The 111166-nt window shown below is 34.6% G+C and carries 117 protein-coding genes, 1 tRNA gene and 1 pseudogene; 91 read left to right on the forward strand and 28 right to left on the reverse strand.

The features are described from left to right. Positions 1-66: 66 nt before the first annotated feature. A tRNA-Val gene (locus BLS90_RS10500) sits at positions 67-141 on the reverse strand. 85 nt (positions 142-226) lie between these two features. Then, on the reverse strand, positions 227-1447 hold the full coding sequence (locus tag BLS90_RS10505; protein ID WP_091257600.1) for a bifunctional folylpolyglutamate synthase/dihydrofolate synthase: 1221 nt from the start codon (positions 1445-1447) through the stop codon (positions 227-229). Positions 1448-1576: 129 nt separating this feature from the next. On the opposite strand from BLS90_RS10505, the gene BLS90_RS10510 reads away from it, so the two are divergent. Both BLS90_RS10510 and BLS90_RS10515 read left to right on the forward strand, forming a co-directional pair. Then, positions 1577-2272, forward strand: coding sequence for a MotA/TolQ/ExbB proton channel family protein (locus tag BLS90_RS10510; protein WP_091257601.1), 696 nt, complete (start codon positions 1577-1579; stop codon positions 2270-2272). Position 2273: 1 nt separating this feature from the next. After that, the gene (locus tag BLS90_RS10515) at positions 2274-2669 is read left to right on the forward strand and encodes an ExbD/TolR family protein (RefSeq protein WP_091257602.1); all 396 of its coding nucleotides are present in this window, start codon (positions 2274-2276) and stop codon (positions 2667-2669) included. Between the two features lie 236 nt (positions 2670-2905). Here BLS90_RS10515 and BLS90_RS10520 read toward each other — a convergent pair whose 3' ends face one another. The 4 genes from BLS90_RS10520 to BLS90_RS10535 all read right to left on the reverse strand — a co-directional run bounded on the left by BLS90_RS10520 (position 2906) and on the right by BLS90_RS10535 (position 6919). Continuing rightward, positions 2906-3799, reverse strand: coding sequence for a hypothetical protein (locus BLS90_RS10520; protein WP_091257603.1), 894 nt, complete (start codon positions 3797-3799; stop codon positions 2906-2908). A gap of 366 nt (positions 3800-4165) precedes the next feature. Next, on the reverse strand, positions 4166-5392 hold the full coding sequence (locus BLS90_RS10525; RefSeq protein WP_091257604.1) for a Glu/Leu/Phe/Val dehydrogenase dimerization domain-containing protein: 1227 nt from the start codon (positions 5390-5392) through the stop codon (positions 4166-4168). A gap of 106 nt (positions 5393-5498) precedes the next feature. Next, entirely contained in the window at positions 5499-5855 is a 357-nt protein-coding gene (locus tag BLS90_RS10530) for a ribosomal maturation YjgA family protein (RefSeq protein WP_091257605.1), read from the reverse strand. Beyond that, positions 5852-6919 carry an anhydro-N-acetylmuramic acid kinase gene (locus BLS90_RS10535; RefSeq protein WP_091257606.1) on the reverse strand — a complete coding sequence of 356 codons (1068 nt, stop codon included), beginning with the start codon at positions 6917-6919 and terminating at the stop codon, positions 5852-5854. Before BLS90_RS10535 ends, BLS90_RS10530 begins: the two co-directional genes overlap by 4 nt. An 88-nt stretch (positions 6920-7007) precedes the next feature. On the opposite strand from BLS90_RS10535, the gene BLS90_RS10540 reads away from it, so the two are divergent. The 6 genes from BLS90_RS10540 to BLS90_RS10565 all read left to right on the forward strand — a co-directional run bounded on the left by BLS90_RS10540 (position 7008) and on the right by BLS90_RS10565 (position 12534). Next, positions 7008-8144, forward strand: a complete 1137-nt coding sequence (locus tag BLS90_RS10540) for an acyl-CoA dehydrogenase family protein (protein WP_091257607.1) — start codon at positions 7008-7010, stop codon at positions 8142-8144. Between the two features lie 479 nt (positions 8145-8623). Then, positions 8624-9112 (forward strand): hypothetical protein, encoded by a 489-nt coding sequence (locus BLS90_RS10545; RefSeq protein WP_091257608.1) that lies wholly within the window; start codon positions 8624-8626, stop codon positions 9110-9112. Then, positions 9100-9810, forward strand: coding sequence for an NRDE family protein (locus BLS90_RS10550; RefSeq protein ID WP_091257609.1), 711 nt, complete (start codon positions 9100-9102; stop codon positions 9808-9810). Before BLS90_RS10545 ends, BLS90_RS10550 begins: the two co-directional genes overlap by 13 nt. Positions 9811-9820: 10 nt before the next feature. Beyond that, positions 9821-10855, forward strand: a complete 1035-nt coding sequence (locus tag BLS90_RS10555; RefSeq protein WP_091257610.1) for an ATP-grasp domain-containing protein — start codon at positions 9821-9823, stop codon at positions 10853-10855. 4 nt (positions 10856-10859) lie between these two features. Continuing rightward, complete coding sequence (locus BLS90_RS10560; RefSeq protein ID WP_091257611.1) at positions 10860-11507, forward strand: hypothetical protein; 648 nt, start codon at positions 10860-10862, stop codon at positions 11505-11507. Positions 11508-11562: 55 nt separating this feature from the next. Then, entirely contained in the window at positions 11563-12534 is a 972-nt protein-coding gene (locus BLS90_RS10565; protein WP_091257682.1) for a M20/M25/M40 family metallo-hydrolase, read from the forward strand. 1 nt (position 12535) lies between these two features. On the opposite strand, the gene BLS90_RS10570 is transcribed toward BLS90_RS10565, so the two are convergent. Then, complete coding sequence (locus tag BLS90_RS10570; RefSeq protein WP_091257612.1) at positions 12536-13105, reverse strand: GNAT family acetyltransferase; 570 nt, start codon at positions 13103-13105, stop codon at positions 12536-12538. 130 nt (positions 13106-13235) lie between these two features. Between BLS90_RS10570 and BLS90_RS10575 the strand changes: the two genes are divergently transcribed. Then, the gene (locus tag BLS90_RS10575; protein WP_091257613.1) at positions 13236-13913 is read left to right on the forward strand and encodes an SDR family NAD(P)-dependent oxidoreductase; all 678 of its coding nucleotides are present in this window, start codon (positions 13236-13238) and stop codon (positions 13911-13913) included. A gap of 18 nt (positions 13914-13931) precedes the next feature. Continuing rightward, entirely contained in the window at positions 13932-14534 is a 603-nt protein-coding gene (locus BLS90_RS10580) for a SprT-like domain-containing protein (protein ID WP_091257614.1), read from the forward strand. 2 nt (positions 14535-14536) lie between these two features. Here the strand turns inward: BLS90_RS10580 and BLS90_RS10585 are convergent, their stop codons facing one another. The 6 genes from BLS90_RS10585 to gcvP all read right to left on the reverse strand — a co-directional run bounded on the left by BLS90_RS10585 (position 14537) and on the right by gcvP (position 22100). After that, entirely contained in the window at positions 14537-15298 is a 762-nt protein-coding gene (locus BLS90_RS10585; RefSeq protein ID WP_091257615.1) for an ABC transporter ATP-binding protein, read from the reverse strand. Further along, positions 15295-16044 carry an MlaE family ABC transporter permease gene (locus tag BLS90_RS10590; protein WP_091257616.1) on the reverse strand — a complete coding sequence of 250 codons (750 nt, stop codon included), beginning with the start codon at positions 16042-16044 and terminating at the stop codon, positions 15295-15297. The genes BLS90_RS10585 and BLS90_RS10590 overlap by 4 nt, the downstream gene beginning before the upstream one ends. An 80-nt stretch (positions 16045-16124) precedes the next feature. Then, on the reverse strand, positions 16125-16973 hold the full coding sequence (locus BLS90_RS10595) for a glycosyltransferase (protein WP_091257617.1): 849 nt from the start codon (positions 16971-16973) through the stop codon (positions 16125-16127). Next, positions 16973-17497 (reverse strand): class I SAM-dependent methyltransferase, encoded by a 525-nt coding sequence (locus BLS90_RS10600; RefSeq protein ID WP_091257618.1) that lies wholly within the window; start codon positions 17495-17497, stop codon positions 16973-16975. The genes BLS90_RS10595 and BLS90_RS10600 overlap by 1 nt, the downstream gene beginning before the upstream one ends. Positions 17498-17728: 231 nt before the next feature. Continuing rightward, positions 17729-18787, reverse strand: a complete 1059-nt coding sequence (locus BLS90_RS10605) for a 3-oxoacyl-ACP synthase III family protein (RefSeq protein WP_091257619.1) — start codon at positions 18785-18787, stop codon at positions 17729-17731. 463 nt (positions 18788-19250) lie between these two features. After that, positions 19251-22100 (reverse strand): aminomethyl-transferring glycine dehydrogenase, encoded by a 2850-nt coding sequence (gene gcvP / locus BLS90_RS10610; protein WP_091257620.1) that lies wholly within the window; start codon positions 22098-22100, stop codon positions 19251-19253. Positions 22101-22247: 147 nt separating this feature from the next. On the opposite strand from gcvP, the gene BLS90_RS10615 reads away from it, so the two are divergent. Further along, entirely contained in the window at positions 22248-23060 is an 813-nt protein-coding gene (locus BLS90_RS10615; protein ID WP_091257621.1) for a UbiA prenyltransferase family protein, read from the forward strand. Positions 23061-23164: 104 nt separating this feature from the next. On the opposite strand, the gene BLS90_RS10620 is transcribed toward BLS90_RS10615, so the two are convergent. From BLS90_RS10620 to BLS90_RS10630, 3 genes are all read right to left on the reverse strand, one after another. Then, positions 23165-23617: an SRPBCC family protein gene (locus BLS90_RS10620; RefSeq protein WP_073351503.1), complete on the reverse strand. Its 453-nt coding sequence runs from the start codon at positions 23615-23617 to the stop codon at positions 23165-23167. Between the two features lie 5 nt (positions 23618-23622). After that, positions 23623-24330, reverse strand: coding sequence for a YqjF family protein (locus tag BLS90_RS10625; protein WP_091257684.1), 708 nt, complete (start codon positions 24328-24330; stop codon positions 23623-23625). A 90-nt stretch (positions 24331-24420) separates the two neighbouring features. Then, positions 24421-26448, reverse strand: coding sequence for a M3 family metallopeptidase (locus tag BLS90_RS10630; protein ID WP_091257622.1), 2028 nt, complete (start codon positions 26446-26448; stop codon positions 24421-24423). 224 nt (positions 26449-26672) lie between these two features. Here BLS90_RS10630 and BLS90_RS10635 point away from each other — a divergent pair, with 224 nt between their 5' ends. Next, positions 26673-27344, forward strand: a complete 672-nt coding sequence (locus BLS90_RS10635; protein ID WP_091257623.1) for a hypothetical protein — start codon at positions 26673-26675, stop codon at positions 27342-27344. Between the two features lie 50 nt (positions 27345-27394). On the opposite strand, the gene purE is transcribed toward BLS90_RS10635, so the two are convergent. After that, positions 27395-27880, reverse strand: a complete 486-nt coding sequence (gene purE / locus BLS90_RS10640) for a 5-(carboxyamino)imidazole ribonucleotide mutase (protein ID WP_175455471.1) — start codon at positions 27878-27880, stop codon at positions 27395-27397. Between the two features lie 72 nt (positions 27881-27952). Continuing rightward, complete coding sequence (locus BLS90_RS10645) at positions 27953-29119, reverse strand: 5-(carboxyamino)imidazole ribonucleotide synthase (RefSeq protein ID WP_091257625.1); 1167 nt, start codon at positions 29117-29119, stop codon at positions 27953-27955. 215 nt (positions 29120-29334) lie between these two features. On the opposite strand from BLS90_RS10645, the gene hpt reads away from it, so the two are divergent. Both hpt and BLS90_RS10655 read left to right on the forward strand, forming a co-directional pair. Further along, positions 29335-29865: a hypoxanthine phosphoribosyltransferase gene (hpt, locus tag BLS90_RS10650; protein WP_084129483.1), complete on the forward strand. Its 531-nt coding sequence runs from the start codon at positions 29335-29337 to the stop codon at positions 29863-29865. 15 nt (positions 29866-29880) lie between these two features. Next, on the forward strand, positions 29881-30453 hold the full coding sequence (locus tag BLS90_RS10655; RefSeq protein ID WP_091257626.1) for an adenylate kinase: 573 nt from the start codon (positions 29881-29883) through the stop codon (positions 30451-30453). Positions 30454-30508: 55 nt separating this feature from the next. Here BLS90_RS10655 and BLS90_RS16895 read toward each other — a convergent pair whose 3' ends face one another. Further along, entirely contained in the window at positions 30509-30721 is a 213-nt protein-coding gene (locus BLS90_RS16895) for a hypothetical protein (RefSeq protein ID WP_091257627.1), read from the reverse strand. On the opposite strand from BLS90_RS16895, the gene BLS90_RS10665 reads away from it, so the two are divergent. Together BLS90_RS10665 and obgE are read left to right on the forward strand one after the other, a co-directional pair. Beyond that, positions 30720-31943, forward strand: a complete 1224-nt coding sequence (locus tag BLS90_RS10665; RefSeq protein ID WP_245705092.1) for a hemolysin family protein — start codon at positions 30720-30722, stop codon at positions 31941-31943. The genes BLS90_RS16895 and BLS90_RS10665 overlap by 2 nt on opposite strands. Before the next feature lie 72 nt (positions 31944-32015). After that, on the forward strand, positions 32016-33017 hold the full coding sequence (obgE, locus tag BLS90_RS10670) for a GTPase ObgE (RefSeq protein ID WP_091257629.1): 1002 nt from the start codon (positions 32016-32018) through the stop codon (positions 33015-33017). Between the two features lie 61 nt (positions 33018-33078). On the opposite strand, the gene BLS90_RS10675 is transcribed toward obgE, so the two are convergent. Beyond that, a complete protein-coding gene (locus BLS90_RS10675; protein ID WP_091257685.1) occupies positions 33079-34071 on the reverse strand; it encodes a glycosyltransferase family protein in 993 nt (330 codons plus the stop codon). A gap of 52 nt (positions 34072-34123) precedes the next feature. Then, complete coding sequence (locus BLS90_RS10680) at positions 34124-34939, reverse strand: UDP-2,3-diacylglucosamine diphosphatase (protein WP_091257630.1); 816 nt, start codon at positions 34937-34939, stop codon at positions 34124-34126. A 133-nt stretch (positions 34940-35072) separates the two neighbouring features. Between BLS90_RS10680 and BLS90_RS10685 the strand changes: the two genes are divergently transcribed. Genes BLS90_RS10685 through BLS90_RS10710 form a run of 6 tightly spaced genes read left to right on the forward strand, consistent with a single transcriptional unit; the run spans position 35073 to position 39793 of the window. Continuing rightward, on the forward strand, positions 35073-35771 hold the full coding sequence (locus tag BLS90_RS10685) for a tetratricopeptide repeat protein (protein WP_091257631.1): 699 nt from the start codon (positions 35073-35075) through the stop codon (positions 35769-35771). 43 nt (positions 35772-35814) lie between these two features. Continuing rightward, the gene (locus BLS90_RS10690) at positions 35815-37170 is read left to right on the forward strand and encodes a UDP-N-acetylmuramate--L-alanine ligase (RefSeq protein ID WP_091257632.1); all 1356 of its coding nucleotides are present in this window, start codon (positions 35815-35817) and stop codon (positions 37168-37170) included. Between the two features lie 7 nt (positions 37171-37177). Further along, positions 37178-37636 carry a GNAT family N-acetyltransferase gene (locus tag BLS90_RS10695; protein ID WP_091257633.1) on the forward strand — a complete coding sequence of 153 codons (459 nt, stop codon included), beginning with the start codon at positions 37178-37180 and terminating at the stop codon, positions 37634-37636. A gap of 12 nt (positions 37637-37648) precedes the next feature. Further along, positions 37649-38344, forward strand: coding sequence for a RadC family protein (gene radC / locus BLS90_RS10700; RefSeq protein WP_091257634.1), 696 nt, complete (start codon positions 37649-37651; stop codon positions 38342-38344). Between the two features lie 9 nt (positions 38345-38353). Next, a complete protein-coding gene (locus tag BLS90_RS10705) occupies positions 38354-39043 on the forward strand; it encodes a YjjG family noncanonical pyrimidine nucleotidase (RefSeq protein ID WP_091257635.1) in 690 nt (229 codons plus the stop codon). A 3-nt stretch (positions 39044-39046) separates the two neighbouring features. Beyond that, positions 39047-39793, forward strand: a complete 747-nt coding sequence (locus BLS90_RS10710; protein WP_091257636.1) for a hypothetical protein — start codon at positions 39047-39049, stop codon at positions 39791-39793. 69 nt (positions 39794-39862) lie between these two features. On the opposite strand, the gene BLS90_RS10715 is transcribed toward BLS90_RS10710, so the two are convergent. Beyond that, on the reverse strand, positions 39863-41140 hold the full coding sequence (locus BLS90_RS10715) for a replication-associated recombination protein A (protein ID WP_091257637.1): 1278 nt from the start codon (positions 41138-41140) through the stop codon (positions 39863-39865). Positions 41141-41411: 271 nt separating this feature from the next. Here BLS90_RS10715 and BLS90_RS10720 point away from each other — a divergent pair, with 271 nt between their 5' ends. Further along, positions 41412-42200, forward strand: coding sequence for a rhomboid family intramembrane serine protease (locus BLS90_RS10720; RefSeq protein WP_091257638.1), 789 nt, complete (start codon positions 41412-41414; stop codon positions 42198-42200). 63 nt (positions 42201-42263) lie between these two features. Here BLS90_RS10720 and rlmB read toward each other — a convergent pair whose 3' ends face one another. The 4 genes from rlmB to BLS90_RS10740 form a co-directional block, all read right to left on the reverse strand. Beyond that, positions 42264-42998, reverse strand: a complete 735-nt coding sequence (gene rlmB / locus BLS90_RS10725; RefSeq protein ID WP_091257639.1) for a 23S rRNA (guanosine(2251)-2'-O)-methyltransferase RlmB — start codon at positions 42996-42998, stop codon at positions 42264-42266. A 65-nt stretch (positions 42999-43063) separates the two neighbouring features. Next, positions 43064-44509 carry a SusD/RagB family nutrient-binding outer membrane lipoprotein gene (locus BLS90_RS10730; protein ID WP_091257640.1) on the reverse strand — a complete coding sequence of 482 codons (1446 nt, stop codon included), beginning with the start codon at positions 44507-44509 and terminating at the stop codon, positions 43064-43066. An 11-nt stretch (positions 44510-44520) separates the two neighbouring features. Next, a complete protein-coding gene (locus BLS90_RS10735; protein WP_091257641.1) occupies positions 44521-47781 on the reverse strand; it encodes a SusC/RagA family TonB-linked outer membrane protein in 3261 nt (1086 codons plus the stop codon). 84 nt (positions 47782-47865) lie between these two features. Next, a complete protein-coding gene (locus BLS90_RS10740) occupies positions 47866-49572 on the reverse strand; it encodes a BamA/TamA family outer membrane protein (protein ID WP_091257642.1) in 1707 nt (568 codons plus the stop codon). 269 nt (positions 49573-49841) lie between these two features. Between BLS90_RS10740 and rpsL the strand changes: the two genes are divergently transcribed. The 37 genes from rpsL to ctlX all read left to right on the forward strand — a co-directional run bounded on the left by rpsL (position 49842) and on the right by ctlX (position 73994). After that, positions 49842-50225: a 30S ribosomal protein S12 gene (rpsL, locus tag BLS90_RS10745; protein WP_007136570.1), complete on the forward strand. Its 384-nt coding sequence runs from the start codon at positions 49842-49844 to the stop codon at positions 50223-50225. Between the two features lie 74 nt (positions 50226-50299). Beyond that, complete coding sequence (gene rpsG / locus BLS90_RS10750; protein WP_035668130.1) at positions 50300-50776, forward strand: 30S ribosomal protein S7; 477 nt, start codon at positions 50300-50302, stop codon at positions 50774-50776. Positions 50777-50786: 10 nt separating this feature from the next. Continuing rightward, positions 50787-52943, forward strand: a complete 2157-nt coding sequence (gene fusA / locus BLS90_RS10755; protein ID WP_091257643.1) for an elongation factor G — start codon at positions 50787-50789, stop codon at positions 52941-52943. Between the two features lie 11 nt (positions 52944-52954). Further along, positions 52955-53260: a 30S ribosomal protein S10 gene (rpsJ, locus tag BLS90_RS10760; RefSeq protein WP_011963470.1), complete on the forward strand. Its 306-nt coding sequence runs from the start codon at positions 52955-52957 to the stop codon at positions 53258-53260. A gap of 154 nt (positions 53261-53414) precedes the next feature. Further along, the gene (gene rplC, locus BLS90_RS10765; RefSeq protein WP_073351440.1) at positions 53415-54032 is read left to right on the forward strand and encodes a 50S ribosomal protein L3; all 618 of its coding nucleotides are present in this window, start codon (positions 53415-53417) and stop codon (positions 54030-54032) included. Further along, complete coding sequence (gene rplD, locus BLS90_RS10770) at positions 54032-54661, forward strand: 50S ribosomal protein L4 (RefSeq protein ID WP_035668126.1); 630 nt, start codon at positions 54032-54034, stop codon at positions 54659-54661. Before rplC ends, rplD begins: the two co-directional genes overlap by 1 nt. Positions 54662-54667: 6 nt before the next feature. Next, on the forward strand, positions 54668-54958 hold the full coding sequence (gene rplW, locus BLS90_RS10775; protein ID WP_091257644.1) for a 50S ribosomal protein L23: 291 nt from the start codon (positions 54668-54670) through the stop codon (positions 54956-54958). A 9-nt stretch (positions 54959-54967) separates the two neighbouring features. Then, on the forward strand, positions 54968-55792 hold the full coding sequence (gene rplB / locus BLS90_RS10780) for a 50S ribosomal protein L2 (protein ID WP_035668122.1): 825 nt from the start codon (positions 54968-54970) through the stop codon (positions 55790-55792). Positions 55793-55798: 6 nt separating this feature from the next. Beyond that, on the forward strand, positions 55799-56077 hold the full coding sequence (gene rpsS / locus BLS90_RS10785) for a 30S ribosomal protein S19 (protein ID WP_007136562.1): 279 nt from the start codon (positions 55799-55801) through the stop codon (positions 56075-56077). A 6-nt stretch (positions 56078-56083) separates the two neighbouring features. Beyond that, positions 56084-56494, forward strand: a complete 411-nt coding sequence (gene rplV, locus BLS90_RS10790; protein ID WP_007136561.1) for a 50S ribosomal protein L22 — start codon at positions 56084-56086, stop codon at positions 56492-56494. A 6-nt stretch (positions 56495-56500) separates the two neighbouring features. Next, entirely contained in the window at positions 56501-57259 is a 759-nt protein-coding gene (gene rpsC / locus BLS90_RS10795) for a 30S ribosomal protein S3 (RefSeq protein ID WP_066081035.1), read from the forward strand. A 19-nt stretch (positions 57260-57278) separates the two neighbouring features. Then, on the forward strand, positions 57279-57704 hold the full coding sequence (gene rplP / locus BLS90_RS10800; RefSeq protein WP_007803637.1) for a 50S ribosomal protein L16: 426 nt from the start codon (positions 57279-57281) through the stop codon (positions 57702-57704). A gap of 13 nt (positions 57705-57717) precedes the next feature. Continuing rightward, the gene (gene rpmC / locus BLS90_RS10805; RefSeq protein WP_091257645.1) at positions 57718-57903 is read left to right on the forward strand and encodes a 50S ribosomal protein L29; all 186 of its coding nucleotides are present in this window, start codon (positions 57718-57720) and stop codon (positions 57901-57903) included. 17 nt (positions 57904-57920) lie between these two features. After that, entirely contained in the window at positions 57921-58181 is a 261-nt protein-coding gene (rpsQ, locus tag BLS90_RS10810; protein WP_066081027.1) for a 30S ribosomal protein S17, read from the forward strand. A 2-nt stretch (positions 58182-58183) separates the two neighbouring features. Further along, positions 58184-58552, forward strand: coding sequence for a 50S ribosomal protein L14 (gene rplN / locus BLS90_RS10815; RefSeq protein ID WP_026717863.1), 369 nt, complete (start codon positions 58184-58186; stop codon positions 58550-58552). 11 nt (positions 58553-58563) lie between these two features. Next, the gene (rplX, locus tag BLS90_RS10820; protein WP_066081024.1) at positions 58564-58878 is read left to right on the forward strand and encodes a 50S ribosomal protein L24; all 315 of its coding nucleotides are present in this window, start codon (positions 58564-58566) and stop codon (positions 58876-58878) included. Positions 58879-58880: 2 nt separating this feature from the next. After that, entirely contained in the window at positions 58881-59432 is a 552-nt protein-coding gene (rplE, locus tag BLS90_RS10825) for a 50S ribosomal protein L5 (protein WP_073351438.1), read from the forward strand. Positions 59433-59435: 3 nt separating this feature from the next. Continuing rightward, entirely contained in the window at positions 59436-59705 is a 270-nt protein-coding gene (rpsN, locus tag BLS90_RS10830; protein ID WP_007136553.1) for a 30S ribosomal protein S14, read from the forward strand. A gap of 123 nt (positions 59706-59828) precedes the next feature. Continuing rightward, positions 59829-60227: a 30S ribosomal protein S8 gene (gene rpsH / locus BLS90_RS10835; protein ID WP_026707006.1), complete on the forward strand. Its 399-nt coding sequence runs from the start codon at positions 59829-59831 to the stop codon at positions 60225-60227. Positions 60228-60245: 18 nt separating this feature from the next. Further along, positions 60246-60788, forward strand: a complete 543-nt coding sequence (rplF, locus tag BLS90_RS10840) for a 50S ribosomal protein L6 (protein ID WP_091173708.1) — start codon at positions 60246-60248, stop codon at positions 60786-60788. A gap of 11 nt (positions 60789-60799) precedes the next feature. Then, positions 60800-61150 (forward strand): 50S ribosomal protein L18, encoded by a 351-nt coding sequence (gene rplR / locus BLS90_RS10845; protein ID WP_066081012.1) that lies wholly within the window; start codon positions 60800-60802, stop codon positions 61148-61150. A gap of 6 nt (positions 61151-61156) precedes the next feature. Further along, on the forward strand, positions 61157-61684 hold the full coding sequence (rpsE, locus tag BLS90_RS10850) for a 30S ribosomal protein S5 (RefSeq protein WP_035668102.1): 528 nt from the start codon (positions 61157-61159) through the stop codon (positions 61682-61684). A 12-nt stretch (positions 61685-61696) separates the two neighbouring features. Beyond that, a complete protein-coding gene (gene rpmD / locus BLS90_RS10855; protein ID WP_027310825.1) occupies positions 61697-61879 on the forward strand; it encodes a 50S ribosomal protein L30 in 183 nt (60 codons plus the stop codon). A gap of 11 nt (positions 61880-61890) precedes the next feature. Continuing rightward, positions 61891-62343: a 50S ribosomal protein L15 gene (gene rplO / locus BLS90_RS10860; protein WP_066081007.1), complete on the forward strand. Its 453-nt coding sequence runs from the start codon at positions 61891-61893 to the stop codon at positions 62341-62343. 13 nt (positions 62344-62356) lie between these two features. After that, positions 62357-63703 (forward strand): preprotein translocase subunit SecY, encoded by a 1347-nt coding sequence (gene secY, locus BLS90_RS10865; protein WP_091257646.1) that lies wholly within the window; start codon positions 62357-62359, stop codon positions 63701-63703. Between the two features lie 4 nt (positions 63704-63707). After that, on the forward strand, positions 63708-63923 hold the full coding sequence (infA, locus tag BLS90_RS10870) for a translation initiation factor IF-1 (protein ID WP_007136545.1): 216 nt from the start codon (positions 63708-63710) through the stop codon (positions 63921-63923). Positions 63924-63935: 12 nt separating this feature from the next. Then, the gene (gene ykgO / locus BLS90_RS10875; protein ID WP_007094966.1) at positions 63936-64052 is read left to right on the forward strand and encodes a type B 50S ribosomal protein L36; all 117 of its coding nucleotides are present in this window, start codon (positions 63936-63938) and stop codon (positions 64050-64052) included. 2 nt (positions 64053-64054) lie between these two features. After that, positions 64055-64429: a 30S ribosomal protein S13 gene (rpsM, locus tag BLS90_RS10880; protein WP_066081001.1), complete on the forward strand. Its 375-nt coding sequence runs from the start codon at positions 64055-64057 to the stop codon at positions 64427-64429. Positions 64430-64437: 8 nt separating this feature from the next. Further along, positions 64438-64821, forward strand: a complete 384-nt coding sequence (rpsK, locus tag BLS90_RS10885) for a 30S ribosomal protein S11 (protein ID WP_024981527.1) — start codon at positions 64438-64440, stop codon at positions 64819-64821. 90 nt (positions 64822-64911) lie between these two features. Next, positions 64912-65517, forward strand: a complete 606-nt coding sequence (gene rpsD, locus BLS90_RS10890; protein ID WP_073351434.1) for a 30S ribosomal protein S4 — start codon at positions 64912-64914, stop codon at positions 65515-65517. 21 nt (positions 65518-65538) lie between these two features. Beyond that, complete coding sequence (locus tag BLS90_RS10895; RefSeq protein ID WP_066080995.1) at positions 65539-66531, forward strand: DNA-directed RNA polymerase subunit alpha; 993 nt, start codon at positions 65539-65541, stop codon at positions 66529-66531. Between the two features lie 63 nt (positions 66532-66594). After that, positions 66595-67080: a 50S ribosomal protein L17 gene (gene rplQ, locus BLS90_RS10900; RefSeq protein WP_073210393.1), complete on the forward strand. Its 486-nt coding sequence runs from the start codon at positions 66595-66597 to the stop codon at positions 67078-67080. Between the two features lie 432 nt (positions 67081-67512). Beyond that, complete coding sequence (gene carA / locus BLS90_RS10905; RefSeq protein WP_091257647.1) at positions 67513-68613, forward strand: glutamine-hydrolyzing carbamoyl-phosphate synthase small subunit; 1101 nt, start codon at positions 67513-67515, stop codon at positions 68611-68613. Between the two features lie 678 nt (positions 68614-69291). Continuing rightward, on the forward strand, positions 69292-70584 hold the full coding sequence (eno, locus tag BLS90_RS10910; RefSeq protein ID WP_091257648.1) for a phosphopyruvate hydratase: 1293 nt from the start codon (positions 69292-69294) through the stop codon (positions 70582-70584). Positions 70585-70739: 155 nt separating this feature from the next. Beyond that, complete coding sequence (locus tag BLS90_RS10915) at positions 70740-72023, forward strand: citrate synthase (RefSeq protein WP_091257649.1); 1284 nt, start codon at positions 70740-70742, stop codon at positions 72021-72023. Between the two features lie 65 nt (positions 72024-72088). Then, complete coding sequence (locus tag BLS90_RS10920) at positions 72089-73003, forward strand: dimethylarginine dimethylaminohydrolase family protein (RefSeq protein ID WP_091257650.1); 915 nt, start codon at positions 72089-72091, stop codon at positions 73001-73003. Positions 73004-73058: 55 nt separating this feature from the next. Further along, a complete protein-coding gene (gene ctlX / locus BLS90_RS10925) occupies positions 73059-73994 on the forward strand; it encodes a citrulline utilization hydrolase CtlX (RefSeq protein ID WP_091257651.1) in 936 nt (311 codons plus the stop codon). Positions 73995-74038: 44 nt separating this feature from the next. On the opposite strand, the gene BLS90_RS10930 is transcribed toward ctlX, so the two are convergent. Beyond that, positions 74039-74668 (reverse strand): MarC family NAAT transporter, encoded by a 630-nt coding sequence (locus BLS90_RS10930; RefSeq protein WP_091257652.1) that lies wholly within the window; start codon positions 74666-74668, stop codon positions 74039-74041. 146 nt (positions 74669-74814) lie between these two features. Here BLS90_RS10930 and BLS90_RS10935 point away from each other — a divergent pair, with 146 nt between their 5' ends. Then, positions 74815-75180 carry a CoA-binding protein gene (locus tag BLS90_RS10935; RefSeq protein WP_091257687.1) on the forward strand — a complete coding sequence of 122 codons (366 nt, stop codon included), beginning with the start codon at positions 74815-74817 and terminating at the stop codon, positions 75178-75180. A 369-nt stretch (positions 75181-75549) separates the two neighbouring features. On the opposite strand, the gene BLS90_RS10940 is transcribed toward BLS90_RS10935, so the two are convergent. Continuing rightward, a complete protein-coding gene (locus BLS90_RS10940) occupies positions 75550-77058 on the reverse strand; it encodes a sodium:solute symporter (RefSeq protein ID WP_091257653.1) in 1509 nt (502 codons plus the stop codon). 282 nt (positions 77059-77340) lie between these two features. Between BLS90_RS10940 and recR the strand changes: the two genes are divergently transcribed. From recR to BLS90_RS11090, 30 genes and pseudogenes are all read left to right on the forward strand, one after another. Then, positions 77341-77961, forward strand: a complete 621-nt coding sequence (recR, locus tag BLS90_RS10945; RefSeq protein WP_091257654.1) for a recombination mediator RecR — start codon at positions 77341-77343, stop codon at positions 77959-77961. Positions 77962-78034: 73 nt separating this feature from the next. Continuing rightward, positions 78035-78826, forward strand: coding sequence for a polysaccharide biosynthesis/export family protein (locus BLS90_RS10950; RefSeq protein ID WP_091257655.1), 792 nt, complete (start codon positions 78035-78037; stop codon positions 78824-78826). A 16-nt stretch (positions 78827-78842) separates the two neighbouring features. Further along, the gene (locus BLS90_RS10955; RefSeq protein ID WP_091257656.1) at positions 78843-81311 is read left to right on the forward strand and encodes a polysaccharide biosynthesis tyrosine autokinase; all 2469 of its coding nucleotides are present in this window, start codon (positions 78843-78845) and stop codon (positions 81309-81311) included. Between the two features lie 24 nt (positions 81312-81335). Next, the gene (locus tag BLS90_RS10960; RefSeq protein WP_175455470.1) at positions 81336-82319 is read left to right on the forward strand and encodes an SDR family oxidoreductase; all 984 of its coding nucleotides are present in this window, start codon (positions 81336-81338) and stop codon (positions 82317-82319) included. A 181-nt stretch (positions 82320-82500) separates the two neighbouring features. Further along, the gene (locus BLS90_RS10965; protein WP_091257657.1) at positions 82501-83892 is read left to right on the forward strand and encodes a UDP-glucose 6-dehydrogenase; all 1392 of its coding nucleotides are present in this window, start codon (positions 82501-82503) and stop codon (positions 83890-83892) included. A gap of 122 nt (positions 83893-84014) precedes the next feature. Continuing rightward, positions 84015-84479: a UpxY family transcription antiterminator gene (locus tag BLS90_RS10970; protein WP_091257658.1), complete on the forward strand. Its 465-nt coding sequence runs from the start codon at positions 84015-84017 to the stop codon at positions 84477-84479. Between the two features lie 292 nt (positions 84480-84771). Next, entirely contained in the window at positions 84772-85818 is a 1047-nt protein-coding gene (gene rfbB / locus BLS90_RS10975; RefSeq protein WP_091257659.1) for a dTDP-glucose 4,6-dehydratase, read from the forward strand. A gap of 281 nt (positions 85819-86099) precedes the next feature. Beyond that, on the forward strand, positions 86100-87383 hold the full coding sequence (locus BLS90_RS10980) for a nucleotide sugar dehydrogenase (protein WP_091257660.1): 1284 nt from the start codon (positions 86100-86102) through the stop codon (positions 87381-87383). 335 nt (positions 87384-87718) lie between these two features. Continuing rightward, complete coding sequence (locus tag BLS90_RS10985) at positions 87719-88726, forward strand: mannose-1-phosphate guanylyltransferase (protein ID WP_091257661.1); 1008 nt, start codon at positions 87719-87721, stop codon at positions 88724-88726. 254 nt (positions 88727-88980) lie between these two features. Continuing rightward, the gene (locus BLS90_RS10990) at positions 88981-89928 is read left to right on the forward strand and encodes a GDP-L-fucose synthase family protein (protein ID WP_091257662.1); all 948 of its coding nucleotides are present in this window, start codon (positions 88981-88983) and stop codon (positions 89926-89928) included. An 88-nt stretch (positions 89929-90016) separates the two neighbouring features. Next, a complete protein-coding gene (gmd, locus tag BLS90_RS10995; protein WP_091257663.1) occupies positions 90017-91144 on the forward strand; it encodes a GDP-mannose 4,6-dehydratase in 1128 nt (375 codons plus the stop codon). 496 nt (positions 91145-91640) lie between these two features. Further along, positions 91641-92672 carry a polysaccharide biosynthesis protein gene (locus BLS90_RS11000; RefSeq protein WP_091257664.1) on the forward strand — a complete coding sequence of 344 codons (1032 nt, stop codon included), beginning with the start codon at positions 91641-91643 and terminating at the stop codon, positions 92670-92672. A gap of 13 nt (positions 92673-92685) precedes the next feature. Next, positions 92686-93108 carry a WxcM-like domain-containing protein gene (locus BLS90_RS11005; protein ID WP_091257691.1) on the forward strand — a complete coding sequence of 141 codons (423 nt, stop codon included), beginning with the start codon at positions 92686-92688 and terminating at the stop codon, positions 93106-93108. Positions 93109-93111: 3 nt separating this feature from the next. Further along, complete coding sequence (locus BLS90_RS11010; protein ID WP_091257665.1) at positions 93112-94230, forward strand: polysaccharide biosynthesis C-terminal domain-containing protein; 1119 nt, start codon at positions 93112-93114, stop codon at positions 94228-94230. Positions 94231-94330: 100 nt separating this feature from the next. Next, positions 94331-95209: a sugar nucleotide-binding protein gene (locus tag BLS90_RS11015; RefSeq protein ID WP_220083879.1), complete on the forward strand. Its 879-nt coding sequence runs from the start codon at positions 94331-94333 to the stop codon at positions 95207-95209. A 6-nt stretch (positions 95210-95215) separates the two neighbouring features. Next, entirely contained in the window at positions 95216-96358 is a 1143-nt protein-coding gene (gene wecB, locus BLS90_RS11020) for a non-hydrolyzing UDP-N-acetylglucosamine 2-epimerase (protein ID WP_091257666.1), read from the forward strand. Between the two features lie 15 nt (positions 96359-96373). Continuing rightward, on the forward strand, positions 96374-97585 hold the full coding sequence (locus tag BLS90_RS11025) for a glycosyltransferase (protein ID WP_091257667.1): 1212 nt from the start codon (positions 96374-96376) through the stop codon (positions 97583-97585). Next, entirely contained in the window at positions 97582-98697 is a 1116-nt protein-coding gene (locus BLS90_RS11030; protein ID WP_091257668.1) for an EpsG family protein, read from the forward strand. Before BLS90_RS11025 ends, BLS90_RS11030 begins: the two co-directional genes overlap by 4 nt. Positions 98698-98715: 18 nt before the next feature. Then, positions 98716-99945, forward strand: coding sequence for a glycosyltransferase family 2 protein (locus BLS90_RS11035; protein WP_091257669.1), 1230 nt, complete (start codon positions 98716-98718; stop codon positions 99943-99945). A 70-nt stretch (positions 99946-100015) separates the two neighbouring features. Beyond that, on the forward strand, positions 100016-101017 hold the full coding sequence (locus BLS90_RS11040) for a hypothetical protein (RefSeq protein WP_091257670.1): 1002 nt from the start codon (positions 100016-100018) through the stop codon (positions 101015-101017). Between the two features lie 47 nt (positions 101018-101064). Continuing rightward, on the forward strand, positions 101065-102045 hold the full coding sequence (locus tag BLS90_RS11045) for a glycosyltransferase family 2 protein (protein WP_091257671.1): 981 nt from the start codon (positions 101065-101067) through the stop codon (positions 102043-102045). Positions 102046-102120: 75 nt separating this feature from the next. Continuing rightward, positions 102121-103650: an oligosaccharide flippase family protein gene (locus BLS90_RS11050; RefSeq protein ID WP_091257672.1), complete on the forward strand. Its 1530-nt coding sequence runs from the start codon at positions 102121-102123 to the stop codon at positions 103648-103650. Then, positions 103651-104655 (forward strand): glycosyltransferase family 2 protein, encoded by a 1005-nt coding sequence (locus tag BLS90_RS11055; protein WP_091257673.1) that lies wholly within the window; start codon positions 103651-103653, stop codon positions 104653-104655. A gap of 4 nt (positions 104656-104659) precedes the next feature. Further along, positions 104660-105964 carry a glycosyltransferase family protein gene (locus tag BLS90_RS11060; RefSeq protein ID WP_139171414.1) on the forward strand — a complete coding sequence of 435 codons (1305 nt, stop codon included), beginning with the start codon at positions 104660-104662 and terminating at the stop codon, positions 105962-105964. A gap of 7 nt (positions 105965-105971) precedes the next feature. Further along, on the forward strand, positions 105972-107006 hold the full coding sequence (locus BLS90_RS11065; RefSeq protein WP_091257675.1) for a glycosyltransferase family 2 protein: 1035 nt from the start codon (positions 105972-105974) through the stop codon (positions 107004-107006). 8 nt (positions 107007-107014) lie between these two features. Then, entirely contained in the window at positions 107015-108250 is a 1236-nt protein-coding gene (locus BLS90_RS11070; protein ID WP_317039410.1) for a glycosyltransferase family 4 protein, read from the forward strand. Next, complete coding sequence (locus BLS90_RS11075) at positions 108243-108842, forward strand: sugar transferase (protein WP_091257677.1); 600 nt, start codon at positions 108243-108245, stop codon at positions 108840-108842. Before BLS90_RS11070 ends, BLS90_RS11075 begins: the two co-directional genes overlap by 8 nt. Beyond that, positions 108835-109449 (forward strand): acetyltransferase, encoded by a 615-nt coding sequence (locus BLS90_RS11080; protein WP_091257679.1) that lies wholly within the window; start codon positions 108835-108837, stop codon positions 109447-109449. Before BLS90_RS11075 ends, BLS90_RS11080 begins: the two co-directional genes overlap by 8 nt. Next, complete coding sequence (locus BLS90_RS11085) at positions 109446-110591, forward strand: DegT/DnrJ/EryC1/StrS family aminotransferase (RefSeq protein ID WP_091257681.1); 1146 nt, start codon at positions 109446-109448, stop codon at positions 110589-110591. The genes BLS90_RS11080 and BLS90_RS11085 overlap by 4 nt, the downstream gene beginning before the upstream one ends. Positions 110592-110905: 314 nt before the next feature. Continuing rightward, positions 110906-111166, forward strand: a pseudogene (locus BLS90_RS11090) (helix-turn-helix domain-containing protein); the annotation flags it as partial.

Here is a 111166-nt window from a genome sequence, read left to right on the forward strand (position 1 = left end):
GTAAGTAATGTGTTCCATAAACTATTAGACATAAAAAAACTCCATTATTTCTAATGAAGTTTTTTGTGGGCGATGAGGGGTTCGAACCCCCGACCCCCTCGGTGTAAACGAGGTGCTCTGAACCAGCTGAGCTAATCGCCCTAAACAATTTGGTTTCTTTCGTTACCGTTCTTGCGTGTGCAAATATACGCCACTTTTCTAGATGTGCAAGTAAAAAATAAAAAAATTATAAAATTTCTGCTACCACAAATGTGCTTCCACCAATATATATAAAATCAGATTTTGTTGCGTTTTCAATTGCTTTTTGATAAGCTTCTGAAACAGAAATGTATACTTCGCCTTTTAGGTCAAAGCTAGCCGCTTTTTGTTTAAGAATTAGAACATCCAGCCCACGGGGAATATTAGGTTTGCAGAAATAATAAATTGCTTTTTTAGGGAATAAAGGCAGGATTTCATCTAAATCTTTGTCATTTACAACTCCTAAAACGATGTGTAAAGTATCAAAATCTTGTTTTTGGATTTGTTTCAACACAATTTCTAGTCCATTCCTGTTATGTGCTGTGTCACAAAAGACCTTGGGAAATTCACTTAGTTGTTGCCATCTTCCTTGAAGACCTGTATTTTTTACCACATTCAATAATCCAGATTTTAAATTCTCTGGAGTGATTTTAAATTCGTTCTGACTATTTAAAACGTTGATGGTTTGTAAAACTGTCTTTTTATTATGAACTTGATAATCTCCAATTAAATCAGAAGGATGAGTTTCTGAAATTAGATCAGCAGCAAAATAGATTTCCGAATTGCATTCTTTGGCTTTGGCTAAAAAAACAGGCTTGGTTTCTGGGGTATATTCTCCAATGATTACGGGAATATTTGATTTTATGATCCCTGCTTTTTCAAATGCAATAGCATCAATTGTATTGCCTAAAAATTGCGTGTGATCTAATCCTATATTGGTAATCACCGAAACTAATGGAGTGATAGTATTGGTAGCGTCTAATCGTCCTCCCATTCCCACTTCAATAACGGCGATGTCTACTTTTTCTTTGGCAAAATAATCGAAGGCTAAGCCAACGGTCATTTCAAAAAAACTCATGTCATTGGATTCAAAAAAATGTTTGTGTTCATTGATGAAATCAGTAACAAATTCCTCGGGAATATCCTTTCCAGTAATTTTTATACGTTCCCTAAAATTGTTTAAATGGGGCGAAGTGTACAATCCAACTTTATAACCCGCTTCCTGAAGTATGGATGCCAACATGTGCGAAGTGGAGCCTTTTCCGTTGGTTCCTGCAACATGAATGCATTTTATTTTTTCCTGAGGATTGTCAAGATGTGCTGTGAGTAAATGCGCGTTCGTTAAATCTTTCTTGTAGGCCGAAGCCCCCTGTAGTTGGTACATAGGGAGCTGATTAAACATCCAATTGGTGGTTTCCTGGTAGTTCATTTTTGTAATATAATAGTAGTTGTTTGAAATATTTTTCGTTTTTTTTAGTTTAATACTACATCGAAAAGTATCTTTATTGCAAAATTGAAATAATTTTTAGAATTAATGATTAAAATACAATAATATTATATGTTTAGTTTTATACAATTACAGGCCGACACCATTACCAACGCTGCTTCAAACGTAGTTATCGAAAAAATTGCTCCAAATGCCGAAATATCCACTTTAGGATTCCTTTTAAAAGGGGGTGTGTGGCTTATCCCAATCGGGATTCTATTATTTTATACTTTTTATCTGATTATAGAACGCTATTTGTATATCAATAAAGCATCAAAAATTGATACTCTTTTGATGCGTGATGTACGTGATAATCTTAATTCAGGAAATCTTGATTTAGCTCGATCTATTGCTGAGCGAAACAATACGGCTTCAGGAAATATCATAAAAGAAGGAATTCTAGTTATCGGGCGACCAATTATTGAAATTGAATCTAATATGGATCGTGCTGCAGATATCGAAATAGGAGAAATGGAAAAGCAATTAGGTCACTTAGGTCTTATTGCCGGAATCGCACCTACTTTAGGGTTTGTTGGAACTATTTCTGGAGTTATTAAAATATTTTATAGTATATCAGTTACTGAAAATATTAGTATAGGTAATATATCCGGAGGATTGTACGAGAAAATGATCAGTAGTGGTTCTGGATTAATCGTGGGTATTATTGCCTACAGCGGATATCACATACTAAATGGCAAGATAGATAATTTTGCTTTAAAAATTCAAAAACAAATCCTAGAGTTTGTAAATATTATCCAAAGATCGTAACATGTCTATAAAACGAAAAAGAAGATTTCATGCTGAGGTAGCTACTTCGTCATTAAGTGATATTATGTTTTTCTTGTTGTTGTTTTTCTTGATTATATCAACGTTAGCAAATCCTAATGTGATCAAAATGACGTTGCCAAAAGCACAATCAAACGAGAAAACAAACAAGCAGTACATTAGTTTATCTGTCACAGAAGATAAAAAATTCTACATCGACAAGCAGCCTGTTTCATTTGAAGAACTCGAAACAACTTTGATGTCTAAGATGGATTTATCCAAAGATCAAACGGTTATTGTTCGCATTCCGTTCAATTTACAAGTGCAGGATTTAGTTGACGTACTGCAAATAGGAGTGAAGAACAACCTGAAGTTTGTGATTGCTACAAGTCCTAAGTAAAAGTTATTTGCAGTTTTTGCGAAGCATCTGCATTATTTGGGCGTGACCAGAATAAAAAAAGGAGCTAATCAGCATAAAGTTGATTAGCTCCTTTTCCTATTCTGGTCGGGCTATCCGCAGTATTTTGGTACTTGCTCCTATCCCTCACGCAAATTAGTAAAATACTTGGACTTGTCGTTCCTCACAATGACTAGATAAGGTTTGTTTAAACCAAAAAGGAGCCATTTCTGCTTGTTCTAATTCAAATTGAAATTGTAAACAATCTTACCGACCTGTTTTTCTGGTGCATCCCTGCTGGCATCCCATTTTGTATTCATCGCAGCAATTCGGGCCTGGTCTAACAAACATTTTGCGGTATTTGTTGTTCCTTTTACACCGGCAACTGCATTTACAGTCCTTCCGGTTCTATCTACAGAAACTTCTACAACAACTTTTCCTTGTTCATTACACGTGTATTTTGGTGCAGGTTTAGATAATGCTTTTCGGTTTCCTAAAGAATAACCAACGCCTCCGCCAGAACCACTTCCACTTCCGCCACCGCTTCCGGAGCCATAACCACTACCAGTTCCTATTCCAGTTCCGTTTCCGCCGCCTGTTCCTCCACCGGAACCACCTGTTCCATAATAGCCATTAGAACTCAAGCTTCCGTTAGATTTTCCTTTGTTTCCGGCAGCTTTGTCATCGCCATCTCCACCTTTATTGGAACCTTTTAGAATACTGGATAAAGCATCATTGGTATTGTTAGAAACTTTAGGTTTTACAACCACAGGTTTTGTTTCTTCTTTTACAACTACTGTTGGTTTTTTAGTTTTTTCTTTCGTCGGAATCACAACACTTTCTTCAGTGCTGTTTTCTTGAGATAAAATAGCTTCCTCGGGAGTTGATTTCGCAGGCGTTTGTCTGGTTTGGTTTTTTACTTCCAAAACTTCGCTTTTATAATTCGCACCTGAACCAAAATCGCTGTCTCCAAAATTTACCGTAACGCCACCGCCACCTCCACCACCGGCAAGTTCATCCATGTTTGCAGGAGGCCAAAATCGGATGAAAAATAAAATTAACAACATTGTCGCATACAAAAGAATGGATAGTGCTAACGATTTCTTTTGATCTGATAAAATGGTGAAACTCATTTGTATTTTAAATTTAAAAAAGTGTATTACTAAAAAACGTTGAAAAGTACTAAAAATTGTCAAGAGTAAAAAGCGACTACCGGAATATAACACTGCTATGGCATGAGTTTTTAAAATAACCGCAGATTCGCAAATTTATTTCTTTAAAATTTGAATTTTGTAATTTGAGAGAGCTAAATTTACTTCGTAAGTTTGTTTCACCCGTGTGTGGTAATTCCGCTTAAAGCGGTTAATTTTAGATAGAAGTTTTTATTAAAATTAGCGGTAAAAACGACCTTTTTGCTTAAAACTAGAAATGAGAAAAGGGATTAAATAGATTTTAAAATCTATTTAATCCCTTTTCCGATACATATAAAGAATGTTGTTTTACGTTAACTGCTTCAAAGCGATTTCAAAAGCGGTAGCACTAATATTTGTTTTACTTGGATTTAAAGCATGCGCTTTTTCGATGGCTTTTTTGATGATTTCTGAAGTGTCTTGAAAGATAGCTTCATCCGTCATTTGTACTTTCTTTTCCATGAAATAAGCAAAAACACGAGCCATACCACAGTTGGAAATAAAGTCTGGAATTAAACTCACTTTATGATCTACATCTTCCATAATTGGACCGAAAAAGATTGCTGTGTCAGCAAAAGGAACATTCGCACCACATGAAATTACTTGAAGACCATTAGTAATTAAACTATCAATTTGAGATTGTGTTACCAATCGTGAAGCGGCACATGGAGTGAATATTTCAGCACCTATGGTCCATATTTTTTGATTGATTTCTTCAAACGGAATCATATTTTCAGCAACCAGTTTATTTCCATCTTTGGCCAAAAATAAAGCTCTAATTTCTTCGAAAGAAAACCCTTCTTCGTTGATTAGTCCACCATCTCTATCTATAATACCAATTACTTTAGCGCCCATTTCCGCTAAGTAAAATGCTGCCGCAGAACCTACATTTCCAAAACCTTGTACAATTGCTTTCTTTCCTTTTACATCTCCGCCATAAATAGTATAATAATTACGAACAGCTTCGGCAACGCCATAACCGGTAATCATATCGGCAACCGTATATTTTCTGGAAACATCAGGTGAGAATTTTGGATTTTCAATCACTTTTACCACACCTTGACGCAATTGTCCAATTCTGTTGATTTTATCAGCTTCGGTCGGTTTGAAGTGACCGTTAAAAACGCCTTCTTGTGGATGCCAAACGCCACATTCTTCCGTCATTGGAATTACTTCGTGAATTTCATCAACATTTAAATCGCCACCTGTTCCATAATAACTTTTTAATAATGGGGATACGGCTTTATACCAGCGTTGCAAAACGCCTTTTTTTCTTGGATCGTTTGGGTCAAAATTAATTCCAGATTTTGCTCCGCCAATAGCAGGTCCTGAAACTGAAAATTTCACTTCCATGGTTTTTGCCAAAGACAAAACTTCATTCATATCTAATCCTTTTCTCATGCGAGTTCCGCCACCGGCAGCACCACCTCGTAGAGAATTGATAACTGTCCATCCTTCAGCTTCTGTTTCCGCATCTTTCCAATGGAAAACTATCTCAGGTTCTTTATTTTCGAATTTCTTTAATAAATCTTTCATTTTTTGCGATATGTTTAATTTTGGCAAATATAAAAAATTGAATAATGTGAATTATGTATTTTTAATTTTATTTTGAAGTGTTTAAAATTTAAATAAATGGGAATTATCATCTGGTTCGGTCTAAAATAAAAGCGGTTAAAACGCCAAAAGTATAGGCAATCAAATCACTAAATAGAAAGCCTTGTCCTAAAATAAAATGTCCTGGGACTGTTTTACGAACCCCAATAATCCAATCTGATTGATACAGCTGTGAAAATTCAATTGCAAAACAAATAGTAATGGTAATCCACGCAATTTTTAGTTTGGAAGTTTTTAAAAGTAGGAATCTGACCACGAAGTAAATCGTCGCGGCATATAAAAAGTCTCCAATACACAATGGGATAAAAGTAACTGTTCTAGAAAATAGCCCTAGCAAAATAATTGTTGAAATTATTATCAGGTAATTGACTCGTTGGTTTTTCATGCTTTAAAAATGACACCGGAACTATGGTCTTTTTTTGCTCCTGTTACGCTACTTAGGACATTGATTTCTCCTCGTAATTTTAAAACCCCGAGCAATGCAAAAATCAACGCCTCTTTAAATTCTAAAATTTTAGCTGTTGGAATTATTAGTTTCATTTGTGGTAAATGGAATTGAATTCTCTCAAGAAGAAAATCATTGTATGCACCGCCACCAGTTATAAAAATACTGCCGTTTTTATTTGGCAAAGCCAAAGCAATTTGCAAGGCCGCATGCTCCGTGAAAGTGCGTAATTTGTCCTCAACAGCAATGGAATAACTGTTGATAATAGGTAAAATAGTTTCTTTTACAAATTCGAAACCCAACGATTTAGGAGGTGTTTTTTGATAAAAATTCAAAACATTTAATTCATTCAATAGATTTTGGTTGCAAATTCCAGTTCTGGAAATACTGCCTTTGTCATCATAATCCAGCCCTAATTGATTGGCATAAAAATTCAAAACGGTATTTACAGGCGAAATATCAAATGCGATTCTTTGTTTATTTTGTTCAAAGGAAATATTCGAAAAACCACCTAAATTCATGCAATAATCATATTTAGGAAATAGTATTTGATCGCCAATAGGAACCAGAGGGGCGCCTTGGCCTCCAAGTTGCACATCTTGAACTCTAAAATCACAAACTACAGTTTGGTGGATCAAAGATGCAATTTGGGGTAAATTGCCTATTTGAAGTGTAATTCCGTTTTGCGGTTGATGCACTATTGTATGGCCATGGGAACAAACAGCATCAAGATTCGTGAGATGCTTCCTTTTGACGAAATCATTAATAATAGTAGCAAGTAGCGAGGTGTAATCTTGATTAAGTGTTTCTAGCGCTGAGGCAGAGAAGGCTACGGCAATTTTTAATTTGTTTAACCAATCGCTTGTATAAGAAACAGTTTCAGAATCTACTATTTCAAATTTCCAATTATTATTTTTCACAGTAAAGACAATGTGTGCCAAATCTACTCCGTCCAGCGAAGTTCCGGACATGACTCCTACTACAGTATATTTTTCTTTAAACATTGGCTAAATTTACGAAAACGTTTGAAATCTGATATTTAATAATTACTTTTGTCCACAAATTTAAGAACATTTAATTTATAATAAAAATATGGATTTTAATCTAACCGAAGAGCATTTAATGATTCAACAGGCTGCTAAAGATTTTGCTATTGCAGAATTATTACCGGGCGTTATTGAACGTGATGAACATTCAAAATTTCCAACAGAGCAGGTGAAGATGATGGCTGATTTAGGTTTTATGGGAATGATGGTTGATCCTAAATACGGAGGGTCGGGTTTAGATAGTATTTCTTATGTTTTGGCAATGACAGAAATTGCGAAAGTTGATGCATCCGCTGCTGTAATTATGTCCGTAAATAATTCACTAGTTTGTGCGGGTATAGAGAAATATTGCAATGAAGAACAAAAAATAAAATATTTAGTTCCTTTGGCAAAAGGAGAGGTTATCGGTGCTTTCTGTTTATCAGAGCCTGAGGCAGGAAGTGATGCGACTTCACAAAAAACAACAGCAATTGATAAAGGAGACCATTATTTGTTAAATGGAACAAAAAACTGGATCACAAATGGTTCATCTGCTTCTACATATATCGTTATTGCTCAAACAGATATCGAAAAGGGACACAAAGGAATTAATGCTTTTATTGTCGAGAAAGGTTGGGCTGGATTTGATATTGGACCAAAGGAAAGAAAAATGGGAATTCGTGGAAGTGATACGCATTCGTTACTTTTTTCTGACGTAAAGGTTCCTAAAGAAAATAGAATTGGTGATGATGGATTTGGATTTGCCTTTGCAATGAATGTTTTAAATGGTGGAAGAATAGGTATTGCATCTCAAGCTTTGGGAATTGCAACTGGAGCTTATGAAATTGCTTTAAAATATTCGCATGAAAGAAAAGCTTTTGGTAAAGAAATTTTCAATCATCAAGCGATTGCTTTTAAACTTGCTGATATGTATGTGAAAGTAACTGCTGCAAGATTATTAGTGATGAAAGCAGCTTGTGAAAAAGATGAAGGGAAAGATATTGCACATTCTGGTGCTATGGCAAAATTATATGCGTCAGAAATAGCTTTAGAAGTGGCGAACGAAGCGGTTCAAATTCATGGTGGGAATGGTTATGTTGCTGAATATCACGTAGAACGTATGATGAGGGATTCTAAAATTACACAAATTTACGAAGGAACTTCTGAAATACAGCGAATCGTAATCTCAAGAGGATTGGTATAGTAAGAAACAAATTATAATTATTAAAAACCCTTTTCAATTTCGGTTGGGAAGGGTTTTGTTCATTAAATCGAGTTTTAAATATTGGGATTAGTCTTAAACTGGAAAATAGCTTTACATTAAGTAATGGTACGATTGTCTAAGAAAAGCGGTTTTGATCAACTTTAAACTTTTAAACTCAATCATGTGATGAGCCTTTTGGTATTCGTCGCAAGGTTAACAATTGAAATTTATAGGAGTACTAATGTTGCTTTTTAGATTTTTAGGATTTGGCTTTTAGTACTTAAAGTAGCAGGGTGAGAACCTAAAATGACTACGGATTTAGTATTGGTGTGATTTTTGTTCCGCTGCACATGCTTAAAATGAAGTTAAAATGAGAATAGTGTACTTTTTATTTTGGTACTAATTCCCTTTCTTTGTCTTAATACCGTGGTTTATAAGATAAAATAATTGGCTCAAATTTGTTGATTTAAAATATAAATATGCTAATACCCTCTATTAAAAACAGCTTAAATGAACTAATTGATTTGCTGAATCAATTGTCCCAAAAAGAATATTCAAATTCTTGTGCGGAATTAAGTAATGCATCTATTGGAGAACACACCAGACATATTATTGAGATGTTTCAGTGCTTAGAAAATCGATATGATTGTGGTGTTGTTAATTATGATACTAGAGAACGAAATAGTCGTATTCAAACGGATACTGCTTTTGCCATCGAAAATATTGTAATGATTCAACAAAATGTGGATAAACAAAATAAGAAAATTGAGCTATTACAAGTTATTGATGGCGAAGAAATTTGGATTGAAAGTAATTATTTTAGAGAGTTGCTTTATAATTTGGAACATTGTATTCATCATCAAGCATTGATAAAAGTAGCTATTTTACAATGTGAAACGGTGACTGTTAATCCTGATTTTGGTGTTGCTCGCTCTACAATAGAATATAGGAAGCAATGTGCACAGTAAGTTTTGTAACCACAAGGGATAAAATTATCATTACCTCAAATCGAGATGAAAAAATAGTGCGACCTAGCGCTATTCCACCTAGACTCTATACACTAAATGGGAACGATCTTATTTTCCCAAAGGATCCGTTAGCAGGTGGAACTTGGTTTGTTACTAGAGCAGATGGAACTATTCTAGTGCTGTTAAATGGCGCTGATGAAAAGCATAAAGTACAACTTCCGTATCGAAAAAGTAGAGGTTTGGTTGTTTTAGATGTGATCAGCAGCTTTTCGCCAAAGGATTTCTGGAACGACATTGATTTAGAAAATATAGAACCGTTTACTTTAGTTTTATTTCAAAATAAGATGCTTTTTCAATTGCGATGGAACGGAAAGGAGAAAGAAACCATGCCTTTGGATATTAAAAAAAATCACATTTGGTCATCATCTACTTTATATCCGTCGGCCATTCGAGAAAAACGCTCAAATTGGTTTCATACTTTTGTGGATCAGAATTCTGATCTTTCAGTCTCAAAAATGTATGGTTTTCATCGCCATACGGAGTCCGGAAATAATGAAAATGGCCTTGTGATTAATAGGAATGATGAGTTGAAAACGTTAAGCATCACGCAATCCGTGCTGGAAAATAACAAAGTCAGTATCTTTCACTATGATTTGATTGCCCAACAGGAGTTTTCTTCGTCATTTATCACTGTTTAATAACTATAGTATGAAACTATTTTTTCATAAAATTACGCATTGGGAATACTGGCCTTTCCAGATTGTATATATTCCCATTTATTTTTTATGGTCCTATTATTCCATCAAGGCAAAGTCAATTTTTTTCTTCAATGCCTGTAATCCAACCATAAAAAATGGAGGTTTTATGATGGAGTCCAAAAAAGAAATTTACGATTTGATTCCACAACAGTATTTCCCGAAAACGGAATTAATAAAAGAGGGAACTGATCTTCAAAACGTTTTAAATGCTATTATAAAAGCAAAAATAAAATACCCTTTGATTGCAAAACCCGATACAGGTCTGCGCGGCTCTGCAGTAAAAAAAATCAATTCTATAACTGATTTAGAAGAATATACGCAAAAAGCAAATTTCGATTATGTGGTTCAGGATTTAATTCCATTTGATAATGAAGTTGGAATTTTCTATGTTCGTTATCCTCATGAAAAAGCGGGTAGAATTACAGGAATCGTATCAAAGGAATTTTTAATTGTCACTGGTAATGGCTTTTCAACTATAGATGAATTGATTAAAGAAAACCCGCGATATGAATTACAATTGCCCGTTTTAAAGCAGGAATACGGTCGAAGATTGCTCGATATTTTACCTAAAGGGGAGAAATTGAATTTGGTGCCTTATGGGAATCATGCTCGAGGCGCAAAATTCATTGATGGAAGTCATTGGATAACTCCAAAATTAACACAGACTATAAACGAAATGTGTTTGCAAATTCCAGGTTTCTATTTTGGTAGATTGGATGTAATGTATCATACTATGGAAGAATTGGAGCAAGGCCTTAATTTTTTAGTTGTAGAACTAAATGGCGCTGGGAGTGAACCCACTCACATATACGACCCAAAGCATTCTTTATTTTTTGCTTGGAAAGAACTCGCACGGCATATTACGTATATGTATGAAATAAGCGTAGCGAACCATAAAAAGGGTGCTGCCTATTTACTGCATAAGGACGGCATGAAAGAATATAAAATGCACTTGGAACAAAGCAATAAAATTATAAATTTTTAAAGTAATGATGGCATTAAAGAATATTTTTATTGGTTTTTTAGTGAGCTTTATTGGTTCCATACCATTAGGATATTTGAATGTTATCGGTTTTGAAATTTATTCAAAGTTAGGAATGAACAGCTTGGTGTTCTTTTTATTAGGAGTAATTTTCGTGGAGATGTTTGTGATTTATTTCACTTTAATTTTTGCAAAGCAACTGGTCAATAATAAAAAACTTATGAAAATTATTGATTTTTTTGCCGTTTTTTTTCTGTTGATAATAGGCTATTCTTTCTATGCAAGTGCTAATCAAACGATAGATCAGCAAGGTGTTTTAGAAAAATATGCGATGTATTCGCCCTTGTTAATAGGTGTTTTTTTGAGTGCTATTAATTTTCTTCAAGTACCATTTTGGACCGGTTGGAATCTGTATCTGATCAATGGTAATTATATTTCAATTGTAAATAAACTCAAACTGTTTTATATTGCAGGGACTTTAATAGGTACATTTGTCGGAATGTTGAGTTTGGTTCTGATATTGAATATTTTAGCTCAAAATACAGCAAGCTTTTCTAAATATATAATTCCAATTGTAATTCCATCATTTTTTGTGGTTTTAGCTTTTGCTCAAATGGTTAAAGTTTACAAAAAATATTATCGAGAAAGAGTCTGAATATAAAAATAAGGATAAATTATATCATTTTACTAACCAAAAATCCGCTTTAATTATGAAAAAAGTTTTTCTGTTACTTCCATTTCTTTTCTTGTGCTGCAAACCAATTTCTTCGGTTGTGACTGAGACCACAACAAGTGAACCGCTATCAATCGAGTATAAAGTAAAAGAAAATGATGTCGCTAAAACATTAAAATATTTAGCTTCAGATGAATTAGAAGGAAGGGAAACTGGACAAGCAGGGATGGTAAAAGCTGCGGATTATTTAGAGCAATTTTTTATAGATAGTAAGGTAAAGCCCTATTTCAAATCGTATCGGGATACACTTTCCACTTTCAAGGGTACTGCGTTTAATATAGTTGGTTATATTGAAGGTACTGATGCTGTTCTAAAAAATGAATTTATAATTCTAAGTGCGCATTATGATCATATTGGAATAGATAAAAAAGGGGTGAATGGGGATTTTATTAATAATGGTGCCAATGATGATGCCTCAGGAACAACCGCAGTTGCTGAAATGGCAAAGTATTTCAGTAGTGCCAAAAATAACAAACGAAGCATTCTTTTTGTGTTTTTTACAGGAGAAGAAAAAGGATTGTTGGGTTCTAAACATTTAGCCAAAAAATTGAAAGCGCAAGATTTTAAATTGTATGCCCAGTTTAATATTGAAATGATTGGTGTACCAATGAAAAGAGATTATCTAGCTTATATTACCGGTTTTGATAAGTCGAATATGGCTGGAAAAATAAATGAATATACTGGAAAAAGCACGATTGGTTTTCTTCCAAAGGAAGCCGAATTTCAACTCTTTTACAGATCCGATAACTTCTCTTTTTATGATGTTTTCAAAGTTCCTTGCCAATCGGTTAGTACTTTCGATTTTGAGAATTTTGAATTCTATCACCATGTTTCAGATGATTTTAAAGCAATGGATATTCCCCACATGACATCCTTTATACAAGAATTATTGCCTGCTGTAGCACAAATGGCAATTACACCTACTCAAGAAATAATAATGCTTAAATAACTTAAGTAAAGGATTGCTTCATATCATAAGCCAAAATATAATAGTCATTTGTGTTGAATTGAAAATCGCCTATAATAGTCCATTTTAGCTTTTCGGTATGCGCTTTGGTGGAGGGGATATTAATTTTGTTAATGAAGGTCAAACTCAAAGGATATTTTTGCGACAGGTTTATTCTCATTAACTCAAAAAGGGATGTTATTAATCCCTTTCCACGGTAGTCCTTATGAATGCAAATGGGACCATATTGGAAACTATTGGTGGTAGTGATTTTAAAATCTAAAAAAGTAAGTTTGGGAAAAAGGGAATTCATATAGTTAAAAATGGGCCATTGATTGAAGAATTCCCAACTACCAGCAAAAATATACCCAATGATTTTGTAGTTGTCTTTTGCTAAGAACAATTCTTCTTTTTGGATAACTTCGGTAAGTTGTTGTACCGTAAATGGCGTGGTAACAAATCCAAAAGCTTTTTCTTCTTCGGATAAATTAGTAACAAGGTATAAATCTTGTAGTGCCAAAACGCCTTGGATGTCACTTATTTTTGCGATTTCGAATGTGATAATTTCTCTCATTTTCTGATAATTCGATGGTTAGGATTCTGAATCAAAAATAAGGAATTTTATAATAAAATTTTAATTTCATTTCAAGAACAATCTTGGTGTAAAGCATCACTTTTTTGTTGTTTTTGTTTATTTTTGTTTCATGAAAAATATTATTATAACAGGAACAAGCAGGGGAATAGGATTTGAACTAGCCTTGCAATTTGCAGCTGCTGGACATCAAGTGTTAGCTGTTTCTAGACACATTCCGCAAGCCTTGTTAGGTAACGAGAACATTACTTGTTTGTCGGTAGATTTATCAAATGAATCGGAATTGAATAAAGTAAATGAGTTTCTTTCCAAGTCTTGGAAACAAGTCGATGCTGTCATTCATAACGCAGGAAGTTTATTGTTGAAACCTTTTTCAGAAACGACTCAGGAAGATTTTGAAAATATCTATAAAGTCAATGTTTTTGGAGTTGCTAATTTGACTCGTGTTTGTTTGTCGTACCTGCAAAAAGGTAGCCATGTGGTAACGATTAGTTCTATGGGCGGAATTCAGGGAAGTTTGAAGTTTGCTGGATTGGCAGCTTATAGTTCGAGTAAAGGAGCCGTGATTACATTATCAGAATTACTGGCAGAAGAATACAAAGATCGTGGAATTTCATTTAACGTTTTAGCTTTAGGATCAGTGCAAACAGAAATGCTGGCTGAAGCTTTTCCAGGCTATCAAGCACCAATAACAGCGGGCGAAATGGCAAATTATATTTTTGATTTTACTTTGACCGGAAACAAATATTTCAATGGTAAAGTGTTGCAAGTTTCTTCTACGAATCCTTAATTATAACTCATAATTGTTTTGAGCGAAACCTTATCTAGATATATTCCCGAGCATGCGGTAAAACCCGTTTTCGAACTTATTGTTGCCAATCAAGTGCATCTTAAGATTGTAAACGAGAGACAAACGCGTCATGGAGATTATCGAAAAGGTGTGAATGGAAAGCATGAAATTACGGTAAACTCAAATTTGAATAAATACAAGTTCTTGATTACATTGATTCATGAAATTTCTCATTTGGTTGCCTTTGAAAAGTTCGGTAGAAACATTAAGCCGCATGGAAACGAATGGAAATATTCTTTTCAGCGGTTGATGATTCCTTATATTCGACCTGAAATTTTTCCGAATCACTTGTTGCCTTTATTGGCTCGACATTTCAAAAATCCAACGGCCAGCAGTGATACTGATGCTACTTTGGCATTGGCATTGAAGCAATTTGATCTGCAAAATGATAAAAATTATGTTTTTGAAATTCCTTACGGTAGTGTTTTCCGAATCCAAAATGGAAAGATTTTCAAGAAAATAGCCGTTAGAACCAAGCGTTTTGAATGCCTCGAAATGAGTACTGGAAAAACGTATTTATTCAATCCTAATGCTGAGGTAGAACTGTTGAAATCCAGTTAGCATTACTCCTTCAAATACGCTTCACGTACTTTTTTGAATAAATTAGAAGAATAAACAAAGGCGACAACATCCTCATTATCAGTTCTGAAAATTTCTTCTTTGTTTCCTTCCCAGGCCTTTAAACCATCTTTCAGGAATAGAATTTTCTCTCCAATTTCCATCACGGAGTTCATGTCGTGAGTATTTATAACTGTTGTGATGTTATACTCTTCGGTAATTTCTTTGATCAAATTATCAATCAAAATTGCTGTATTGGGATCTAAACCAGAGTTAGGTTCATCACAAAATAAGTATTTAGGTTTGTTTACGATTGCACGAGCAATAGCAACACGTTTTTGCATCCCTCCAGAAATTTGAGAAGGTAATTTTCCATGTGCGTCTGTTAATGCTACTCTTTCTAGCACAAAATCAACACGTTCTTTTATTTTAGCTTTATTATCTTTGGTAAACATTCGTAATGGGAATCCAACATTTTCAGCTACAGTCATGGAGTCAAACAGAGCACTTCCTTGAAATACCATTCCAATTTCCGTTCTAAGTTCTCTCTTTTCATTTGGATCTAATTCGGAGTAAATTCGTCCATCAAAACATATTTGACCAGATTCAGGCGTGTGAATGCCCAAAAGACTTTTTAATAAAACTGTTTTTCCGGATCCGCTTTGCCCAATTATTAAATTGGTTTTTCCAGTTTCAAAAACGGTCGAAATGCCTTTAAGAATTTTGTTTCCGTTAAATGATTTTTCTATATTTTTAATTTCTATCATGAGCCTAGTAACAGTTGTGTTAATATATAATTAAAAAGTATAATGGAAACGGATGTCCAAACAAAGGAAACGGTGCTGGCTTTCCCTACTTCAAGTGCGCCACCTTTCATGTAATAGCCGTGAAATGAAGGTATGGTTGCTAATAACATGGCAAAAATTAATGTTTTTATGAAGGCATAAACAATATGAAACGGAATAAAGTCCATTTGGGTACCATTTATAAATTCAGCGCTTGAGATAAAGCCGCCATAAACACCCGCCATCCATCCACCGAGAACGCCTAGAAACATTGCAATTCCAATAAGAAATGGATATAATAATAAGGCAATTATTTTTGGGAATACAAGGTAATTTAAGGAATTTACCCCCATTACTTCTAAGGCATCAATTTGTTCCGTAACCCTCATCGTTCCTATGCTTGAAGTGATAAAGGAACCCATTTTCCCAGCCATGATAACGGAAATAAAAGTAGGAGCAAATTCTAACACAACGGATTGTCGTGTTGCAAAGCCAATAAGGTATTTTGGAATCAAAGGATTCGTCAAATTTAATGCGGTTTGGATAGCAACTACACCTCCTACGAAGAAAGAAATGAACGCTACAATACCAAGAGAATCGATAATTAAGTCATCAATTTCCTTGAAAATTAAATTTCTCATTACAGACCATTTGGTTTGTTTATTGAAAATTTCTTTCAGCATTAAGAAGTATCTTCCTATTTGCGTTATATAGCGAATGAGCATCATAAGTTTTACGAATATGGGCTAAATTACAAAAAATGTCAGGAGTTATCTCTTTTGGTTCAGCAGTTTTTTGATTTTGTTGGCTAAAAAAGCTTTTGTTTCATTTTCTTCAAACGGTATTTCCGAATGAATTTTGCTTGCTCTATTGTTACTAATAAAGGAGTTTGGGCCGCTTTAGCTTTGCAGAAACCTTTAATGTAATCTATAAAAAGTAGCGGTTTTTTCTTCATTAGCGCCAGTTTTGTCGAAGCTATGGAAGTGATTAAAAAACCGTAGCCTAAAGTGTAAAATGCTTCTCCTTGTTTGTATCGGGCTGTTTTGTTGTAGTTTGCTCCGGTTGGTTTCAGATGTTTTACAATTAATGAAGAATCCGTAACGACTTTCCATCCGTAGAATTTCGAGAGTAATTCATCGACGGTATCCCAACCCATTGCTGGCTTTAAATTGCCTATTTGTAAAAAACATTCTTTTCTGTAGGCTTTGAAGGCACCCCGAATGTGGTCTTTATCAGTTAGATTTTCTAGAATCCAAGAGCCATTTTTCTCGATATACGCAAATCCACCAACCATTCCTATGGTGGCATCTTTTTCGAAAGTATTTAAAACAGTTTCAAAATAATTGTGTGGTAGAATCAAATCGGCATCTAGCTTTACAATGACATCGTAATTTTCGTCCAATGTTTCAAAACCCTTGTGAAAAGCTTGAATGACTTTGCTTCCCGGCAAATGTATTGCTTCAGAGGTTTTATTGACCAATGTGATAAAAGGATTTTCTTTGGCGAAGTCCATCACGATTTCGGCAGTTTTATCCGTAGAATTGTCATTGACAACGACAACTTTTTTGGGTAAAACGGTTTGTGAAATCAATGAATCTAATGTCAAAGCAATAAATGCTTCCTCGTTATGCGCCGGAATGACGATATAATAATTCATTATTTTATTTTTTCGGCGTAAACGATGTAATATCTAGGCGTGAATTTTCGCAGTAATGGGCGAATGCCAAATTTCTTAACAGGATTGGTCCATTTTTCTCGATCTATTATTTTCCATCCAGTTTTTTCCAAAAGCCAATCGAGTTGCCAATCTTCAAATTCATGGTAATGTCTGTCCCATAAATCTGTTTTGCTTCTATAGGCTGGGGAAAACCAAAGACGCATTGGAATGGATATAAGTAGTTTGTCGGATTTTATTTCTTTTAAAATAGTGAAAGGATTTAAAAGGTGTTCAAAGATCTCGAAAGCCGTTACAACAGCTGTTTTTTCAGATTGAAATACCGATTGATCTAGGTCTAAGTCTTCACCAGTTGTGTTTTTAACATTGAAACCTTCTTCCTTCATGATTCTAGAAAAAGGGTTTTCAACACCTAAATCTAATATGGTCTCTGAATTTGACACGTGTTTTTTTAGAAATTCTAAAGTATGTTTGAATCTTTTATTAGGAAATGTTTTCTCGTACATATTTATTTATTTTGCGCAATCCTCAAGGCTCGGGAATGAAGCCACAAATATAGTAATAAAAGTGTTTTTTGGTATTGTTTTTTAGCCGTGATGGAAATGAAAATCCCGGAGCGGCAAAAGGTAGTTTTTCAGGGTGCAAAAAGCGACTAAAAGAAGCTTTCTTGCACCCTAGAAAAACAAGTTTTGTAGTGAGGAATTGTAATGTACAGCAGGAATAGCTCCTGATGCAAATTAATATCTATAAATAAATGCGTTGATGTTCATTCCTGCTCCAACAGAGGCAAAAATCATAACATCCCCTTTGTGTATTTCTTGATTCTGGATTTCGCCTCGAATTAGTAAATCAAAAAGAGTGGGAACGGTAGCCACACTGCTATTTCCTAGTTCATGAATGCTCATAGGCATAATGTCTTTAGGAACTGACTTGTTGTAAAGTTTGTAAAAACGGTGGATTATGGCTTCGTCCATTTTTTCATTGGCTTGGTGAATGAGTATTTTTTTCACATCGTCAATACCTAATCCGCTTTTGTCTAAACAACTTTTCATGGCTGCTGGAACATGATTAAGAGCGAATTCATATATTTTGCGCCCGTACATTTTTATATAGCGGGTGTCTGGGTCTAAATCAGGATTGTATGACTTGCCAAAAAACAAATAGCCAGCTTCATCATTTGCATAGGTAGCACTTTCATACGCGAGTAATCCAGTTTCATCATCTGAAGCTTCTATTATAGATGCTCCTGCACCATCAGAATAGATCATGGAGTCTCTGTCGTGGGCATCAACTACTCTGGATAACGTTTCTGAACCTATAACCAAACAACGCTTTGCCATTCCAGATTTGATGAATGCATTGGCTTGAAGTACGCCTTCAATCCATCCTGGGCATCCAAAAAGAATGTCATACGCGACGCATTTTGGATTTTTTATTTGTAATTTATGTTTAACACGGGTAGCCAAACTTGGAAGCATATCGGATTGGGTTGTGCCATATTTTACATCGCCAAAGTTATGAGCGAAGATGATGTAATCGATTGTTTCGGGATCAATTCCAGCATTTTCAATGGCTTTTTGAGAAGCTAAAAAAGCTAGATCGGAGGAGTTTAAATGATCTTCAGCATAGCGCCTATGCTCAATTCCAGTTATGCCTTTAAATTTATTGATGACTATTTCATTTGGATAGCCAAAAGCTGTTCCATCCTCGTTTAAAAAAACATGTTCGCTAAAATCTGTATTGCTTACTTTTTTCTCAGGAATATAGCTTCCTATTCCAGCTATTTTTATTTTCATTGCGTTAATTTTCCAAATTTTAGGCTAATTTAATCATTAAAAAATAATTACAGCTACAAAATTTACTATGCATGCATATAATTACGAAATAACAACTTATTGGCAAAAATTTTGATTATTTTGTTACGAAATTGAAGTTTTTGTGTGATATTTATTTCTTAAATCTTTTAAGCGAAAAAAAGTGATTTTTATAATTTGTGAATTAAAAGTATTTTAAATCACTTCTAAGCATTAAGAATAAAACAATGGTGCATTTTTTTTACAATATAAGTCATTTAAGTTTCATTTGTTAGGCTTTTATACCTTAAACAAAAATAAGGTCATTTAAGGTTTAATGCTTATGTGACTCCTCTGTTAAATATTATTTCACTCATTTTATAGTACGACATTAAATAGATTCAACTGCTTATATTTGAAGTCAAAAAAAAATGTCCCGATTTCTCGAGACATTTAAAGTTGCAATTTAACTTTCTATATACGCTTCAATTGGCGCACAGGAACAATTTAAATTTCTATCTCCATACGCTTCGTCGACTCTACGTACGGTAGGCCAGAATTTATTTTCGGCAATGTATTCTAATGGGAAGGCTGCGGCTTCACGACTGTAAGGAAAATTCCAGCTGTCTGTGGTGGCCATCATTAAAGTGTGCGGTGCGTTTTTTAAGATATTGTTTGGATTGTCTAAAGTTGCGGCTTCAATTTCTTTTCTTATAGCAATCATCGCGTCACAAAAACGATCTAATTCTTCTAAGTTTTCACTCTCTGTTGGCTCGATCATCATTGTTCCAGCAACGGGGAACGAAACTGTGGGTGCATGAAAACCATAATCCATCAAGCGTTTAGCAATATCAGTTACTTCAATTCCTTTTTCTTTAAATGGACGGCATTCAATAATCATTTCATGTGCTGCACGACCATTTTCTCCTGAATATAACGTATCATAATGACCGTTTAATTTTTCCTTAATATAGTTTGCATTTAAAATCGCATATTCTGTAGATTGTCTCAAACCTTCGGCACCTAACATGCAGATGTAACCATAAGATATCAGACAAACTAAGGCAGAACCCCAAGGAGCAGCAGATATTGCAGTAATTGCATTTTCTCCGCCTGTTGGTATCACTGGATTTGTAGGTAAGAAGGGAACTAATTGCGGTGCCACACATATAGGTCCTACACCTGGTCCGCCACCTCCATGAGGAATAGCAAATGTTTTATGTAAATTCAAGTGACATACGTCAGCGCCAATAGTTGCGGGATTTGTCAATCCAACTTGAGCGTTCATATTAGCACCATCCATGTAAACTTGTCCACCATTGTCGTGAATCAATTGTGTGATTTCTATGATTGCACTTTCAAATACACCGTGAGTGGAAGGGTAGGTTACCATCAAACAAGCGAGGTTGTCCTTGTGTAAAATAGCTTTCTCCCGTAAATCGTCTACATCGATGTTTCCGTTTTCTAATGTTTTAGTAACAACAACTTTCATTCCTGCCATAGCTGCTGATGCTGGATTTGTTCCGTGCGCCGATGATGGGATTAAAGCAATGTTTCTATGATGGTCTCCTCTTGATTGGTGGTAAGCACGAATCACCATTAATCCGGCATACTCTCCTTGTGCACCTGAGTTAGGTTGTAATGTTGTTCCAGCAAAACCAGTAATGACATTTAACTGTTGTTCTAGTTTAGCTAACATTTCTTGGTATCCTTGTGCTTGATCCAATGGTGCAAATGGATGAATGTTATTCCATTGCGGCATACTTAAAGGTAACATTTCTGAAGCGGCATTCAGTTTCATGGTGCATGAACCTAAAGAAATCATGGAATGATTCAAGGCTAAATCTTTTCTTTCTAGCATTTTGATGTAGCGCATCAAAGCTGTCTCAGAGTGGTATTTATTGAAAACATCGTGCGTTAAAAAAGGAGATGTTCTGTTTACATTTTCTGGAAAATGATTGGTTTCAGATAGTGTTTCAATCAGAGTCAGTGCAGTTCCATTTGCAGAAGCGAATACAGCAACAATTTTATTTAGATCAGTGATGCTTGTCGTTTCATTTAAAGAAATTGAAATCGTATTGTCATCTATGTAATAGAAATTAATTTCGTTTTCTTTGGCAATCGTTTTTACTTTTTTGGCATCAGCCTTAACAACAATGGTGTCAAAGAAAGCGGTATTCGTTTGTAGATACCCTGATTGCTCTAATGCATTTGCTAAAGTTGCTGCAGAGGCATGTACTTTATCAGCAATATACTGTAAGCCTTTTGGTCCGTGATACACGGAATACATTCCAGCCATAACGGATAATAAGACTTGAGCAGTACAAATATTTGAGGTGGCTTTGTCACGTTTAATGTGTTGCTCGCGGGTTTGCAGTGCCATACGTAGTGCCCGATTTCCATCTGTATCTACCGTTACACCGATGATTCTGCCTGGCATGCTTCTTTTGTATTCGTCTTTTGTAGCAAAATAAGCTGCGTGTGGTCCACCATAACCTAACGGAATTCCGAAACGTTGTGTAGTTCCAAGTACAACTGCAGCACCCATTTCTCCTGGAGGAGTTAATTTTACTAAACTCAAAATATCAGCAGCAACGGCTACTTTAATTTCGTTTTCAGCAGCTTTTGATATAAAAGCAGTGTAGTCGTTAACTTGTCCAAATTTGCCTGGATATTGAAGGATTGCTCCAAAGTATTCCGATGAAAAATCAAATTCTTCATGATTTCCAATTACTAATTCAACTCCAATTGGAGAGGAACGCGTTTGTAAAACCGATAAAGTTTGAGGCAATATTTCTTCGGAAACGAAGAATTTATTTGTTTTATTTTTCTTTTGATCACGCGAACGAACATCAAAAAGGAGCGCCATAGCTTCAGCAGCAGCAGTTCCTTCGTCCAATAAAGAAGCGTTAGCAATTTCCATCCCTGTTAATTCGATAACCATGGTTTGAAAATTCAAAATCGCTTCGAGACGACCTTGTGCTATTTCCGCTTGATACGGCGTGTAAGCAGTGTACCAACCTGGGTTTTCAAAAACATTTCTTTGGATTACTGCAGGAATAATTGCTGCGTTGTATCCTAAGCCAATGTAAGATTGAAAAACTTTATTTTTATTTCCTAATTTTTGAATGTGATTTGCAAACTCATATTCGGTCATTGCCGGTTCTAAATCTAAATCCGATTTTAAACGAATGTCACTTGGAATAGTTTCATCAATCAATTGATTCAGAGTTGCTGCGCCAATTGTCTTCAACATGTGTTCTAAATCATTTTCTCTTGGGCCAATGTGTCTTAATGCAAAAGCGTCTGTTTTCATTGTATATAAAATGTGTTGTGTGTTTCTTGTTTTAAAAGGCTGTAAAATTAAATATTAATATGCTATTAATAGCCTTTTTTAACGTGATTTTCTGTGAATTTTTCAACTAAAAGCCGTTCTTATTAACACTTTGATTAATTTTGTCTAATGAGGGTTTTTAAACTAATAGTCGATTTTTATATTAAAGGCAGTATTCACGTGGGTTTATCGTGCTATGCCTTAGTTAGAATGACCCAACACATGTTCCACATTTCGTATGAGGACTCCATTGCACACTTTGCTTTTTTTGGAACTATCGTTGGATATAATTTTGTTAAATACGATGCATTAGCCCGAGCAAAAAAAATTCAAATGCGGAACGAACTTAAAGCAATTGCGCTTTTTAGTTTTTGTTGTTTTATTTTAGTAGGCTATTATTTTTTTCAATTGCAACGAGTTACTCAAATTGTAGCTGTTGTTTTTTTTAGTATCACATTATTGTATACACTTCCTTTTTTTCCTACTAAAAGGAATGCTAGAAATTGGGCTGGGGTAAAAATTTATATTGTGGCTCTGTGTTGGGTAGGAGTGACTTTGGGTTTGCCCATAATAAATGCGGAGATACCTATAACAGCAGATTTTTATCTAAAATGTTTGCAACGGTTCATTCTTATTTTTGTTTTGGTGCTTGTTTTTGAAATCATTGATTTGGCAAACGATGATCCGCATTTAAAAACCGTTCCGCAACAAATAGGTGTGAGGCGAACCAAATTATTGGGATTGTTGCTTTTGCTTCCTTTTTATTTTTTGGAATTTTTAAAAAGTAATTTTGATAAAAACCAATTAGTAGTCAACTTGCTGCTAGTGATTATGATTTCATTATTTCTAATTTTTGCCAATGATAAACGATCGAAATATTACACCTCTTTTTGGGTAGAAAGTATTCCAATCGTCTGGTGGATATTGCTGATTTTAGGGTAAAAAGGTACTTTTGGTGCGTGCGTTCGTCAATAGCACTAAAAGAGTGGTAAAGAGGATCTTTTCTCTGGTGTGTTAATTTACCTATACGGTCTTTTTTTTGTAACTTACTTGCTCTCCGCTAATTCCTTTAACACCTTGTTCCTTGCTAAAACGAAATTTATCATGTGATTTTTTAGAAACAAAAAATCGAATAATTCACCAAAAACGCCGTAAGGGACTTCATAATGTATTTTGTCTTTCATTACTGTTAGGCCATTCTTTTCTATGAAAAGATGTTCATGTCGAAATGACTTGAATTTCCCGTCCTCCATCTCATCTACAAAATAATCATATAAGTTCATGGCGGTTATTCGGCTTTTGTGAGTCAGGTAAAAACCAAAATGTTTTCCGCGCCAAGTCACCGTTTCATTATAGTTGATCAAGCCGGAAGTGATGCCGTCGATAGCAGTTTCCTTTGTAGGACTAGCCGATTTTTGATGCACGTCGATGTCTCTGGAAATATCAAAAACAGTTTGTATTGGGGCATTTATTTTAGTCCTAATTTTTATTCGGGTCATTAAAATTATAATTTTCGTTTGTCTTCGATAGTGATTTTGGAGCCAATAGCTAGAAATACGGAAGTTGGTTCTAAATCAGCAATAAATGCGAATTCTTTTCCGTACACACCTTCAAAATCTATTTTAGAGTTGTTCTTCGTTACTTCAAATTGTTGCCATCTAGGATGTGTGACTTGGTACTCAAAAGTTTCATTTTCATTGATTTTGGTATAACCAAAATAGTGTTCCGTAATAAATTCAGCTTCTGAATCCGTTTCAATTGCAATGGGAGTTTTGTCCGTTGTTACATGAATGGTATTCCAATTGTTACGGACTTTCCATTGGTAAATGAATTCTCTTGAATTCTCGTTTACATTCAACGTATGTTTCATTGGCAACGTCTGGTATTGCTCGTTGTAAAAGGTATTAGCAACGAACGAAATGGCATATTTTGGTACAATTTCACTAATGAAAACAGCACCTCTTTTCCAAACTCCGTTGTCCAAATGCCTCACATAAAACCGAAGATTGACTTCTTCAAAATCAGAGTGGAAAGGGATTTTTATTCCTAGAACACGTACCTTTTCAAAAAGAAATCCAATAAAACTTACGTAGCATTTGCCATTCCAGAAATCGAGTTCAGTTCCTTTTGGGACATATTTTTGCAGAATTTCAGGATCAACTTCATAATTAATCATGGCTAGGTTATTCCATTCGGCTTTTAAAAAACTCATCTTTTGTTTGATTTTAATTTTTTTGTAGTTGGTTCGACAGTCCATTAAAAACCTGACCCACATTACTTAGGGTTTTCATTATGCTACTATTTATACTAATCCGGCTCTTTTTAATAAAGCTTCTGGTCGTGGTTCCTGACCTCTAAAGCGTTTGTACAAGACCATAGGATGTTCTGTTCCGCCCTTAGATAGTACGTTCTCCTTAAATTTAGTAGCGACGTCTTTATCGAAAATACCTTTTTCCTGAAAATATTCAAAAGCGTCAGCGTCTAGCACTTCAGCCCATTTATAGCTGTAATAGCCAGAGGAATATCCGCCTTGAAAAATATGCGAAAACGAAGTACTCATTGCGTTTTCCTTAACATCAGGATACAATTGTGTGGCTGCAAATTGTTCATTTTCAAAAGCTTTAATGTCTTTGATGTTCGAAGGGTCTTGAGCGTGCCAGCCCATGTCGAGTAATCCAAAACTCAATTGACGCATTGTTGCTATTCCTTCTTGAAAACTTGCGCTTTCTTTGATTTTATGTACTAATTCCATAGGAATCATTTCTCCTGTTTCATAATGATAGGCGAATAAAGCCAATGCTTCCGGCTCGTAGCACCAGTTTTCTAAAATTTGACTTGGTAATTCCACAAAATCCCAATAGACACTTGTTCCAGATAAACTAGGATACGTAGTGTTAGCCAGCATACCGTGTAACGCGTGGCCAAATTCATGAAACAAAGTGGTTACTTCGTTAAAAGTTAATAAAGATGGTTTTGTTTCGGTAGGTTTTGTGAAATTACATACAATCGAAATGTGCGGTCTTTCATTAATATCATTTTTGATGTATTGGGATTTAAAAGAAGTCATCCAAGCTCCGTTGCGTTTCCCTTTCCTTGGAAAGAAATCAGCGTAAAAAATGGCAACAAGTTGATCTTCTTCGTCTTTTACAACGTATGTTTTTACCTCTTCATGGTATTTGTCCACTTCAAAAGTTTCTTCGAATGTGATCCCGTATAATTTTTGCGCTACTGCAAAAGCACCTTCCAAAACTTTTTCTAATTGAAAATAGGGTTTTAATATTTCATCGTCTAAATGGAATAATTGCTGTTTTAATTTCTCTGAGTAATAAGCGCCATCCCACTTTTCTAGCAGTGTAACACCGTCTAATTCTTTGGCGAAAGCAGATAATTGTGCAAATTCTTTTAAAGCAGCCGGTTTGGCTTTTTCTAATAAGTCATTTGAGAATTTTTTTACTTTTTCAGGACTTTCGGACATTCGTTCTTCAAGAACAAAATGGGCGTGACTTGCATATCCTAAAACTTGTGCTCTTTCAAAACGTAATTTGGCAATTTTAAGGACAATTTCTTGGTTGTCAAATTCGTTATTTTGAAAACCTTTGGCACCAAAAGCAATTGCCATTTTCTTACGTAATTCACGATTATCAGCATAGGTCACAAATGGAACATAGCTTGGGTAATCCAAAGTAAAAATCCAACCTTCTTTTTCTTGGCTTTTGGCCAATGATTGAGCGGCTTCGATAGTTCCTTCTGGTAAACCAGCTAGGTCAGATGCGTCTGTAATATGCAATTGATAGGCTTGGGTTTCGGCTAAAACATTTTCGCCAAACTGCAAACTTAATTTTGATAATTCTTTGTCTATTTCTCTTAATTGATTTTTTTTATCCTCGGGTAAATTAGCACCATTTCTAGAAAAACCTTTGTATTTTTTGTCTAAAAGCGTAGTCTGTTCAGCCGTCAGATTTAATTTTTCTCTTTGATCGTAAACTGTTTTTACTCGTGCAAATAAATCAGGATTCAGTCGAATATCATTTCCAAACTCTGATAATAAAGGAGAAACTTCTTGTGCGATTTTTTGAATCTCATCGTTGGTTTCTGCAGAATTTAAGTTGAAAAAAATACTAGAAATTCGATCTAGAATAGCACCGCTAAAGTCCAATGCTTCTATGGTATTTTCAAAAGTAGGTTGTATAGGGTTTCTGATAATGGCATCGATTTCGGCTTTCGCGAGTTCGATTCCTTTTTGAAAAGCAGGAAAAAAATCCTCATTTTTTATTTTCGAAAAAGGGGCCGTATTGTATTTTGTGTTGAAGTGATGGGTCAAGATGCTCATTTGTTTTTTTAATAAAAATAATTTGATGTTTTAAACAGAACAAAGGTAGGGATTTATTGAAAAAATCGGGGATCTTAAAGGAATTGATTTGCCCTAAAATACTAGAGTAGATTGTGTTATTTAAATGTTATTTATTTCGTTTGTGAGTAATAAAGCCTTAAATTGTAAAAAAAGATTGGTTTTTAACGAAACGAATCTAAAAAACAATAAATTTTAAAGAAAAGATGAACTATCAAATTACAATAAAGAAAGCCTACACCGTTGATGAAATTGAAGGTTATTGGACAAGTGATGATTATATAAAGTTGTTGGAAAAATTCGATTATCCAGATGCTGGTGATTCGGATCCTGCCACTTTGAAGGAGTTATTATTCATGGCTATATCTGATTTTGAACCTAAAGATGCTGCCGTAATTGCATTGGAATATAAGTTATCTGAAAATTTGAATGAAGGTCAGATTCAACAAGTTTCGAATGACATGTTATTAGATAAAGTATGTGAAGAATATCCTGAAATTGGACTACATGCAACCTTATTCCATGTGAATCAATTGCTCTTTAAAGCCTATAATGGTACATTCCCGAATGCTAAAGCGACTATTATCGAATGTAGTTTTGTGCCTTTGGAAGAGGAAAGCGAAATTGAATTGACTAAAGCGAGTATTTTGAAACTGTTAAACAACGGTTTGTTAGGTAGTAATTTGATCAAAAGATTGTTTGATCTGCCTATGACTGAAAACCTGCCTTTTCCAGAAGCAGAAGATATTTTATGGGAAGTACGATCAACGGATAATAGTAATTTTATGATCATAACCTCTGAATATTGGTTGAGTAAAGGAGATATTATTGCATCAGAATTTGAAGGAATTCTAGAAATTGCACTTGACGTTGAATAAATGATGTCAACACTTTTATGCCGTAAAAAAAGCTCCATCTGGAGCTTTTTTTATTTTTGTAGACTTTCAGAGGCGATAATAACCGCTTCTTTTAATCCTGTTTTATACTTGATTATTTTTTCTAATATACTTTTATCATGGCTTCCTAAGATTTGAACTGCTAAAATCCCTGCATTTTTGGCACCATTCAAAGCAACTGTTGCAACAGGTACACCACCGGGCATTTGTAGAATGGATAAAACACTGTCCCAACCATCTATAGAATTGCTTGATTTGATAGGAACACCAATGACTGGTAGTGGAGACATAGAGGCAACCATTCCTGGCAAATGTGCCGCGCCACCAGCACCAGCAATAACAACCGAAATTCCACGAGTATGCGCATTTTTGCTGAAATCAAATAATTTTTCAGGAGTTCGGTGTGCCGAAACAATATCGACTTCTATTTCTATTTCGAATGCTTTTAAAATATCTATTGCTTCTTGCATGATCGGCATGTCTGAGATGCTTCCCATTATTACGGCTACTTTCATTATTTTTTATTTAAAGATTGAAAAATTATTTAAAACCCTATTTAGCTTATTACAATTTGTAAATCAGTATGTCTTTTAATTATCCAATTGATCACTTATTACTCTTATGGTATTTTTTACCTCTTCAGCAATTCGTCTTGCTTCATTAATATCTTCATTTACGATGGTCACGTGTCCCATCTTTCTAAATGGACGCGTTTGTTTCTTTCCGTAAATGTGTGGAGTAACGCCGTTCCAACTTAATATTTTTTCGATGTTTTCGTAGACTACATTTCCGGTAAATCCTTCGGTACCTACTAGATTTACCATAATTCCAGCTACTTTACTGTCGGTATTTCCTAATGGTAAATCTAGGATGGCGCGCAAATGGTTTTCAAATTGGGAAGTATAGCTGGCTTCAATAGAATAATGGCCGGAATTATGAGGACGAGGCGCTACCTCATTCACGAGAATTTCATCATCATCGGTCTGAAACATTTCTACAGCTAGTAATCCAACATGATTGAATTTTTCAGAAACATGAAGCGCGATTGCTCTTGCTTTTTTTGCTACTGTATCTTCAATTCGAGCAGGACAAATCACATATTCTACCTGGTTTGCTTCTGGATGAAATTCCATTTCTACCACGGGATAGGTTTTTATTTCGCCCGAAGGATTGCGGCAAACAATAACTGCCAATTCGTTTTTAAAAGGAATCATTTCTTCAGCAATGCATTCCACATTAGCTAGATTGTCCAGATCTGAAATTTGTCGAATAACTTTTACACCATTTCCATCGTATCCAAATTCGGTGCATTTCCAAACGAAAGGGACTTTTGTTTTTGAATCTAAAATCGATACCACTAAACTTTTTAAATCGTCAAATCGTTGGTAATTTGCAGTTGGAATTGCATGGTGACGGTAGAAATCTTTTTGTATTCCTTTGTTCTGAATCAATTTTAAAGTTTTTGGCGAAGGATACACTTTTAATCCTTCTTCCTCCAGTTTTACTAAGGCCTCTAGATTGACCAGCTCAATTTCAAAAGTCAAAACATCGACTAATTTTCCAAAATTATAAACCGTTTCAAAGTCCATTAAGTCGCCTTTAAAGAATTGGTCGCAGGCAATTTTACAGGGCGCTTCATCACTGGGGTCCAGCACATAAGTTTGGATGTCAAATTTCCGAGTGTCAAACAATAGCATTTTACCTAATTGTCCGCCGCCGAGAATCCCCAATTTAAAATCAGAAGAAAAATAATTCATGGTGTCGTTGTATGTTTAAGCAAAGATACTTTATAATGATTGAATTGGGAAATGCTATTTTATTTTCTTCGGAATTTATGTTGTAACTTTTATGCCTTTCGATAGATTTTTAGGTTGTTTTTTATGGAATTTACTTAAAAATACAAATTAATGCCCATTTATCAATTCACAATTCCGAATTCTGTATCTTTGCCCATTATTTTAAACATCAAAAAATGATACAACTTCACGATAAACAATTTGTTCCGTTTATTTCTGCTAAAGAAATAGAATTTGCTTTGACAAAAATGATTGCCCAAATAGAAGACGATTTTGCTGATGAAACTCCCGTATTTGTAGGTGTATTGAACGGTGCTTTTATGGTAGTTTCTGATTTTATGAAGTTATACAAAAAGCCATGTGAAGTTTCTTTTATAAAAATGGCTTCGTACGAGGGAACTTCTTCTACAAACGAAGTGAAACAGTTGATTGGTTTAAATCAGGATTTAACGGGTCGTTCTGTAATCATTATCGAAGATATCGTGGATACTGGAAACACATTGGTGGAACTAAAAGAATTGTTTAAAAAACAAAATGTCAAGCATTTTAAAATTGCAACTCTTTTTTTTAAACCAGAAGCCTACACTAAAGACATCAAGATAGATTATATAGGAATCCGAATTCCTAATAAATTTATTGTTGGTTATGGCTTAGACTACGATGGATTAGGAAGAAATTTACCAGAAGTATATAAACTTAAAGAATAACTACACAACAACAACATGACTAACATTGTTTTATTTGGAAAACCAGGAGCAGGTAAAGGAACTCAAGCAGAGTTTTTGAAGGAAAAATACAAATTAACGCATATATCCACCGGTGATGTATTTCGGTTTAATTTAAAAAATGATACCGAACTTGGCAAACAAGCAAGAGTATTTATGGATGCTGGTGATTTAGTACCGGATGAGCTGACTACAAAAATGCTTATTGATGAAGTAAATAAGCATCCAGAGGCTAACGGAATTTTGTTCGATGGTTATCCAAGAACACTATCACAAGCTGAAGATTTAGATGGTTTTCTTGCTTCAATTGGTTCCAAAGTTGCCGCAACAATAGCACTAGAAGCAGATGATGAGCTTTTAGTACAGCGCTTGTTAGAAAGAGGAAAAACAAGTGGCCGAATTGACGATCAAGATGAAGAAAAGATCAGAAATCGTTACCAAGAATACAATGAAAAAACAGCGCCTTTGATGAATTATTATCAAGCTCAAGGTAAGTTTTTTGCAGTGAATGGTATAGGTACTATTGCCGAAATTACGCAACGAGTAAGCGCGGTTATTGATAATTTATAGGAGCTATTCCAGCTCTATGTTACAAGTCCTCGATAAAAAAACATTTTTCTAAGTCCTAAAAGGAGCTTCCTTTGGTCGCTCTTTTTTGACAAGAAAAAATAGTTCTTTTATCTCCTGGCTTTTCACTTCGATCTGGGCTAAAAACCGGATTGACAATTTCATGAACGAAAAATTCAGAAATTAGATTTTTATTTAAAAACGAATCCACTAATACATTGGAAATACTAATAATATTTTTTCTAATATTACTAAATGGGGTTTTCTCCATGTCAGAAATCGCATTAATTTCAGCACGAAAAAATAGGCTGGAAACGGCAGCAAAAAAGGGAAATAAAAGCGCTAAAATCGCCTTGGATTTAGCTAATTCTCCCAATAAGTTTTTGTCTACGGTACAAATAGGAATCACTTTGATAGGGATTCTTACTGGTATTTACAGTGGCGATAAGATAACTGAAGATGTTGAGGTATTCATCAAAGGAATTGCAATATTAACACCGTATGCACATCCGGTCGCGGTAGGTTTAGTTGTTGTTATTTTGACTTTTTTTTCTTTAGTTCTTGGTGAATTGTTGCCAAAGAGAATTGGTTTAAATCATCCTGAAGCGATAGCAAAGGCGGTAGCGTTGCCTATGAAAATAGTCTCAATCGTTACGGCACCTTTTATTTGGTTATTAACACATTCTACAGAATTTTTACTTAACGTTTTACAAATAAAGCCTACAGCAGATGGTCGAGTGACCGAGGAAGAAATAAAAGCGATTATCAAAGAAGGAACCGAAGGAGGTGAAGTGCAGGAAATAGAGCAAGATATTGTGGAGCGTGTATTTCATATTGGAGACCGCAAAATAAACTCTTTGATGACTCATAGGAAATCAGTGATGTTTTTACCATTGCACTCTAATAAAGAACAAGTTAGGGAGTTTATGCTGAAGGAGTTGCATTCAATTTATCCAGTTTATGGAGAAAATTATGATGATATTGTTGGCGTTGTAAATCTCAAAAATATTTTTGCTCATTTTGAAAATGATAATTTCAATTTGGTTGACATTATGACCGAAGCCCCATTTATGATGGAGCAAACGACCGCATATGTCGCATTAGAAATATTTAAAAAATCGGGTATTCATTACGCATTTGTATCTGATGAATATGGCGTATTTCAGGGAGTAATTACTTTGAATGATATTCTAGAAGCATTGGTAGGTGATGCATCTGATTTTTATAAAGATGATTTCCAGCTAGTAGAAAGAGAAGATGGAACGTGGTTAGTAGACGGGCATTATTCGTTACACGATTTCTTGACTTACTTTGAGTTAGATGAATTAATCAATGATTATGAAGTCACAACGGTAAGCGGATTAATCATGACAGAACTCTCTCATATACCCAAACAAGGGGAAAAATTGATTTGGCAAAAATTTGAGTTAGAAGTCATTGATATGGATGGTGTGAAAATTGATAAAGTAATGGTAAAGGCATTACAAGTATAAAAATAGTGAACATCATGGGGAATTTCAAAATGGAATTTCAATGGTGTAGTTGAAAATTGAATAGTAGAAAAAATGACAGAAGGGAATTTTGTAGATTACGTTAAAATATATGTTTCTTCCGGAAAGGGAGGAAAAGGATCTACGCACTTGCACAGAGAAAAATTTATTGAAAAAGGAGGACCAGATGGTGGAGACGGTGGTCGCGGTGGTCATGTGTATTTGGTTGGAAACAAAGGTCTATGGACTTTATTTCACTTAAAATTCGCCAGACACATCAAAGCAGGTAATGGTGGAGATGGTAGTGGAGATAGAAGTACAGGTGCAGACGGTGATGATAAATTTATCGAAGTCCCTTTAGGTACTGTGGTAAAAGACAAAGAAACTGGAGAAATATTATTTGAAATCACCGAAGATGGTGAGAAACAAATACTTTCAAGAGGAGGTAAAGGGGGTTTAGGTAACTGGCATTTTAGAAGTTCAACAAATCAAACACCACGGTATTCTCAACCAGGATTGCCTGGAGCAGAGATGGACGTTATTCTAGAGTTGAAAGTATTGGCCGATGTAGGATTGGTAGGTTTTCCTAATGCAGGAAAGTCAACCTTGTTGTCAGTTTTGACTTCAGCGAAACCTAAAATTGCTGATTATCCTTTTACGACATTAAAACCAAATCTTGGAATTGTAGCTTACAGAGATTTTCAATCGTTTGTAATCGCCGATATTCCTGGAATTATTGAAGGTGCTGCCGAAGGAAAAGGACTTGGACATTATTTTTTAAGACATATCGAGCGTAATTCAACATTGCTATTTTTAGTTCCTGTTGATACGCCAGATATCAAAGGAGAATATGATATTCTAGTGAATGAGTTGACCAAATACAATCCAGAAATGCTAGACAAAGAGCGTTTGCTTGTGATTTCTAAATGCGATATGCTAGATGACGAGTTAAGAGCAGAGTTAAAAACAGAACTAGATGTTGCTTTTAAGGATGTGCCATATATGTTTATTTCTTCTGTGGCTCAACAAGGTTTAACCGAGTTGAAAGATAAATTATGGAAAATGTTGAATGACTAAGAATTAAGTTTTTATATAGAAAAGGTGTTCTGAAAAGAGCACCTTTTCTGTTTTATTTAATTCAGTTATGATTATAAATATCAAATAAAAATTGCAATGTTTCGGGGATATTATTGGCTTGCATCTTTGGGTATTTTATATGGGAATCAAGCCAGTTTTCTATTGTTAAGTAAAAATCATCACCAACATCATAAAGAACAGGAACTCCCATTTTTTTAAGAGCCGCCGCATTGCATTCTTGTTCATAGTGCTTGCGAATAGGAATAGAGAGTATTTTTTTTTCTAAATATAATGCCTCAGCAGGGGTTTCAAATCCTCCGCCAGTAATGATTCCTTCACAATTAATCAGACTTTTATTGAAATATTCTTGATTAACAGGGAAATAAGTAACGTTTTTTATCGTGTGTTTGGTATGTATATCATTCAAAAACCAATGAAAAGAAAGGTTAGGAAGCTTGTTGAATGCTTTTTCTAAACACTCCTTCTGAAATGAAGGTAGATAAACGGTAATATGACCTTTGTTTTTGGGTTCAGCATTTACGATTTCGTCTTTAATAATTGGAGGACGTATAAAGGAGTCGTATTTGTCAAAATGGAGACCAATATATTGAGGAGCAGGTGCATAATGTTTCAGAATCATTTCTCCTATAATGCTCTTTTTTTCAGGCCTGGGAGTCAAAGGCGATATAAAACTGGCTTGATGTCCAAATTGTATCGAATGCACTTTCTGTAATTTGCAAGCCAAAGAAGTAATCGAATCAAAATCATTAATAATCACATCATAGTTTTTCAACGGTAAAGAATTTGCATCTTTATAGATTTGTTTTGGTTTAATATTTTTGGCAATATCCCAATAATTCAAACCGCCACACTTACTATAATGCAAGCTACAGCCATCGCTTCTATATTTTATAGGCAAATTGACATTCAGACTGGCATTGTTGCCACTCAAAAAAAAATCAACTTCACCAAATTTTTGCAGATAAGGATATAATTGTACAGCCCTGCTGATGTGACCATTGCCGGTTGCCTGAATGGCATAAAATATTTTCATTACTGTATATTTTGATTTTAAGGATGTTTTATTGTTTTCGTAATTTTTTTTTTTAGGAAAGAATTTTATTGACAATATCATTGATGATTTTTTCCTCTTGAGTGTCAGAGTCTTTGTAGTGTTCTGTTTTGTAGTGGTATAGACTCCATTTTTGTTTTTTGTATTCTAATGCGGTAAGATTTTCAACCCAATCACCACTATTCAGGTACATCACTTTTCCGTGTTCATTTTCTATTTCTTTCATTTGCGGTTTATGAATATGTCCGCAAACTACATAACTGTATTTTTTTTGGATGGCTATTTCTGCTGCAGTAGTTTCAAAATTAGATATAAAGGAAACAGCTTTCTTGACACTGTCTTTAATCATTTTTGAATAACTTCTTTTCTCTTTCCCTAGAAGCACTAAAACCCAATTGATGAAGCTGTTGATTATAATCAACAAATCATATCCTTTTCCGCCAAGTTTAGCTAATATTTTAGCATAACCCTTCGTTGAGGAGTCAAATACATCTCCGTGGAAAATCCATGTTTTTTTACCGTCTAAATCAAGGATTAGTTTATCTGCCAATTCGAAATTGCCTAAAATAAAATCAGAGTATTTCCGTAAAGCTTCATCGTGATTTCCAGTTATGTAAATAACACGGGTTCCATGATTAGACATTTTTATAATTTGTCTCAATACATTCATATGGGCTGCAGGAAAATAGCTTTTGGTAAAACTCCAAATATCTACGATATCTCCATTTAAAACCAATGTTTGAGGATTTATTGATTTTAAATATTGCAACAACTCTTTAGCATGGCAGCCATATGTTCCTAAGTGTACATCACTTAATACGACTAAAGGAATTTTTCTTTTTCTTTTCATTTTTAGTTTTTACGAATGTAAGACCACTATGTTATGATAATGTTTCTTGTTGGTTATGTTTCTATTTTTAACAGGGCATTTTTTAGCCTAAATAAATCTATTTAATACTTCAAAATTTCCCTATTTTTGAAGAATGAAACATATTATTTATTTATTTGTATTTCTACCGGTTATGATGTGGGGACAATCAGATTTCGAAAAAGCAGAAAAACTTTATAAGGCGGATAAAATGGATCAAGCTAAGTTGGTTTTTGAATCTGTTTTGAAGTCTAACCCATCGGATTTAAAAACCATTGAATATCTTGGAGATATAGCTGGTCATGATAAATTGTGGGATAAGGCGATTGGCTATTATAAAAAACTCAAGCAACTCAAATCTTCTGAAGCTAATTACCACTATAAATACGGTGGCGCTTTAGGAATGAAAGCCAAAGATTCGAACAAGTTTAAAGCCCTTGGAATGATTGACGAAGTGAAGGCTTCCTTCGAAAAAGCAATCACCCTAAATTCAAAGCACATTGAAGCCCGTTGGGCCTTAATTGAGCTGTATATTCAGTTACCGGGAATTGTAGGTGGAAGCGAATCGAAAGCTATCAAATATTCCAATGAATTATTACGATTGTCGCCTGTTGACGGTTATTTGTCAAGAGGACATATTGAAGAATATTTTAAAAGATATAAAATAGCAGAACAACAATACAAAAAAGCGATAATGGCTGGAGGTTCCAAAACAAGTTATCAAAAATTAGCTAGCTTGTATAAAAACAAAATGCGGGATCCTGAAAAGGCAAAAACAGTATTAGAAACGTATGATAAAAAAAATCAGGACTAATTATAATTTCTTCTGAATCCAAAATTAATAAACCAAAATTAGAATGCGTACACATTTTATAGCTATCGGCGGAAGCGCCATGCACAATCTGGCCTTAGCACTACACAACAAAGGATATCAAGTTACAGGAAGTGACGATGCAATTTTTGAACCATCAAAATCAAGATTAGATAAAAAGGGGATTTTGCCTCCAGAATTAGGCTGGTTTCCTGAGAAAATAACGTCAGCTATTGAAGCGGTTATTCTTGGTATGCATGCTAAAGCGGATAATCCTGAATTATTAAAAGCGCAGGAATTAGGACTAAAAATATATTCTTATCCGGAATTTCTTTACGAACAATCTAAAAATAAAACACGAGTAGTTATTGGCGGATCTCATGGAAAAACAACAATTACGTCAATGATTTTGCATGTTATGCATTACCATGATATAGCGGTAGATTACATGGTTGGCGCACAGTTGGAAGGCTTCGATACGATGGTTCATCTTACGGAGGAGAATGATTTTATAGTTTTGGAAGGAGATGAATATTTGTCTTCGCCAATTGATCGCCGACCTAAATTTCATTTGTATCAACCCAATATTGCATTGATTTCAGGGATCGCTTGGGATCATATCAATGTTTTTCCAACGTATGAGAATTACGTAGAACAGTTCGAAATTTTTATTGGTAAAATTACAAATGGTGGGATTCTCGTTTACAATGAAGATGATGCTGAAGTAAAACGGGTTGCTGAAGCCGCGACAAACCCAATTCGAAAATTAGCCTATCATACTCCAAAATATACCGTAAGTGACGGTGTGACATTGCTGGAAACTCCAGAAGGCGATATGCCAATTGAAGTTTTTGGAGCGCATAACCTTAACAATTTGGCTGGAGCCAAATGGATTTGTCAAAATATGGGCGTTGATGAAGCTGATTTTTATGAAGCCATAGCCAGTTTTAAAGGCGCTTCAAAACGATTGGAGAAAATTGCCGAAAGCAATACGAAAGTTGCCTATAAAGATTTTGCCCATTCACCAAGTAAGGTCGCAGCAACTACAAAAGCGGTGAAAGAACAATATCCTAATCGAACTTTAGTAGCGTGTTTAGAATTGCATACGTACAGTAGTTTGAATGCTGAATTCCTGAAAGAATACGAAGGTGCATTGGAATATGCCGATAAAGCGGTCGTTTTTTATTCGCCAGATGCGGTGAAAATCAAACAGCTTGAAGAAGTAACTTACGAACAGATTGCTAAAGCATTTAATCGTGAAGATTTAATTATTTATACTAATCCAAAAGATTTCAAAGACTATCTTTTCAACTTAAATCTTGAAAATGCTGCTTTGCTATTGATGAGTTCCGGTAATTACGGCGGATTAAACTTTGATGAAGTAAAGGAATTGGTAAAATAAAAGTGGTATGAAAGATAATAGTAGAATTGTTAAGGCTACCAGTGAAAACCCAGATTTTGTAAATTTGATCAAAGCATTAGATGAAAGTTTATGGGAGCGTTATCCGGAATTAAAATCGGATTATTGGGGTAATAATATTTTGGAATTAAATCCGAATGTTGTTATTCTTTATATTGAAGACAAAGCCGTTGGTTGTGGTTGTTTCAAAAAATACGATACAAATACAATTGAAATAAAACGTATGTTTGTTTCACCTGAAGCTCGAGGAATGGGTTTGGCGCAAACTATTTTACTTGAATTGGAAGGTTGGGCACATGATTTAGGATATTCGTTTTCTGTTTTGGAAACTTTATACAAACAAAAAGAAGCGATTGCTTTATATCAAAAAACAGGATATAAAATTGTTGATAATTACGAGCCTTATGTAGGTTTAGAAAATAGTATTTGCATGCGGAAATCAATTTAAACAACAAAATGAATGGCTGAAAATTCCTTTTTCCCTATAACGAATTGGTCCGAAGACGATAAGCCACGCGAAAAACTGATGCTCAAAGGCAAAAGTGTTTTGAGTGATGCGGAATTAATTGCCATTTTGATTGGTTCAGGAAGTAGGAGTGAATCAGCTGTGGATTTAAGCAAACGGATTTTGGCTAGTGTTGATAATAATTTGAATGCGCTGGGAAAGTTATCGTTGTCTCAACTCATGCAATTCAAAGGAATAGGAGAGGCGAAAGCAATTTCGATAATTGCTGCTTTAGAATTAGGAAGACGCCGAAGAGGAGAAGATGCAGTAGAATTGAAGAAAATAACTTCGAGTAAAATCATTTTCGAAATCATGCAACCTATTATTGGGGAATTGCCACACGAGGAATTTTGGATCATTTACATGAATAATTCAAATAAGGTGATTGCTAAATCGCAGTTAAGTAAAGGCGGTATTACTGGAACGCTAGTTGATGTTCGCATTGTCTTTAAATCGGCTCTAGAAATTGGAGCTACAGCCTTAATACTATGCCATAATCATCCTTCGGGCACTTTGATTCCTAGTGATGCAGACAAGCAAATTACAAGGAAATTGAAATTAGCTGGAGATAGTTTAGAAATAAAAGTCTTGGATCATCTCATTATAACTGAAAACAGTTATTTCAGCTTTGCAGATGAAGGAATATTTTAAAATTTAAAAATGAAACAAACACACATAAAAGACGTATTTTTCGATTTAGACCATACACTTTGGGATTTTGATAAAAATTCAGAGTTGACTTTCGAGGGGATTTTTAATAGAAATCATCCCGAAATTGAAACCAAACAATTTATTGAAAAATACGTACCCATTAATCAAGAATGTTGGAAGTTGTATCAATATGATAAAATTACACATCAAGAATTGCGATACAATCGACTGAAACATTCTTTTGATGCTATAAATTATACAATTTCCGATGAAGAAATAGATGTTATTGCTGAGGATTATCTTCGTTTTTTACCCGATAACAATCACCTTTTTGATGGAACAATTGAAGTTTTAGAGTATTTAAATCAAAGATATACACTTCATATAATTACAAATGGATTTGCGGAGGTTCAATATAAAAAGATAAGTAATTCTAAGATTGAGTCTTATTTTCGAACCGTTACTAATTCTGAAATGGCTGGAGTTAAGAAACCAAATCCACTAATTTTTAATTTTGCTTTAGATTTGGCTAAAGCCAAAAAAGAAAGTAGCATTATGATTGGAGATAGCTTTGATGCAGACGTTCAAGGAGCGATTGACGCAGGATTAGATGCGGTATTTTTCAACGAAGCAAAAATTGAAGTTGGAAGTCACATTAAACAAATTAACCATTTATTAGAAATCAAAAAATATTTATAAACTATGAAAAAGTTATTTCTATTCGTACTAGTACTAGCAATTAATTATTCGTACGCTCAATCCGTAAATGAGTATAAGGCAGTAATCGTTCCTTTGAAATATGAATTTCTAAAGGGAGAGAATCAATACCGTTTGAACACTATAACTAAGTTTAATTTAAATAAGGCAGGCTTCGTTTCTTTTTATAGTAACGAGACAATTCCTGATGAATACAGTGATCGTTGCGATTTATTGTATGCTGATGTAGTTAATGATAGTGGTTTTTTGACAACAAGATTGTTCATCACTTTGAAGGATTGCTATGGTAAAATCATTTTTCAATCGGCTGCTGGTAAAAGTAAAGAAAAAGACTATAAAAATGCTTATAATGAAGCGCTAGCTCAAGCCTTCGAATCCGTATATGAGTTGCAATATAAATACAGTGGGACTCGTGCTAAGACTCAGCCGGCAGTTGTTGCAGCTGCTGCCACTCCTATAATAAAGGAAATGGTAGCCGTAACAGAATTAAAGCCCAGTCTTACAAGTAAAGAGGGCACTATGCTTTACGCTCAGGCCACCGAAACTGGTTTTCAGCTTATTGACAATACTCCAAAAGTAATTATGAAGTTGTTTAAAACATCCCAAGCCAATTCATTTATTGCAATAAGAGATACAGTTCAAGGATCTTTAATTTTGAAAGACAATCAATGGTATTTTGAATATTATCAAAATGATAAATTAATTTCTGAAAAAGTAGCGGTTAAGTTTTAATTTCTTACTCTTCATTTCCTACCTAATTTCATAAAAAAAGTCTTGCCTAATAGACTTTTTTTATGGAATTTAATATCCGTATTTATTTTTCCAACGGTTTTTCAGAAATTCTCGTATGCTGTTTTCCCTTGAATTGTTTCCAGGAATATAAATAGGTTTTTTGCTTATGGCATCAGGTAAAAATTCTTGTTCTGCAAAATTATTAGTGTAATCATGGGCGTATTTGTACTCTTCACCATATCCTAGCTCTTTCATTAATTTTGTAGGGGCATTGCGCAGGTGAATAGGAACCGGTAAATCTCCGGTTTGTTTTACTAACTGTTGTGCTGTTCCAATTGCTAAATAGGAAGCATTACTTTTAGGGGAAGTCGCAAGGTAAACCGCACATTGGCTTAATATGATTCGGCTTTCCGGATACCCAATCGTAGACACAGCCTGAAATGTATTATTGGCCATAATAAAGGCAGTAGGATTTGCATTTCCTATATCTTCACTGCTGAGAATAAGCATTCGTCGGGCTATGAATTTTACATCCTCACCGCCTTCGATCATTCGCGCTAGCCAGTAAACAGTGCCATTAGGATCGCTGCCTCGAATCGATTTTATAAAAGCAGAAACAATGTCATAATGTTGTTCTCCAGTTTTGTCATACAAAACAGTATTTTGTTGTACCAAAGCAAAAACACGATCATTAGTGATTATTACTTCGTCTTCATTGGAAGCGTTTACAACAAGTTCAAAAATATTTAACAGTTTACGTCCATCTCCGCCGGAAAGTCGCAATAAGGCTTCGGTCTCGTTTAGTTTAATGTTTTTAGTAGATAAATAAGCGTCTGTCTTAATAGCGCGTTTCAGTAGTGACTCAAGATCTTTTTTAGTAAAGGCATTCAATACGTAGACCTGACAGCGGGAAAGTAATGCGGGAATCACTTCAAAGCTTGGATTTTCAGTTGTAGCGCCTATCAGCGTAATCCAACCTTTTTCAACAGCAGCCAATAGCGAATCCTGTTGGGATTTGCTAAAACGGTGAATCTCATCAATAAAAAGAATAGGATTTTTTGCAGTAAATAAACCACCACTTTGCTTTGCTTTTTCAATCACTTCCCTAATATCCTTAACCCCTGAATTAATCGCACTCAAAATATAAAAGGGACGTTTGGATTCTTGTGCGATTATTTGTGCTAGTGTAGTTTTTCCAGTTCCTGGCGGCCCCCATAAAATTAATGATGGGATAATTCCTTTTATTATTTGTTGCGTCAACGATCCATTGGGTCCCACGAGATGGGATTGACTGATGTAGTCTTCTAATTTTTGAGGGCGTATGCGTTCTGCAAGTGGTGCTTCCATTTTTTCTTTAAATCTAAAATCTAATTTCGTTACTGTTCAATCGAAAATATGACTTTGGTAAAATTACTATTTTTATTTGGAGCTATTTCCGGCTGTACACTATATCTTTTCTATCTCGTTAAAAAACGAGCTAGAAAAGGATGCCGCTTCCATCCGGGCTAGGGACTGATACTTTAGAAAGCCTTTTTAATTTAAATATGACAAAATAGCATTAAATTGCTTTTGGATAAGTTTTTGAATTAATATCAAAATGTAAAATCTCACCCTATTCATGGAAAAGCATTTTAAATTTACGAATTCAGTTATTGGACTGCCCCTTTTTTTTGTGGTGTTGTTGTGGTTTGTTTTTTGGCTCCAAATTCGATTTGATATTGACTTTGTCGAAAATGGGATTTACCCTAGAACTTTTTCAGGTTTACAAGGTGTTTTTTTTAGTCCATTCATTCATGCCGATATAGAACATCTTTATAACAATTCCATTCCGCTCTTGATTTTATTAACTGCTTTACAATTTTTTTATGCAGAGCAATCGATAAAAGTTATTGTATACGGTATTTTAATTTCGGGTTGTATCACTTGGAGTATTGGAAGAGAAAATTACCATGTAGGCGCAAGCGGATTAATTTATGTGTTGTTTAGTTTTGTTTTTTTTAAAGGCATACTAACGAAGTACAATAGGCTTGTCGCTTTGTCGCTAGCTGTGATAGTTGTTTATGGTGGCTTGGTTTGGTATGTTTTTCCAAGTCCTGAGAGTACTGGAAACAAATCTATTTCTTGGGAAGGACATTTGGGAGGATTGCTCGCGGGATTTTTTCTTTCTTTAGTTTATAAAACTCCTGAGTATAAGAAAGTGATTAAATACGATTGGGAACACCCTGACTTTGATGCTACAGCAGATAAATTTATGCAGCGTTTTGATGAAAACGGAAACTTTGTAAATATCCCTAAAATTGAAGAATTTGCTGACCAACAGGTATTCGTGTCTTATTATACGATCAATGTTCCTGTAAAATATGAGATTGTCTCAAACGGAAAAAATGAATCAAAACCGGAGTTTTAATTCATTTTATATTTTCACTGTCTTAGTTCTCTTCCCTTTTGGGCGGGTCGGAAGTGGACGGATTTAACTTCTTTGTCTTACGGCTTCATACAAAAAAGCACCACAAGCTACTGAAACATTCAAAGACCCTATAGTTCCAAACATAGGTAGTTTTGCTTTTTCATCTACAATTTTAAGAACCGATGGGTTTACACCACGATCTTCCGATCCCATAATAATTGCAACGGGCTCGTTTAAAGCGATGTCATATATAGTTATGTCTGTTTTTTCAGTTGCAGCGACAGTTTTAATACCGCTTGCTTGCAACAGAAAAATGGCGTCTTTTATATGTTCTACTTTACAAATCGGAATATTAAATACAGCACCAGCCGACGTTTTAACGGTATCGCCATTTACGGGCGCTGAACCTGCCTTTTGAACAATAATTCCATTTACTCCGGTACATTCTGCAGTTCTTATGATCGCGCCAAAATTGCGAGCATCAGAGATTTGATCTAATATTAAAAATAAGGGTTTCTTTCCGTTTTCAACAACAGATTCAATTAAAGATTCTAGATCAAAAAAGGATATCGGCGATATCGTTGCTACTGCACCTTGATGATTATTAGGGGTCAGTCTGTTAAGTTTTTCAACCGGTACATAGGAAAAATTAATGTTTCCACGCTTCATTACTTTCATTAAGTCTTTCATTAGTTCGCTGCTCGCTTCCTTTTGAATATAAACTTTATCTACTGTTGCGCCTGCTTGGATGGCTTCAATTATCGCCCTAATCCCAAATATTTGATGTTCTTTTTCCATGGTGCAAATGTATAAAAAAAAACCACCAGCTTTCACTGATGGTTTTAAAATAATTTTACTGAGAATTAAAATTTATCCCAGAAAAGTTTTGTAGTTTGTTTATCTCCTCCTATGGCTGCAGAAGCTGCAGTGTAGTTAGTTTTATTTAAATTTTGTTCGCTAATAGGATATGTATATCTTGTAGGAACTGGCAATTCAGATACAACTGGTATGTTGAAACCTGGAATGTCATAAGTTCTCCAAGCAGTCCATGCCTCAAAGCCTCTATTGTACATAGCCAACCAAAGTTGATTACCTATTTTTACTCTCCATGATCCTGGTGCAGTTGCATAAGCTACATTAGGGTTAAGTAAGTAATTTGTAATGCCTGATGCACCCCATTGTTCAAATGAAGCTGCTATACCTTTGTTGTAAAATCCTGCTGCTATAGCTGGAGTTCCTGAAATAGAACGTTCAGCGGCATCTGCTAAATAAAAGCTTACTTCTGAGTAATCTAATAAAGAGGCTGGATTAGTTGGATTTGCTACTATGTCACCAATTTGTGTATAAGATGAAAAACTATTATTTGCACCGTAAGGTCCACCTTCATAAACTCCTACTCCTAAATTTTGTTTAAAATAAACTTCTCTTCTCGGATCATTAAGATTATTCATGAAATCTACTAATGTATTAGCTACAACGAAATCAGATCTTCCAGATTGAACTAGATCAACCCACACCGGATTTGTATTTGGAGAAGAACTTTCATAACGTAAAGATGCATTATCCGCATTTGAAGTAAACACACCTCCGCTAATAGCGGTTGTGATTGCTGCCTGAGCAACTGTTGACAAGGCAGGAACATCAGCAATACGAATACCCATTCTTAGCTTTAACGAATTACTAAATTTTTTCCAAGAAGCAAGGTTTCCAGAATAAATTGGATCCAAAGCGGCAAATCCACTATTAGTTAAATTTGGAATTGCAACATTTAATCGTGTAAGTAAGTCTGCATAAATAGTAGCTGCATCATCATATTTAGGTAAAATAAATGTACCAGGATCTAATGATTGAGAATAAGGTATGTCTCCGAAAGTCTCTACCAAGTTAGCCCAAGCATAAATACTCAATATTTCAATTTGAGCTTTTCTTGAATCCTTAGTTTGTTGAGAAAAAGTAGGGCTTATTGGAGTTGCTTCAGTATTATTTTTTGCTGTATTTAAATCTAAAATAACATCTCTGTACATTTCAGACCAGTGAGCATTAGTAATATTACGTGTATTGAAGTCGTAATTGGCCTCATCTACATACGTTGTTTCAGTCCAGTGTTGTCCTAACATCCTAAAGATATTAGTGTTCACATTTGTACTAGTCATTTGATCCACTAAGCTCTTAGTCGCATTATTGAATAAAAATGATGCATCAACCTGAGTCGGATTCTTTGGGTCTCTATTTAAGTCTTCATATGCATCATCAGATTGGCACGATACTAGAGCTAAAATAGATAACGCTGTTATTATTATCTTTTTCATAATTTAATTTTTTAAAACTGTAATTTAAGACTTACTCCAATTTCTCTAATAGAAGGATAAGCACCAGATTGGTAACCCTGAACGTTTCCAGAACTTAACCCAGCTTCAGGATCAGCATATGGAGTATTTTTGTCAATAATCCATAAGTTTCTACCAATGATTGAGAATGAAGCGTTAGTAAAAGGTAATCTATCTAATGTTTTACCACTGAAAATATACGTTAAACTAGCTTCACGCAATTTGATATAACCAGCATCGTAAACGTGTAATTTATTAGGAGCTCTTGCGTAACCCCATGGGTTTGCATAAGTATCAGCATTCGCTCTTACTGTGTTAGGTGTGCCATCAGGAGCAACACCAGGTAATATTACACCACCAGAGTTTGCACCGTAATTCCCAGGCGTTCCTACCACTGCATCTCTTACTGGATTGCCTAATTCGTTTGTGCCAGCAGAGAAATCATACATTCCTGTAGCATAACCGTACCATGTGTCAAGAGAGAAAACATCTCCACCTTTTTGCATGTCAATTAAGAAACTCAAATTTACATTTTTGTAAGTAAAACTGTTGTTAAGACCAGCCTTCCAGTCAGCATTGATATCACCAATCACACTATTACTTGTGCTAGTTCTTTGGTATGAACCTATTCTTGTTGCTGACCCAGTTTGGTTAACGATAGGTTGTCCATTTGCAGCATAAATAAAGTCGCTACCTCTAATAGTTCCATAAGGTTGACCTGGTGTAGCATTGATAGATATACCACCCTGTAAGCTTGCTATTTGTAGGTTTTCAATTCCGTTTAATAATTCAACAACTAAACTTTTATTTTGAGACCAGTTCAGATTTAAATCCCATTTAAAATCAGCAGTTTTAAAAGGTGTAGCATTCAATTGAACTTCAATACCTTTGTTTTCGATGGTTCCCGCGTTCAATAGCGCTTGAGAGTATCCAGTTGAAGTAGATAATGGAATAGGTGTTATTTGGTTAATATTTTGGTTGTTGTAGTAGGATATGTCAAAACCAACGCGTTTTTTTAAAAATGACATTTCTAGACCAAGTTCATAACTATTTTGTCTTTCAGGTAATAAATTCAGGTTAGCTTGTGCTCCTGGATTTGATGCAATACCCGTTCCGTTGAATGGAGTTCCAATACCAAATGTATTAAATACATTGTAAGGATTGGTATCACTACCAACTTCTGCATAGTTGGCACGAACTTTACCAAATGATAACCATGGCGCATTAATCAACTCAGAGAAAATTAAACTTCCTGAAACTGAATAATAATTAAATCTGTTATTCTTTTTAGGTAATGTAGAAGAGCGGTCAGATCTAAATGAACCTTCTAAGTAAGCAAATCCATCGTACCCTAAACTTGCTCTAATGTATTCCCCATCAACTAAGCTACTTGAAGCATATTCAATAGGAGCATTAATAGGATTCACACTATTTGAAAGAGAATATAAACCTCTTAGGTTTAAACCTCCGTTGGTTTCAGCAGATATACTGTTGATAGTATTGTTTCTTAAGTTGAAACCGATGTTTCCTTCTAAATTTAATTTTTCAGTTAAATCTTTATTGAAGTTTAGCATTGCATCATAATTATATTCAGAAACATTTCTATTTCGTCTAGTATATTTAGATACATCAGCACTTCCTACATTGATTCTTTCTTCTTGGATTTCTCCGAAAGTGTCAAATGAGAATCTTCCCATTACGCTCAACCAGTCATTTATTTTGTGATCTAAAGCAACGTTACCAAAGTATCTTGATCTAGTATCATTTTGATAATTCTCGTAAAAAGTCCAATATGGATTGTCAGAATAGATAGGTCTTAGATTTGTAGCACTGTTTGGATTCCAAGAAATATTATCTCCTGTTGCAAAGTAAGCATCTTTTTGTTCTCCGAAATCAACGTTCATTTGATTCCATTGTCTAAATTGTTGCATAACGTTCCCAGAAGAGTATCCAGTACCATTTCTTCCTTTACCATCTGCTTTTACAAAATTTAGACTTGTAGATACTGTTAATTTATCCGAAAGGTCTTGAGATCCTGAAAAAGTGATTGTATTTCTTCTTAAGTTACTGTTTGGTAAGTTTCCTTCTGAAAGCAAGTTAGTAAAACCTAATCTGAAAGTACTGCTATCAGTACCTCCGTCTAATGAAACTGAGTTCACAGCTGTACTGCTTGTTCCCCAAACGGAATTTGGATTATTTTTTCCAGCTACCCATGGTGTTGCTTTTTGGTATGTATCTGTCAATTGTGGATACAGGGAATTCCATTGATAAATCAACAAACTTGGATCAAATGCAGCTCCATAAGAAGCGTCTTCAGTGAAAGGTGTTGTTAAATCAGGTATGCCATCACCGTTTATATCAGCTTCATTAAAATATGCGTCTTCGTTTGGTCCATAAAAAGGACCATAACCAGCACCATATTTATTTTGATATCTAGGTAATGTCTCTTTATCAGCATTTCCCATAGTCATACTAGAAGAAACAGTAACGCCAAGACCCTTGCGTTTTTTTCCTTTTTTAGTAACAATCATCACAACACCTTTAGAAGCACGAGAACCGTAAAGTGCTGTTGCAGCTGCTCCTTTAAGAACGTTGATAGACTCAATGTCATCTGGGTTGATATCTGATGCTGCGTTTCCGTAGTCATAACCACCTCCTCCAGCTTGCTGGCTACCAAGATTTGAGTTACCGTTATCTATAGGAACTCCGTCAACAACAAATAATGCTTGGTTATTACCCGTAATAGAACTGTTACCTCTTACTACTACTTGAGTTGAACCACCAAAATTTCCTGATGTTTTGATGTTTAAACCAGCCACTTTTCCGGAAAGTGAATTCACAAAATTTTGGCTTTTTACATTAGAAACCTCTTCTCCACTAACTTGTTGTGTTGCGTATCCAAGTGCTTTCTTCTCTCTTTTAATACCTAAAGCTGTTACTACAACACCTTCTAGTTCCATTGCATCATCTTTCAATTTTACATTTAAGTTAGATGAAGCAGCTAATATTTCTTGGGTTTTCATCCCAATGTAGCTAAATACCAAGACTTGACTTGGTGTTGTCCTGATGGAAAATTTCCCATCAAAATCCGTTTGAGTTCCAGTTTGAGTTCCTTTCACTAACACACTCACGCCTGGTAAAGGCAATCCTGCATTATCAGAAACAATACCGGAAACAGTTCTTTCTTGCGCAAAAGTTATTTGCGCCACAAGTGCTACTAAGAGCACTAAGAATCCATTAAACTTTAGTTTCATTTTTTAATATTTTGAATTAGTCTCGCAAACCTCTTAATAATTTGTTAACTTTCCTAATATATGAAATGCTAATTTTATCTTAAACTAAAATTTAACATTATAACTAATATGGATGATGGTGTTATAAATTTCAAATTGTTGCTTTTTAGTTTTGCCATTGGCTAGTGCTAGTTTAAGTAATCCGTTTTTTGTTTGTATTCCCATTCCTAACCCAATTCCAATAAGGTTTTCCGTAATATCTGAATTTCCTGGATCAGAATTATTTTTAATTAAGCCATAATCCAGAATGGAATGTAAGTAAAGATTTGGAGACAGAATGTAGCGGTATTCTGTTAGTAATGATGTTATTAAGTAGGCTTGTAAGCTATTTTCTGCAAAGCCTCGTATGCTATTTAAACCTCCAAAACGAAACAATTCATTAACAACGTATCGGCTACTGTTAAGGTAGAAATTTTGACTATTTAGATGAATTGAATTCTTTCTGTTCAAATAGATGTTATGCATTGCTTGAAAAGTAAGCGTCAATTGGTTGTTTTTCGTATTCTGAGTTGGATTGGAGATTTCTCTTTTCCCGATTCCTATTGCGGTTTGGAATTTTGATTTTATGGGAAATAGAAGGTTGTTTGTGTCTGGTTTTAAATATTCAAAACTCGAAGTTAAAAATGAATTATTAAAATCACTGATTGAAGTGCTATTTAAATTTTGAATATCGCTTGACTCTGTAGTATAATATCCCAAGTACACGCGAGAATTATAGTTTATGAAATAGCTTAAATCAATTGCAGTTTTTGTGTTTTGAAAGGTAGTATCCTGTCTAAAAACCTGTAATTGTGCTTTAAGACCTATTGGTGTTTGGAGTAGATAAGGTAGTTCAAGGCTTGCGTTAAAAGTTTTTTGATCGTTTCCGTCGCTTTTCCAATAGATAGCAACTTGCTCGCCAGAGCCCAAGATGTTTTCGAGTTTAATGTCAAGATATCCTGCAAGTGCGATCTTTTCTTTTTCATTATTTGAAAAACCTAAGAAGCCATTAAATGTATTTGAATTTCTTTTTTCAAGGTACACATAAACTTTAGTACTGTCTTTTGTAAATAAAATTTCCGGGTATTTTACTTGATTTACAAAATTATATTTTTCGAAATCACTATTAATTTGTTCAACTACTTTTTGATTGAAAATTATTTTTTGGTATTTTTTATTAATTTGTTTCAAGTGACCCTTCGGAAATTTATTTACACGTCCGTTTTCGGCATACTGAATTGTAATTGAATTTAAAACCCTTTTTTGTTCTGTTTCCACTTGTAGGGTCGCTGAAAGAATACTTTTGTCTCTTTTAATGTTTATTAGTTTTAATTTTGCTAATGAAAATCCATTTTGCTCTAATTTTTGGACGGTTTGCTCTAGGAAGGAATCTATTGCTACATAAGGTACTTCAATAATGTTATTTTTTTTGTTTAGTGTGATTAAATTATTTACTTGTTTGTCATCACCTATATATAGGTAGATGGATTTTATTTTTTTTCCTAAAGCGATTTTTGCGATATAGAAGGAATCTTTTACTTTCGTAAATTCAAGCATGTTATTATCGATGTAACCTACTTGGATTAATTTTGCTGAAAATCTATTTATTTCATCTTGAAGTGCTTTTGTGTTTTGGTGTTTAGAGTTGTATCCCAAAGAATCGATAGTTTTGGTTTCGAAGTCGGATTGTCCAATTATTTGTAGCTGATAATTTTGAGCGGAAGTATGCCACCCAAAGAAGAATAAGACAAGAATAGTGACGAAAGGTTTCAAATGTTTATTTGTTTTAATAAATATAATGCAAATATCTATGGTTTGTAATAAAAATCAAAGTGTAAAACAACGGGATTGAATTTGTTGCTTAATTAGTAGTGAATTCTAAACCGTTTTTCACTTCGGAATTCTTTATTCCTTTAGAGAACAAATTATTAGTTCATAAAAAAATTAATAGATTAACGTTTGTAGAGTAAAAAATATTTTCTACATTTGCAACCCCGTAAAAAGCGGGAATTTAATATAATAAGAAATTTTTAGTATTAATTATGCCAACAATTCAACAATTAGTAAGAACAGGAAGAACTCAGATAACTAAGAAGAGTAAATCGGTTGCTTTAGATTCTTGTCCTCAAAGAAGAGGGGTTTGTACGCGTGTTTACACTACAACACCAAAAAAACCAAACTCTGCAATGCGTAAAGTAGCGCGTGTACGTTTGACAAATGGTAATGAAGTAAATGCCTACATCCCTGGTGAAGGACACAATTTACAAGAGCACTCGATAGTATTAGTTAGGGGTGGAAGGGTAAAAGATTTACCAGGAGTTAGATATCACATCGTTCGTGGTGCACTTGATACGTCAGGAGTAGCAGGAAGAACGCAAAGAAGATCTAAGTACGGAGCTAAACGCCCAAAAGAAGCAAAAAAGTAATTTAAAAAGTTATTTCTTGTAGGAATGTGATTCGTCACGTTTGTATGGGTATGACATTTTATTAAAAAAAAGACATGAGAAAAAGAGCGGCAAAGAAGAGACCACTTTTACCAGATCCAAGGTTTAATGACCAACTGGTAACACGTTTTGTGAACAACTTAATGTGGGATGGAAAAAAATCGACAGCGTTTAAAGTATTTTATGATGCAATTGACATCATTGAGTCTAAAAAACAAGATGCAGAGAAACCATCATTAGAAATTTGGAAAGATGCGTTAACCAATGTTATGCCTCACGTAGAAGTACGTAGTCGTAGAGTAGGTGGAGCTACATTTCAAATTCCAATGCAAATTCGTCCAGATAGAAAAATTTCTATGGCGATGAAGTGGTTAATTCTTTATTCTAGAAGAAGAAACGAAAAATCTATGGCTCAAAGGTTAGCTTCAGAATGTTTAGCTGCGGCTAAAGAAGAAGGAGCTGCTGTAAAGAAAAGAATGGATACTCACAAAATGGCAGAAGCTAATAAAGCATTCTCTCACTTTAGATTTTAATTCTTAAGAAATGGCTAGAGAACTTAAATATACAAGAAACATAGGAATTGCTGCTCACATTGATGCTGGTAAAACAACAACAACTGAGCGCATATTGTTCTATACGGGAAAATCACATAAAATTGGTGAAGTGCACGATGGTGCTGCAACAATGGACTGGATGGCGCAAGAGCAAGAAAGAGGTATTACAATTACTTCTGCCGCTACAACTTGCGAATGGAATTTTCCTACTACTCAAGGTAAGGTTTTACCTGAAACATTACCTTACCACTTTAATATTATCGATACCCCAGGACACGTTGACTTTACAGTTGAAGTAAACCGTTCATTGCGTGTGCTTGATGGTTTGGTTTTCTTATTTAGTGCTGTTGATGGTGTTGAGCCACAATCAGAAACTAACTGGAGATTAGCAGATCAATACAGAGTACCACGTATTGGTTTCGTTAATAAAATGGATAGACAAGGTTCTAACTTTTTGATGGTATGTCAACAAGTAAGAGATATGTTAAAATCAAATGCAGTAGCGATCACTTTGCCGATTGGTGAAGAAAATGATTTCAAAGGTGTTGTGGATTTAGTAAGAAACCAAGCTATTGTTTGGGATGAAGAAGGTTTAGGAGCTACTTACGAGATTGTGCCTATTCCAGAAGATATGCTTGACGAAGTGAAAGAATACAGATCGATTCTTATTGAAGCAGTTGCTGATTATGATGAAAATTTGTTAGAGAAATTCATGGAAGATGAAGACTCTATTACAGAGGAAGAAATCAATATCGCATTAAGAGCTGCTACTATGGACATGGCTATCATTCCTATGATTGCTGGTTCTTCTTTCAAAAACAAAGGAGTTCAATTCATGTTAGATGCAGTATGTAAATATTTGCCATCTCCAATGGATAAAGAAGGTATTGAAGGGATTCATCCTGATGATGCTGAATTATTAGAAGAAGATCAAACTAAAATTTTGCGTAAGCCAGATGTTAAAGAGCCATTCGCTGCGTTAGCATTTAAAATTGCTACTGACCCCTTCGTAGGTCGTTTAGCTTTCTTCCGTGCTTATTCAGGACGTTTAGATGCAGGTTCATATGTTTTGAATACACGTTCAGGAAATAAAGAAAGAATCTCTCGTATATACCAAATGCACGCTAACAAGCAAAACCCAATCGATTATATCGAAGCAGGTGATATTGGAGCGGCAGTAGGATTTAAGGATATCAAAACTGGAGATACATTGTGTGATGAAAAACACCCAATTATTCTTGAGTCTATGAAATTCCCTGCTCCGGTAATTGGTATTGCAATTGAGCCTAAAACTAAGGCTGACGTAGATAAAATGGGAATGGCTTTAGCTAAATTAGCTGAAGAAGATCCAACATTTACGGTTAGAACAGACGAAGCTTCGGGTCAAACTATTATCTCTGGTATGGGTGAACTTCACTTAGATATCCTTGTTGATAGAATGAAACGTGAATTTAAAGTTGAAGTTAATCAAGGTGAGCCTCAAGTTGAATACAAAGAAGCATTTACAAAATCTGCTCAACATAGAGAAACGTACAAGAAACAATCAGGTGGTCGTGGTAAATTCGGTGATATCGTATTTAGAATCGAACCAGCAGATTTAGTTGACGGTAAAGCTCCGGTGGGATTGCAGTTTATTAATGCAGTAAAAGGTGGTAACGTTCCTAAAGAATATATTCCATCTGTTGAAAAAGGTTTCAGAGAAGCTATGAAAACGGGTCCATTAGCTGGATACCAAGTAGATAGTTTGAAAGTGACTTTATTAGACGGATCTTTTCACCCTGTCGATTCAGACGCACTTTCTTTTGAGTTAGCTGCTAGAATGGGTTACAGAGAGTCAGGTCGTGCTGCAGGTGCTGTTATTTTGGAGCCTATCATGAAAATGGAAGTTATTACGCCAGAAGAAAACATGGGAGATATCGTAGGTGATATCAACCGTCGTAGAGGTCAGGTGAATGACATGGGTGACAGAAATGGTGCTAAAACCATCAAGGCTGATGTGCCATTATCAGAAATGTTTGGTTATGTAACTACTTTAAGAACTTTATCTTCAGGTCGTGCAACATCAACAATGGAATTTTCACATTACGCTGAAACTCCTTCGAATATTTCGGAAGCAGTTATCAAAAAAGCAAAAGGAAACGCTTAATCTTTAAGAAAATGAGTCAAAAAATCAGAATAAAACTAAAATCTTACGATCACATGTTAGTAGATAAATCTGCTGAAAAGATTGTAAAAACTGTAAAAAGTACAGGTGCAGTAGTAACAGGACCAATTCCATTACCAACTCACAAAAAACTTTTCACTGTACTACGTTCTCCACACGTCAACAAAAAAGCGAGAGAGCAATTTGAAGTAATGTCATATAAGAGATTAATTGACATTTATTCATCTTCATCAAAAACTATTGATGCTTTAATGAAACTTGAATTGCCAAGTGGAGTTGAAGTTGAAATCAAAGTTTAAGTAGTTTAAGAGTAAAAAGAAGCGCTGTTTTTAAGCGAAAAATATTTTTTTGGTTTGTGTGTAAATAAGTTATACATTTGCACCCACTAAAAAAATAGGATTCGGTTAAAAGCTGCGTTCTATATTTATATTTAATAATTAATAATTAATATTTATGTCTGGGTTAATTGGTAGAAAAATCGGCATGACTAGCATTTTTGACGAGAACGGGAAGAATATTCCTTGTACAGTAATCGAGGCTGGACCATGCGTTGTTACCCAAGTCAGAACCAAAGGTGTTGACGGGTACGAAGCGTTGCAACTTGGTTTCGATGACAAAAACGAGAAACATTCCACAAAAGCGGCTTTAGGTCACTTTAAAAAAGCGGGAACTGTAGCTAAGAAAAAAGTCGTTGAATTTCAAGATTTTGCAACTGAACAAAAATTAGGAGATCTTATTGATGTTTCTATTTTTGCTGAAGGAGAATTTGTAGATGTACAAGGTGTATCTAAAGGTAAAGGTTTTCAAGGGGTTGTTAAACGTCACGGTTTTGGTGGTGTTGGACAAGCAACTCACGGTCAACACAACCGTTTAAGAGCGCCAGGTTCTGTAGGAGCTTCTTCTTATCCATCTAGAGTATTCAAAGGAATGCGTATGGCTGGAAGAATGGGAGGAGATAATGTAAAAGTTCAAAACCTTAGAGTTTTAAAAGTAGTGGCTGAAAAGAACCTACTAGTTATTAAAGGATGTATTCCTGGATGTAACAACTCTTATGTAATCATTCAGAAGTAATGGAAGCAAAAGTATTAGATTTCAACGGAAAAGATACTGGAAGAAAAGTTCAACTTTCTGATTCAGTATTTGGTATAGAACCAAACAATCACGCAGTATACCTTGATGTTAAGCAGTATCTTGCTAATCAAAGACAAGGAACGCACAAGGCTAAAGAAAGAGCTGAAGTAGCGGGAAGTACGCGTAAGATTAAAAAACAAAAAGGAACAGGTACTGCTCGTGCAGGATCTGCTAAAAATCCATTGTTTAAAGGTGGTGGAACAGTTTTTGGACCAAGACCAAGAAGTTATTCATTCAAATTGAATAAAAGCTTGAAACGTTTGGCAAGAAAATCTGCTTTCTCAATTAAAGCAAAAGAGTCGAACATAATCGTTCTTGAAGACTTTAATTTTGAAACACCAAACACTAAAAATTTCATTAACGTTTTGAAAGCTTTAGAGTTAGAAAATAAAAAATCTCTATTTGTATTGGGTGATACCAATAAAAATGTATATTTGTCCTCACGCAATTTAAAAGGATCTAGCGTTGTAAGTAGCTTAGAATTAAGCACTTATGCTATTCTAAATGCTAATAATTTAGTTCTTTTAGAGAGTTCTTTAGAGATAATTGAAGAAAATTTAAGTAAATAATAGGATATGAGCATCATAATTAAGCCTATAGTAACGGAAAAAGTAACCAAAGAAAGTGAAGTTTTAAACCGCTTCGGATTCGTTGTTGACAAAAAAGCAAATAAAGTTCAAATTAAGAAAGCTATTGAAGCTGCTTACGGAGTAACTATTTTGAGTGTTAACACGATGAACGTAAGACCGGATAGAACTACTAAATACACTAAAAGTGGTTTAATCAGTGGAAAGACTAATGCAATTAAAAAAGCAATTGTTCAAGTACAACAAGGAGAAACAATTGATTTTTACAACAATATCTAAGATAGAAAAATGTCAGTAAGAAAATTAAAACCTATTACCCCAGGTCAGCGATTTAGAGTTGTGAATGGTTATGACGCCATTACAACTGATAAGCCGGAACGCTCTTTGATAGCGCCGATAAAAAACTCTGGAGGTAGAAATAGTCAAGGAAAGATGACCATGCGTTATACGGGTGGTGGTCACAAGCAGAGATATCGTATCATTGATTTTAAACGTACAAAAGAAGGAATTCCGGCTACAGTGAAATCAATTGAATATGATCCAAATCGTACTGCATTTATCGCTTTGTTGGCTTATGCTGATGGAGAGAAAACGTATGTTATTGCTCAAAACGGATTGAAAGTTGGTCAGAAATTAGTTTCTGGTCCAGAATCTCAACCTGAAATTGGTAATACTTTACCTTTAAGTAGAGTTCCGCTAGGAACTGTAATTTCTTGTATCGAATTGAGACCAGGGCAAGGAGCGGTAATCGCTCGTTCTGCTGGAACATTTGCTCAATTAATGGCAAGAGATGGAAAATATGCGACAATTAAGATGCCATCTGGTGAAACAAGATTAATCTTGTTGACTTGTTCGGCTACAATTGGAGCTGTATCTAATTCAGATCATCAATTAGTGGTATCAGGAAAAGCTGGTAGAACGAGATGGTTAGGAAGAAGACCTAGAACAAGACCTGTTGCAATGAACCCTGTCGATCACCCAATGGGTGGTGGTGAAGGACGTTCTTCTGGTGGACATCCACGTTCAAGAAATGGAATACCAGCAAAAGGTTATAGAACTCGTTCTAAGAAAAACCCGAGTAACAAGTATATCGTAGAACGTAGAAAGAAATAATAAGATATGGCACGTTCATTAAAAAAAGGACCTTTTGTTCATTATAAATTAGACAAGAAAGTTCAAGAAAACATCGCAGGTGGAAACAAAGGAGTAGTAAAGACATGGTCTAGAGCTTCTATGATTACTCCAGACTTTGTTGGTCAAACTATCGCAGTTCATAACGGTCGTCAATTTGTACCGGTTTATGTAACTGAAAACATGGTAGGTCACAAATTAGGAGAATTTTCACCAACTAGATCTTTTAGAGGTCATGCTGGAGCAAAAAATAAAGGTAAAAAATAAGAAGCAATGGGAGTTCGTAAAAGAGAAACAGCAGATGCGAGAAAAGAGGCTAATAAGTCTATTGCTTTCGCAAAATTGAATAACTGCCCTACTTCACCTAGAAAAATGCGCTTAGTAGCGGACTTGGTAAGAGGTCAGAAGGTAGAGAGAGCACTTAACATCTTAAGATTTAGTTCTAAAGAAGCTTCAAGAAAATTAGAGAAATTGGTTTTATCTGTAATTGCCAACTGGCAAGCAAAAAATCCTGACGCTAATATGGAAGAAGCAGGTTTATTTGTAAAAACGATTACAGTTGATGGTGGAATGATGTTGAAAAGACTTCGTCCAGCTCCACAAGGTCGTGCTCACAGAATTAGAAAACGTTCTAATCACGTTACAATCGTGCTTGGATCTATTAATAACACACAAGCAATTTAATACAAGATGGGACAAAAGACAAATCCAATTGGAAATAGACTTGGTATCATCAGAGGATGGGACTCAAACTGGTATGGTGGAAATGATTATGGTGATAAACTTGCCGAAGATTATAAAATCAGAAAGTATATCCATGCTCGTTTATCAAAAGCTAGTGTATCAAAAGTAATCATTGAGAGAACTTTAAAACTTGTAACCGTTACTATCACTACTGCTAGACCTGGTATCATTATCGGAAAAGGTGGCCAAGAGGTAGACAAGTTGAAAGAGGAACTTAAAAAAATTACTGACAAAGAGGTTCAAATCAACATCTTTGAAATAAAAAGACCTGAGCTTGACGCGTATCTAGTTGCTACAAGCATCTGTCGTCAAATCGAAAGCCGTATTTCTTACAGACGTGCAATCAAAATGGCTATTGCTGCCTCTATGCGTATGAACGCAGAGGGTATCAAAGTTTTGATTTCTGGTCGTTTGAATGGTGCTGAGATGGCTCGTTCAGAGGGTTTCAAAGAGGGTAGAATTCCTCTATCAACTTTCAGAGCTGATATTGATTATGCTTTGGCAGAGGCTCATACTACTTATGGTAGAATGGGAATCAAAGTATGGATCATGAAAGGTGAAGTTTATGGAAAGAGAGATCTTTCTCCACTTGCTGGAATGGACAAAAAACAATCTGGTGCTGGTGGTAAAGGTGGTGATTCTCCAAGAGGAGACAGAAAGCCTTTTAATAAAGGTGGAAAACCAGACGCTCGTAAACGAAAGTAAATTTTTAAACTAAAGAAAAATGTTACAGCCTAAAAGAACAAAATACCGTAAGGTACAAAAGGGTAAAATGAAAGGAAACTCTCAAAGGGGGCATGAACTTTCTAATGGAATGTTTGGTATTAAATCTGTACATGAAGATGGAATGTTCTTAACCTCACGTCAAATCGAGGCTGCGCGTATTGCTGCAACTCGTTTTATGAAAAGAGAAGGACAATTATGGATCAAAATATTTCCAGACAAACCAATTACTAAGAAGCCTCTTGAGGTACGTATGGGTAAAGGTAAAGGAGCCGTTGAATATTGGGCTGCTGTCGTTAAACCCGGAAGAATTATGTTTGAAGTTGGAGGAGTACCTTTGTCAGTTGCAAAAGAGGCGTTACGTCTTGCGGCTCAAAAGCTTCCAGTAAAAACTAAATTCGTCGTTGCTAGAGATTTCGAAGCATAATCTATATTATATTATGAAACAATCAGAAATAAAAGATCTTTCTGCAGCTGAGTTGCAAGAAAAGCTTAGCCAGACTAAGAAAACATATGCTGATCTAAAAATGGCTCACGCTATTTCACCAATTGAGAATCCGCTTCAAATTAGAAGTATGAGACGAGTTGTTGCGAGATTGGCTACCGAACTTACTAAAAGACAATAACTGTAGTCTGCTGAAAGATGGAAGAAAAAAGAAATTTAAGAAAAGAAAGAGTTGGTGTTGTTACTTCGGACAAAATGGATAAATCCATCGTTGTTGCTGAAGTGCGTAAAGTAAAACACCCATTATACGGTAAGTTCGTGTTGAAAACTAAAAAGTATCACGCACACGACGAAATGAACGACTGTAACATTGGAGATACCGTAAGGATTAGCGAAACGCGTCCTTTAAGTAAAACTAAATGTTGGAGGTTAGTTGAAATCTTAGAAAGAGCTAAATAATTATGGTACAACAAGAATCAAGACTAAAAGTAGCAGATAACACTGGAGCAAAGGAAGTTTTAACTATCCGTGTTTTAGGAGGTACCAAAAGAAGGTATGCCTCTGTTGGTGACAAGATTGTAGTTTCTATTAAAGATACAGCCCCTAACGGAAGCGTTAAAAAAGGAGCTGTTTCAACTGCAGTTGTTGTACGTACCAAAAAAGAAGTGAGGAGAGCCGATGGTTCTTATATCCGTTTCGATGACAATGCATGTGTTCTTTTGAATGCTGCAGGTGAAATGAGAGGAACTCGTGTTTTTGGGCCCGTAGCAAGAGAACTTCGTGAAAAACAATTCATGAAAATTGTATCATTAGCACCAGAAGTGCTTTAATTCGTTTTAAGATGATAAAGCTAAAAATAAAATCAGGTGACATCGTAAGAGTAATTGCTGGAGACCATAAAGGTGCTGAAGGTAAAGTGTTGCGCGTGTACAAAGAGAAAAATAAAGCGATTGTTGAAGGTGTTAACATGGTTTCAAAACATACGAAACCTAGTGCAAAAAGCCCTCAAGGTGGTATCGTAAAGAAAGAAGCTTCTATACAAATATCTAACATCTCTTTAATTGATCCTAAAACTAAGGAAGCAACTAGAGTTGGTATTAGAGTAGAGGGAGATAAGAAAGTAAGATTTTCAAAAAAATCTAATCAAGTACTATAGTAATGGAGTATATACCTAGACTAAAAGAAGAATATAAGAGCAGAGTAATTGCTGCTCTTAAAGAAGAATTCGGATACGTAAACGTAATGCAGGTTCCTAAATTGGAAAAAATCGTTTTAAGTAAAGGAGTTGGTGCAGCTGTATCTGATAAAAAATTAATTGACTATGCAGTTGATGAGTTAACAAAGATCACTGGACAGAAAGCAATATCTACTATCTCAAAGAAAGACGTTGCGTCTTTTAAATTGAGAAAAGGGATGCCTATTGGAGCAAAAGTTACTTTACGTGGAGAAAGAATGTATGAGTTTTTAGATAGACTTATTACTTCAGCTTTGCCACGTGTAAGAGATTTTAGTGGTATTAAAGCTACTGGTTTTGACGGAAGAGGAAATTACAACCTTGGTGTTTTAGAGCAAATCATTTTCCCAGAAATTGATATTGACAAAGTAAATAAAATATCAGGAATGGACATCTCTTTTGTAACTACTGCAAAAACAGATAAAGAAGCAAAGTCTCTATTGACAGAATTAGGATTACCTTTTAAAAAGAATTAAGACATGGCTAAAGAATCAATGAAAGCCCGCGAGGTTAAGAGAGAAAAAACAGTAGCTAAGTATGCTGAGAAAAGAAAAGCTTTGTTAGAAGCTGGAGATTTCGTAGGTTTGCAAAAGTTACCAAAAAATGCTTCGCCAGTTCGTTTGCACAATCGTTGTAAATTAACAGGTAGACCAAGAGGGTATATGCGTCAATTCGGTCTTTCACGTGTTACATTTCGTGAAATGGCAAATAACGGATTGATACCCGGTGTTAAAAAAGCATCTTGGTAAGACGTAATTTATTACGTTCTGATACAGACTTAACTTGCGTTTTGTCTGTATCATAAATATTTATAAATTGGTTTAAGGTTCGGCAAATCGTTTGTTGAAAACCAAAACCGCAAATTAATACATATGTATACAGATCCTATTGCAGATTATTTGACAAGAGTTCGTAACGCTGTGGCTGCAAACCACAAAGTTGTTGAAATTCCTGCATCTAATCTAAAAAAAGAAATAACCAAGATCTTGTTTGATCAAGGTTATATCTTGAGTTACAAATTTGAAGACAACGCTGTTCAGGGTTCAATCAAAATCGCTTTAAAGTATGATAAGGATACTAAGGAGTCAGTAATTAAAGATATCCAAAGAATTAGTAAACCAGGTTTACGTAAATATTCAAGTTCTTCAAGTATTCCTAGAATCCTTAATGGATTAGGAATTGCTATTGTTTCTACTTCTAAAGGTTTAATGACTGGAAAGAAAGCGAAGCAATTGAATGTTGGTGGCGAAGTAATTTGTTACGTATACTAATTTTAAAGACTATATAAGATGTCAAGAATAGGTAAAAGTCCAGTAACAATTCCTGCAGGAGTAACTGTTTCAGTTGCTAACGGTATTATTACGGTAAAAGGAAAAAATGGTCAACTAACTCAGGAGTTTTCGGACGTAACTGTAACAGTTGAAGGGGATCTAGTTCAAGTAGATAGATCTTCTGATCACAAAGACCAAAGAGCAAAACACGGTTTGTACCGATCTTTAATCAATAACATGATTATCGGTGTAACAGATGGTTTTACTAAGTCATTAGAATTGGTAGGAGTTGGTTATAGAGCTTCAAATCAAGGACAGAAATTAGATTTAGCACTTGGTTACTCTCACAATATAGTTTTAGAAATTGCTCCTGAAGTGACTTTAGAAACTATATCTGAAAAAGGTAAAAACCCAATTGTTAAATTAACATCATTTGACAAACAACTTTTAGGTCAGGTAGCTGCGAAAATCAGAGGTTTTCGTAAGCCTGAGCCGTACAAAGGAAAAGGTGTTAAATTTGTGGGTGAAGTATTAAGAAGAAAAGCAGGTAAATCAGCTTAAAAAATAAGATTATGTCATTAACAAAACCTGAAAGAAGACAACGAATTAGATTCAGAATTAGAAAGTCAATTAGTGGTACAGCTACTAATCCAAGACTATCTGTATTTAGAAGTAACAAAGAAATTTACGCTCAACTTATTGATGACGTAAACGGAGTTACTTTGTTGGCGGCTTCTTCAAGAGAAAAAGAAATAGGTAACGGTACGAATATTGAAGTTGCTACAGCAGTTGGGAAATTAGTTGCTGAGAAAGCTTTGAAAGCTGGGATAAGCGTAATAACTTTCGATAGAGGAGGTTATTTGTATCACGGTCGTATTAAATCATTAGCAGAAGGCGCAAGAGCGGCTGGACTTAAATTCTAATATAGTATGTCTAATAGTAAATACAAGAATGTAGAGTTAGTAAAACCAAGTGGTCTTGAATTAAAAGATCGTTTGGTAAGTGTAAATCGTGTTACTAAGGTTACAAAGGGTGGTAGAGCTTTTGGTTTTTCTGCTATTGTAGTTGTAGGTGATGAAAACGGAGTAGTTGGACACGGATTAGGAAAGTCTAAAGATGTTTCTGAAGCAATTGCGAAAGCAGTAGAAGATGCTAAGAAAAATTTAGTTAAAATTCCTTTGAATGGTCAGTCTGTTCCTCACGAACAAAAAGGTAAATTTGGTGGTGCACGTGTGTTTTTAATTCCTGCCTCTCATGGTACAGGAGTTATTGCTGGTGGAGCTGTTCGTTCAGTTCTTGAATCAGTAGGAATTCATGATGTATTATCTAAATCACAAGGGTCTTCGAATCCTCACAACGTAGTTAAAGCAACTTTTGATGCTTTATTACAAATGAGAAGCGCTTATACTGTTGCAAAACAAAGAGGCGTTTCTTTAGAAAAAGTTTTTAAAGGTTAATTCTAGGAAATTATGGCTAAATTATTAGTAAAACAAGTTAGAAGTAAAATCAACTGTCCTCTTACTCAAAAGAGAGGATTGGAAGCTTTAGGTCTACGTAAAATGGGTCAAGTTGTAGAGCATGATTCAAACCCTACAATCCTTGGGATGATAAATAAAGTTAAACACTTAGTTTCTGTCGAAGAAGCTAAATAACAAATACTGTTATGAATTTAAGTAACTTACAACCTGCTGAAGGTTCTACACACAATCAAAATAAAAGATTAGGTAGAGGAGAAGGTTCTGGAAAAGGTGGTACTTCTGCAAGAGGTCACAAAGGAGCAAAATCTCGTTCTGGTTATTCTAAGAAGATTGGTTTTGAAGGTGGGCAAATGCCACTTCAAAGACGTGTACCAAAGTTTGGTTTTACAAACATCAATCGTAAAGATTACGAAGGTGTAAATCTTGATACACTTCAACTATTAGTTGATAATGGTGTTATTAAAGATACTGTTGATATGACAGTTTATGTTGCTAATCGTTTAGCTACTAAAAATGAAATCGTTAAGATTTTAGGTAGAGGTGAATTGACAGCAAAATTAAAAGTAACCGCTCACAAATTTACTGCTACTGCTAAAGCTGCTATTGAAGCTGCTGGAGGAGAAGCTGTAACAATGTAATTTTTCTATTAATATGAAGAAATTTATTGAATCAATAAGTAATGTTTGGAAAATAGAAGAACTGAAAAATAGAATTCTAATCACCTTAGGACTACTTTTAGTTTATCGTTTCGGGGCTCAAGTTACCCTGCCAGGCATTGATGCTACACAGTTAGGTAATTTAGCTGGGCAAACCAAAGAAGGAATTGGTTCAATTCTAGACATGTTTACCGGAGGTGCATTTTCTCAAGCTTCAGTTTTTGCTTTAGGAATTATGCCTTACATTTCTGCTTCCATTGTTGTTCAGTTGATGGGAATTGCGATTCCTTATCTTCAAAAACTTCAAAGTGATGGAGAAAGTGGTAGAAAGAAAATTAATCAAATTACTCGTTGGTTGACAATTGGAATTACTTTAGTTCAAGGTCCAACTTATATCTATAATTTATATAGAACATTACCTAGTAATGCATTTTTATTGGGATTCAATTCATTTGAATTCTTGTTTTCATCAGTAGTTATTTTAGTTACAGGTACAATTTTTGCCATGTGGTTAGGAGAAAAGATTACGGATAAAGGAATTGGAAATGGTATATCTTTGTTGATTATGGTTGGGATATTGGCTAGATTGCCACAAGCATTCATCCAAGAGTTTACAACTAGGGTTACCAATAATAATGGTGGTCCAATGTTGCTGGTTATTGAAATTATCATCTGGTTACTGGTTATTATTTGTTGTGTACTGTTAGTAATGGCTGTTAGGAGAATTCCAGTGCAATATGCTCGTCGTACAACTTCAGGTGATTTCGAACAAGATATGTTGAATGGAAATAGACAATGGATTCCTTTAAAGCTAAATGCTTCAGGGGTTATGCCAATTATATTTGCACAAGCGATCATGTTTATTCCAGCAGCATTAGCTGGTTTGTCTAAATCAGATGCATCACAATCAATCGTTGGTGCTTTTAGTAATATGTTTGGGTTTTGGTATAATTTAGTATTTGCAACTTTAATCATTGTATTTACATTTTTTTACACCGCGATCACAGTTCCTACTAATAAGATGTCTGATGATTTAAAGCGAAGCGGAGGTTTTATTCCTGGTATTAGGCCTGGAGTGGAAACATCTGATTATCTTGATAAAGTGATGTCTTTAATAACGTTCCCGGGATCTTTATTTCTGGCTTTAATTGCTGTGTTCCCTGCAATAATTGTTAGTGTTATGGATGTTCAACAGTCTTGGGCAATGTTTTTTGGAGGTACTTCATTAATAATTATGGTTGGTGTTGCCATAGATACAATGCAGCAAATCAATTCATATTTGTTGAATAGACATTATGATGGTTTAATGAAAAGTGGTAAAAATAGAAAGGCAGTAGCTTAACTTTATGGCAAAACAATCAGCAATAGAACAAGACGGATCAATCATTGAAGCATTATCAAATGCTATGTTCCGTGTAGAGTTAGAAAATGGACATATTGTAATCGCACATATATCTGGAAAAATGCGTATGCATTACATCAAATTATTACCTGGTGATAAAGTGAAACTAGAAATGAGCCCTTACGATTTGTCAAAAGCAAGAATTACTTATAGATATTAAAGGATATTCAAAATGAAAGTTAGAGCTTCAATAAAAAAGAGAAGTCCCGAGTGCAAAATTGTGCGAAGAAAAGGGAGATTGTACGTAATAAACAAAAAGAATCCTAGATTTAAACAAAGACAAGGATAATTATGGCAAGAATAGCAGGGGTAGATATCCCAAAAAATAAGAGAGGTGTTATAGCACTTACCTACATCTTTGGATTAGGAAAAAGTAGAGCTGTTGAGATTTTAGAAAAAGCTCAAGTTAGCCAAGATAAAAAGGTTCAAGACTGGAATGATGATGAGATCGGAGCAATCCGTGAAGCAGTATCAACTTTCAAAATTGAAGGAGAATTGCGTTCAGAAGTTTCTTTAAACATCAAACGTTTAATGGATATTGGATGTTATAGAGGTATCCGTCATAGATCTGGTCTTCCATTAAGAGGACAAAGAACTAAAAACAACTCTAGAACAAGAAAAGGTAAAAGAAAAACTGTTGCTAACAAGAAAAAAGCAACTAAATAATAAGTAATATGGCTAAAGCAACTGCAAAAAAACGTAAAGTTATCGTTGAATCAACGGGAGAAGCTCATATTTCTGCTACTTTTAACAATATCATCATTTCTTTGACAAACAAAAAAGGTGAAGTTATTTCTTGGTCTTCAGCTGGAAAAATGGGTTTTAGAGGTTCTAAAAAGAATACTCCATACGCAGCCCAAATGGCAGCAGAAGATTGTAGTAAAGTAGCTCTTGAAGCTGGACTTAAAAAAGTGAAAGTGTATGTAAAAGGACCAGGAAACGGACGTGAGTCTGCTATCCGTTCTTTGCATAACGGTGGAATTGAAGTGACTGAGATTATCGATGTTACTCCAATGCCTCACAACGGATGTCGTCCTCCAAAGAGACGTAGAGTTTAATTATATATTTAAGTATAACTAGGTAGAATATACGATTATCGAAGGATATGACCTGAATTCATAATCTCTACCTTAATTTAATTTTTAGAAATGGCAAGATATACTGGTCCAAAAACTAGAATTGCTCGTAAATTTGGCGAAGCAATCTTCGGAGATGATAAATCTTTCGAAAAAAGAAATTACCCACCTGGACAACACGGGATGGCTAAAAAAAGAGGTAAAAAATCTGAATATGCAATCCAGTTAATGGAAAAGCAAAAAGCTAAATATTCTTATGGAATTTTAGAGAAGCAATTCAGAGGTTTATTCAAAAAGGCATCAGCTACTAAAGGTGTTACTGGTGAGGTTCTTTTACAATTGTGTGAAGCAAGATTAGATAACGTTGTTTTTAGAATGGGTATCGCTCCTTCTAGACGAGGCGCTAGACAATTAGTTTCTCATAGACACATTACCGTTAATGGTGATGTTGTAAATATTGCTTCTTACCACCTTAAACCTGGTGACAAAGTTGCTGTTCGTGAAAAATCTAAATCTTTAGATGCTATCGAACGTTCTTTATCTAATTCAAGTCATGTTTATGAATGGATTACTTGGAATAATGATGTTAAAGAGGGTACTTTCGTTTCTGTACCTGCGAGACTTCAGATCCCAGAAAACATTAAAGAACAATTAATCGTAGAGTTGTACAACAAATAATAATTGACTTAGTCGAAATTTATGGCAATATTTAATTTTCAGAAGCCCGATAAAGTTATCATGATCGATTCCACCGATTTTGAAGGTAAGTTTGAATTTAGACCTTTAGAACCTGGTTACGGATTGACTGTTGGTAATGCACTTAGAAGAGTTTTGCTTTCAGCATTAGAAGGTTATGCAATTACATCTGTTCGCATTGAAGGTGTAGATCATGAGTTTTCTACTATTTCAGGAGTTGTTGAAGACGTTACCGAAATTATTCTTAATCTAAAACAAGTACGTTTTAAACGTCAAATTGAAGATATAGATAATGAAGCAGTTACTATTTCTGTTTCAGGTAAAGATCAATTAACAGCTGGTGATTTTCAAAAATTTATTTCAGGTTTCCAAGTTTTGAATCCAGAACTAGTTATCTGTAATTTAGATAGCAAAATCAAACTAAATTTCGATTTAACGATCGAAAAAGGTAGAGGCTATGTTCCTGCTGAAGAAAACAAAAAGCAGAATGCTGCAATTGGAACTATTTTTACTGATTCAATTTTTACTCCGGTAAAAAATGTAAAATATGCGATTGAAAACTTCCGTGTTGAGCAAAAAACAGATTATGAAAAATTAGTTTTTGAAATTAAAACTGATGGATCAATTAATCCTAAAGATGCTCTTACTGAAGCTGCAAAAGTTCTAATTCACCATTTCATGTTGTTTTCTGACGAAAGAATTACACTTGAGGCTGACGAAATTGCACAAACAGAATCATATGATGAAGAATCATTACACATGAGACAATTGCTTAAAACTAAGCTTGTTGATATGGATCTTTCTGTTAGAGCATTAAATTGCTTGAAAGCGGCTGAAGTTGATACACTTGGTGATTTAGTATCGTTCAATAAAAATGACCTAATGAAATTCCGTAATTTTGGTAAAAAGTCTTTAACTGAGCTTGATGAACTTGTTGCAGTTAAAAATTTGAACTTCGGTATGGATTTAGCAAAATACAAATTAGATAAAGAATAAATTACTTCATATTTTGATCTCCAAAATGGATCGTATCAAGATGAAAGTATAAAAAAACACGTCATGAGACACGGAAAAAAATTCAACCACTTAAGCAGACAGACTGCACATAGAAAATCTATGTTAGCTAATATGGCTTGTTCTCTTATTGAGCACAAACGTATTAACACTACTGTTGCTAAAGCAAAAGCGCTTAAACAATTTGTTGAGCCTTTAATAACAAAATCAAAACAAGATACGACTCATAATCGTCGTATCGTTTTTGCTTACTTACGTAGCAAATATGCTGTAACTGACTTGTTCAGAGATGTAGCTGCTAAAGTAGGAGACCGTCCAGGTGGATACACTCGTATCATTAAAGTTGGAAATCGTTTAGGAGATAATGCTGATATGGCAATGATCGAACTAGTAGATTTCAATGAACTTTACAATGGTGGTAAAAAAGAAGTTAAAAAAGCAAAAAGCCGTCGTGGTGGTAAAGCTAAGAAAGATGAAGCTACTGAAGCTCCAGCTGCTGAAACTGAAACAACTACAGAGACTGCTGAGTAATTATGAAAATAATCATTCAATAAAAATTAAGGATAAGCTATTTATAGTTTATCCTTTTTTTTTGATTTTTTCAGAGCATAATATTTCTGGTTTTTAAGAACTAATTGTCCTGCGTTCCCTTGGAAACGAAGTTCACTGAACTCCGCTTAAAATGAATGTTTAGTGAAGTAATTTTTTTTTCTAAAGAAAAAAGAAAAAGGATTTCCACTTCAAACAAAGTTAGTGAGCTCACATGAAAATATAAACTAAGTGAAGTAATCGGGGCTAGTTTAAAACTTTTTCCTTAAACAAGAAAACTTGAAAAACATAAATTTTTAATAAAACATTGGATTCACTGTTTTAAAAAATTAAATTTGCAAAATATTTAACTACACATGAAACGAGTTCTTTCGAGTTACATGAGACTATTATAAAATTAATAGAAATTAACTAATGAAATATACAACACGACAAAGCGCCATTCTTTTATTAAGCGACGGAACCATATTCCACGGTAAATCTATTGGAATCATTGGAACTACTTATGGAGAAGTTTGTTTTAATACAGGAATGACGGGTTACCAAGAAATATTCACTGACCCCTCTTATTTTGGGCAATTAATGGTAGCTACTAATGCTCATATTGGAAATTATGGGGTAAACGATTCAGAAGTGGAATCGCAAAGTATTAAAATATCTGGATTAGTTTGTAAAAATTTTAGCTTCAATTATTCTCGTGAAGATGCTTCAGGGAGTTTAGAAGATTATTTTATTAAACAAAAACTAATCTGTATATCTGACGTAGATACTCGTGCTTTGGTGAGTTACATCCGTGACAATGGTGCTATGAATGCAGTCATTTGCACAGACGAAACTCCAATAGAAGAACTAAAAATAGCACTGCAAAAAGTTCCGGATATGAAAGGTTTAGAATTGGCGTCCAAAGTATCTACAAAGGATCCATATTTCTACGGGGATCAGAATGCAACCTACAAAATTTCGGCTCTTGATTTAGGAATCAAAATGAATATTCTGCGTAATCTTGCTAACAGAGATTGCTATATCAAAGTATTTCCTTTTGATTCTTCTTACCAAGATTTAGCTGCTTTTAATCCGGATGGATATTTTTTATCAAATGGACCTGGTGATCCAGAGCCACTTTCTGGAGCTATTCAAGTAGCAAAAGAGATTTTGGAAAATAACAAACCTTTATTCGGAATCTGTTTGGGACATCAAGTAATTGGTTTGGCTAACGGAATTTCTACTTATAAAATGTTTAACGGGCACAGAGGAATCAATCATCCTGTGAAAAATATCATTACCGGAAAAGGAGAAATAACTTCTCAAAATCATGGTTTTGCCGTTAACAAAGAAGAATTAGATAATCATCCTGATTTAGAAATTACACATCTTCATCTAAATGATGGAACAGTTGCTGGGATGCGTATGAAAAACAAAAATTGTTTCTCCGTTCAATATCATCCAGAAGCAAGCCCAGGACCACATGATTCTTCTTATTTATTTGATCAATTTATCGAAAATATTAAAGGTTAACTTTTTTTAATAGCAATACAGTATTAAATACATCATATTAAAATACTTTGGGATTGTCTTTTGTCAAAAAGTCAATCCCTTTTTATTTTTAAGTTTGTATTGTACTACGATTAAGTTCGTCATTGCTGAAAATGTGTGGTAAGATTTACGTCGAAATGCCGATTTTACTGACTCATTACTGTCTCTAATTATTCTTTTTGAAATCAAAATTTGGTTCTTTTTTCGTGTTAATTTATTGAGTCTCCTTGTTTTTTCATGGTATGGCATTCATATGGTATCTTCTTCATCTTTATCTTCTTCTCAGTTAAGTTAGAATTAAATTTTGTACTAATGTATTAGACTTACATTGTGAAAATCTTTTGTTTTATGGCTTGAATAGAAATTGTACAGAAGCTTAAAATGATCGATATTTGGATTTAAGGTTTATCAATTTATTAGGGCTCTTGGAGTACTAAATTCTTTTTGAAACTTTCAGTTTCTGAGTTTTTATTGTCTTTTACCTTTTTCGCTCTTGATGAATGAAATTATGTAAATTTTCATCTCCTTTTATAAACGAAACTGGAGGTATCGGTTTTCCACAAATAATTACAACGTTTTCGTTAATAACATTCATTGTTTTCATAAAATGAATCAAAAAGATAGAATATATTTGTGTTTTATAATTTAAAAATTGAGTATATGAGTATAATTATCAAAATTCACGCAAGACAAATTTTCGATTCTAGAGGAAATCCTACAATAGAAGTAGATGTAATTACAGATAATGGTGTTTTAGGAAGAGCTGCAGTACCATCTGGGGCATCAACTGGAGAGCATGAAGCAATGGAGTTGCGCGATGGAGGAAAAGCTTACCTTGGAAAAGGGGTTTTGAATGCAGTGAAAAATGTGAATACCCTTATTTCTGAGGAGCTTTTAGGAGTTTCAATTTTTGAACAAAATCTGATTGATCAAATGATGATTGATTTGGATGGTACTCCTAATAAATCAAACTTGGGTGCAAACGCAATTTTAGGAGTTTCTTTGGCTGTAGCCAAAGCCGCTGCAAATGAATTGGGTTTGCCATTGTATAGATATGTAGGCGGTGTTTCTGCAAACACATTACCAGTGCCAATGATGAATATTATCAATGGAGGATCACATTCTGATGCGCCGATCGCGTTTCAAGAATTTATGATTTTTCCTGTGAAAGCAACTTCTTTCTCCCATGCAATGCAAATGGGGACAGAAATTTTTCATAGTTTGAAAAAAGTATTACATGACAGAGGACTTTCTACTGCTGTAGGTGATGAAGGTGGTTTTGCACCAAATCTTCCTGGTGGTACTGAAGATGCTTTAGACACTATCAAAAAAGCAGTTGAAAACGCTGGGTATAGTTTTGGTGATGAAATCATGATCGCTTTGGATTGTGCTGCAGCAGAGTTTTACGTAGATGGTAAGTATGACTATTCTAAATTTGAAGGTGAAACAGGTAAGATTAGATCTTCTGCGGAGCAAGTGGATTATTTAGCGGAACTCGCCTCTAAATATCCAATTATTTCTATCGAAGATGGTATGGATGAAAATGACTGGGATGGTTGGAAGTTATTGACCGATAGAATTGGTGATAAAGTGCAATTAGTGGGAGATGATTTATTCGTTACCAACGTAGAACGTTTGTCAACAGGTATTGAAAAAGGAATCGCTAATTCTATTCTTATTAAGGTAAATCAAATAGGGACTTTAACTGAAACTATTGCGGCTGTAAATATGGCTAAAAATGCAGGATATACCTCTGTGATGTCACATCGTTCAGGAGAAACAGAAGACAATACGATTGCAGACTTAGCAGTAGCTTTAAACTGTGGTCAAATAAAAACGGGTTCTGCTTCAAGATCGGACCGTATGGCTAAATACAATCAGTTGCTTAGAATTGAAGAGGAATTAGGTGATACAGCTTATTTTCCTGGTAAAAATGCATTCAAAATAAAATAAATTCTTACGATATTTTTATTTAAAGCCATTCACGTACAGTGAGTGGCTTTTTTTGGTAATATTTAACAATTTCGTTGTGTTATTCTCTTTTTAATTAGTGTTTAATTCCCTAGATTTGATAAATTATTATTTTAAAAGTTTATTTTCAATATATTATGTCAAAAATAGCAACATTAGAAATTGATGGGAAGAAAATTGAGCTGCCTGTAGTCGTAGGGAGTGAAAATGAAGTTGCCATCGATATTAACAAATTACGTGATTTAACCGGTATTATAACGCTTGATCCGGGCTATAAAAATTCGGGTTCTTGTAAAAGTGATATCACTTTTTTAGATGGTGAATTAGGAATACTTCGTTATAGAGGATATTCAATAGAAGATTTAGCAGCAAAAGCTGATTTTCTAGAAGTGTCTTATCTTTTGATTTTTGGAGAATTGCCAAACATGAAGCAGTTAGCGCAATTTGAAACTGATATCAGAAAATACACTTTGGTCAATGAAGAAATGAAGAACATCATTGATGGTTTTCCTAAAACAGCGCATCCAATGGGCGTTTTAGCAGCTTTGACAAGTGCATTGACTGCATTTAACCCTAAATCGGTTAATGTTGATAATGAAAAAGAAATGTATGAGGCAGTTTGTAAAACTATGGGTAAATTCATGGTGATAGCGACTTGGACTTATAGAAAAAGCATGGGTTATCCTTTGAATTATTATGATAATACTAAAGGATACGTTGAAAATTTTATGCGATTAATGTTTGAATTGCCTACTGAGCCGTATGCTGCAAATCCTATAGTTATCGATGCTTTGGATAAATTATTCATACTTCACGGCGATCACGAACAGAACTGTTCTACCTCTACCGTTAGAATGGTAGGATCTTCTCACGCAGGATTATTTGCTTCAATATCAGCAGGAGTTTCTGCGCTTTGGGGACCATTACATGGTGGAGCAAATCAAGCGGTGCTGGAAATGTTAGAGGAAATCCATAGAAATGGTGGTGATGCAGATAAATACATGGCTAAAGCCAAAGATAAAAATGATCCTTTCCGTTTAATGGGTTTTGGTCACAGAGTTTATAAAAATTTCGATCCAAGAGCAAAAATTATCAAGAAAGCTGCCAATGAGGTTTTAGCCACATTGGGAGTTGAAGATCCAATTCTTGCCATAGCTAAAAAATTAGAAGAAGCTGCTCTGGAAGACGAATATTTTAAATCTAGAAACTTATATCCAAATGTTGATTTCTATTCTGGGATCATCTATAGAGCGTTAGGAATTCCTACAGATATGTTTACGGTAATGTTTGCTATAGGCCGTTTGCCAGGTTGGATCGCACAATGGAAAGAAATGCGTGAAAATAAAGAACCAATAGGAAGACCAAGACAAGTTTATACAGGTCACCCATTAAGGGAGTTTGTGCCAACAGATAAAAGATAAAATCAGTTTAAAAAGCTTCACGAATTTGTGAAGCTTTTTTTATATTTGCCAAAAGCTAAAAAGACATGTTACAATTAAAGGTGAATAATGAAACTTCGAGACTGAGGGCTTTAGTGCTTGGTTCTGCCGTTGATAATGGATCTACTCCAAAGGCTGAAGAGGCCTACGATCCAAAATCATTAGAGCATATTTTAGCGGGAACCTATCCAAAGGAACAGGATATGGTTAATGAAATGGAGGCATTTAATACGGTGTTGAAAAAATATGACGTCACGGTTTTTCGTCCAGAGCAGATTGAAAATTACAATCAAATATTTACTAGGGATATTGGTTTTGTTATTGATGATGTTTTTGTGAAATCTAATATTCTTCCAGATCGCGAACGAGAATTAGATGCGATTCAATACATCATTGATCAAATTAATCCTAAAAAAGTGGTTCGTCCACCTGAAGAAGTTCATATCGAAGGAGGTGATGTTATGTTGTGGAACGACTATATTTTTATTGGCACTTATAAAGGAAGTGATTACAAAGAGTACATCACTGCACGAACAAATGTTCAAGGAGTTCAATATATTAAAGACTTGTTTCCAAATAAAATTGTCAAAGAATTTGATTTAGTTAAATCTAAAATTGACGCCCGTGATAATGCCTTGCATTTAGATTGTTGTTTTCAACCAGTGGGTAATGATAAAGGGATTATTTACAAGAACGGATTCCGCGAGGAAGCAGACTACTTGTTTTTAGTCCATCTTTTTGGAAAAGACAATCTATTTCACATCACTAGAGACGAAATGTACCACATGAATTCGAATGTTTTTTCTATCGATACCAATATAGTAGTTTCTGAAAGAAATTTTACGCGACTTAATAATTGGTTGCGTGCAAACGGTTTTGTCGTAGAAGAAATTCCATACGCAGAAATTGCAAAACAAGAAGGGTTATTGCGATGTTCGACCTTACCTTTAATCAGGGATTAAATTAGTAGAGACGCACTGCAGTGCTTCTCTACAATAATATAAAAATTAAAAAATCATGAAACAAACCACAAATTCCATAGTAATGATTCGCCCAGTTGCGTTTCGAATGAACGAACAAACCGCAGTTAACAATTACTACCAAAAAGTACTGGACGGTTTGTTGCCAGCAACCGTAAATGCCAAGGCGCAACAAGAATTCGATGTTTTTGTCGAGAAATTAAGAGTAGTGGGTGTAGATGTAACCGTTGTGGATGATACCTTGAGTCCAGATACGCCAGACAGCATTTTTCCTAACAATTGGATTTCATTTCACGAGAATGGTGATGTGGCCTTGTATCCCATGTTTGCCGAAAATCGTCGGGAAGAACGTCGGGAAGAAATTCTAGATGTGTTGGAGGATAAAGGTTTTGTTATCAATAATATTGTAGACTATACATCGGCAGAGGAAGATGGTTTTTTCTTAGAGGGAACAGGAAGTTTACTTTTAGACAGAGAAAATAGTAAAGCTTATTGTGCTTTGTCACCAAGAGCTGATGAAGAATTGTTTATCGAATTTTGCGAGGATTTTGATTATGCTCCCGTAATCTTTGAAGCTTTTCAAACCGTCGATGGAGAACGAAAACTAATTTATCACACCAATGTAATGATGTGTATAGGTGAAACTTTTGCTGTGATCTGTTCGGATTGTATTGATGATAAAAAAGAACGCAAAATGGTTCTTGATAATCTTAAGGAAAATGGCAAAGAAATTATTGTAATTACTGAAGCCCAAATGAACAATTTTGCAGGGAATATGCTTGAAGTTCAGGGAAGTAATGATAAAAGATATTTAGTGATGAGTGCTGCAGCACATCAAGCTTTAACGCCAAAGCAGATCGAACAATTAGAAAAACATGCTGAAATTTTGAGTTCGAGTTTAGATACAATTGAAGCTTGCGGTGGTGGAAGCGCCAGGTGTATGATGGCAGAGATTTTCCTGCCAAGGAAATAAAAGAAAACCGGATAAAATTATTATCCGGTTTTTTTTAGCTTTATTTAGGAGAGATTCCCTTTTATAATATTGAGAATGGCACTTACAATATATTGTATTCCTATCGCAATTACAATGAATCCTACGATTCTCGATATGGCAACAATACCGGACACTCCCAGTATTTTTGCTAAATAATGCGCACTTTTAAGGATTAAAAAGATGGTAACCGCAATAGCAAGAATAGCGATTGAGGAGATTAAAATTTCCATCGTTGAATTGTGTTCCTGATAAAATGCAATAAGTAATGATATGGAACCAGGTCCAGCAAGCATAGGAATGGCAAGCGGTGTTAAGGCAATGTCATTTCTTTTTTGAGCATCGGATTCTGCTTTTTTATTGATTCCCCTCTTTTTATTAAATTCTCCCGAAAGCAACGAAAATCCCGAATTTACAATAATGATTCCTCCAGCTATTCGTAAGGCATCGATACTGATGCCAAAGAAAATCAAAACATATTGACCTATAAAAAAGGAGACAATTAGGATAATAAATACATTTATCGCGGTCCATAAAGAAATTCTGGAACGTTCTTTTTTAGTATCATTTTGTGTAAGACCCACAAAGATGGGAACCGTCCCAATAGGGTTTAAAACCGAAAAAAGAGCGACAAACAGATAAATAAATAAATCCATATTTTGTTTTTAAGACAGCAAAAATACTCTTTTTTTATTTTTTAAAGTTAAGCTACTGTTTTTTATTGCTTTGAGAACTAAACCGTAAAATTGTTAGACGAACAAACCTTTTTGATTACTTTTGCCAAATATAATTAAAGAAAATGATAAAGAGTAAAAAAACCTTGGTTCTTGGAGCAACAACGAAACCAGATAGATATGCGTTCAAAGCCATATCAATGTTAGTAGATAAAGGGCATTCCGTACTTGCGCTGGGTCAAAATGCTGGTGAAGTTGCGGGAGTGAAAATCCAGACTAAAGCCATTCCATTAAAAAATATCGATACCGTTACCTTATATTTGAATCCAACTCGTCAGCGTGATTATTATAATTATATCGTAGAGGCAAAACCGAAACGAGTTATCTTTAATCCTGGTACAGAAAATCCAGAATTTTATCAGTTGCTTAAATTGAACGATATCAAGGTAGAAGTGGCTTGTACATTGGTTTTATTAACCACCAATCAGTATTAGTTTTTTCGAAGCTATTTCCTGCTATTCATTTCAATCTTTGGATAAAAAACAGTCTTTTTCTAGATATAAAAAGGAGCTTCCGTTGGTCGCTCTTTTTTTATGAGAAAAAAGTACTTTTTTTTATCAAAAGGATTTCCATTTTTATCAGGGCTAGGAATATCTTAATTAGCCTATATAGTTGGGATTAAAACGGTTTATTTTGCATCATTACTGCATTTCATTATTGAGAATTCCAAGTTCAATATTTAGAATTAAAAAAAACAAGGTTGAATATCAAAAAGTATCAAGGGATTTTCTTGTCAAGATGCTTAATTACTAAAATATATAGGATAGAAATTAGTGTTGTTTTGATAATCTACGTGCAGTATTTTAATACCGTCTAACCTCTGCGATAGGTTTGCTTATCAAAAGTAATCCAACATAAGTTATAAGTCCATTTAGGATGATGAGCTCATTGTCAAATACGTATCCAAAAAACAAGGTCTTAGAGTTTTCGCTAATAAAATAGGTCAGTGCCGGAGCCAATAGACAGATCAATGGGACAAATTTATCTTTGACCGTTTTTGATTTGGCAAACAACCCAAAGCAATACAGTCCTAATAGTGGGCCATACGTATACGAAGCTACTCTAAAAATCATCCCAACCACAGAGCTATCATTGATTGTATTAAAAAACACGATAACCAAAAACATTAAAAAAGAAAAGGCAATATGGACAAAATGTCTGTTTCGCACTATATTGGGTTTGTTTCGGTTCTCTTCTTTGTCCATACCCAAAAAATCGACACAAAACGAGGTCGTCAGAGCTGTTAATGCGGAGTCTGTAGTCGCAAAGGTAGCGGCGGTCAATCCCAATAAAAAAATGACGGATGGAATTAGCGTCAAATGATGAAAAGCAATTTCTGGAAAAAGTAAATCGGTTCTAGGTTTTCCAGTTATTAAATCGGTAGGGACTGCAATCCCATTTTTATTCGCATAAATATAAAGTAGCGCGCCCACACTTAAAAAGAAAATGTTGATCAGTACAAATATTCCCGTAAAGGTAAACATGTTTTTTTGGGCTTCGCCAATGTTCTTGCAGCTCAGGTTCTTCTGCATTAAATCCTGATCTAGGCCAACCATAGCAATAGTGACAAAAATTCCTCCCAAAATTTGTTTGACAAAATGAAACTTATTGGACACAAAATCGTCAAAGAAAAAGACTTTCGAATAGTTGCTGTTTTTTACTGCTTCAAAAGCGTCAAAAACACCTAAGTTTAAACTTTGACAAATAAAGTAAATGGTCAAAAAAACGGAAGTCACCAAGAAGAAAGTTTGTAATGTGTCCGTGATAATGATTGTTTTCAATCCACCGCGGTACGTGTAAGCAAATATTAAAGCCAGCGAAATCAAGAGGGTAACGGCAAATGGGATTCCATAAAAGTCAAAAACATATCGCTGTAAAACAATCACCACAAGATACAGTCGAAACGAAGAGCCTATGGTTCGGCTGATCAAGAAAATGGTGGCAGCAGTTTTATAGGAATAGATTCCTAGTCGCTGTTCGATATAACTATAAATCGAAGTTAGATTCATGCGGTAATAAAGCGGCAAGAGTATTTTGGCAATAATGACAAAGCCAATTGCATTTCCTAAAACAAATTGAAAATACTTAAACTGCTCGCCATTTGGTGACCCTACTTCCCCGGGAACCGAAATGAATGTGACTCCAGAAAGCGCCGTTCCAATCATTCCAAAGGCGACCAAATACCATTTTGAATTTTTGTTGGCTTTAAAAAAAGCATCATTTCCGCTATCTTTTTTACTGACAAAGTGGGAAATCAAAAATAAAATGCCAAAATAGACGATAATAAGGAATAGGATAGTGCTGGGTGCCATTTGCTGAGTTTGAAGTGACCAAAATACGATTTTTTGGTTAATCGATGAATCGGGAATTTGTTTATTTTAAAACCAGTACACATTCATCTTTGCGCTCTGCGAAGGAAGAACATCAATTTGTTGAAAAAATGCAAACTATATTCACCTTTGAAATGATAAAAAGTATTGTTTAGATGGTGAATCTCAAGCTTTGATTATTGTCTTAGTAAATTCTTTGGTAGTTTTTGCTCATTATCTCATTTTCTAATTCTTCGAATTATCTAATTGACTACTTTTGCAGTTATGGAATTTTCTTCGAAATTAATAGAGAAAGCAGTGAACGAGATGTCTCAGTTACCAGGAATTGGTAAACGAACAGCACTGCGATTGGTGTTGCATTTGTTAAAACAACCCAAAGAGCAAACCGGTTTTTTGTCACAAGCTTTGGTTGCTATGCGGGAGGATATTAAGTACTGCGAGAGTTGCCATAACATTTCGGATAGTGTGTTGTGTGAAATTTGCGCCAATATTAACCGTAATCACCAGATAATTTGTGTTGTAGAGGATATTCGCGATGTAATGGCAATAGAAAACACGGGTCAGTTTAGAGGGATCTATCATGTACTGGGCGGTAAAATTTCACCGATAGATGGCGTTGGCCCGAGCCAATTAAACATCACCACTTTAGTTGAAAAAGTAAAGTCAGGCGTGGTGAATGAAATTATTTTTGCCTTGAGCTCCACGATGGAAGGGGATACTACTAATTTTTATATTTACCGGCAAATAACGGACTGTGAAATAATTATTTCAACAATTGCCAGAGGGATTTCAGTAGGGGACGAACTGGAATATGCTGATGAAGTTACGCTGGGAAGAAGTATTTTACATCGAATTCCATTTGAAAAGTCTTTTAAAAATAATTAATACACTTAAAGAATAGCGATGCTTTTTAAATCGTAAATGAAAAGCTATATTTGTCGCTTAAAAAATATTAAAAATGAGCAAATCCGTATTCTATTTGTTGCTAGTTACTAGTGTGTTGCTTACCTCTTGCATTCCAACTAAGGATTTAATTTATCTTCAGAAAAAAGATAATTCGCAACCAGAAGCTACCATCGCAGCAGTAGAAGCAAAGCCTTATCGATTGCAGATTAATGATGTGTTGAGTATTACTATAAAAGCCATCGATCCTAAATTAGTGGCTATCTTTAGCACTTCCAACGAAGGTAGTGCAGCAGGTAAGTCAGAATCGGGATTGTATTTTGATGGTTTTACAGTTGATGATCATGGTATGATTAGAGTCCCTGTCTTGGGAGATTTAAACGTGATTGGTTATACGCTAGATGAAGTAAGGATTCGGATTGAAAAGCAATTATTAGCAGAATATTTTAATAAAGAGGCAAATGTTTTTGTGACTGTAAAATTAGCGGGTTTTCGTTATACCATCAATGGAGAAATAGGTGGTCCTGGCACCAAGACCTTGTTTCAGGAACATGTGAATATTATGGAAGCTATTGCAAATGCTGGAGATATAACCATTACAGGAGATAGAAAAGCCGTTACAATCATGAGGAAAACACCAACAGGAGTTGAGATGCATGATTTGGATCTAACGGATATAAATGTAATGCGATCCCCTTATTTTTACTTGCAGCCTAATGATTATGTTTATATCAAGCCACTCAAACAAAAAACGTGGGGAACCGGAAAAACGGGAATCGAATCATTGGGAACGATTATCACACTGTTATCATTAGCCACAACGACTTTCTTGCTCTTAAGAAATTAAAAACTAAAATTAAAAAATGTTAGACATAAAGGATTTTTCGATTTTTGAAAACCAAGTCAGTTTTGACTTCAAAGGATTCTTGATAAAAATCGGAAGTTATTGGAAGTGGTTTTTGATCAGTTTATTAATCACTTTTACGATTGCTTATCAAGTCAATATACGCAAGGAGAAAATCTATGGTATGGAGACGCTTATTGCTGTAAAAGAAGAAAGTAATCCACTTTTTACGTCAAATACGAGTTTAGTCTTCAATTGGGGTGGTACCTCTGATCAGGTTCAAGCCATTTCAACCACGTTGCAGTCTCGTTCTCATAACGAGTTAGTTGTAGATAAGCTGCAATATTATATTAATTACCTGGTTCAAGGGGATTATAATTTAGTCGATGCGTACGGTACTGTTCCGTTTTTTGTAAATATTGATAAAACTAAGGGGCAACTTACCGGAATGCTCATAGGGATTAAGTTTGTAAGTGAAAATGAATATGAAATTAGAATCCCATTTGAAAACCCAAGCGTTTCTATACTCACTTATTCAAATAATTCATACAGTAACACCGCAGTGGAACCGGGCGAATTTGTCAAAAGATATAAAGTCGGACAACAAGTGGCGCTGCCTTTTTTAAATTGGAAATTGCAAATAAATGATAATCCTGGTTTTTACAAAGGAAACGAATATTTTGTACGATTTAATGATTTTGATGGAACGGTTTCCGGTTATAAAGGCATCAGTGTGCAGTCAGATGACAAAGGAGGTTCGATCATTACTTTAGGAATGCAAGGAACGAACAAAGCAAGAATGGTAGAATATTTGAATTCGACTGTTAAAATGCTTATCAAAAGACAGTTGGACAGTAAGAATCAGTTTGCGACAAATACCATTGCTTTTATAGACAGTACTTTAGTTACAATGGAATCCCAGTTGAAGGAAACGGGAAACGAACTGAAAACCTTCAGACAGGGAAAGAATATTTATGATATTGAGGAAGGTGGAGCTAAATTCTCAGAGAAGATTTTGGAATTTGATGTCAAGAAAGACGAGGTTAATCGTAAGGTGGCCTATTATAATTCCTTAAAAGCATACCTTAAAAACAGTGTGAATTATGCAAAGCTACCAGCGCCATCGGTAGCAGGAATCGAAGATCCAAATATTGTGGTTAATGTTTCCAAGTTAATCGCCTTATCCACGCAAAGATCAGAAATGGCCTATGCGGTAAAAAGCGACAAGATTTTCAAAGATTTTGACAATCAAATGGAAGCCGTTAAAAATGTATTGCTGGAGAACATCGCCACGGCTAAATCTTCATTACAGTATGATTTAGCCATGGTTAGCAGTAAAATAAATGAAACAGAGAGTACCATAAAGCAACTTCCAGAAGACCAACAAGAACTGATAAAAATCAAAAGGAAATACGATTTAAGCGATAATATTTATAGTACTTTTTTGCAAAAAAGAAGCGAAGCCGATATCGTTAAAGCAGCTAATCTTTCCGATGTTCATTTTATAGATCCTGCTAAAGATGTAGGTGGAGGATTGATTGGACCCAAAACCTCTGTGAATTATGTACTGGCTTTATTTCTAGGAATTCTTTTTCCGTTGATTTTTGTGTTCGCTGTTTTTTTTATCAATAATTCGGTTCAAAATACCGAAGACATCAGTAAAATGACAAAAATTCCTTTAATAGGAGTGGTGGGCGTAAATAGAGAGCACACTAATTTAGCTGTTTATGATCGGCCTAAATCTGCTTTATCCGAATCCTTTAGAGCCATACGTTCGTCGCTTCAATTTTTGTACAAACAGCAAAATGTAGATGGAGCCAAAACCTTGATGATCACTTCTTCGGTCAGTGGCGAGGGAAAAACATTTTGCTCGATAAACATCGCCACCGTATTTGCCTTGAGCGAGAAAAAAACAGTAGTTATTGGTCTTGATTTAAGAAAACCCAAATTGGCATCCGAATTTAATTTGTCCAATGACGTGGGGATAGTTAATTATTTAATTAAACAAAAAACAGTTGATGAAATTATAAACCATACTCATATTCCGTATCTGGACGTTATTTTATCAGGTCCTATTCCGCCCAATCCAGCGGAGATGATTATGAGTGAGGGAATGGGAGAGCTAATTGAAGAATTAAAGAAAAAATACGATTATATAATTCTGGATACGCCGCCAGTAGGGTTGGTTTCTGATGCATTAGAATTAGCGCAATATTGTGATGTAACGCTGTATATTGTAAGGCAGAACTTTACTAAAAAAGACATGATTACTTTATTAAACAATAGGGTCAAACGTGGAGAGTTAAACAATACCAGCATTATTTTAAATGGTTTAGAAAATAAAGCAAAATACGGAACGGGTTATGGATACGGCTACGGTTACGGCTACGGGTATGGAACGTATGCTAACGGTTATTATGAAGAAGAAAAGCCAAAGAGTATTTATCAAAAAGTAGCACAAAAAATATTAAAAAAACCGAGGCAGTAAGGGTTGGATTAAAAACAAAACAAAATGAAAGTGGAAATGCAAAAAGTGATTTTAATTACCGGAGGGGCAGGTTTTATAGGGTCTAATCTTTGTGATTATTTTTTATCAAAAGGAGATAAGGTTGTTTGTTTGGATAATTTTGCAACAGGACACAGACACAACTTAAAGGACTTTATAAATCATCCTAATTTTAGTTTGATAGAAGGAGATATTCGCAACGCTACAGATTGTGCAACTGCGGTAAAAGGAGTAGATTACGTTTTACATCAGGCAGCTTTAGGGTCTGTGCCTAGGTCTTTGAAAGATCCTGTGACCACTAATGATGTGAATGTGACCGGTTTCTTGAATATGCTAGTAGCAGCACGTGATGAAAAAGTGAAACGTTTTATATATGCGGCAAGTTCCTCTACTTATGGTGACTCAGAATCTTTGCCAAAAGTAGAAGAAGTAATAGGAAAGCCACTTTCTCCTTATGCGATAACGAAATATATAAATGAATTGTATGCCGAAATTTTTAGTAAAACGTATGGTTTAGAGACGATTGGCTTGCGTTATTTTAATGTTTTTGGAAGAAAGCAGGATCCTAATGGTGCTTATGCTGCGGTTATCCCAAAATTTGTAATGCAATTGATGCATTTAGAACGTCCAAAAATAAATGGCGATGGGAACTATTCTCGCGATTTTACTTATATTGACAACGTAATTCAAATGAATGAGCTGGCGATGTTGACTCAAAATCCGGAAGCAATTAATACCGTTTATAATACGGCGTATGGCGACCGAAATACGTTGAATAATTTAGTAGGTTATTTGAAAGAATATTTATCAGAATATGATCCGCGCATTGCTACTGTTAGTGTGGAATACGGTTCCAATAGAGCAGGAGATATTCCTCATTCCTTAGCCAGTATTGATAAAGCAAAAAATCTGCTGGGATACAATCCAAAATATTCCATGCAGGAAGGGCTAAAAGAGGCGGTTGGCTGGTATTGGCATAATTTAAGATAGAAGATTTTGGTTGTTAGTTGGCTTTTATGGGTTATCTGTTATTACACGAATAATTACGGATTGAGAATAGCTATCAAATAAAAATATAAGATACTCGTTAATAAACCGACAACAGAGAACCGACAACCGAAAACCGAGAATCTAAAACAGAAAACCAACAAAGAATATAAAAATAAAAGAAATGAAAATTACAAAAATTTGTTGCATCGGAGCTGGTTATGTTGGTGGTCCCACTATGGCCGTTATCGCTCAAAAATGTCCACAAATTCAAGTCACGGTTGTGGATTTGAATGCAGAACGCATCGCAGCTTGGAATGATGAAGATGTAAATAATATACCAATATATGAGCCAGGCTTGGGCGCGATTGTTGCGGAAGCGAGAGGAAGAAATTTATTTTTTTCTACTGATGTCGACAAGGCCATAGCCGAAGCTCAAATCATCTTTATTTCGGTTAATACACCCACAAAAACCTACGGAAAAGGAAAAGGTATGGCTGCTGATTTAAAATACATTGAATTGTGCGCCAGACAAATTGCCAGAGTGGCCAAAGATAATAAAATTGTAGTGGAGAAGTCGACACTTCCAGTAAGAACTGCTGAAGCAATTAAAAGTATTTTGGATAATACCGGTAATGGGGTGCAGTTTCAAATATTGTCTAATCCAGAATTTCTTGCCGAGGGAACTGCGGTTCAAGACCTGTTAAATCCAGATCGGATATTGATTGGTGGTGATGCCACGGAGGAAGGTCGGAAAGCAATTCAAGCACTAGTGGATGTGTATGCCAACTGGGTTCCAGCAGATAAAATAATAACCACAAATGTGTGGTCGTCAGAATTGTCAAAATTGACTGCTAATGCTTTCCTAGCACAACGGATTTCCTCTATTAATGCCATGTCGGAACTTTGTGAAAAAACAGGAGCCGATGTCAATGAAGTAGCTAAAGCTATTGGGATGGACAGCAGAATTGGATCAAAGTTTCTAAAAGCGTCAGTAGGGTTTGGAGGTTCTTGCTTTCAAAAAGACATTCTGAATTTAGTTTACATCGCAAAATCGTATGGATTAAATGAAGTAGCGGACTATTGGGAACAAGTAATCATAATGAATGACCACCAGAAAAGACGGTTCTCCAACAACATCGTTCAAACGCTTTACAATACTGTTTCCGAGAAAAAAATTGCATTTTTGGGTTGGGCATTCAAAAAAGATACCAATGATACCAGAGAATCGGCTGCTATTTATGTTGCTGATGATTTAATCAATGAGCACGCAAAAATTGCCGTTTATGATCCAAAGGTTTCCAATAAAAAAATATTGGATGATTTAAATTATTTAGAAACCCGAACCGCAGCAAGTAATGCCAGTAGCATCAATTCTTTTGCTGATCCGTATGAAGCCTGCCAAAACGCACATGCTATTGCTGTACTGACAGAGTGGGATGAATTTATAACCTATGATTGGCAAAAAATCTATGATTCTATGCAAAAACCAGCTTTTATTTTTGATGGAAGAAATTTGTTGAATGCGGCTGATTTAGAAGCGATCGGATTTGTATACCAAGCGGTGGGCTCTTAAAAAAGGAAGTAGTCATTTTGGTTTAATCGGATGAATTGATTTTCGTGCTAAAGAAGATGTAAAATAGTAGAAAACAAAATTAATAAAAAGAATCGCATTTTTATTGCAATACAAAACATAAGATGAATTGGTATGTCGTGTATACAAAACCCAAATGGGAGAAAAAAGTAGCAGAACAATTAAAAAATAGTGGAATAGAGTGCTATTGTCCTTTAATTACTCAAATCCGACAATGGTCCGATCGAAAGAAAAAAGTTGAAGTGCCTCTTTTTAATTCCTATGTTTTTGTTCAGTTAGAGGAATCGGATCGGAACTCCGTATTTCAATCTGTTGGTGCAGTCCGATATTTATTTTGGCTGGGAAAGCCGGCTATTGTTCGCGATGAAGAAATTAGTGTAATTAAGAAATGGCTCGACACTTCGGATTGTATTGATGTAACCGTGGGAGCCTATCAAATTGGAGATTCCATACAGTTGGAGTCTGGCCCTTTCGTAGCACAAAAAGCTATAATTCAAGAGATGACGAATACCCATTACGTGTTGGTTTTGGAATCTTTGGGGTGTGTTTTAAAAATGAAAATAAAATAGGGAAACAGACTAAAATAATGGCTTTTTTAAGCAATAGAAAGGTTAAAGTTTTGACTACGTTGTTGCTGTGAAATAAGTGTGTTGTGCTTCACTTTCAAACGGAACTAAATTGTTTCACTTGGGAAACGGAACTGCAATTGATTTTTAATAGCACTTTCTGACGACTAGTTGTAGCCAAGACTTTTATGAACTCAAGAAATATTTTTTTTCTAAAGTGGAGAGATAATAGTCTTTGAAAGCGAATGGCAGTATGGAATCAAAAAATTAATTGCAATTTAAATATATAATTTAAATGAAAAAAATACTAATAACAGGAGGCGCTGGATTTATTGGGTCTCATGTAGTTCGGTTGTTTGTTGCCAAATATCCTGAATATCATATTTATAATTTAGATGCCCTTACTTATGCGGGTAATTTAGAAAATTTGGTGGATATTGAAAACGAACCCAATTATACTTTTGTAAAAGGAGATATTACGGATGAAACTTTCATTACTGATTTGTTTGATAAACATCAGTTCGATGGGGTAATTCATTTGGCTGCAGAATCTCACGTGGATCGATCCATTGAAGATCCACTAGCCTTTGTAAAGACTAATGTTTTTGGAACGGTACATTTGCTCAATGCGGCAAAAAAGCAATGGTTGAATAAACCGGAAGGCAAACGTTTTTATCACATCAGTACTGATGAGGTATATGGATCTTTAGGCGCAGAAGGACTTTTTACAGAGACGACTGCGTATGATCCTAATTCTCCGTATTCCGCCTCTAAAGCGAGTTCAGATCATTTTGTGAGAGCGTACGGTGAAACGTATGATTTACCTTTTGTGATAACCAACTGTTCTAATAATTATGGTCCTAATCATTTTCCTGAAAAGCTAATTCCTTTATTTATAAATAACATAATTAACAACAAACCGTTGCCGGTGTACGGTGATGGGAATTACACACGCGATTGGCTTTTTGTAGTGGATCATGCAAGAGCAATTGATTTGGTTTTTCACCATGGAAAAAATCACGAGACCTATAATATTGGGGGCTTCAATGAGTGGAAAAATATTGATTTAGTGTGTCTTTTGTGCTCTATTATGGATGGCAAACTGGGCCGTGCTGCTGGAAAATCAGCAGAATTAATTACGTATATTAAAGACAGACCTGGACATGATTTGCGCTACGCAATTGATGCTTCTAAAATAAATAAAGAGTTAGGCTGGAAACCATCAGTGACTTTTGAACAAGGATTAGAGATCACAGTAAGCTGGTATTTGAACAATTCGGACTGGTTGCAGCACGTTACCTCTGGTGCGTACGCTTCCTATTATGAAAAACAATATTTGTAAGTGTAGCTCCTGATAGTAGATCAGAAAGAGGCGCTACAATTTTTCTGATTTTGGAACCACAGGAATGTCATCTCTATTACGTGTTGATTTTCAAGCGATTATTATTTTTAAAGTCCTTAAAAATAATTTTTTAACATCGATTTGTTATTCGGCAGTTATTTTACTGACCTTTTGTAAGTATATTTGCGCCCTGAAAATAATCCAGTTCTTATTCATTTATGTGAGTTTGAACTGCGTAGCAGTAGATTATAACGAACACAAGTAATCAGAATTAGTAGGAAATGGGTTTAAATAAAAAAATAGCAGTAATTGGTTTAGGGTATGTAGGCTTGCCATTAGCAAGACTATTTGCCACAAAACATGCTGTAGTAGGATTTGATATCAATCAATCTCGTGTTGCTTCCTTACAATCGGGTACGGATACAACCTTTGAGGTTGAAGATACCGTTTTACAAAAAGTACTTTTAGACCAGCCGAGTGATTCCAATGGTTTGTACTGTACCACTGATATAGCCCATCTGGCAACGTGTAACTATTACATTGTAACGGTTCCCACTCCAGTAGATAAAAACAATCGTCCTGACTTAAATCCGCTTTATAAATCCAGTGCAACAGTAGGGAAGGTCTTGAAAAAAGGGGATATTGTTATTTATGAATCTACCGTTTATCCTGGCGCGACAGAGGAAGAATGTGTGCCCGTTTTAGAAAAAGTTTCGGGATTACAGTTTAATGTTGATTTTTTTGTAGGCTATTCGCCCGAACGCATTAACCCAGGAGACAAAGAGCATACGGTAGAGAAAATTTTAAAAATCACTTCGGGATCTACGCCAGAAATTGGACAGGAAGTCGATGAATTATATAAATCAGTGATTATTGCCGGAACCCATTTGGCACCGACCATAAAAGTAGCAGAAGCAGCCAAAGTAATTGAAAACTCTCAGCGGGATATCAATATTGCTTTTGTCAATGAATTAGCCAAGATTTTTAACTTGATGCATATTGATACGCATGCCGTATTAGCCGCAGCAGGAACGAAATGGAATTTTCTTCCTTTCAAACCCGGGTTGGTAGGTGGACATTGCATCGGCGTTGATCCGTATTACTTAGCACAACGGGCACAGGAATTTGGTTACCATCCAGAAATTATCTTGGCGGGACGTCGCTTGAATGACAGTATGGGAGACTATGTTGCTTCGCAGATCGTAAAATTGATGATCAAAAAAGGGATTTCAGTGAATGGCGCTACGTTATTAATGCTGGGGATTACTTTTAAAGAGAACTGTCCTGACGTTCGCAATACAAAAATAGTTGATGTGATCACTGCTTTGGCAGATTATGGAATTACGATAACCATTTTTGATCCAATGGCAAATCCGGCTGAAGTACAACATGAATACGCACTAGTAACGACTGCCGAACTGCCTGATCAAAAATTTGATGCCGTAGTTTTAGGCGTTGCACACCGAGAATTTCTAGAGATTGATTTTTCTAAATTACAAAATACCAACAGTTTGTTGTATGATGTAAAAGGAATTTTAGGGGATTTGGCGGACGGGAAGCTGTAGCCTAGAAAATAAAGAATAAAGAGAATAGAATAAAGATTAAAAAAAACAGCAAAAATATAATGAATTAAATTTCAAGGGTAATATGAAAACTAGCATTAAAGTTTGGGTAAGATTCAACAAATAAATTTAGTGTGTTTTTATTTTAAATAAGAAAATATTTAAGCATTATGTTTTTATTTTAAATCGTCTAAAAATTTGCGATAGAGCATAGCTGTTAATTACCATTTTTATTCGAATAGTTTACAACAATAATGTGATCTCTTCACTAATTAAATCATTTAACGTTTTGATATAACTGTATAAATGATTTTTCGAACATCGAGCAACGATAAAATATGGAATATAAGCATTCAATAACTCATGTCATTCTTACCGGTGGAGTGGGAAGCCGTTTATGGCCCTTATCTCGTAAAAGTCAACCCAAGCAATATTTAGAGCTTTTTGATGGGAAGTCTTTGTTCGAAATGACCGTAGAACGCAATCGCAATGTTGCTGATACCATTATGGTGGTAGGCAATCGCGATAATTCTCATCTCAGTAAAAAAGTGTTGGAAAAATCAAACACTTCCTATATTGATATTGTGGAGTCTACTCCTAGAAATACAGCAGCAGCCATCGCTTTTGCCGCTTTTGCATCTGATCCAGAAGCCGTATTGATCGTCACTCCCTCCGATCATATTATTGACAAGATGGAAGAATATGAAGCAGCCATAGGTGATGCTATTGAAAAGGCTTTAAAAGGATATATTGTAACTTTTGGAATTATTCCTACTAAACCAGAAACAGGGTATGGTTACATTGAAAGAAAAGGGGACGATGTCCTTTCTTTTAGAGAAAAACCAAATCAGGTTACAGCAAGAGACTTTATTTCAAGAGGCAATTTTCTATGGAACAGTGGTATGTTTTGCTTTAAAGCAGGCGTATTTTTAGAAGAATTGAAATCATTTACCCCGGAGGTTTTTGAAAAATCCAAAATTGCATGGGAAGCCAATCAAAATGGAAATTTAGATTTAGACTTGTCGCTCGATATACCATCCATCAGTATTGATTATGCTGTTATGGAGCGAAGTAAAAAAATAAAAGTAGTTTCTTCTACCTTTGTCTGGTCGGATTTAGGCTCTTTTGAGTCGGTGTATGACTATTTAGTGGCTCATGGCCATCCTGTGGATAAAAACGGGAATATGGTCATTGGTACCACTAATTATACGGCTTTCGTCGGACTTAAAAACACTATTTTTGTACATACGGAAACGGCTAACTTAATTCTTCAAAAAGACCATTCTCAAGATGTTAAGAATGTGTACAATGAATTGGAACGCGAAAATCCAGAATTGCTGAATTAAGAATTTTATCTGTTTTTTTCTTTTTAAAATATTAGAAATAATGGGAGCCAAATTATTTTTTAACCCACAATATCTGTAGTACTACATAGTTTTTTATTTCACCTTTTAGGCAGGGAAAAAAATCAAAACCGGTATGTCATTTCACTCTGTACAGAGGAAAAAAATAAAAAGTAGTATGTCATTTCATCCTTTTCAACAAGAAGAAATGAAAACAAATTTTAATAAAACTAAAAGTTGGTGATTTTAAATTAGTAATGAATACAAACTCCAAAATCTATATCGCAGGACATCAAGGCATGGTAGGAAGTGCGGTGTGGAGAGCATTAACGGCCAAAGGGTATACCAATCTAATTGGTGTTTCCAGCACGGAATTAGATTTACGGAATCAAAAAGCAGTTTTCAATTACATTGCTACTGAAAGTCCAATTGTAATTATTGATGCAGCAGCCCGTGTTGGAGGTATTTTGGCAAATATGAATTCACCTTATGAGTTTATAATGCAAAATATGCAGATTCAAAATAATCTAATAGATTCAGCATTCCAATCAGGCGTTGAGAAGTTTATTTTTTTAGGCAGTTCGTGTATTTACCCTAAATTGGCTCCTCAGCCTTTGAAAGAGGAATATTTGTTAACAGGTGCTTTGGAATCCACAAATGAATGGTACGCTATTGCAAAAATAGCAGGAGTAAAAGCGTGTGAAGCGATCAGAAAACAATACGGCAAAGAGTATTTTAGCTTAATGCCAACAAATTTATACGGTTCAAATGATAATTTTGACTTGAATAGTTCGCATGTTTTACCCGCTATGATTCGGAAGTTTCATGAGGCAAAAGAAAATAATAATGCTACTGTTACCCTGTGGGGAAGTGGTACACCAAGGAGAGAATTTTTGTATGTAGAGGATATGGCCGAAGCAGTAGTTTTTGCTTTGGAAAATAAGTTGCCAGATTCCCTATATAATGTAGGAAGCGGAGTAGACTTGACTATAAAACAATTGGCAGAAACCATTCAAAAAATCACAGGACATCAAGGCGCCATTATTTGGGATAACACAAAACCAGACGGTACGCCACGAAAGTTAATGGATGTTTCCAAAATGAATGCGCTAGGATGGAAACACCGAGTAGCCTTAGAAGAAGGAATTCAGAAAACATACCAGTGGTTTTTGGACAATATACAATACTTAAATAAAACTACTTAACAAATAGTTTCAGACATAAACATGCAGCTATTCCCGTTTCAACATGGGTTAGTGTTGTGTTTTTCTGGTGAATATTAAGACTTAATTTATGGACAGCACTACACAAAAAATAGCTTTCATTACCGGAGTAACCGGACAAGATGGAGCATATTTAAGTGAGTTTTTATTGAAAAAGGGATACATTGTTCACGGTCTTAAAAGGCGATCCTCTTTGTTTAACACCAATCGGATTGATCATTTGTATCAGGACCCGCATGTGGACAATCGCAATTTCTTTTTGCATTACGGGGATATGACGGATGGGACCAACTTAATTCGTCTGATCAAAGAAATTCAACCCGATGAAATTTATAATCTGGCTGCGATGAGTCATGTGGCCGTTTCTTTTGAAATGCCGGAGTACACGGGAAATGCTGACGGATTGGGAACATTACGTATTCTGGATGCGGTTCGATTATTAGGATTAGAAAAAAAGACCCGTATTTATCAAGCCTCCACATCGGAATTGTACGGTAAAGTACAGCAGGTGCCACAATCCGAAACAACTCCTTTTTACCCACGTTCTCCGTATGCCGTAGCCAAGATGTATGCTTTTTGGATTACAGTGAATTATAGAGAAGCCTACGGAATGTATGCCTGTAATGGTATTTTGTTTAATCATGAATCGCCTATTCGAGGCGAAACTTTTGTAACCCGCAAAATTACAAGAGCTACCTCCAGAATAGTGTTGGGATTACAAGATAAATTATTTATAGGAAACTTAGATGCCCAACGTGACTGGGGTCATGCAAAAGATTATGTACGAATGATGTGGATGATTTTACAGGCGGATGAAGCCGAAGACTGGGTAATTGCGACCGGGAAAACAACATCGGTGCGTGATTTTGTGCGTATGAGTTTTGCTGAGGTAGGTATTAAATTAGAGTTTAAAGGAGAGGGAGTTGATGAAAAAGGGTTTGTGAAATTATGCTCTAACCCAGAATACCAAATAGAAATTGGAAAAGAAGTTTTATCAGTAGATCCTAAATATTTTAGACCAACAGAAGTCGATTTATTAATTGGAGACCCAAATAAAGCCCGCACCAAATTGGGCTGGGAGTGTCAATATGATTTGCCAGCATTAGTTAAAGAAATGATGCAATCCGACTTGAAACTGATGCAAAAAGACCAATACCTAAAAGAGGGAGGCTACAACGCTTTGAATTATTTTGAGTAAATTGGATAGGGTTAATCGGTTAGAGAAAATTTAGTCGTTTAAATAAACTAAATAATTAATCAGTAAATCGTTCCAAAAAGTTTAATCCTTAACTAAAATCATAATCATTTAAAACAAGCTAAACAGTTAATGACTTAATCGTTTAAAACCAAGTATTCAAAGCCTCAGTTCGAGTGTTTCTTATAAAATAAAATAGAACGAAATGTGTCAAAAACTTTTTTTAATTATACCCATTAGGTTAATTTTAATATACTTTAAATCAATATAAATAAGAACTTTAAAAAAAAAACAGAAACTACACAGGTCGAAAATTTGATGTAAAAAAATAAATTATTTTTTTTTTATTGCAACAAATTGACGGTTTTTAGTAAATCAAGTAGCGGAGATGGAATTAAAAAAAATGTTTACAAAAATTGAAGTAAATGTTTTACTGGATGTTGTGAATAGTTTTTGATGATGTTTAAGAATGATAGATATAATTTAAAAAATAATTAATATGTTCAAAGATAAAATTTTAATGATAACTGGGGGTACGGGTTCCTTTGGAAATGCAGTATTAAATCGGTTTTTATTTAGTGATCACTTTAAAGAAATTCGAATTTTTTCTCGTGATGAAAAAAAGCAGGATGACATGCGTAATCAATTAAAAAATGACAAACTGAAATTTTATATTGGAGATGTAAGAGACTATACAAGTGTTGAGCGTGCCATGCGTGGAGTTGATTATGTGTTTCATGCCGCGGCGCTAAAACAAGTGCCTTCTTGTGAGTTTTTTCCATTAGAAGCTACAAAAACGAATGTATTTGGAACGCAAAATGTAATTGATGCCGCTGCAGCGAATAAAGTACAAAAAGTTATTTGTTTGAGTACAGACAAAGCAGCCTATCCGATTAATGCAATGGGAATCTCTAAAGCATTGATGGAAAAAGTAGCCATTGCAGCATCAAGAAATACTACAGATACTACAGTTTGTTTGACTCGTTATGGAAATGTAATGGCCTCTCGAGGCTCGGTGATTCCTTTGTTTTTAAAACAAATTCAGGAAGGTAAAACCGTTACTATCACCGATCCTAAAATGACCCGTTTCCTTATGTCATTAGATGAGGCAGTAGAACTGGTTTTGTTTGCTTTTGAGCATGGTAATTCAGGCGATTTGTTCGTTAATAAAGCACCGGCAGGAACTATCGGGGATTTAGCGCAGGCTTTAAAAGAACTTTGCAATGCCGATAATGAAATAAAAATAATAGGAACACGTCATGGGGAGAAGTTATATGAAACATTGTGTACGCGTGAGGAAATGGTAAAAGCAGAAGATATGGGCGATTTCTATAGAATTCCGGCAGATAATCGAGATTTGAATTATGCACAGTATTTTTCTGAAGGAGAACAAGACGTTTCTCTAATAGAAGATTATCATTCTCATAATACAGACCAATTGGGTGTTGAAGGAATGAAAAAACTGTTAGTGAATCTGCCTCTAATTAAAAAAGAAGTTTTTGGTGAAGATGTGGCTCAAATGCCAGGGTAATTATAAAGATAAAATGATTCCAGAAATAACACAAGGTGGTAGGTATATCGATTCCAGAGGAACGCTATTTTATAATAATGATTTTGATGCTTCAGTAATCAAAAGAATGTATATGATAGAAAATGAAAATACTGATTTTGTAAGAGCGTGGCAAGGACATAAAGTAGAACAACGATGGTTTTCAGTTATGAAGGGTTCGTTTCGAATCCAGTTGATTGCAATAGACCACTGGGATAATCCTACTAAAGATTTGGAACTCTTAACTTTTGTAATCAATTCAGAAAAACTAGATGTACTTCACATTCCTCAAGGATATGTGAGCAGTATTCAGTCGTTAGAACCTGATTCAAAATTGCTGGTTCTGGCAGATTATTCATTAGGAGAGGTAAAAGATGAATTCCGATTTGAGTCGGATTATTTTCAGGAAAAAAAATAAATTATGTTAAAAGTAGGAATTACTGGTCAGGCTGGATTTGTAGGAACGCATTTGTATAATACTTTAGGGTTATTTCCTGAAGAATTTGAAAGAGTTGATTTTCAAAAAGAATTTTTTGAAGAGGATGAGCTATTAAATGGTTTTGTATCACAATGTGATGTTATTGTTCATTTAGCTGCCATGAATCGGCATAATGACTCACAAGTAATTTATGATACTAATCTGGGCTTGGTAAAAAAGTTGATAAGTGCTTTGTCTGCTACAACGAGTAAGCCACATGTTTTGTTTTCTTCCTCTACACAAGAAGAAAGAGACAATTTGTATGGGAAATCCAAAAAAGAAGGGCGTGAGTTGATGGTTGGTTGGGCAAATAAAACAGGAGGTAAATTCACAGGAATGATAATTCCGAATGTTTTTGGGCCTTTTGGACAACCAAATTACAATTCTGTTGTTGCGACGTTCTGTCATAAATTATCCCATAATGAAACACCGAAAATTGAGGTTGACGGAGACGTAAAGCTGATTTATGTGAACGAATTGATAGCTGAAATCCTTAAGGAAATTAGAAGCGGTATAGGAAAAGATGAGGTTTTGGTTACCCATACATCAGAATCCAAGGTGTCAGTGCTACTTTCTTTATTAGAAAATTATAAAAATCAATATCAAGATAAAGGAGAAATACCATCTATTAATAATACGTTTGAATTGAATTTGTTCAATACTTTTCGTTGTTATATGGATATTGTAACTCATTTCCCGGTGAAATTCATCCAGCATATTGATCCCAGGGGTTCATTTGTAGAAGTTATTCGATTAGGTGTTGGGGGACAAGTTTCGTTCTCCACGACAGTTCCCGGAATAACTAGAGGGAATCATTATCATACGCGTAAAATTGAGCGTTTTGCGGTAATAAAGGGAAAAGCATTAATTCAGTTGCGTCGTATCGGTACGGATGAAGTGTTAGATTTTTATCTCGATGGAGCAGAGCCTGCTTATGTGGACATGCCAATCTGGTATACGCACAATATTAAAAATATTGGTGATGAGGTGTTGTATACCAATTTTTGGATAAATGAACCTTACAATGTTTATGATGCAGATACTTATTTTGAAGAAGTTTGAAAAAATAAGTTAAGATATTATATTAATTAAAAAGATAGAAAATAATTATTTATAATTAAAATATATAATTCAGGTGTTTAAATTGATTAAATTGTAAAAAATGAATACAAATAAAAAAATGAAATTTTTAGTTTTCGGTTCTTCAGGCATGGCAGGAAATACAATTGCCACCTATTTAACACAACAAGGTCATGATGTGACTGGATTTAGTAGAAATAGTTCGACTAGTATTTCATCAATTATTGGTGATGTTACTGATAGTGATTTGGTTAAAAATACGATTCATGAAGGTAGATATGACTGTATAATAAATTGTATTGGGATACTAAATCAATTTGCGGAAGAGAATAAAGAAAAAGCAGTCTATTTAAATTCATATTTTCCGCATTTATTAGTTTCATTGACAAAAGAAATGGCTACTCAAGTAATTTTAATGAGTACTGATTGTGTGTTTTCGGGAGAAAAAGGAAGTTATAAAGAGTCTGATTTTCCGGATGGAAAATCTTTTTACGATAGAACTAAAGCAATAGGAGAAGTTAATGACACCAAAAATTTAACACTTAGGAGTTCAATTGTAGGACCGGATATTAACGAAAACGGAATAGGGCTTTTAAATTGGTTTATGAAACAAGATGATCCAATGAAAGGATTTACCAATGCTATGTGGACTGGAGTTACTACCTTAGAATTAGCTAAAATAATGGAAAAAGCAGCATCTGAAAATGCTGTTGGTTTGATTAATATGGTTTATAAAGAACCAATAAGTAAATTTAATTTACTGAATTTGTTTAATAAATATTTACGAAACAATACATTAAAAATAGAACCTTTTGAAGGTTTTGTTTCTGATAAATCATTGTTAAGAACCAATTTTAACTTTGAATATGAAGTTCCAAACTATGAAACTATGATATCAGAAATGGCAGGTTGGATGCTTAAAAGTACATCTAAGTATCCACATTATAAATTTAAAAAATAGAAAGATTTGAAAAAGCTTAAATTAATGACTATTATAGGCACGCGTCCTGAAATTATACGACTCTCAAGAGTGATGGTTGCCTTAGATGATTCTGAAGCTATTGAGCATATAATTGTTCATACCGGACAAAATTATGATTATGAATTAAATCAGATATTTTTCGAGGATTTAGGACTTAGGAAACCTGATTTTTTTCTTAATGCAGCCAATACAAATTCTACTGCTAATGAAACTATTGGACAAATTTTAATTAAAGTTGATCCATTATTAGTTAGTGAAAAACCAGATGCTTTTTTAGTTTTAGGAGATACAAATTCTTGTCTATGTGCAATTCCTGCTAAAAAAAGACAAATACCAGTTTTTCATATGGAGGCTGGAAATCGTTGTTTTGACCAAAGAGTTCCTGAAGAAACGAATCGTAAAATTGTGGACCATGTTGCAGATGTAAATATGGTTTACAGTGATATTGCTCGTGAATATTTGTTAAGAGAAGGTTTGCCAGCTGACAGAATTATCAAAACAGGTTCACCTATGTTTGAAGTTCTAAATCATTATTTGCCTAAAATTAAATTATCTAATATTTTAAGTACGCTTGATCTAAAGGAAAATAAATATTTTGTAGTTTCAGCACATCGGGAAGAGAACATTAATAATAAAAAGAACTTTTATAATTTAATGACAAGCTTGAATTTGATAGCTGAAACATATGAATACCCTATTATAGTAACAACTCATCCCCGTACTCGTAATATGATTGAGAATGAGAAAATAAAAATGCACTCAAAAATTCAATTTTTAAAACCAATGGGATTTCATGATTATAATGCGTTACAAATGAATTCATATACAGTATTGTCTGATAGTGGTACGATTGCTGAAGAATCATCCATATTTAATTTTAGAGCATTAAATATAAGAGAAGCCCATGAACGTCCAGAAGCGATGGAAGAGGCATCGGTAATGATGGTCGGTTTAAATCCTGAGAGAATTATGCAAGGAATCGTTCAACTACAAAAACAAAATATAGATGAAGAACGCAATTTCAGACCCATTGCAGATTACTCAATGCCAAATGTAGGTGAAAAAGTGGTTCGTATCATATTAAGTTATACCGATTATGTTAACAGAGTAGTTTGGAAAAAACATTAATATAGTATATTTGATATGAAAGTTTTAATGATCAATTCGGTTTCCGGTTATGGTAGCACAGGTTCTATTTGTGTTGATCTAGCGACTGAATTAGAATCAATAGGTCACGAATGCTATATTGCTTACGGACAATTAACTAAAGGATACGAAAACGGTTTTAAAATAGGAACGGTTTTAGAGAATCATTTACATAACGTGGGCTCTAGAATTTTTGGAAAACAAGGCTATTTTACCCATTCAGGAACCAAAAAGTTAGTGGATTTTATAAAGGATTATAATCCGGATATCATCCATTTGCATAATTTGCATGGGAATTATTTAAACCTGAAAATTCTATTTAATTATTTAACTGAAGTACAAAAACCAATAGTTTGGACCTTACATGATTGTTGGGCATTTACAGGTAAATGTGCCCATTATGCCGATGTTCAATGTTTTAAATGGCAAACACATTGTAACAACTGTCCCCAAGTTCAAAATTACCCACCAAGTCTGCTACTGGATCGTTCCAGTGCCATGTTTGATGACAAAAAAGAATGGTTTACCAGCATTAAAAATATGACCATAATTCCCGTTTCTAAATGGTTGGCTCGTGAAGTGAGTAAATCCTTTTTAAATAAATTTCCTATTATTCCTATTTATAATTGGGTAAATCATGAGGTTTTTAAACCTCTGTACCCTACTGATTTTCATGTTAAGTATGAAATATCGCCGGAAAAGTTTACTGTTTTGGTAGTTAGTGCAGGTTGGCATAAGACCGATGTAAAATATCAGGATGCTTTACTACTAGCTTCTTTACTTCCAACTGAAATACAACTAATAATGATTGGTAAGGTAGAAGAACCAAAACTATTGCCTCACACTATTAAACACATAGATTATTTAAATGGTAATAGTGAATTGGCCAAAGCCTATTCATTTGCTGATGCATATGTTCATTTATCTACTGAAGACACCTTTGGGAAAGTGATAGCAGAAGCTTTGAGTTGCGGTACCCCTGCGATAGTGTATGATGCTACTGCCTGCCCGGAAATTATTGACACAAATTGTGGCTATGTGGTACAAAAAAGAAATGTCCAGCAAGTAGTAGAAGCGATTTATAAAATAAAAGAAAACACTAAAGCCTATTATGCGACACAATGTAGACAACGTGTCGTTGAAAATTTTGATTACACCAGCAATATCAAACAAACAATTGGTGTATATAATACTATACTACAGGAATGATTATAAATTTAATAGTTATTGCTTTAATCCTTTTTCTTGGATTTCATTTTTCGCGAAAAAAAGATAAAAATAATGAAAGCAATAGGAAAAAGTATATTCGTATTATTTGTTTTATTCTTATGCTGCAATCTGGATTGCGAAATGTGGTTGTTGGTTCAGATACGCATACATATTTTTTATCTTTCCAGGATTCCAGAAGTAGTTCATGGCAGGACATCTACATAAGAATAGTTGATTATTATAGCTTTGGTATTGGTAAAGACCCGGGTTATGCTGCTTTTGAAAAACTAGTGTCCAGTATATTTGGAGAATATCAGCTGCTTCTAATTGTAATTGCTATTGTTTTTTTCTCGGCTTTAGGAAATTTTATTTATCAAAACACGACACGGCTGATTGATGCCATACTTGCATTTGTAATTTATTCTGTGCTGTTTTATAGTTTCTTTTCCATAACCGGACACAGACAGACCATTGCAACTGCCGCGGCCATGTTTAGCTTTGAATTGATAAAACGTAGAAAGTTAATTCCTTTTTTGCTATTGATAGTAATAGCATCCACTATCCACAAATCAGTGCTGCTTTTTATTCCTTTTTATTACATAGCTCAAATCAGTAAACCAAAATTATTTTTTAGAGTAGTCCTTTTAATTTTTCCAATTATTATGGTGTTTAGAAATAATCTATCCACCTATTTAAAGATCTTAGGAGGCTATGAAGAATATGGTATTAATGAAGCGGCCGGAACTTCGACTTTTACGGCACTGTTTTTATTAATTTCGATTGTTGCTTTATTGCGGAGCAAAACTATTCTGCAAAATAATATAAAGGCACAGCAGTATTACAATGCTTTTGCGATAGCGTTGCTTTTCATTCCTTTAACTTGGGTAAATCCTTCTGCGATGCGGGTAGTGCAATATTTTTCTATTTTTATGCTGCTATTTATTCCGGAAATAATATATTCTTTTCAAGCAGTTTCTCTTCGTGTAAAAAGAGATCTTACTTTTTTTATCATAATAGTTTTAATTGCGCTATTTCTAAAATCAAATTGGAATACGTCACCCTATGGTTTTTTTTGGGAAGAAATGCGCTTGTTTAAAGCTTATTATAATTAAAATATAAAACTAATTAAAATGACAATGGAACTTAAAAAAACTTATTTATTATCAATTATCATTCCTACTAGGAATAGAGAGGATTATGCTTTTGCGTCCGTAATGCAGGTTTTAGGAGCAACCAATGATGATGTACAAATAGTTTTACAGGATAATAGTGATACTAATTCTTTGTTTGATAGATTTATAAATAGTAGTGATCTTCATAGAATTAAATATAATTATTCTCCAGGTACATTATCCTTTATCCAAAATTTCAGTAGAGGTGTCGAGCAAGCTGATGGTGAATATTTATGTATGATTGGAGATGATGATGGTGTTAATCCGGAAATTGTGGATTTTGTACATTGGGCAAAATCTAAAAATATTGAAGCTATTTCTCCTGAAATTAGACTTAATTACATATGGCCCAATACAGGGATTTCATATTATAAAAATGATAATGGGAATCTTATGATTATTGATTTTAGTATGAATGCAAAATTGTATGAAACAAAAAAAGAGCTGAATAAGCTTCTTAAATCTGGTGGGCAAAATTATCTAAAATATAATTTGGTAAAAATATACCATGGTATAGTTACAAAAAGGGCTATGAATGAAGTAAAAGAAATAACAGGAAATTATTTTGGGGGGTTATCACCAGATATTTACAGTTCTTTGGCATTATCTTTAGTTGTTGATAAGGTTTTGAAAATTGATTATCCTTTGACAATTCCTGGGGTTTGTAGTAACAGCGGTTCTGGACAGGCTGCAACAGGAAGGCATGTTGGGAAACTGGAAGATGCTCCTCAACTTAAAGGTCATGATAATTATAAATGGTCAAGTTTGGTGCCGAAATTTTATAGTGTAGAAACTATATGGGCTGACTCAGCATTAGCTGCTTTAAAAGATATGAATAGGGAAGATTTGATTGGGATATTTAATGTGTCTAGATTATCAGCTTATTGTTATTATAATTATAGTGAATACAGAAAAATTATAATTGAGAATTATACTATGTTTTTTAAAAAGGAAGGTGTTAATAAAGCAAATTTAAAAATCAAATTAATTGTAGAAATTATAAATGGACCTTATAAAGATTTTTTTAATAAAGTGGTAAATAAGCTCACTAGGAAAAAGAATTCAGTAAATAATTATGAAGATGTCATAAATATTATTGAGGCTGAAAAAATATTTAGTAATTATTTAAAAAAGAGGTCTTTATCTATTAATAAAATGATTGAAAAATTAAAAAATTTTCAAATATAGTAGTAGTTTTTATATTTGCTCTATGTTTAAAGTAACAAGATGTTACTTTTTTATTTAAAATAAAAAAAAAATGAAGAATATTTTATTTGATAATACCCCTCCAATAGCTTTAATATTTTTTGCCAGACCAGACTTACTTAAAATTACCTTTCAAGAAGTTAGAAAAGCTAAACCTAAAAAGCTTTTTTTAATTCAAGATGGTGCCAGAATTAATAATTTAAGTGATGAAAACAATATAAAAAAATGTAGAGAAATTGTTAGTAATATCGATTGGGAATGTGAAGTGTATACCAATTATTCATTCAAAAATTTAGGTTGCGGAATGCGTGTGTTTTCGGGGCTTAATTGGGCTTTTGAATACGTAGACCGATTATTGATTTTAGAGGATGACTGCGTACCGTCGCAAGATTTATTTCCATTTACGTCAGAGTTATTGGAAAGATATAAAGATGATGAACGATTAGGATTGATCTGTGGAATGAATAATTTAGGTGTGCATGAAGAGGCACCTGATGATTATTTTTTTACTACTTCAGGATCTATCTGGGGCTGGGCAACTTGGAAACGTGTTTGGGATGATGTAGATTATAATTTACTTTTTTTGGAAGATAAATATTCAACAAAGATAGTTTACAATACTGATTCTAAATTAGAAAGTATGGCTGAATATTTGAAAGGCAATATAGAAAAGGGAAAACCATTGACATCTTGGTCTTTTCAATTAGGGATGAATTTGTTAATGAATTCTAAATTAAATATTGTTCCAAAATATAATATGATAAGTAATATCGGCTTGTCTAATGATGGTGCTAATTCTGTGAGCTCGATAAAATTCATTCCTAGGGGGCTTAGAAGTATTTATTTTATGAAAACGTATACATTAGTTTTTCCTTTAAAGCATCCAAAATATATGGTTAATGATTTAGAATTCAAAAAACGATTGGACCGCTTAATGGGAGATGGATACCCGATAGTAAAGCTCTATCGATTAATAGAGTCTATCACTTATCGTATAATAGGCGGTGATTTTAATTCAATTCTTAAAGGATTTAAACGAAGATTCTTAAAGTAATTATTCATTAGGAAAGATATAAGTTATTAAATATTAAAGAAAAAAAAATGAATGTGATTTCTAAACCAAAGATTACAGTTGTTACCGCTGTCTATAATAAGGAAAAATTAATTCATAAATGTGTTGAGTCTGTTTTAAATCAGTCATTTACCGATTTTGAATATATTTTAGTAGACGATCAATCACCTGATAATTGCCCAGAAATTTGTGAAGATTATGCTAAAAAAGATAGTAGAATTAAGGTAATCCACAGGGAAAATGGAGGCCATGCACTTGCGGTTAATTCTGGAATTTTACAAGGTATTGGAGATTATTATTTTATTGTGGACGCGGATGACTATTTAAGTGATAAAAATTGTTTTTCTGAAATGATTGAAATTGCTGAAGAAAATGATTGTGATATAGTATTGTCAGATTTTTTAGGAGTATGGAATAATAAAAATAAGCCAAAGAAGTTAATTTTTGATGGAATTGAAGTAATGGAGTATTTGATTAAAGAAGACATCTATCATCCTACCACAAGATCAAGATTGTGGAAAAAGACTATATTAAATAAAAATAATCTTTTTAAGAATCTAATTTGTGATGATGAAGAGTGGACCCCTAAGGCATTTTACAGGGCAAAAAAGGTTTGTATACTGCCTAAACCTATCTACTTCAGAACTACACCCGAAGATTCTGTAACCCAAATAGCTACGGAGAAAAATTATTTTAAAAAAGCTTTTGATAAAGGGTTTACTACCGGAGTCTTAATTAATTTTTTTGAAAAAACAAGTATTTCAACTTTACAAAAGCGTGTACTATACAAAAGATTTATATCCTTGTATTTATCAAGCCTGCATATCTATGCAAATATAATAACTAATAATCAATTAAAAAGTGAATTGTTTGTTGTCTTAGATGAAAATAAACATATTTTAAAATATTCTAAATTTTATGATAGTTCTAGACATCATCTTATTGCGTGGATAATGCGATATTTTGGATTGAAAGGAGCTCTTTTGTTTTTCAAGGTTTTTATTAGATAAGTTTAAGATATTTCTTAAAAGAAAATTAATGATTTTTATAATAAAAAATGAACGGATGTATTTATATAAATTCAAATGACAGAAACTAGCAATAAACAAATTAAAACAGCAGCAATTATATCATACATATCAATTGTTTTTAATATTATCACAGGTTTAATTTATACACCTTGGATGGTTAATAGTATTGGTAAATCAGATTATGGTTTGTATGTTTTGGTATCTTCTTTTTTAATTTATTTTACGATTGATTTTGGTTTAGGACAAGCTATTGCCCGTTTTTTAGCCAAATATCGCGCTGAAAATAATGAGCAAAAGGTAAACCAATTGTTGAGTATTACTACTAAAATTTATCTTTTGATAAGTTTAATAATGCTCATAGCACTAGTTGTTGTGTTTTTTTTTCTGCAGAATATTTTTCTACAGCTCAATTCTGCTGAAATTGAAAAGTTCAAAACCATCTACGTAATTGCGGGTCTATTTAGTTTAGTTTCGTTTCCGTTCATGTCTTTGAATGGTGTATTTATTGCTTTTGAACGCTTTGTGGTACTCAAGCTTTGTGATATTTTTAGTAAAATTGGAGTAATACTTTTTATGGTTATCGCTCTTTTATTGGGCTATAAATTGTATGCCATTATAGCCATCAATGCATTTATAGGAATCATAGTTATTTTATTTAAATTGATTTATTTATTTAAAACTACTGCTATAAAAATTGACTTAAAATATAAAAGCAAAGCGTTAACTAAAGAACTTTTTGGTTTTTCCGCATGGACTTCAGTATTGGGGATTGCCCAACGCTTGATAATCAATATTGCCCCTACACTTTTAGGAATTTATTCAGGCACAACGGCTATTGCTGTTTTTTCTATTGGAATGTTAATAGAAAGCTACGTTTGGACTTTTGCCAGTGCCTTAAATGGTTTATTTTTGCCTAAAGTCTCCGGGTTGTTATCTACTTCAGAAAATCGAGAGCAAGTGCTGCAATTAATGGTGAAAGTAGGTAGAATTCAATTGTTTATAATTGGAATATTGTACATTGGAATGATTACCTTGGGTCAAGAATTTATTGTTCTTTGGATGGGACCAAAGTTTGCTAATTCTTATCCAATAGTACTTATGCTAATTTTTCCAGGTTTTTTTACGCTTACTCAAGAAATCGCTTCGACATTGTTATATGTTGAAAACAAAATTAAATTTAAGGCTATCATTTTTATGGTTGCTGCGATAATGAGTATATTATTATCTGTATTTTTAATACCATACTTTGGAGCATTAGGTGCCGCAATGGGAATTGTAATTTCTCTATTAATTTTTGAAGTTATAATAATAAATATTTTCTACCAAAAGATAATGAAAATAAACATAATTTATTTTTTTAAGGCCTGTTTACTAAAAATGGCTCCATCTCTAGCGATAGCTTTGGGATTTGGTTTTGCAGTTAATTATTATATTCCGGCTACTAATTTTGTTGTTTTTTTTATAAAGGCTAGTATTATAGCTTTAGTATACATAGTTGTTATGTGGTTTTTTAGCTTAAACAAATATGAGAAAGAATTAATTTTATCTATTTATAAAAAATTTACGCCTAATAAATTAAGTTAAATGCCTCTAATCAGTATTATAATTCCGGTTTACAAAGTAGAAGCCTATTTGCATAAATGCATCAGTAGTGTGCTCGATCAAGATTTTAAGGATATTGAAGTACTCCTTGTTGATGACGGTTCACCCGATAATTGTCCTGTAATTTGCGATGAGTTCGCAAAAAAAGATGCCAGAGTAAAGGTTATTCATAAAAAAAACGGTGGTTTGTCAGATGCTCGTAATGAAGGGATTAAGAGTGCTATGGGAGAATACATAATGTTTTTAGACAGCGATGATTACTGGGATGGTAAAGATTGTTTGTTTAACCTGGTCCAATCCATGCAAGTTTCAAACGCAGATATAATCCTTTATGGCGCCAAAGATGTATTTGTAGAGAGCTATACGCTTATAGTGGCAAGAGGAAATTATGACATAGCATCCATTAGAAAAGGTAAAGATGCAGCAATACAGTCCTTATTTGCAACTCATCATTTTCCCGGTTCAGCCTGGATTTTAACTATTAAAAGATGTTTGGTATTAGAGCATGAGCTGTTTTTTGTAACAGGTATAAAAGCTGAGGATATTGATTGGCTGATTAATTCGTTTAGTAAAGCAGCATCTTTCGATGCAGTTAATGATGCGTTTTATATGTATATAAAAAACAGACCGGGTGCCATAACGACAACCGCAGATTCAAAAAGTGCTGTAGATATTTTGTTTTCAGTGTCAAAATGGAGGCCTGAATTAGAGAAAGATTTGTCAGTTACTAATACATATTTGTTATCCTATTTAGCCTATCAGTATATTACCGCTTATATTATCTATGCGAGCGTTCCTGCAAATGAAAAAAGGATATTGCATGCAGAACTCAAAAAAAATTCAGGGATACTAAAATATGCGCAAGGAAAAAAGACGGTTTTGAGTAGAACAGTAATTGAACTTTTCGGGATTGAATTTGGAGCTAAAATTTTTAGAACGGCTCATTTTGCCCTTAACAAATGGCCTAGCTTAAAAAAAATTGTTTAATTCAATGAATAAGAAAAGAATATTAATTATTTCTGGAGAATCATGGCGGGAAGACAGTAATGGCGGAAATGTACTTTCCAATTTGTTCAGTACTTTTACTGATGAATATGAATTTGCACAAATTTTTACTAATCCTGCAATGCCTTCTAATTCTATTTGTGCAAAATATTTTCATATTTCGGAAGGAGAAGTCATAAAAGCATTCCTTAAAAACCAAACTTTTGGACGAGAATTGCAATCGTCAGACTATTTGATTCAAGACGAATTAACGATTAAAAATCCCTCAAGTTCCAATTGGCTTACTTTTTTAAAAAAATTAAATTTCCCTATATTTCATACCCTGCAAGATTTGATTTGGAGAGGCTCTAAATGGCAAACGCCTGAATTGGAAAAATTCGTTCTAGATTACAATCCAGATGTGATTTTTGCACCCATGTATTATAGTCTTTTTATGCACCGTATAGACCGCTATGTTGCAGAGCTGACAAATAAAAAATTGGTATCATACGTTTCTGACGATCATCTTACCTTTCGTCAGTTTTCTATTTCTCCTGTATACTGGTTTAACAGACTACTATTGCGAAAAAATGTTATTGCTACCGCAAAACACTATTCCTTGTTGTATACGATGACACAGGAGCAGCTTGAAGAATACCAGCCCGTATTGAAAGTACCAATGAAAGTATTGAAAAAAACAGGAAATTTTGAAGGGGTTCCTCCGTTAAAAACAGACTGTGGAAATCCTTTAATTATAATGTATGGTGGAAATCTAATTTACAATCGGTTTAAAACCTTGCATAAATTAGCGCAAGCAATAAAAGAAATCAATCAAAATGAAATTAAAATTCAGCTGCATATTTATACGCAGACGCCCATCACTGAAAAACTTAAATTGTTGCTAGATGATGGTCAAAACAGTTTGTTATTAGGTAAGGTTTCCATGGAACAGTTAAATATTAAATATTCTGGTGCTGATTTAGTATTACATGTGGAATCTTTTGAATTAAAGCAGCGATTGCTCACCAGACTTTCTTTCTCCACTAAAATTATAGATTTGATGCATACTGGCAGAGGAATTTTGGCAATTTGCTCTAAGGAGAGTTCTCCTTACAAATACCTTAAATCCGAGGATGCCGCCATCTGTGTTGCTGATGTTTCCGAAATAAAAAAGACTTTGCAACATTTATTAGAGTTTCCGGAACAAATTAATGAATATGCAATCAAAGCATGGGAATGCGGCGTAAGAAACCATGATGCAAAAATTGTTACCAAGGATTTGCATGCCGATTTTAAATCAATGATAAATTAAAAGTAGTATGTTTAAAGCCTTAATTTCAATAATAGTTCCAGTTTATAATGTTGAAAATTATCTTCAGGAATGTCTGGATAGTTTGATAAATCAAACGTATCAAAACATTGAAATTATCATAGTTAATGACGAAAGCCCTGATAATTGCCTGCAAATTATTGAAGATTATGCGCGAAAAGATAATCGTATAAAATATATTGATCAAAAAAATACAGGTCTTTCCGGTGCCCGTAATGCGGGTATCAAACTTTCTACTGGTGACTTTATCATGTTTGTTGATAGCGATGACTGGTTAGACACTGATTGTCTGGAACAAATGTCAAAATATGCTACGAATCATGATTTAGTTATAGCTTCTTATTATCGAGAATTTATAAATAACTCTCAAATACGTAAATTGAATTGTGCAGGATTTTATTCGTCAGCATTTATTCAAAGAAGAATTGTTGGGTTAATTGGAGAAGAATTGTCTGATCCATCACAAGCTGATAGTTTGGTGACTGTATGGGCAAAATTATATAGGAGTGACATTATAAATCGGAATTCAATACAATTTATTTCAACTAAAGAAATAGGAACATCAGAGGATTTATTATTTAATTTAGAATATCTTGAATACTGTAAAACTTCATTTGTTATTGACGGCCCTTTATATCACTACAGGAGGTATAATTTAAATTCGTTTACCTCGACAAACAAGAAAAATTTATTCTCAGATTGGAAAAATTTGTTCAATAGAATTCAAAATTTAATTGCGCATAAAAAAGAAGATTATCATATTGCGTTTAATAATAGAATAGCCTTAAGTATTATTGGCTTAGGATTGAATGAAATGCAAAATCCTAAAGGATATAGAGATAGGATTAAGAATTTAAAGCAAATCCTAAGTGATCCATTATATGAAAAAGCGTACAAGCAATTAGAATTAAATTATTTTCCCATACACTGGAAATTGTTTTTTGCTTTTGCAAAATATAAATTTGTAGTGGGTGTTTATTTAACGCTGTTGGGCATAAATTACTTTGTAAGTAGAAATAACTAATTTATATTTTGTCTAAACTTATCCGCACTTCCACCATTGCCATGTCCCTGGATTATCTTCTTAAAGGGCAATTGGCTTTTTTAAAGCAGCAATATGAGGTTCTTGCCGTGTCTGGTACCGATAAACACTTAGAAGCCGTTGCGGCAAGAGAACAAGTGTCAATCCATTCCATTCCTATGCAACGGAGCATCAGTCCGCTTAAAGATTTAAAATCCCTGTGGCAGTTGTACTGGCTTTTCAAAAAGGAAAAACCATTAATCGTTCATTCGATAACACCAAAAGCAGGTTTACTCACGATGCTGGCTGGTTATTTTGCTAAAGTTCCAGTTCGCATTCACACGTTTACGGGGCTTATCTTTCCTACGAAAAAAGGTTTTTTGCAACAACTTTTAATTGGAATGGACCGTTTGCTTTGTTCTTGTGCTACGCATATTTATCCGGAAGGACAAGGCGTTAAGAAGGATTTGATTTCGTATCGTATCACTTCAAAACCATTAAGAGTTCTTGCTAATGGTAATGTAAATGGTATTGACACCCATTTTTTTTCAAAGGAAATGTTACCTCTTCAAGAGCAAGAGTCTTTGCAACATGAATTAGGCATAACTGATAATGATTTTGTTTTTGTATTTGTTGGCCGTTTGGTTGCAGATAAGGGAATTAATGAACTGGTTTCTGCATTCAAAAAACTCAAAAACGAAGATTCAAAGGGGGAGAATCACGAGTCGAAAGGAGAGCATCAAAACGAAAATCTGTTATACGAGGCTGTCAATTCAAAATTCAAAATTCAAAATTCAAAATTACTTCTCGTCGGGCCTTTAGAATCCGAATTAGATCCATTAGAACAAGAAACCCTGAAAGAAATAGCATCCAATACCCATATCATTTCAGTCGGTTTTCAAAAAGATGTTCGTCCGTATTTAGGCATCGGTGACTGTTTGGTTTTTCCTAGTTACCGTGAAGGTTTTCCGAATGTAGTTTTACAGGCCGGAGCTATGGGTTTACCCAGTATTGTTACCAATATTAACGGTTCTAATGAAATCATCATTGATGGACAAAATGGGGTTATTGTCCCTGTCAAAAGTACTAACGCACTGCAAGAAGAGATGATGAAGATGATGTGCGATTTGGTTTTTTACAACGAACTGCAACGTAATGCCAGAGCTTTGATTGTTTCCCGTTATAAACAGGAAGTTGTGTGGGAGGCTATTTTAGCAGAATATAAAAGATTAGAAAAAAATGTATAAAACCTTTTTTAAAAGAATCATTGATTTCTTTGGAGCTTTAATGGGACTGCTTCTTTTAAGTCCGTTATTTCTTTTGGTAACTTTAGGGCTGTATTTTGCCAATCAGGGAAAACCTTTTTTCTTTCAATTGCGCCCAGGTAAAGACGGTGTAATTTTCAAGATTATTAAGTTCAAAACGATGAATGACAAGAAAGACCCAAATGGTAATTTATTGTCAGATGCCGAGCGATTGACACTAATTGGATCTTTTGTCCGCAAAACATCAATTGATGAAATTCCTCAATTGTTCAACGTTTTGATGGGCGATATGAGTTTAATAGGTCCAAGACCGTTATTGGTTCATTATCTTGAACTGTATTCTGATTTTCAAAAAAGGCGGCACGAGGTAAAGCCTGGAATAACAGGTTGGGCACAAGTGAACGGGCGCAATGCTATTAGTTGGGATAAAAAATTTGAATATGATGTTTGGTATGTCGATAATTTTTCCTTTATTTTAGATGTAAAAATTCTATTCATGACCATTCAAAAAGTAGTAAAAAGCGAAGGGATTAATGCAGCTAATGCTGCTACAATAGAACCTTTTCATGGATAATAAAAAATATTTATACGGAGCCAGTGGTCATTGTAAAGTAATTATTGATATTCTAAAATCAAATAATTATACTGTGGAAGCCGTTTTTGATGATGCTCCCTCAGCGGACTATCTATTAGGAATCCCTGTAGTTTCCACTAAGAATAGTATTGATTTTTCAAAAAAAAAAATGCTGATCTCCATTGGAGATAACGCCATAAGAAAAAAGATTGCTGAAGCATTGGGTACTGCTTTTTATAGCGCTTTACATCCAAAGGCTATTCTTTCACAATATGCTAGTATTGATGTTGGTTGTGTAATTATGGCAGGTGCTGTACTTAATGCGGAATCACACATTGGCAAGCATTGCATCATTAACACGGGCGCAGTTGTTGAACACGATTGTTTAATTGCAGATTATGTGCATTTATCACCTAATGTTTCCTTAGCAGGAAATGTAAGTGTTGGGCAAGGCAGTCACATTGGAATTGGTGCTACTGTAATTCAAGGAATCAAAATAGGTAAATGGAGCGTCATTGGTGCTGGTGCTGTTATCATCAAAGACGTACCAGATTATGCCGTAGTAGTTGGGAATCCTGGTAAAATAATTAAATTTAATATAAAATGAATAATTCAAAAATATGGCTTTCCTCTCCGCACATGGGAGGAACCGAACGCAACTATGTACAAGACGCTTTTGATACTAATTGGGTAGCGCCATTAGGACCTAATGTTACGGGACTAGAACAAGATTTAGAGGACTACTTGGGCCATGAAGCGCATGTAGGAGCGCTGAGTTCCGGAACTGCGGCAATCCATTTGGGTCTAGTATTGTTAGGGGTGCAAGCTGGAGACACTGTACTGTGTCAAAGCATGACTTTTTCGGCTTCAGCCAATCCTATTTTGTACCAAGGAGCTACTCCTGTTTTTATAGACAGCGAAGAAGATACTTGGAATTTATGCCCTGTAGCGCTTGAGAAAGCAGTCACTAGTGAAATTGAAAAAGGGAAAAAGCCAAAAGCCATTATAGCGGTGCACCTTTACGGCGTACCGTATAAAATTGAAGCCGTAAGAGCAGTTGCTAATACTCATGGAATTCCTATTCTGGAAGACAGCGCTGAAGCCTTAGGAAGCAGTTTTAAAGGTCAAAAATGCGGTACTTTTGGGGACATCGGCGTATTGTCTTTCAATGGCAATAAAATTATTACCACTTCTGGCGGAGGCGCTATAGTAACTCCCACGGCAGCGCTTAAAGAAAAAGCCATTTTTTTTGCAACGCAATCCAGAGATGCAGCACCTCATTATCAGCACAGCGAAATAGGGTACAATTATCGCATGAGCAATATTTGTGCCGGAATTGGTCGAGGCCAAATGCAGGTGTTAAATGCCCATGTACAATTGCGTCGGGACATGCATGATTTTTATGTTGATGTATTCAAGGATATTGCGGCGGTAACCGTTTTTACAGTTCCTGACGCTGACTATTTTGCTAATTATTGGCTAACCGCTATTTTAGTTGCCCCCAATGAAGCGACAGGAATCGATCGGGAAGCGTTGAGATTGGCTTTGGATCAGACTAATATTGAATCACGTCCGTTGTGGAAACCAATGCATTTACAACCTATTTTTGAGCGCTATCCATATTATGGCACCAACGTAGCGGAAACTTTGTTTGACAATGGTTTGTGTCTGCCTTCTGGATCCAATCTGACCGATAGCGAAAGAGAAAGAATAAGAGAAGCGGTACAGGATTTCTTCGCGAAAGAGTAAGGGTATGTGTTTAATAACACAGTAAAGATTTCAAGTGTTTCGGTTGAAGGTTCTCGATACACCCCGCAAAAAAAAGCGGGGCACTCGGACAGACGAACTCTTGGTACATCCAACAAAAAAACGAGCCACTCGAACTAACGGGTTTTCGATACACCACCACGTCTTAGAATAAAAATTACGTAAAAGAAGTTCTAAAATATACGCTAGAGGTATTTTATTCGTTCGGATATAAAAAAATGCAGTCGCGTAGTAGCAACAATTTTATTTCCTATATTTGTCCCGTCCTGAAATAGCGATACACAAAAAGTATCCTAATGGAAAAACATGAAGAAACACGCTATGTGAAGCGGACTCAAAAAGATTATTCAATGTCTTTTAAATTACAAATTGTTCAAGAAATTGAACGAGGACAACTTACAGTTACAGAATCCACAAAGACTTATGGCATTCAAAATAGATCAACTGTTGTTAAATGGCTTAGAAAATTCGGTAACTTTGATTGGGAAAACCAAACACCATTTACTATGTCAAAGTCGCCAGAACAAAAGATAATGGAACTTGAAGCCAAAGTAAAA

Source organism: Flavobacterium omnivorum, from assembly GCF_900099915.1.
Lineage (GTDB): Bacteria > Bacteroidota > Bacteroidia > Flavobacteriales > Flavobacteriaceae > Flavobacterium > Flavobacterium omnivorum.

Bases quoted from the DNA above. Each gene is read 5' to 3' on its own strand.
- BLS90_RS10505 (WP_091257600.1), bottom strand. From the start codon at position 1,447: ATGAACTACCAGGAAACCACCAATTGGATGTTTAATCAGCTCCCTATG.
- BLS90_RS10510 (WP_091257601.1), top strand. From the start codon at position 1,577: ATGTTTAGTTTTATACAATTACAGGCCGACACCATTACCAACGCTGCT.
- BLS90_RS10515 (WP_091257602.1), top strand. From the start codon at position 2,274: ATGTCTATAAAACGAAAAAGAAGATTTCATGCTGAGGTAGCTACTTCG.
- BLS90_RS10520 (WP_091257603.1), bottom strand. From the start codon at position 3,799: ATGAGTTTCACCATTTTATCAGATCAAAAGAAATCGTTAGCACTATCC.
- BLS90_RS10525 (WP_091257604.1), bottom strand. From the start codon at position 5,392: ATGAAAGATTTATTAAAGAAATTCGAAAATAAAGAACCTGAGATAGTT.
- BLS90_RS10530 (WP_091257605.1), bottom strand. From the start codon at position 5,855: ATGAAAAACCAACGAGTCAATTACCTGATAATAATTTCAACAATTATT.
- BLS90_RS10535 (WP_091257606.1), bottom strand. From the start codon at position 6,919: ATGTTTAAAGAAAAATATACTGTAGTAGGAGTCATGTCCGGAACTTCG.
- BLS90_RS10540 (WP_091257607.1), top strand. From the start codon at position 7,008: ATGGATTTTAATCTAACCGAAGAGCATTTAATGATTCAACAGGCTGCT.
- BLS90_RS10545 (WP_091257608.1), top strand. From the start codon at position 8,624: ATGCTAATACCCTCTATTAAAAACAGCTTAAATGAACTAATTGATTTG.
- BLS90_RS10550 (WP_091257609.1), top strand. From the start codon at position 9,100: ATGTGCACAGTAAGTTTTGTAACCACAAGGGATAAAATTATCATTACC.
- BLS90_RS10555 (WP_091257610.1), top strand. From the start codon at position 9,821: ATGAAACTATTTTTTCATAAAATTACGCATTGGGAATACTGGCCTTTC.
- BLS90_RS10560 (WP_091257611.1), top strand. From the start codon at position 10,860: ATGATGGCATTAAAGAATATTTTTATTGGTTTTTTAGTGAGCTTTATT.
- BLS90_RS10565 (WP_091257682.1), top strand. From the start codon at position 11,563: ATGAAAAAAGTTTTTCTGTTACTTCCATTTCTTTTCTTGTGCTGCAAA.
- BLS90_RS10570 (WP_091257612.1), bottom strand. From the start codon at position 13,105: ATGAGAGAAATTATCACATTCGAAATCGCAAAAATAAGTGACATCCAA.
- BLS90_RS10575 (WP_091257613.1), top strand. From the start codon at position 13,236: ATGAAAAATATTATTATAACAGGAACAAGCAGGGGAATAGGATTTGAA.
- BLS90_RS10585 (WP_091257615.1), bottom strand. From the start codon at position 15,298: ATGATAGAAATTAAAAATATAGAAAAATCATTTAACGGAAACAAAATT.
- BLS90_RS10590 (WP_091257616.1), bottom strand. From the start codon at position 16,044: ATGATGCTCATTCGCTATATAACGCAAATAGGAAGATACTTCTTAATG.
- BLS90_RS10595 (WP_091257617.1), bottom strand. From the start codon at position 16,973: ATGAATTATTATATCGTCATTCCGGCGCATAACGAGGAAGCATTTATT.
- BLS90_RS10600 (WP_091257618.1), bottom strand. From the start codon at position 17,497: ATGTACGAGAAAACATTTCCTAATAAAAGATTCAAACATACTTTAGAA.
- BLS90_RS10605 (WP_091257619.1), bottom strand. From the start codon at position 18,787: ATGAAAATAAAAATAGCTGGAATAGGAAGCTATATTCCTGAGAAAAAA.
- gcvP (WP_091257620.1), bottom strand. From the start codon at position 22,100: ATGAAAACAGACGCTTTTGCATTAAGACACATTGGCCCAAGAGAAAAT.
- BLS90_RS10615 (WP_091257621.1), top strand. From the start codon at position 22,248: ATGAGGGTTTTTAAACTAATAGTCGATTTTTATATTAAAGGCAGTATT.
- BLS90_RS10620 (WP_073351503.1), bottom strand. From the start codon at position 23,617: ATGACCCGAATAAAAATTAGGACTAAAATAAATGCCCCAATACAAACT.
- BLS90_RS10625 (WP_091257684.1), bottom strand. From the start codon at position 24,330: ATGAGTTTTTTAAAAGCCGAATGGAATAACCTAGCCATGATTAATTAT.
- BLS90_RS10630 (WP_091257622.1), bottom strand. From the start codon at position 26,448: ATGAGCATCTTGACCCATCACTTCAACACAAAATACAATACGGCCCCT.
- BLS90_RS10635 (WP_091257623.1), top strand. From the start codon at position 26,673: ATGAACTATCAAATTACAATAAAGAAAGCCTACACCGTTGATGAAATT.
- BLS90_RS10645 (WP_091257625.1), bottom strand. From the start codon at position 29,119: ATGAATTATTTTTCTTCTGATTTTAAATTGGGGATTCTCGGCGGCGGA.
- hpt (WP_084129483.1), top strand. From the start codon at position 29,335: ATGATACAACTTCACGATAAACAATTTGTTCCGTTTATTTCTGCTAAA.
- BLS90_RS10655 (WP_091257626.1), top strand. From the start codon at position 29,881: ATGACTAACATTGTTTTATTTGGAAAACCAGGAGCAGGTAAAGGAACT.
- BLS90_RS10665 (WP_245705092.1), top strand. From the start codon at position 30,720: ATGTCAGAAATCGCATTAATTTCAGCACGAAAAAATAGGCTGGAAACG.
- BLS90_RS16895 (WP_091257627.1), bottom strand. From the start codon at position 30,721: ATGGAGAAAACCCCATTTAGTAATATTAGAAAAAATATTATTAGTATT.
- obgE (WP_091257629.1), top strand. From the start codon at position 32,016: ATGACAGAAGGGAATTTTGTAGATTACGTTAAAATATATGTTTCTTCC.
- BLS90_RS10675 (WP_091257685.1), bottom strand. From the start codon at position 34,071: ATGAAAATATTTTATGCCATTCAGGCAACCGGCAATGGTCACATCAGC.
- BLS90_RS10680 (WP_091257630.1), bottom strand. From the start codon at position 34,939: ATGAAAAGAAAAAGAAAAATTCCTTTAGTCGTATTAAGTGATGTACAC.
- BLS90_RS10685 (WP_091257631.1), top strand. From the start codon at position 35,073: ATGAAACATATTATTTATTTATTTGTATTTCTACCGGTTATGATGTGG.
- BLS90_RS10690 (WP_091257632.1), top strand. From the start codon at position 35,815: ATGCGTACACATTTTATAGCTATCGGCGGAAGCGCCATGCACAATCTG.
- BLS90_RS10695 (WP_091257633.1), top strand. From the start codon at position 37,178: ATGAAAGATAATAGTAGAATTGTTAAGGCTACCAGTGAAAACCCAGAT.
- radC (WP_091257634.1), top strand. From the start codon at position 37,649: ATGGCTGAAAATTCCTTTTTCCCTATAACGAATTGGTCCGAAGACGAT.
- BLS90_RS10705 (WP_091257635.1), top strand. From the start codon at position 38,354: ATGAAACAAACACACATAAAAGACGTATTTTTCGATTTAGACCATACA.
- BLS90_RS10710 (WP_091257636.1), top strand. From the start codon at position 39,047: ATGAAAAAGTTATTTCTATTCGTACTAGTACTAGCAATTAATTATTCG.
- BLS90_RS10715 (WP_091257637.1), bottom strand. From the start codon at position 41,140: ATGGAAGCACCACTTGCAGAACGCATACGCCCTCAAAAATTAGAAGAC.
- BLS90_RS10720 (WP_091257638.1), top strand. From the start codon at position 41,412: ATGGAAAAGCATTTTAAATTTACGAATTCAGTTATTGGACTGCCCCTT.
- rlmB (WP_091257639.1), bottom strand. From the start codon at position 42,998: ATGGAAAAAGAACATCAAATATTTGGGATTAGGGCGATAATTGAAGCC.
- BLS90_RS10730 (WP_091257640.1), bottom strand. From the start codon at position 44,509: ATGAAAAAGATAATAATAACAGCGTTATCTATTTTAGCTCTAGTATCG.
- BLS90_RS10735 (WP_091257641.1), bottom strand. From the start codon at position 47,781: ATGAAACTAAAGTTTAATGGATTCTTAGTGCTCTTAGTAGCACTTGTG.
- rpsL (WP_007136570.1), top strand. From the start codon at position 49,842: ATGCCAACAATTCAACAATTAGTAAGAACAGGAAGAACTCAGATAACT.
- rpsG (WP_035668130.1), top strand. From the start codon at position 50,300: ATGAGAAAAAGAGCGGCAAAGAAGAGACCACTTTTACCAGATCCAAGG.
- fusA (WP_091257643.1), top strand. From the start codon at position 50,787: ATGGCTAGAGAACTTAAATATACAAGAAACATAGGAATTGCTGCTCAC.
- rpsJ (WP_011963470.1), top strand. From the start codon at position 52,955: ATGAGTCAAAAAATCAGAATAAAACTAAAATCTTACGATCACATGTTA.
- rplC (WP_073351440.1), top strand. From the start codon at position 53,415: ATGTCTGGGTTAATTGGTAGAAAAATCGGCATGACTAGCATTTTTGAC.
- rplD (WP_035668126.1), top strand. From the start codon at position 54,032: ATGGAAGCAAAAGTATTAGATTTCAACGGAAAAGATACTGGAAGAAAA.
- rplW (WP_091257644.1), top strand. From the start codon at position 54,668: ATGAGCATCATAATTAAGCCTATAGTAACGGAAAAAGTAACCAAAGAA.
- rplB (WP_035668122.1), top strand. From the start codon at position 54,968: ATGTCAGTAAGAAAATTAAAACCTATTACCCCAGGTCAGCGATTTAGA.
- rpsS (WP_007136562.1), top strand. From the start codon at position 55,799: ATGGCACGTTCATTAAAAAAAGGACCTTTTGTTCATTATAAATTAGAC.
- rplV (WP_007136561.1), top strand. From the start codon at position 56,084: ATGGGAGTTCGTAAAAGAGAAACAGCAGATGCGAGAAAAGAGGCTAAT.
- rpsC (WP_066081035.1), top strand. From the start codon at position 56,501: ATGGGACAAAAGACAAATCCAATTGGAAATAGACTTGGTATCATCAGA.
- rplP (WP_007803637.1), top strand. From the start codon at position 57,279: ATGTTACAGCCTAAAAGAACAAAATACCGTAAGGTACAAAAGGGTAAA.
- rpmC (WP_091257645.1), top strand. From the start codon at position 57,718: ATGAAACAATCAGAAATAAAAGATCTTTCTGCAGCTGAGTTGCAAGAA.
- rpsQ (WP_066081027.1), top strand. From the start codon at position 57,921: ATGGAAGAAAAAAGAAATTTAAGAAAAGAAAGAGTTGGTGTTGTTACT.
- rplN (WP_026717863.1), top strand. From the start codon at position 58,184: ATGGTACAACAAGAATCAAGACTAAAAGTAGCAGATAACACTGGAGCA.
- rplX (WP_066081024.1), top strand. From the start codon at position 58,564: ATGATAAAGCTAAAAATAAAATCAGGTGACATCGTAAGAGTAATTGCT.
- rplE (WP_073351438.1), top strand. From the start codon at position 58,881: ATGGAGTATATACCTAGACTAAAAGAAGAATATAAGAGCAGAGTAATT.
- rpsN (WP_007136553.1), top strand. From the start codon at position 59,436: ATGGCTAAAGAATCAATGAAAGCCCGCGAGGTTAAGAGAGAAAAAACA.
- rpsH (WP_026707006.1), top strand. From the start codon at position 59,829: ATGTATACAGATCCTATTGCAGATTATTTGACAAGAGTTCGTAACGCT.
- rplF (WP_091173708.1), top strand. From the start codon at position 60,246: ATGTCAAGAATAGGTAAAAGTCCAGTAACAATTCCTGCAGGAGTAACT.
- rplR (WP_066081012.1), top strand. From the start codon at position 60,800: ATGTCATTAACAAAACCTGAAAGAAGACAACGAATTAGATTCAGAATT.
- rpsE (WP_035668102.1), top strand. From the start codon at position 61,157: ATGTCTAATAGTAAATACAAGAATGTAGAGTTAGTAAAACCAAGTGGT.
- rpmD (WP_027310825.1), top strand. From the start codon at position 61,697: ATGGCTAAATTATTAGTAAAACAAGTTAGAAGTAAAATCAACTGTCCT.
- rplO (WP_066081007.1), top strand. From the start codon at position 61,891: ATGAATTTAAGTAACTTACAACCTGCTGAAGGTTCTACACACAATCAA.
- secY (WP_091257646.1), top strand. From the start codon at position 62,357: ATGAAGAAATTTATTGAATCAATAAGTAATGTTTGGAAAATAGAAGAA.
- infA (WP_007136545.1), top strand. From the start codon at position 63,708: ATGGCAAAACAATCAGCAATAGAACAAGACGGATCAATCATTGAAGCA.
- ykgO (WP_007094966.1), top strand. From the start codon at position 63,936: ATGAAAGTTAGAGCTTCAATAAAAAAGAGAAGTCCCGAGTGCAAAATT.
- rpsM (WP_066081001.1), top strand. From the start codon at position 64,055: ATGGCAAGAATAGCAGGGGTAGATATCCCAAAAAATAAGAGAGGTGTT.
- rpsK (WP_024981527.1), top strand. From the start codon at position 64,438: ATGGCTAAAGCAACTGCAAAAAAACGTAAAGTTATCGTTGAATCAACG.
- rpsD (WP_073351434.1), top strand. From the start codon at position 64,912: ATGGCAAGATATACTGGTCCAAAAACTAGAATTGCTCGTAAATTTGGC.
- BLS90_RS10895 (WP_066080995.1), top strand. From the start codon at position 65,539: ATGGCAATATTTAATTTTCAGAAGCCCGATAAAGTTATCATGATCGAT.
- rplQ (WP_073210393.1), top strand. From the start codon at position 66,595: ATGAGACACGGAAAAAAATTCAACCACTTAAGCAGACAGACTGCACAT.
- carA (WP_091257647.1), top strand. From the start codon at position 67,513: ATGAAATATACAACACGACAAAGCGCCATTCTTTTATTAAGCGACGGA.
- eno (WP_091257648.1), top strand. From the start codon at position 69,292: ATGAGTATAATTATCAAAATTCACGCAAGACAAATTTTCGATTCTAGA.
- BLS90_RS10915 (WP_091257649.1), top strand. From the start codon at position 70,740: ATGTCAAAAATAGCAACATTAGAAATTGATGGGAAGAAAATTGAGCTG.
- BLS90_RS10920 (WP_091257650.1), top strand. From the start codon at position 72,089: ATGTTACAATTAAAGGTGAATAATGAAACTTCGAGACTGAGGGCTTTA.
- ctlX (WP_091257651.1), top strand. From the start codon at position 73,059: ATGAAACAAACCACAAATTCCATAGTAATGATTCGCCCAGTTGCGTTT.
- BLS90_RS10930 (WP_091257652.1), bottom strand. From the start codon at position 74,668: ATGGATTTATTTATTTATCTGTTTGTCGCTCTTTTTTCGGTTTTAAAC.
- BLS90_RS10940 (WP_091257653.1), bottom strand. From the start codon at position 77,058: ATGGCACCCAGCACTATCCTATTCCTTATTATCGTCTATTTTGGCATT.
- recR (WP_091257654.1), top strand. From the start codon at position 77,341: ATGGAATTTTCTTCGAAATTAATAGAGAAAGCAGTGAACGAGATGTCT.
- BLS90_RS10950 (WP_091257655.1), top strand. From the start codon at position 78,035: ATGAGCAAATCCGTATTCTATTTGTTGCTAGTTACTAGTGTGTTGCTT.
- BLS90_RS10955 (WP_091257656.1), top strand. From the start codon at position 78,843: ATGTTAGACATAAAGGATTTTTCGATTTTTGAAAACCAAGTCAGTTTT.
- BLS90_RS10960 (WP_175455470.1), top strand. From the start codon at position 81,336: ATGAAAGTGGAAATGCAAAAAGTGATTTTAATTACCGGAGGGGCAGGT.
- BLS90_RS10965 (WP_091257657.1), top strand. From the start codon at position 82,501: ATGAAAATTACAAAAATTTGTTGCATCGGAGCTGGTTATGTTGGTGGT.
- BLS90_RS10970 (WP_091257658.1), top strand. From the start codon at position 84,015: ATGAATTGGTATGTCGTGTATACAAAACCCAAATGGGAGAAAAAAGTA.
- rfbB (WP_091257659.1), top strand. From the start codon at position 84,772: ATGAAAAAAATACTAATAACAGGAGGCGCTGGATTTATTGGGTCTCAT.
- BLS90_RS10980 (WP_091257660.1), top strand. From the start codon at position 86,100: ATGGGTTTAAATAAAAAAATAGCAGTAATTGGTTTAGGGTATGTAGGC.
- BLS90_RS10985 (WP_091257661.1), top strand. From the start codon at position 87,719: ATGGAATATAAGCATTCAATAACTCATGTCATTCTTACCGGTGGAGTG.
- BLS90_RS10990 (WP_091257662.1), top strand. From the start codon at position 88,981: ATGAATACAAACTCCAAAATCTATATCGCAGGACATCAAGGCATGGTA.
- gmd (WP_091257663.1), top strand. From the start codon at position 90,017: ATGGACAGCACTACACAAAAAATAGCTTTCATTACCGGAGTAACCGGA.
- BLS90_RS11000 (WP_091257664.1), top strand. From the start codon at position 91,641: ATGTTCAAAGATAAAATTTTAATGATAACTGGGGGTACGGGTTCCTTT.
- BLS90_RS11005 (WP_091257691.1), top strand. From the start codon at position 92,686: ATGATTCCAGAAATAACACAAGGTGGTAGGTATATCGATTCCAGAGGA.
- BLS90_RS11010 (WP_091257665.1), top strand. From the start codon at position 93,112: ATGTTAAAAGTAGGAATTACTGGTCAGGCTGGATTTGTAGGAACGCAT.
- BLS90_RS11015 (WP_220083879.1), top strand. From the start codon at position 94,331: ATGAATACAAATAAAAAAATGAAATTTTTAGTTTTCGGTTCTTCAGGC.
- BLS90_RS11025 (WP_091257667.1), top strand. From the start codon at position 96,374: ATGAAAGTTTTAATGATCAATTCGGTTTCCGGTTATGGTAGCACAGGT.
- BLS90_RS11030 (WP_091257668.1), top strand. From the start codon at position 97,582: ATGATTATAAATTTAATAGTTATTGCTTTAATCCTTTTTCTTGGATTT.
- BLS90_RS11035 (WP_091257669.1), top strand. From the start codon at position 98,716: ATGACAATGGAACTTAAAAAAACTTATTTATTATCAATTATCATTCCT.
- BLS90_RS11040 (WP_091257670.1), top strand. From the start codon at position 100,016: ATGAAGAATATTTTATTTGATAATACCCCTCCAATAGCTTTAATATTT.
- BLS90_RS11045 (WP_091257671.1), top strand. From the start codon at position 101,065: ATGAATGTGATTTCTAAACCAAAGATTACAGTTGTTACCGCTGTCTAT.
- BLS90_RS11050 (WP_091257672.1), top strand. From the start codon at position 102,121: ATGACAGAAACTAGCAATAAACAAATTAAAACAGCAGCAATTATATCA.
- BLS90_RS11055 (WP_091257673.1), top strand. From the start codon at position 103,651: ATGCCTCTAATCAGTATTATAATTCCGGTTTACAAAGTAGAAGCCTAT.
- BLS90_RS11060 (WP_139171414.1), top strand. From the start codon at position 104,660: ATGAATAAGAAAAGAATATTAATTATTTCTGGAGAATCATGGCGGGAA.
- BLS90_RS11065 (WP_091257675.1), top strand. From the start codon at position 105,972: ATGTTTAAAGCCTTAATTTCAATAATAGTTCCAGTTTATAATGTTGAA.
- BLS90_RS11075 (WP_091257677.1), top strand. From the start codon at position 108,243: ATGTATAAAACCTTTTTTAAAAGAATCATTGATTTCTTTGGAGCTTTA.
- BLS90_RS11080 (WP_091257679.1), top strand. From the start codon at position 108,835: ATGGATAATAAAAAATATTTATACGGAGCCAGTGGTCATTGTAAAGTA.
- BLS90_RS11085 (WP_091257681.1), top strand. From the start codon at position 109,446: ATGAATAATTCAAAAATATGGCTTTCCTCTCCGCACATGGGAGGAACC.